Here is a 104,443-nt window from a genome sequence, read left to right on the forward strand (position 1 = left end):
GGCCAACCAACCCCTGCTCACCGCCTATCTCATGCGGGACGAGCTGAAACGGCTGTGGTTTTACCGTCGGCCGGGCTGGGCCAAGCAAGCATGGGAACACTGGCTCGAACAGGCCATGAGCAGCGGCATCGCCGCGCTGGCGCTGTTCGCGCAACGGCTCAAGGCCTATCTGCACGGCATCCTTTCCCGATGCCGGTACCCGCTCAACACCAGTGTCGTCGAAGGCATCAACAACACGATCAAGGTCATCAAGCGCCGGGCCTACGGCTACCGGGATCAGGACTATTTCTTCCTGAAGATCCGTGCCGCCTTCCCCGGCATTCCGCGATGAACCAAAAAAAAGCGGGCCCTTGGCCCGCTTTTTTCTACCCATGAAACGAGGCGATCAACCGTTGGCGGCTTCGTCTTCGGCCACGGCCTTGATGGACAGGCGGATGCGACCCTGCTTGTCCACTTCGAGCACCTTGACCTTCACGATGTCGCCTTCCTTGAGCTTGTCCGAGACCTTCTCCACGCGCTCGGAGGAGATCTGCGAGACGTGCACCAGGCCGTCCTTGCCCGGCATGATGGTCACGAACGCGCCGAAGTCCATCAGCTTGGCGACCTTGCCCTCGTAGATGCGGCCCGGCTCGACGTCGGAAACGATCTGTTCGATCCGCTTCTTGGCCTCGTCGGCCGCCAGGCGGTTGACCGAGGCGATGATGACGGTGCCGTCGTCGCTGATATCGATCGTGGTGCCGGTCTCTTCGGTGATCGAGCGGATGGTGGCGCCGCCCTTGCCGATGACCTCGCGGATCTTGTCCGGATGGATCTTGATGGTGAGCAGGCGCGGGGCGTACTCGCTCATCTCCGAGCGCGGCGTGCTGATCACCTTGGCCATCTCGCCCAGGATGTGCAGGCGGCCACGCTTGGCCTGCTCCAGCGCCACCTTCATGATCTCTTCGGTGATGCCGTCGATCTTGATGTCCATCTGCAGCGCGGAGATGCCGTCGGCGCTACCGGCAACCTTGAAGTCCATGTCGCCCAGGTGATCCTCGTCGCCCAGGATGTCGGACAGCACCACGAACTGCTCGCCTTCCTTGACCAGGCCCATGGCGATGCCGGCGACCGGCGCCTTCAGCGGCACGCCGGCGTCCATCATGGCCAGCGAGGAACCGCACACCGAGGCCATCGAGGACGAACCGTTCGACTCGGTGATCTCCGAGACCACGCGCAGCACGTACGGGAATTCCTCGATCGAGGGCTTGACCGCCTGCACGCCACGCTTGGCGAGGCGGCCGTGGCCGATCTCGCGACGCTTCGGCGCGCCGAAGCGCCCGGCCTCGCCCACCGAGAACGGCGGGAAGTTGTAGTGGAACAGGAACGGATCCTTCGACTCGCCTTCCGGCGCGTCGATGATCTGTGCGTCGCGGGTGGTGCCCAGCGTGGCCACGACCAGAGCCTGCGTCTCGCCGCGGGTGAACAGGGCCGACCCGTGGGTGCGCGGCAGCACGCCAACGCGGACGGTGATCGGGCGGATGTCGTCGAGCTGGCGGCCGTCGATGCGCACCTTGGTTTTGAGTACGCTGTCGCGCATGGTGCGGTACTCGAGCTCGCCGAATTCCTTGGCGAGTTCGGCGCTCGACCAGCCGTTGGCCTCGGCCTGGCCCTTGAGTGCCTCCAGCACGTCCGCCTTGATCGCGGCGATCGCGTCGCGGCGCTGCAGCTTGTCGCGCACCTGGAAGGCCTCTTCCAGCTTGTTGCCGACCTCGCCCTTGAGCGCGGCGACCAACGATTCGTTGCGCGCCGGCGGCTGCCAGCTCGAGGAAGGCTTGGCCGCCTCGGTGGCGAGCTCGGCGATGGCGTTGATCGCGGCCTGCATGTGCTTGTGGCCGAACATCACCGCACCGAGCATCACTTCCTCGGACAGCAGCTTGGCCTCGGATTCCACCATCAACACCGCACCAGCGGTACCAGCCACGACCAGGTCCAGGTCGGAGGTCTTCAGCTCGGTGTGGGTCGGGTTGAGCAGGTACTGGCCGTTGGCGTAGCCGACGCGGGCGGCGCCGATCGGGCCCTTGAACGGGATGCCGGCCAGGCTGAGCGCGGCAGAGGCGCCGAGCATGGCGGGAATGTCGCCATCGATTTCCGGGTTCAGCGAAACGACCTGTGCGATGACCTGCACTTCGTTCTTGTAGTCCTCGGGAAACAGCGGGCGGACCGGACGATCGATCAGGCGCGAGGTCAGCGTTTCCTTTTCGGTCGGGCGGCCTTCGCGCTTGAAGAAGCCGCCCGGAATGCGGCCGGCCGAGTAGAACTTCTCGACGTAGTCGACGGTGAGCGGGAAGAAATCCTGCCCCTCGCGCGGCTTGGCCGCCGCGACCGCGGTGACCAGCACCACGGTGCCGCCCATGCTGACCATGACCGCACCGGATGCCTGGCGGGCGATTTCGCCCGTCTCCAGTGTGACTTCGTGATTACCGTACTGGAATGACTTGGTTACTTTCGCCACGTTTGGTCTCCTCGTGGGTTAACGGCGGAGGCCGAGACGTTCGATCAGGCTCTGGTAACGAGCCAGGTCGCGGTCCTTGAGGTAAGCGAGCAGGCTCTTGCGGCGGTTGACCAGCTGCAGCAGGCCACGACGCGAGTGGTGGTCCTGCTTGTGTTCCTTGAAATGACCGGTGAGGTGCTCGATGCGAGCCGACAGCAGGGCCACTTGCACCTCCGGCGAGCCGGTGTCGTTCGGCACGCGGCCGTAGTCAGCAATGATCTTGCTGGTCTGTTCTGCGGTAAGGGACATGGGTATCTCTTCCTTCAAAATGCGGATGCGGAACTTGTGCAACCTCACCGCCGGGTGGGGTTGCACAAGCTCCGCTGGTTGGATGTAAAGCTCTGGAACAAGCTCGCTATTGTAGCGAGGGCGGGCGGTTGGCAACAAGAGCGCGGAATCCGGCCCGATCGGTGTTCTTTCCCGAGTTTGCCGGAAGTCCCGATGGGCCGCGACTCAAGAACCAGGCAGATTGAAGCCGCGGACGATGCGCACACGCCCGGCCGGGTCCGGTTCGACCAGCGCGAGCAGGCGGCCGCCAGGGCTGAAGGCAGCGCTACGGCCTTGCTCCAACGGGCCCGGCCAGGGGATCTGCCGGCCCTGGGTGACCGCAAGCGCCTGGGACTCGTCCAGCGGCAGTGCCGGCAGATCGGCCACGCCGGCGGACAGCGGCAGCAGCCACGCGTCCAGCGCGGCCTCGCCCTGCCCCGCCGCCTGCTCCAGCCCGGCAAGGGTGACCATGGCCGGTTCCCGGAAAGGCTCCACCCAAAGGCGACGCAGCGACGCCAGGTGGGCGCCGCAGCCCAGCCGCTCGCCCAGGTCGACCGCCAGGCTGCGGATGTAGGTGCCCGACCCGCACTCGACCAGCAGGCGCAGGCGGTCGCCCTCGTGCGCCAGCAGTTCGAGGCGGTGGACATCCACCTCGCGTGGCGGCACGTCGACCATCTCCCCGCGCCGGGCCTTTACGTAAAGCGGCTCGCCGTCCTGCTTGAGGGCCGAGTACACGGGCGGCACCTGCACGATACGGCCGCGCAACGAGGCAAGCGCCTGTTCGAGGGCGGCATCGTCCAGCGCCGGCACGGGCCGCTGCTCGACCACCTCGCCCTCCAGGTCCGCCGTGGTGGTGGTGGTGCCCAGCCGGCACTCCGCGAGATACGCCTTGCGCGAGCCCAGCAGCATGCCGGCGATCTTGGTCGCTTCGCCGAAGCACAGCGGCAGCAGGCCGGTGGCCAGCGGATCGAGCGCACCGGTGTGACCGCCCTTGGCCGCGCGCAGCAACCGGCGTGCGGCCTGCAGGGCCTGGTTGGAGCTCATGCCCAGCGGCTTGTCGAGCAGCAGGACGCCGTGCAGGTCGCGCAGGCCCTGGCGGATGCCCCGGAGGTTACGACTTGCCTTCGCCATCGGTAGTTGGCTGGATATCGCCAGAATCGCGCAGCAGGCGCTCGATGCGCTCGCTCTTGTCGACCGAATCGTCGTACTTGAAGCGCAGTTCCGGTACCCGTCGCAGGCGCATGCCGCGCGAGAGCGTGCGGCGGAACTCCACGCCCAGTTCGTTGAGCGCCTTGACCGCTTCCTTGGCGCGTTCCGGCTGCAACGCAGTCACCCAGACGGTAGCCCAGTCGAGGTCGCGAGTGACTTCCACGTCGGACACGCTCACCGAGGGCAGCGCGTGGTCGCGCACGGCCGCGTGCACCAGCAGGCCGAGTTCACGGCGGAGCTCGGCGCCTACGCGGTCGGTGCGTTTGAAGTCGCGGGAGGGCATGGATGCTCCAATCAGATTGCGTTGCCGCGCCAGCGGCGGCCTCGTTGTCACCTCTCCCCCTCGGGGGAGAGGATGGGTGAGGGGCGGGGCTCGCCTTAGACCAGAAACAGGCTGAGGCCAGTGCGGCCCCTCACCGCGGCCCTCTCCCCTGAGGGAGAGGGAGCAAAGCGCCGCATTACAGCGTGCGGGCAACCTCGATGCGCTCGAAGCACTCGATCTGGTCGCCCACCTTGACGTCGTTGTACTGCTTCACGGCGATACCGCATTCCATGCCGTTGCGTACCTCGTCGACCAGCTCCTTGAAGCGGCGCAGCGATTCCAGTTCACCCTGGAACACCACCGTGTTGTCGCGCAGCACGCGGATCGGCTTGTTCCGCTTGACCGTGCCCTCGGTGACCATGCAGCCGGCCACCGCGCCGAACTTGGAGCTGCGGAACACCTCGCGCACCTGCGCGATGCCGATGATCTCCTCGCGCACTTCCACGCCCAGCAGGCCGGATGCCGCCTGCTTCACCTGGTCGATGACGTCGTAGATGATCGAGAAGTAGCGCACGTCCAGGCCGGCGGTATCGATCACCTTGCGTGCCGAAGCATCGGCGCGCACGTTGAAGCCGATGATCAGGGCCTTCGACGCGGCCGCGAGCGTGGCATCGGACTCGGTGATACCGCCGACACCGGCTGCGATCACGTTGACCTTCACGTTCTCGTTGCCGATCTGGCTCAGCGAGTCGCGCAGTGCCTGCACCGAACCCTGCACGTCGGCCTTGACCAGGATGTTGAGCGTCTGCTGCTCGTTGCCCTGACCCATTTGCGCCATGATGTCCTCGAGGCGGTTGGCCTTGCTGACCATGCGCGTCTCGCGGCGCTTCTGCTGGCGCTCGGCGGCCACTTCGCGTGCCAGGCGCTCGTCAGCCACTACCACGAAGTCGTCGCCCGCTTCCGGCACGCCAGAGAGGCCCAGCACCTGCACCGGGATGGACGGACCGGCTTCCTGCACGGTCTTGCCGGTCTCGTCGACCAGCGCGCGCATGCGACCGTATTCGACGCCGCATACGACGAAATCGCCACGCTTGAGCGTGCCCTGTTGCACCAGCACGGTCGCCACCGGGCCCCGGCCCTTGTCCAGGCTCGACTCGATCACCACGCCGGAGGCGGCGCCGTCGAACACGGCGGTCAGCTCCATCACTTCGGCCTGCACCGAGATCGCATCGAGCAGGTCGTCGATGCCCATGCCGGTCTTGGCCGAGACGGGCACGAAAGGCGTATCGCCGCCCCACTCTTCCGGGATGACTTCCAGGTTGCCCAGGCCCTGCTTGACGTGATCCGGGTTGGCGTCGGACTTGTCCATCTTGTTGAGCGCCACGATCAGCGGCACCTTGGCGGCGCGTGCGTGCTGCACGGCCTCGGCCGTCTGCGGCATCACGCCGTCGTCGGCGGCGACCACCAGCACCACGATGTCGGTGGACTGCGCGCCGCGGGCGCGCATCGCGGTGAACGCGGCGTGGCCCGGGGTGTCGAGGAAGGTGATCACGCCCTTGGGCGTTTCCACGTGATACGCGCCGATGTGTTGCGTGATGCCGCCGGCCTCGCCCGCGGCCACCTTGGTGCGGCGGATGTAGTCCAGCAGCGAGGTCTTGCCGTGGTCGACGTGGCCCATGATGGTGACCACCGCCGGACGCGGCGACTTCTCGCCTTCCAGTTCGGCGCTCTGCGTGTGCGCGGCCAGCGCGGCCTCGGCATTGTTCTCGCTCGCCTCCACCGGCGTGTGGCCCAGTTCCTCGACCACCAGCGTCGCGGTGTCGCGATCGATGGTCTGGTTGATGGTGGCCATCACGCCCATCTTGAAGAGCGCCTTGACCACCTCCGAACCCTTGACCGCCATCTTCTGCGCCAGATCGGCGACCAGGTTGGCTTCGCCCACGACCACCTCGCGCACCACCGGCGCGGTGGGACGCGAGAAGCCATGCGCACCGGCGGCGGCACTGGTACCGCCGCGGCTGATGTCGCGGCCGCCCTTGCCGGGCTTGCCGCGCTTGCTGGAACGGCGTGCGCGGTCGGCCTCGGACAAGTGCAGCTCGCCACCAGCGAAACGCTTGCCACCGGGGCCCTCGTCGCGGTCGCGGCCGTAGCGCGCCTTGGCGCCACCGCGCGCATCGGCCGGGGCCGGGGCCGGTGCAGGCGCCGGAGCGGGAGCCGGCGCCGCGACGACGACCTTCTTCTCGCGCTTACGGGGCTCATGGATGCGCGGCACGATCATGCCAAACGCACTGTGGTCGGTGCTGGAGGACGGCACCGGCGCGGCGGCGGTCCTGGCTACGGGAGCCCCTGCCTCGGCAGCAGCTTCCTGGATGGGTGCCTCCGCCGCGGCCGGCGCCTCGGCCGCTTGCTCGATGACGGCCGGCTCGCTCTGGCGATGGGCTTCCTCGGCCTGGCGCTGTTCCTCCAGCGCGCGCTGCTGCGCTTCGTGCTGGCGGCGCTGCTCGGCCTCCAGACGCTCGCGCTCCTCGTGCTCGCGTTGCTGCTGCGACTCGGCCAGCTTGCGCACGGCCTCCTCGCGCTCCGGCTCGGCGCTCGCTTCCTCGGCGATGACGCTGCGCTTGACGTAGGTGCGCTTGGCGCGCACTTCCACGTTGACCGTCTTGGCGCTGCTGGCGGCACCGCGGCCGCCGGGCGTGGCGACCTTCAGTTCGCTGACCTTGCGGCGCTTGAGGGTGATCTGGCGCGGCGCGCTGTCCTCCACTTCGGGAGTCGCTTCGCCTTTGCCATGGGTGCGGCGCAGGAAGCCCAGCAGCTTCACCTTCTCGGTGCTGCTGATGACCTGCTCCGGATCGGAGAAATTCATGCCTGCCTCACCGAGCTGCCCCAGCAGCTTGGCGACCGGCATACCCAGCACCTGGGCAAGTTGTTTGATCGTTACATCCGACATCGTGTTCTTTCTCCGCCGTTCCCGCGCTTATCGTCCGTGCGGCCAGGCCTGCACGTCCACCTCCATCCATGGCGGAAGCCCGCAGGGCTTCCTCGGCGCGCCCTTCCGAAGGCGCTGCCGTCCGCGGTTAGCCGCCCTTCTCCAGTCGTTCGATCATCGGTGCGCGGGCCGCCATGATCAACGCAGCGGCACGCTCCTCGTCCATGCCTTCGATGTCGATCAGGTCGTCGACCGCAAGGTCGGCCAGATCGTCCACCGTACCGATTTCGCGTGCAGCCAGCGCATAGGCAGTGGCCTCGTCCATGCCCGGCAGGCCAAGCAGATCCTCGGACGGCTCGGCCATGCCCTCTTCCGCCGCCAGCGCCTCGGTGAGCAGCGCATCGCGGGCACGCGCGCGCAGCTCCTCGACGATGTCCTCGTCGAAGCCCTCGACCGCCAGCAGCTCGGCGCTGGGTACGTAGGCGATTTCCTCGACGCTGGAGAAGCCTTCCTGCACCAGGATGTTGGCGATCTCCTCGTCCACTTCCAGCTTGTCCATGAACAGCTGGCGCGCGGCCTGTTGCTCGGCCTCGCTCTTGGCGGTGACCTGGTCCTGGGTCATCACGTTGAGCTGCCAGCCGGTGAGCTTGCTGGCCAGACGCACGTTCTGGCCGCCGCGGCCGATGGCCTGGGACAGCTTGTCCTCGGCCACCGCAATGTCCATCGAGTGCTTTTCCTCGTCCATGATGATGGACTGCACCTCGGCCGGCGCCATTGCGTTGATGACGTACTGCGCCTGGTTCTCGTGCCACAGAATGATGTCCACGCGCTCGCCGTTGAGCTCGTTGGACACCGCCTGCACGCGCGAGCCGCGCATGCCGATGCAGGCGCCGATCGGATCGGTGCGCGTGTCGTGGGCGAGCACGGCGATCTTGGCGCGATCACCCGGGTCGCGGGCGCAGCCCTTGATCTCGACCAGGCCCTGGCCGACCTCGGGTACCTCGAGCTTGAACAGCTCGATCATGAATTCCGGCGCCGCGCGCGAGACGAACAACTGCGGGCCGCGCACTTCGGAGCGAACTTCGTAGAGGTAACCACGCACGCGGTCGCCGACGCGGGCCGATTCGCGCGGGATGGTCTTGTCGCGCGGAATGAAGGCCTCGGCGTTGGAGCCCAGGTCCAGGTACACGTTGCCGCGCTCGACACGCTTGACGATGCCGGTGATCAGTTCGCCGATGCGATCCTTGTAGGCGTCGACCACCTGCTGGCGCTCGGCCTCGCGCACGCGCTGCACGATCACCTGCTTGGCGGCCTGCGCGGCGATGCGGCCGAACTCGGCGTTCTCGATCTGCTGTTCGATGTAGTCGCCCACCTGCGCGTCATCGCGCTCGTCCACCGCGTCCATCAGGCGCAACTGGTGATAGGGCGATTCCATCTCACCATCGTCGGCGATCACTTCCCAACGGCGAAAAGTCTCGTAGTCGCCGCTCTGGCGGTCGATCGCCACGCGGATGTCCGGATCCTCTTCCGGATAGCGCTTCTTGGCAGCCGAGGCCAGCGCGGCTTCCATCGCCTCGAAGATCACTTCGCGCGGCACGCCCTTTTCATTGGCGACGGCATCGACGACCAGCAACAGTTCTTTGCTCATTGCAACCTCGGTATTTGTGCGTTCGTCCTGAACGCGAGAATCAAGAAGCGGCGGTCCGTGGCCGCAACCTTTGTTTTTGCGCGCATCCCTGGGCGCGAGGATCAAATAGCGGTCATCCATGGCCGCACTCTTCAATTTCTACTGGCCAGCTTTCTTTGGCGCTTTCTTGCCGCCTGGCTTGGGCTGCGGCACGTAGCCGAGCGCTGCCCAATCCGGCACCACGCGCGCGCTTTCCACCGCATCGTGGTCGAATTCGAAGGTCTTGCCTTCCGCCTCGAAGGCCAGTCGTTCGCCGTCCACCGCGATCAGCTTGCCGCGCAGGCGGCGACGCCCCTCGACCGGCGCCTTCAGCAGCACCTTCACTTCCTGCCCCACGACCCGGGCGAACTGCTCCGCGGTGAACAGCGGGCGGTCGATGCCTGGCGAGGAAACCTCCAGCACGTAATGGCCCGGGATCGGGTCTTCCACGTCCAGCAGCGCCGACAGCTCGCGGCTGGCAGCCTCGCAATCGTCCAGCGTGACCTCGCGCCCCTCGGCGTGGTCGAGCACGTCCAGATAAACGCGCAGGGTACTCTGCCCCTGCGATGGGGAAAACTCCACACCGATGCATTCCAGCCCCAGGTCGGCCAGGACGTCGGTGAAGCGTTGTGCGAGTGCCTGCGTATCCATAGTCGTCGTTTGCGTGGTTGCAGAAACAAAAAATGGGCACAACGGCCCATTCCCTTACCCCGACGATGTGCCGACTCGTCCAGGCTCTTCCCGGCGGTACGTCGGCCATTTCGGCGGCCGCCGCACCACGACGCATCCTTGCGCCCAACAAAAAAGCCTCACGAGGAGGCTTTCTTGTTCTAAGAAAGATCTGGTAGCGGGGGCAGGATTCGAACCTGCGACCTTCGGGTTATGAGCCCGACGAGCTGCCAGACTGCTCCACCCCGCATCAGAGTCCGCAAACTATAGCGGCATGGCCGATTTCTTGCAAGCTTTTCCGTATCGAATTTCTCGTCGGGCAGGCTTCAACCCGCCTCTCTTCGCATGATCCGCCGAAGCTCTCTACTCGAGCTTCAGCCCGCGAACGCCGCGCGGCACCAACCCAGCAGCGGGCCCCAGTACAGGCCCAACGCCAGCAGCACCAGCGCATTGAGCGACAGCATGGTGCGCAGGAAACCATCCGCTTGCGGCCGAATCTCAAGGCCTTCGGCCGGCTTGTCGAAATACATGACCTTGACCACGCGCAGGTAGTAGTACAGGCCGATGATGGCGAACACCGCGCCGACCAGCGCCAGCCACATCATCCCGGCATGGATCGCCGCCTGCAGCACCAGCAGCTTGGCGAAGAATCCGAACATCGGCGGCACGCCGGCCAGCGAGAACATCGCCAGCATCATCAGGAACGCCATCCATGGCGAACGCTGGTTGAGGCCCTTGAAATCGTCGATTTCCTCGCACTCGAAACCCGCACGCGCCAGCGCCAGGATCACGCCGAAGGCCGCGGTGCTCATCAGCGCATAGCTGATCGCATAGAACATTGCCGAGGCATAGCCCTCGGGACCGGCGTTGACCAGGCCCAGCAGCAGGTAGCCCATGTGCGAGATGGTCGAATAGGCGAGCAGGCGCTTGAGGTTGGTCTGCACGATGGCGACCAGGTTGCCGATCGCCAGCGACACGACCGCCAGCACCGCCAGCATCATCTGCCACTGATGCGCCATGCCACCCATGCCCGACTCGAGCAGGCGGTAGGCCATGCCGAAGGCCGCCAACTTCGACGTGGAGCCGACGAAAATCGTCACCGAGGTCGGCGCACCCTGGTAGACGTCGGGGATCCACATGTGGAATGGCGCCACGCCCAGCTTGAAGCTGATGCCCACGATCATGAAGATCAGACCGAACACCATCAGGTTGGACATGCCCGCCTGTGCCACCGCGCCATGCAGCTGCACCAGGGCCAGCGTGCCGGTAGCCCCGTAGACCATCGACATGCCGTACAACAGCATGCCCGAGGACAGCGCACCCAGCACGAAGTATTTGATCGCTGCCTCGGACGAGAGCTGCGAGTCGCGGTTCAGTGCGACCAGGCCGTACGAACACAGCGTCATGAGCTCCAGGCCAAGGTAGACCATCACAAGGTTGCCGGCCGAGACCAGCAGCATGGCGCCGATGGTGGCGAAGATCATCAGCGTGTAGAACTCGCCCTGGAACAGCTTGCGGTCCTGCATGTACGGACGCGAGAACACGAAGATCAACGCGGTGCACAGCAGGATGAACACCTTGAGGATCTCGGCCGTCGCGTCGCGCACGAACATGCCGCCGAAGGCGGTCACCGTCACCTGCGGCTGCCCGGCCACCACCAGGTAGATGCCCACCACCAGCACCAGGATCGAGACCCAGTGCAGGATATTGCGCTGCTCGGGCTTCATCCAGGCGTCCAGCAGCAACAGGAGGCACGCCGCCGCCACCAGGTAGAACTCCGGCAGCATGATCATGATGTCGTTGAGATTCGGCATTAGCGTGTGATCCCGCTTAGATCTTGTGAACGGCGAGCTGCTGCACCAGCTGCGACACCGAGGCGTCCATCAGGTGGATCAGCGGCTGCGGCCAGATGCCCAGCGCCAGCACCGCGAGGGCGAAGGCGGCCAGCACGAACGTCTCGCGTCCGTTGATTTCCTTCATCTCGCGCACGTGCGGATTGGTGATGTCCCCCCAAAGCACGCGCTTGACCATCCACAGCGTGTAGGCCGCGCCGATGATCAGGGTGAAGGCGGCGAACAGCGCGATCCACGGGTTGGCGGTGAAGCTCGCCAGCACCACCATGAACTCGCCGACGAAGCCGCTGGTGCCCGGCAGGCCCGAGTTGGCCATGGCGAACAGCACGTAGAAGAAGCCGAACCACGGCATCACGTTGATCACGCCGCCGTAGTCCTTGATCTGGCGCGTGTGCAGGCGGTCGTACATGACGCCGATGCACGAGAACATCGCGCCCGACACGAAACCGTGCGAGATCATCTGCACCATCGCACCCTGCATGCCCAGCTTGGCGGCGTCCAGGTTGTTGGCGTCGCGCACCAGCATGAAGGCGATGAAGATGCCCAGCGTCACGAAACCCATGTGAGCCACGGACGAGTACGCCACCAGCTTCTTCATGTCTTCCTGCACCAGCGCCACGTAGCCGATGTAGACCACCGCGATGAGGCTGAGCACGATGACCAGCCAGGCGAAGTGTTCGGAGGCGTCGGGAACGATTGGCAGGGAGAAGCGCAGGAAACCGTATCCGCCGATCTTCAGCATCACCGCCGCCAGCACCACCGAGCCGCCCGTCGGCGCCTCCACGTGGGCATCGGGCAGCCAGGTGTGCACCGGCACCATTGGTACCTTCACGGCGAACGCCGCGAGGAAGGCGAAGAACAGCCAGGACTGTTCCTTCATCGTCAGCGGCAGCATCGCCAGCGTGTGCAGGTCGAAAGTGCCGGCCTTCAGGTACAGGTAGATCAGCCCGATCAGCATGAAGATCGAACCGAGGAACGTGTAGATGAAGAACTTCAGCGTGGCGTAGACGCGGCGCGGACCACCCCAGATGCCGATCAGGATGAACATCGGGATCAGCATCGCCTCGAAGAACACGTAGAACAGCAGCGCGTCAGTGGCGCAGAACACGCCGATCATCAGGCCTTCGAGTACGAGCATGGCGGCCATGTACTGGTGCGGCTTGTTCTGGATCACCTCCCAGGCACCGACGATCACCAGGATGCCGACGAAGGTGGTGAGCAGGATCAGCGCCACCGAGATGCCGTCCACGGCCAGCCCGTAGTGCACGCCGAGAGAGGCGATCCAGACGTGGCTTTCCGTCAGCTGCATGGCGCCGTCGGCCGCGTTGTAGGCCGGCAGCAGGTATAGGCTGGCCAGGAAGGTCAGCACCGCCACCAGCAGCGAGATCCAGCGCGCCAGGCCCGGGCGGCCGGAGCCGGCCAGCAGCACGGGAATCGCACCGACGATGGGGAGCCAGATCAGCAGGCTGAGCAAATGATTGAACATGGAGCGTGCTTCCTTATTGCCCGATCTGCCCGGACCCGAAGACCCAGAACCCGCCCAGCAGCAGGATCAGGCCGAGAATCATCGCGAAGGCGTAGTGGTAGAGGTAGCCCGACTGCAGGCGGCGCACGCCGGCAGCGATGCGCTGCACCAGTCCGGCCGAACCGTTGACCAGCACGCCGTCGATCACCGCCGCGTCGCCGGCCTTCCAGAACAGCCGGCCCAGCTTCACACCGCCGCGGGCGAAGACCGCGAAGTAGACGTCGTCCACCCAGTACTTGCGGTCCAGGACGGTCCACAGCGGCTTGAGCGCGCTCTTGATCCTGCCAGCCATGGCCGGATTGAACAGGTAGATGTAGGTGGTGATCACGAAGGCGAGCGCCACCAGCGCGAACGGCCAGCTCAGCAAACCGTGCAGGCCCATTGCGGCGGCGCCGTGGAACTCGCGGCCGAGCTCGCCCAGCACGTTGTTGGCCTCCTCGACGTGGATGGCCTGTCCGAACCAGTTGCCAAACAGCATCGGACCGATCGTGAAGAAGCCCACCAGCAGCGAAGGGATCGCCAGCAGGATCAGCGGCAGCGTCACGACCCAGGGTGACTCGTGCGGCGCGTGTTCCAGCTCGCCGGGTTTGTGGCCATGGTGCGGATCATCCGTGTGCGCGTGGTGATCGTCACCATGGGCGTCGTGCGCGCCGTGGTCGTGCACTTCATGGTGGATGGCATGCGTGTCGTGCCCGTGCCCGTGGCCCACGACCACGAAACGCTCCTTGCCATGAAAGGTCAGGTACATCTGGCGGAAGGTGTACAGCGCGGTGACGAAGGCGCCGGCCAGCACGCAGACATAGGCATAGCCCGAGCCCCAGCGGTGCGATTCGCCGACCGCCTCGATGATCGCGTCCTTCGAGTAGAAGCCCGAGGTGAACGGGATCGCCACCAGCGCCAGCGAACCGATCCACATGGTGATCCAGGTGATCGGCATGTACTTGCGCAGGCCGCCCATGTAGCGCATGTCCTGCTCGTGGTGCATGGCGATGATCACGGAGCCGGCGCCCAGGAACAGCAGTGCCTTGAAGAAGGCATGGGTCATCAGGTGGAACACCGCGCCGGCATAGGCCGACACGCCCAGCGCCACCGTCATGTAACCCAGCTGCGAGAGGGTGGAATACGCGACTACGCGCTTGATGTCGTTCTGCACGATGCCGATCAGGCCGGTGAAAAGAGCGCCGGTGGCGCCGATGATCATCACGAAGCTGAGCGCGCCTTCGGAAAGCTCGAAGAACGGCGACATGCGGGCGACCATGAAGATGCCGGCGGTCACCATCGTCGCCGCGTGGATCAGCGCGGAAATCGGCGTCGGGCCTTCCATCGAGTCGGGCAGCCACACGTGCAGCGGCACCTGGGCGGACTTGCCCATCGCACCGATGAACAGCAGCACGCAGATCACCGTGGCCGCGTCCCAATGGGTATTCGCAGTCAGCGCCAGCGACTTGCCGATCAGGCTGGGTGCGCCGGCGAAGGCGGTGGCGTAGTCCAGCGTACCGAGGAAGTACAGCACCGCGGCGATGCCCAGCAGGAAACCGAAGTCGCCTACGCGGTTGACCAGGAACGCCTTGAGGTTGGCGAAGATTGCGGTCGGGCGCTTGTACCAGAAGCCGATCAGCAGGTAGGACACCAGGCCCACGCCTTCCCAGCCGAAGAACAGCTGCATGAAGTTGTTGCTCATCACGAGCATCAACATGGCGAAGGTGAACAGCGAGATGTAGCTGAAGAAGCGCTGGTAGCCCGGATCATCGGCCATGTAGCCGATGGTGTAGACGTGCACCAGCAGCGACACGAAGGTCACCACCACCATCATCATGGCGGTGAGGCGATCGACCATGAAGCCGACGCTCACGTGCAGGCGGCCGATCTCGAACCAGGTGTAGATGTCCTGGTTGTACGACGGCGCGCCACCGGCGGTGATCTGATAGAGCACGTAGAATGACAGCGCGCACGAGATCAGCAGGCCCAGGATGGTCACGCTGTGCGCACCGGCACGGCCGATCTGCTTGCCGAGGAAGCCCGCCAGCAGGCAGCCGGCCAGCGGCGCGAGCGCGATGATCAGGAGAATCGTCGTGGACAGTTGCATCGGCTCAGCCCTTCATCGAGTCGATTTCGGCGACGTTGACCGTGCTGCGGTTGCGGAACAGCAGCACCAGGATCGCCAGGCCGATCGCGGATTCGGCCGCCGCGACGGTGAGGATGAAGAACACGAACACCTGGCCGGACACGTCGCCCAGGAAGCGCGAGAACGCAACGAAGTTCATGTTCACCGCGAGCAGCATCAGCTCGATCGCCATCAACAGCACGATCACGTTCTTGCGGTTGATGAACAGGCCGGCCACGGCGATGCAGAACAGCACCGCGCCGAGCACGATGAAATGCGACAGGGTGATCATTGCAGCGGCTCCTCCGACGAGGTCGGCTCATCCGGGCGCGAAGGCGCCATCTTGACCACGCGGATACGGTCGCGCGGATTGACGCGCACCTGCTCGCTGGCCGACTCGTGCTTCTTGTCGCCGCGGTGGCGCAGGGTCAGCGCAACGGCCACCACGACACCCACGGTAAGGATCAGCGCGGCCACCTCGAACGGAAGCAGGTACTGCGAGTACAGCGCCTCGCCCAGCCACGCGGTGTTCGACAGGCCCGCCACGGTCGCCGGATTGGCGCCCATCACGTGCGCGTGCATCGCACGCACACCGATCAGCGCAAGCATTTCGGCCAGCATGACTAGCGCCACGATGATGCCCACCGGCAGGTAGCGGATGAAGCCTTCGCGCACCTGTTCCATCTTGATGTCCAGCATCATGACGACGAACAGGAAGAGCACCATCACCGCGCCCACGTACACCACGATCAGGGCGATGGCGAGGAACTCGGCTTCGGCCAGCAGCCAGATGCAGGCGGTACTGAAGAACGCCAGCACCAGCGAGAGTACCGCGTGCACCGAGTTCTTCAGGCTGATCACTGCCAGCGCGGCACCCACGGTAACGGCAGCGAAGCCGTAGAAGCAGATCAATTGGAGCAGATTGGTATCGATCATGTCGGTGGCCCTTTAGCGGTACGCCGCGTCCTGCGCGCGGGCCGCGGCGATTTCCGGCTCGAAGCGATCGCCGATGGCGAGCAGCTGCGCCTTGGTCACCACGTTCTGGCCACGCTGTTCGAAGTGGTACTCCATCACCGAAGTCTCGACGATCGAGTCGACCGGGCAGCTCTCTTCGCAGAAACCGCAGAAGATGCACTTGAAAAGGTCGATGTCGTAGCGCGTGGTGCGGCGCTGGCCGTCGCCCTCGCGCGGGGCCGAATCGATGGTGATCGCCAGCGCGGGGCACACCGCCTCGCACAGCTTGCAGGCGATGCAGCGCTCCTCGCCGTTCGGGTAGCGGCGCAGCGCGTGCAGGCCGCGGAAGCGGTTCGAGCGAGGGATGTGCTCCATCGGGAAGCGCACCGTGTACTTGGGCTTGAACATGTAGCCAAGGGTCAGGCCCATGCCCTTGAACAGCTCGATGAGCAGCAGGCTCTTGAAGTATTCGGTAATGCGGTTCATGGGTTTGCCTTATGCCCCCGTGCCGGCCAGAACCAGGCCGAAGTACTTCATGCAGCCGGCCACGAGAACCCACACGATCGTGATGGGAATGAACACCTTCCAGCCCAGCCGCATGATCTGGTCGTAGCGGTAGCGCGGGAACGTGGCGCGGAACCACAGGAACAGGAAGGACATCAGGAAGGCCTTGATCAGCAGCCAGATGATGCTGCCGGTCCAGATCCAGTTGACCCAGTTCGGGGCATCGGCGTGGATCCAGCCCTGGAGTGGGCTCAGCCAGCCACCCAGGAAGAAGATCGAGGCGAGGAAACTCACCAGGATCATGTTGGCGTACTCGGCCAGGAAGAAGATCGCGAAGGCCGAGCCGGAGTACTCCACGTGGAAGCCCGCGACGATCTCCGACTCGCCCTCGGCCACGTCGAACGGCGCACGGTTGGTCTCGGCCACGCCGGAGATGAAGTACACGATGAACACCGGCAGCAGCGGCAGCCAGAACCAGTCGAACAGGCCCTTGCCGCCCGCCTGGGCGTGCACGATGTCGGTAAGGTTCAGCGAGCCGGCCAGCACCAGCACGCAGACCAGCGACAGGCCCATGGCGAGCTCGTAGGAGATCACCTGCGCGGCCGAGCGCATGGCGCCGAGCAGCGCGTAGCGCGAGTTGGACGCCCAGCCGGCCAGAATGATGCCGTACACGCCCAGCGAGGTCATCGCCAGCAGGTACAGCAGGCCCGCATTGACGTTGGCCAGCACCATGCGGTCGTCGAACGGCACCACCGCCCAGGCGGCGAACGCCGGCACCAGCGCCAGCAGCGGTGCGAGGTAATACAGGAAGCGGTTGGCGCTGGAGGGAAGGATCACTTCCTTGATCAGCAGCTTGACCACGTCGGCGAAGGCCTGCAGCAGGCCCCAGGGGCCGACCTTGTTCGGCCCCATGCGCACGTGCATCCAGCCGATGACCTTGCGCTCCCAGTACACGAACATGGCCACCGCCAGGATCAGCGGCACCGCGATGCACAGGATGTAGACGACCGGCAGGACCAGCTCGTTGAGGAGTTGTTCGCCCATGGGTTAGGCCTTGCTCAGGGTGATGGCCGCGCCGTACGGAGGCAGCGTGGCGGTCAGGTCATGCGCGGCTTCGATCCAGACGGCGCCGTCGGGCACGGACGGGTCGATCGCCACCGCCAACAGCGTGTCGGCGACGCGCACCTGGGCACCGGCGGTGAGGCCCTGGTGCATGGCGTCGTTGGCGTTCATGCGCACGGCTGCCGGGCGGTTGATCGGGTGCGCGTTGAGCGCGGTGGCCCGTCGCAGCACCGCGTCGGTGCGATAGATCGGCCAGGTCGCCAGGCGCACGAGCGTACCGACGGCCGACGGCTGGCGCGGCGCCAGCGTGGTGCCGTGAGCGGGCTGCGGGCGCTCGGTGATGCCTTCGCGCAGGCCGGCCAGGTCGTCGAACTCGAAGCCGGCCAGTTGCAGGAGGCCGCCCAGCGCGCGCAGCACTTTCCAGCCCGCACGGGCCTCGCCAGGCGCCTTGGCGCCAGCGATGGCGCTTTGCGCCAGGCCGTCCACATTGACCAGCGTGCCGTCGGTTTCCGGTAGCAGCGCGATCGGCAGGATCACGTTGGCCACCTCTCGCAGCGCCGGGCTGGCGTAGGCGCTGAACGCCACCACCGCCTGCGCTGCACCTAGCGCCGCCAGCGCCTTCGCGCCATCGGCGAAATCGTGCGGCGGCTCCACGCCGTAGAGCACGTAGCCCTTGCGCGGCTGGGCCAACATCGCCTGCGCGTCGAGACCGCCGTTGCCCGGAAGTACGCCGCCCTGCCCCAGGCCCAGCGCGTTCGCGCCGACCGGCAGTTCGTTGTAGCCGGCGCCGGTGGCCTGCGCGATGAAGCGCGCCACGGCACGCAGCCACGAGGCCTGCGGATGCGTGGCGGCCGCCTCGCCCAGGATCACCACCGCCTTGCCGGCCTTCAGCACGGCGATCGCATCGCGGTCGCCCTCATCGTGCTGCGCGCCGTCGATGGCGTCCGCCAGCGCGGCCGGCGCGGAGGCGCCATCGGCCACCGCGGCCTTGGCCAGCGCCAGCAGCGCGTCCACCAGCGCAGCCGGCGATACGATGGCCTCGCCGGCCAGTGCGTAGTTGAAGCCGAAGCGCGCCGGGTTGATCGTGTATACCTTCGCGCCGCGCTTGACCGCCTGGTGCAGGCGATGGTTGAGCAGTGGCATCTCGTAGCGCAGGTCCGAGCCCACCAGCAGCGCGCCCTTGACCTGGCTGACCTCGGCAACGGGAACCTCGAAACGGGCCACGACCGGGCGGTCGGAAAGGTCCAACTGGCGCAGGCGATGGTCGACGTGCGCGCTGCCCAGCCCGCGGGCCAGTCGCACCAGCAGGTTGCCTTCCTCATTGGTGGCGGCAGGGGAGGCCAGGATGCCCAGTTCGCTCCCCGGCACGGACTTCAACGCCTCGGCAGCGACGGAGAGCGCCTCTTCCCAGCTGGCCTGCTGCCACTGCCCGTTGCGCTTGATTTCCGGCGCATGCAGGCGGTCGGCGGCGTACAGGCCCTGGTAGCTGAAGCGGTCGCGGTCGGACAGCCAGCATTCGTTGACCGATTCATTGTCGCGCGGCACCGTGCGCAGTACCTCGCCGCGGCGCGTGTGCAGCCACAGGTTGGAGCCCAGCGCATCGTGGTAGGCGATCGACGGACGCGCGATCAACTCCCAGGCGCGCGCCTTGAACTGGAACGGCTTGTTGGTCAGCGCGCCGACCGGGCAGACGTCGATGATGTTGCCGGATAGCTCCGTCTCGACCGTCTTGCCAATATAGGTGCCGATCTGCAGGTTCTCGCCACGGTTCATGCCGCCGAGCTCGTAGGTGCCGGCGATCTCGCTGGTGAAGCGCACGCAGCGCGTGCACTGGATGCAGCGGGTCATCTCGGTGGCGACCAGCGGGCCGATGTTCTCGTCGGCAATCGTGCGCTTGCGCTCGGTGTAGCGCGACACGCTGCGGCCGTAGCCCAGCGCCACGTCCTGCAGCTCGCACTCGCCACCCTGGTCGCAGATCGGGCAGTCCAGCGGGTGGTTGATCAGAAGGAACTCCATCACGTCCTTCTGGAACTTCAGCGCCTTGTCCGAGCGCGTCATCACCTTCATGCCGTCGGCCACCGGGGTGGCGCAGGCCGGTTGCGGCTTGGGCATCAGCTTGCCGCCCATCTCCACGTCGACCAGGCACATGCGGCAGTTGGCGGCGATCGGAAGCTTGCGGTGGTAGCAGAAACGCGGGATCGCCACGCCGATCGCATCGGCGGCTTCGATGATCATCGCGCCCTTGCGGATCTGCGTAGGCTTGCCGTCGACCTCGATATTGACCAGGTCCGGCGCGGTGGTGGTCGGCTGCGCGCTCATCAGGCGGCGACTCCAAGCTTGTCTTCAGTCATCGATCGACCATTGCGCACGAAGTATTCGAATTCGTCCCAGAAATGGTGCAGGAAGCCCTGCACCGGCCAGGCGGCCGCTTCGCCGAAGGCGCAGATGGTGTGGCCCTCGATCTGGCCCGCGACCGCCTTCAGGCGATGCAGGTCGTCCTCGGCTCCCTTCCCTTCCACGATGCGGCTGAGCACGCGGTACATCCAGCCGGTGCCTTCGCGGCAGGGCGTGCACTGGCCGCAGGATTCGGCCATGTAGAAGCGCGCGATGCGGTGGCAGGCGCGCACCATGCAGGTGGTGTCGTCCATCACGATGACGGCGCCCGAGCCCAGGCCCGACCCGGCCTTCATCAGGCTGTCGTAGTCCATCGTGCACTCGAGCATGGTCGCCGCCGGCAGTACCTTCATCGAGGAGCCGCCCGGGATCACCGCCTTGAGCTGGTTGCCGTTGCGCACGCCGCCGGCCATCGCCAGCAGGTCCTTGAACGGGGTGCCCAGACGGATCTCGAAGTTGCCCGGGTTGTTCACGTGGCCGGAAACCGAAAAGATCTTCGGACCGCCGTTGTTCGGCTTGCCGAGATTGAGGAACCAGTCGGCGCCGTTGCGCAGGATCGCCGGCACCGAGGCATAGGTCTCGGTGTTGTTGATCGTGGTCGGCTTGCCGTACAGGCCGAAGTTGGCCGGGAACGGCGGCTTGAAGCGCGGCTGCCCCTTCTTGCCCTCCAGCGATTCCATCAGCGCGGTCTCTTCGCCGCAGATGTAGGCGCCGGCGCCGAGCGCGGTATAGATGTCCACGTCGATGCCGCTGCCGCCGATGTTCTTGCCCAGCAGGCCGGCCGCGTAGGCTTCCTTAAGCGCGGCCTCGAAGTGCTCGTACGGCTCGTGGTGGAACTCGCCGCGCAGGTAGTTGTAGGCGACGGTCGAGCCGGTGCAGTAGCAGGCGATCGCCAGGCCTTCGATGACCGCGTGCGGGTTGTAGCGCAGAATGTCGCGGTCCTTGGCCGTGCCAGGCTCGGACTCGTCCGAGTTGCAGAGGATGTACTTCTGCATCGTGCCCTTGGGCATGAACGACCACTTCAGGCCCGTCGGGAAACCCGCGCCGCCGCGGCCGCGCAGGCTCGACTTCTTGACCTCGTCGATCAGGCCAGCCGGATCGGGCTTCTCGGCGAGGATCCTGCGCCACGCCTTGTAGCCGTCGACCTTTTCGTAGCTGTCCATCGACCACGGCGTGTCGAAGTGCAGCGTGGTGTAGACGACCTGGTGGTCTTGCGGTGCGGGTCCGACCGGACCGTTGCTGCTAGCCATGCCCTGTCTCACTCCAGACCGTCGAGAATTTCGTCGAGCTTCTCGGGCGTGAGCCGCTCGTGGTAATGACCGTTGACCGTCATCGCCGGCGCGTACACGCAGGCGGCGATGCACTCCTCTTCACGCTTGAGGTAGACGCGCCCGTCCGGGGTGCTCTCGCCGAGCTTCACACCCAGCTTCTTCTCGCAGTGGCGCACCAGGCCTTCGGCACCGTTGAGCCAGCACGAAATGTTGGTGCAGATAGCCACGTTGTTGCGGCCGACCGGCTTGGTCTCGAGCATCGAGTAGAAGCTCGCCACTTCGTAACCCCACACGGCGGGCAGATCGAGGTACTTGGTGACCGCCACGATCAGCTCGTCGTTGAGGAAGCCCCGGTTCTGCTCCTGCGCAGCGAACAGCGCCTGGATCAGCGCTGAGCGCTTGCGGTCGGCCGGGAACTTGGCGACCCATTCGTCGATGTGGTGGCGGGTGTGCTCGCTCAGCACGACGAGCGGATCGACGTGCTTGACCTGCTCGTAATTTCCGGTGGCCTTCATGGGAATCTCCGTGGTGCCGGCTTAGCGGTCGACTTCGCCGAACACGAGATCGTAGGTGCCGATCATCGCCACCACGTCGGCCAGCATGTGGCCCTTGACGGTGGCGTCCATCGACGAGAGGTGGGCGAAGCCCGGCGCGCGAAGGTGCACGCGAAAGGGCTTGTTGGCACCGTCGGAAACCAGGTAGCAGCCGAACTCGCCCTTGGGCGCCTCGACCGCGCAGTAGGTCTCGCCGGCGGGGACGCCGTAGCCCTCGGTGAACAGCTTGAAGTGGTGGATGAGCGCTTCCATGCTCTCCTTCATTTCGGCCCGCGAAGGCGGCGCCACCTTGAAGTTCGTCACCATCACCGGGCCAGGGTTGGCGCGCAGCCAGTCCACGCACTGCTTGATGATGCGGTTGGACTGGCGCATCTCTTCCACGCGCACCAGGTAGCGGTCGTAGCAGTCGCCGTTGACGCCAACCGGGATGTCGAAATCCATCTCGGCGTACTTGGCGTAGGGCTGCTTCTTGCGCAGGTCCCACTCCACGCCCGAGCCGCGGATCATCGCACCGGTCATGCCCCAGGCCTTGGCCATCTCCGGGCTGATCACGCCGATGCCGACGGTGCGCTGCTTCCAGATGCGGTTGTTGGTGAGCAGGTCTTCGTACTCGTCCACGCGGGACGGGAAGATCCTGGTGAAGTCCTCGATGAAGTCCAGCATCGAGCCTTCACGCGCCGAGTTGATGCGCTTCAAGTCCGCGCCCTTGTGCCAGGGCGATTCCTTGTACTGCGGCATGCGGTCCGGCAGGTCGCGGTAGACGCCGCCCGGGCGGTAATAGGTCGCGTGCATGCGCGCGCCCGAGACCGCCTCGTAGACGTCCATCAGTTCCTCGCGCTCGCGGAACGCGTACAGGAACACCGCCATCGCGCCCAGGTCGAGCGCATTGGAGCCGATCCACATCAGGTGGTTCAGGATGCGGGTGATCTCGTCGAACATCGTGCGGATGTACTGCGCGCGCTCCGGCGCCTCGATGCCCAGCAGGGTCTCGATCGCGCGCACGTAGGCGTGCTCGTTGCACATCATCGACACGTAGTCCAGGCGATCCATGTAACCGATCGACTGGTTGAACGGCTTGGACTCAGCCAGCTTCTCGGTGCCGCGGTGGAGCAGACCCACGTGCGGGTCGGCACGTACCACGGTCTCGCCGTCCATCTCCAGCACCAGGCGCAGCACGCCGTGCGCAGCCGGATGCTGCGGGCCGAAGTTCATCGTGTAATTGCGGATTTCCTGCATGACGTCGCGGCCCTTCAGTTCTGGCGCCAGTTGTCGGCGGCTTCGGCCTTGGCCTGGATGAGGTCGGCGTCGTCGCGGATCACGCGCGGCACCAGCACGCGCGGCTCGATGGTCACCGGCTGGTAGACCACGCGCTGCTGCTCGGGGTCGTAGCGCACCTCGACGTTGCCGATCAGCGGGAAGTCCTTGCGGAACGGATGGCCGACGAAACCATAGTCGGTGAGGATGCGGCGCAGGTCCGGATGCCCGTCGAACAAGATGCCGTACAGGTCGAACGCCTCGCGCTCGAACCAGTTGGCAACCGGCCAGATGCCGGTCAGCGAGGGCACCACCGGCAGCGCGTCGTCGTCGCAGAACACGCGCAGGCGCAGGCGCCGGTTGTGGGTCAGCGACAGCAGATGCACGACGGCCGCGAAACGGCGCGGCATGTCGGCATCGCGTGGGCGCTCGGCCCAGTTGAAACGGCCCATCGCCTGCCCTTCCACGCCGCGCGAGAAACCGGTCGCGGTGACCGTTTCGGTGGCCCACTCGTCCTGCCCGTAGCCGAGGTAGTCGACGCCGCAGACGTCGATCAGCTGCTCGAAGCGGAAATCCGGTTCGTCGCGCAACGCCGTTGCGACGCTCAGAAGATCGCCGGCGGAAAGCTCGGCCGTGGTTTCGCCGCCGCGACCGGCGGACAGCGACAGCGTGTCGCCGAACCGCGCCGCGAGACGGGCGGCCAGCGAATGGGTTGGCATATCGGTCATGGTGGGCAGCCCCTCAGCCGCGGGCGATGGTGCTGGTGCGACGGATCTTCTTCTGCAACTGCAGGATGCCGTGGATCAACGCCTCGGCCGTCGGCGGGCAGCCGGGCACGTAGATGTCGACCGGCACGATGCGATCGCAGCCGCGCACCACCGAATACGAGTAGTGGTAGTAGCCGCCGCCATTGGCGCAGCTGCCCATCGAGATCACCCACTTCGGGTCGGGCATCTGGTCGTACACGCGGCGCAGCGCCGGGGCCATCTTGTTGACCAGGGTACCGGCCACGATCATCACGTCGGACTGGCGCGGGCTCGGGCGGAAGATCACGCCGTAGCGGTCCAGGTCCAGGCGCGCCGCGCCGGCATGCATCATCTCGACTGCGCAGCAGGCCAGGCCGAAGGTCATCGGCCACATCGAGCCGGTGCGCGCCCAGTTCATCAGCGCGTCCACCGAGGTGGTGGCGAAACCGCGCTGCATGACCGGGTTGTCCTCGGCCGGACGCAGGATGTCATCGACCAGGTTCAACGGCTCCGGGTTGTGCATTACCCGGTCGATGGAAGACATCACTCCCATTCCAGTGCTCCCTTCTTCCACACGTAGGCGAAACCGACCACCAGCAGCAGCAGGAACAGCGCCATTTCGATCAGCGCCACGAGGCCGATGTGCTGGAACACCACCGCCCATGGGAACAGGAAGGCGATTTCCAGGTCGAAGATGATGAACAGGATCGCCAGCAGGTAGTAGCGGACGTCGAAGCGCATGCGGGCGTCTTCGAACGCCTCGAAGCCGCACTCGTAGGGAGCGAGCTTGATCGCCGCGGGACGACGCGGGCCGGCGAGCATGCCGATGATCAGCAGCACCACGCCCAGGCCGGCGGCAACGCCGATGAACAGCAGGATGGGCCAGTATTGAGCAAGCACGATGCAACGTACCTCCGCGCCATGAGCGCATCAGTGACCGCCATGGGTGGCGGTCCGGCTGGTTCGATTCGGCAGGCCGCGCACGGCAGGGGCTGTCCAGCCACGATCGCACGCGTGGGGTCGCGAGCGCCCGATTCCCACGAAATCCGTTCGTGTAACCGCGGCATTGTATCAGCGCGCGCGGGGACTACGCCAAGTATTGCGGACGCGACAGTTATTGGTTAGTGGCGACCGTTCCCGCAGGCCGCGGGCGAACGCCTGCGGCGGCACGGCCTTACATGGTATGGGTGGGACGCTCGGAAGAGAGCACGCCGGCGAGGATGTTCTCGATGCGCTGGCGTGCCACCTCGGCATCGCTCGATTCGTTGAAGTGCACCCCGATGCCGGCAGTGCGGTTGCCCTGCGCGCCGAGCGGACTGATCCAGGCCACCTTGCCCACCACCGAGAGGCGCTCGGTCTCATCCATCAGCGTGATCAGCAGTACCACCTCGTCGCCCAGCGCGTAGCGTTGCGCGGTCGGCGCGAACAGGCCACCGTGTTTCATGAACGGCATGTACGCGTTGTACAGCGTCGCCGCGTCCTTGATCTTCAGCGAGATGATGCCCTGGCGGGCGGCGGTGGGGGTCATGCATGCGCTCCGGAACTGCAGCCGGCAGCAGATCCGGCACGCGCATCGTAGCGAGCGGGATGGGCGGGCGCAAAGCGGCCCCGGGCCAGGCCACCTACAACTCGCACCACCCCCAGCGATCGAAGATCCACGGTGAAGACACGTCCATGTCCAGTCGCGCGAAGCACGGCGCCGTGGGCACCTCGGCCAGGCGCCAGCGCCCCTGCCCGTCCCGCTGCAGCGGCGCGTCGGTCCATGCCCAGTGGCGTACGCCGTCGGGACTGGCGATGGTCAGCCGCAACTGCGAGCGCCAGGCCATGGGATGCCAGGGCAGCGCACCGGCCTCGCGGTCGGCGGGCGGTCGGGCGACGCGGTCATAGCGCTCAGGGCGGTCGGTCAACCGGCGCATGCGTCCCGCGCTCAGCGCCATCTGGCTGTGGTGCGCCGTCAGCGCGGCGAGCTTGGCCGCATGGCGGTCGGCAGCGGCCGGCAGGGCGACGCCTGGCTGGGTTTCCTCGCGGCCATGCACCAGATAACCGAGCAGCAGCGGCGGCTCGGCGTCCCAGTCGGCGAGCGCCAGGCGTGTCAGCACGTGCGCACTGCCATGGTCCGGATGCCGGTCCGACAGCGCCGGCAGCGCAACCACGTTGGGACGGAAGTCGACCAGTTGCTCGACCAGGCGGGCGCGTGCCATCGAGGCATCCTCGCGCACCAGCGCCGTCAGCCCCATGTCCGGCCAGCCCATCGCGTGCAGGGCGTCGAACGGCACATCGAGCCGACGCAATGCATCGCCGACCTCGCCACGCCGTCGTCGTCCCCAGCGGGCGCGCTCGGCGTCGCCGATGCGCAACCGGCGTTCGATCCAGCGCTGGGGCCACGGGTTGTCGTCGCCGTCGGTGAGCAGCAGCACGTGCACCTGGCCACCGGCGGCTCGTACGAGCTGCAGCAGTTCGCCGGTGCCAATGGTTTCGTCGTCGGGGTGCGGCGCCACCACCAGCAGGCGGGTCCGCGCGTCGGGGCTGTACAGCTCCGGGCTCAACGGCATGTCGTGGCGCCTCCCGCGCCGGGGTATGGGGATCGTCGCGGATGCAGCCGCGGCGATCGTGGCGCGCAGCTTGCAGCAGCCCGCGTTCGCACAACGTGTAGCACCAAGGCCCGACCTGCCCGCATGGCTGTGGTCAGTGCCAGTCGGCGAGCAACTCTAGCAGCAGCAGGTCGCCGCGCAGCGGACCGCGCAGGGCATCGCGCGTGCGATTGGCTGCAGCGAACCAGTCGGCCAGTCTCTCGTCATCGAGCTGGCTGCCGAGCGGCGTGGCACCACCGGCCGCGCGCGCGCGCGCTTCGTCGACGCAAGCCTGCGCGGCGAACCACAGGCATTGCTCCGGCTCGCTGTCCAGCCAGCGGCGGGCCACCTCCATCGGCTCCGCACGGCCGGCGGCCAACGCAGCCAGGTCCTTGCGTACGGCCTGTCGCCGCGCCAGCGCGCCCTGCTCCGCCCACGCCCTGGCGAGCCCCGGATTGCCGCCCGCAGCCTCAAGCGCGGCGGCAGGATCGGCCACGTTATGCGCAACCAGCCAGGCCATGGCCTCCGGGTGCGAAGGCAGCTGGAATTCGATGCGCTGGCAGCGGCTGCGGATGGTCTGCGGAAGCCGCCAGGGCGCGTCGGCGACCAGCAGCAGCAAGGTCTGCGGCGAGGGCTCCTCCAGCGTCTTGAGCAGGGCGTTGGCAGCAGCCGCGTTCATTGCATCGGCCGGATCGATCACCACCACCTGCCAGCCGCCGAACTGGCTGGCCATCGCCAGCCGCGCAGACAGCTCGCGGATCTGGTCGACGACGATTTCCTTGCGTGGCACACCGTCCTTGCGCAGGCCGTAGCTGACGGTCATGAAGTCCGGATGCGTGCCGGCGTCCAGCAACAGGCAGGCACGACATCGGCCGCAGGCTTCGCCGCCACGTGGATGTCCGCAAAACAGGCCACGCACGAAACGCTGCAGGAAATCACGCTTGCCCAGGCCCGCCGGCCCGCACAACAGCAGCGCATGCGGCAACGCCCCGCGCGCCTGGCGTGATTGCAGCCGCTGCCAGTGCGCCTCATGCCAGGGTGGCGTGCTCATGCCGCATTCCCCGCGAACAGCGGCGCGAGTGCCGCGATGGCCGCAAGCAGCACGGCCTCGGGCGGTTGGCCGGCATCGATCAGGCGGAAGCGGGCCGGCTCCGCCACGGCGCGTGCACGATAGCTGGCGCGCACGCGCTCGAAGAAGGCATCGGCTTCGGTTTCGATCCGATCGGCTTCGCCGCGCCCGGCAGCGCGCGCGCGGCCGGTGGCCACCGGCAGGTCCAGCAGCAGGGTCAGGTCCGGCACCAGCCCGGCACAGGCCCATCGTTCGAGCTCGGCGATGCGCTCCAGCGGCTGGCCGCGGCCACCACCCTGGTAGGCGTAGCTGGCGTCGACGTAGCGGTCGCACAGCACCCACTGCCCGGCCGCCAATGCGGGCGCAATCATCTCGCGCACGAGCTGGGCACGCGAGGCGAACATCAGCAGCAGTTCGGTTTCGGCCGCCATGCCGCGCGCCTGCGGGTCGAGCACGATCGCGCGCACCGCCTCGCCTAACGGCGTGCCACCAGGCTCGCGGGTCTGCACCAGATCGATGCCCCGCGTCGCGATGTGCGCGCGCAGGCCAGCGAGCAGGGTGCTCTTGCCGGCACCCTCGCCGCCCTCGAGCGAGATGAAGCGTCCGCGTCGTGCCTCAGTCATGGCAACGCTTCAGCTGGTAGCAGGCGACGTTGCGGTTGTGCTCGGCCAGCGAACTGGCGAACACGTGGCTGCCATCGCCGCGCGCCACGAAGTACAGCGCCGTGCCCGGCTCCGGATGCAGGGCCGCATCGATCGCCGGTCGGCCGGGCAAGGCGATCGGGGTGGGCGGCAAGCCCGCATGGAGGTAGGTGTTGTAGGGCGTATCGGCGACCAGGTCGCTGCGGCGGATGTTGCCCGCGTAGGCTTCGCCCATGCCGTAGATCACCGCCGGATCGGTCTGCAGCAACATGTGGTTCTCGAGCCTGCGCACGAATACGCCGGCGATTTTCGGCCGCTCGTCGGCCCGGCCGGTTTCCTTTTCCACGATCGAGGCCAGGATCAGCGCGTCGTACGGCGAGTCCAGCGGCAGATCCTTGGCGCGCCCGGGCCACAGTTCGGCCAGCGTGCGCACCATGGCCGCGTGGGCACGCTTGAGGATGTCCAGGTCGCTGTCGCCCTTCACGTAGGCGTAAGTCTCCGGCAGGAAGCGGCCTTCGGGCATCTCGCCGGCCGCGCCGATGCGACGCATGATCTCGGCATCGTCCAGTCGAGCGCCCGCCTGGCGCAGTGTAGGCACCTTGGCAAGAGCACTTCGCAGCTGGCGGAAAGTCCAGCCGTCGACGATGGTGAAGTCCCGCTGCAGTACGCGGCCGGCCGCCATCGCATCGAGCAACTGGCCTGGCGTCATGCCCGGATCGAGCGCGTACTCGCCTGCGTGCAGCCGATCGGCCACCCGCATGCGTTCGGCCAGCACGCGCCAGTACAGCGACGGCGCATGGGTGAGCTCACGCGCACGCAGCTGCACCACGATGCCGCGCAGGTTGCTGCCGCGCTCCACGTCCAGCGTCTGCCGCTGTGGACCGACCGCGAGCGGCGTGCGGCTGAACCGCTCGAAGTCATACCAGCCCGCCACAAGGGCAGCCAGCACAGCCAGCAGCAGCACCCACATCAGGATGCGCCCGGTGGCCCTACCCTTTCTCTTCTTGCGCGCCATCGGCGACTCCTTCAGAAACCCAGCTCGCGCCAATGTGCCTGCAGCGCGCGCGTGACCGGACCGGTTGCAAAGGCGCCGCCGTCCAGCTCGCGAACCGGCAGGATGCCGCGCACGCTCGAGGATAGGAAGAGTTCTTCGGCCCGCTGGAGTTCCTCCAGCATGATCGGGCGCGCCTGCGCGTGTGGCCAGACTGCCAGGATTTCCGCCCGGGCCACGCCGGCGACGCCGCAGCGGTCGACCGTAGGGGTGGCGAGCACGCCGCCGAATACGGCAAACAGGTTGGCGGCAGTAGCCGAGACGACCAAGCCGTCGGCGTCGCATAACAGGCCTTCGCCGATCGCCGGGTCGTCCCACTCGGCGCGCGCCAGCACCTGCTCCAGCCGATTGAGGTGCTTGAGGCCGGCCAGCAGCGGCTGCACGCCCAGGCGCGTGGCGCACAGGCGCACGCGGATACCGGCCGTTTGCGCCGCCGCGTCGTGGGGCGGCGGGTCGAAGGCGGCGACGATGCGGGTGGGCTGTGGCTGCCCGGGGGGCTTGTACCCTCGCGCTCCCACACCCCGCGTAAGGGTGATGCGCACCACCGACCCGGCGAGCCCGTGTGACGCGGCACGCGCCTCGGCCAGGAGCATGACGGGATCCGGCATGGGCAGTCCCAAGCGGCGGCACCCCTCCTCCAGGCGCAGCACGTGGCGCGGCCACAGCGGCGCGTCGGCACCAAGGAACCGGATGGTCTCGAACAGGCCATCGCCGTAGCCGAGCCCGCGGTCCAGGGCGGAAACGCGGTCACCCGCCTGGCCGTCGACCAGCACGCGCGCGATCAACCGGACGCTCCCAGCGCGCGTAGAAGGCCGCGGGCCTTGGCACGGGTTTCGTCCAGTTCGCGTTCGGCGACCGAATCGGCCACGATGCCGGCGCCGGCGCGCAGCGTGACCTCCGGGCCGATCTGGGTGAGCGTGCGGATCAGGATGTTGAGGTCGAGCTCACCGCTCAGGTCGAGGTAGCCCAGCGCGCCGGTATAGGCGCCCCGCGGCGCGTCCTCGATCGCCGCGATGATCTCCATGCAGCGCACCTTGGGGCAGCCGGTGATGGTGCCGCCGGGGAAGGTCGCGGCGATCACCTGCCCGGGCGTCACGCCCTCGCGCAGGCGTCCGCGCACGTTGGAGACGATGTGGTGCACGTGCGCGTAGCTCTCCACCACCATCAGCTCGTCGACCACCACCGTGCCGGGCAGGCACACCCGACCGAGATCGTTGCGTTCCAGGTCGATCAGCATGACGTGCTCGGCACGTTCCTTCGGGTGCGCGGCGAGCTCGCGGATGCCCGCAGCATCGTCGTCGCCTGCCACGCGCGGGCGCGTGCCTGCGATTGGCCGCGTCTGCGCCACGCCATCGCGCACTTCGACCAGCCGCTCCGGCGAGGAGCTGATGATCGCCCAGCCGGGCCTTTGCAGCAGGCCCGCGAACGGCGCCGGGTTGGCCGCGCGCAACGCGCCGTACAACGTGGCGGGCGTGGGCGGATCTGCGTAATGCGCACGCCACGCACGCGAGAGATTGGCCTGGAAGATGTCACCCGCCTGCAGGTGCTGGTGGATGCGGGCGACGCCGTCGAGGAAGTGCGCAGGCGGGTCCTCCTCCAGTGCGACAGGGGCGGCCGGCGGAGGCAAGATGGACTGCGCGGCCAGGTCGGCTTCCATCAGGTCGAGCAAGCCGGCGTGCCCCTCTTCGGCTACCAGCCACGTGCGTTCAGCGGCATGGTCGACGATGACTGCCGCCGGACAGCGCAAGGCCAGCGCGACGGGCAATCCCTCATCGGGCCGCAGGCGCAGGCGCGGTTCGATTTCGGCCGCCAGTTCGTACGCCAGCAGCAGGACCCAGCCGCCGTGGAACGGCAACCCGTCGTCCTGGCGGGCGACGCGCTCGGCCTGCCAGGCCGCATCGAGCGCGTCGAGGAAACGGCCGCCATGCACGCGGCCCTGCCCATCGACCAGCCGCCCATCGGCCAGCAGCGCCACGCTCTCGCGGGGGAAGGCAAACAGGATGTCGTAGCGCGCCTGCGCGCTACCGCGCACCACGCTTTCGAGCAGGCACGGGTAACGCTCCACAAAAGCGGCGGCCGGAGCGAGCAGGTCGCGCCGGCCGTCGAGGACCCTCAGGTGGCTGCCCACGCTTCCGCTCAGTGGCGGCGGAAGACGAGCGTGCCGTTGGTTCCACCGAAGCCGAACGAATTGGAGATCGCGACGGTGAGGTCGGCCTTGCGTGCGGTGTGCGGCACGAAGTCCAGGTCGCAGCCTTCGCTCGGCTCATCCAGATTGATGGTCGGCGGCAGCACCTGGTCCCGTAGCGCCAGGATGGTGAAGATCGCCTCGACGCCGCCGGCGGCGCCCAGCAGGTGGCCGGTGGTCGACTTGGTCGAACTCATCGCCAGCTTGTAGGCGTGCTCGCCGAACACCTTCTTGGCCGCCATCACCTCGCCGAGGTCGCCCAACGGCGTGGAGGTGCCGTGCGCGTTGATGTACTGCACCTCGGTGGGCTTGACGCCGGCGTCGTCCAGCGCCGCCTGCATGCAGCGAGCGGCGCCTTCGCCGCCTTCGCTGGGCGCGGTGATGTGATAGGCATCGCCACTCATGCCGAAACCGACCAGCTCGGCGTAGACTTTCGCGCCGCGCGCCCTGGCGTGCTCGTACTCCTCCAGCATCAGCACGCCGGCGCCGTCGGACAGCACGAAGCCGTCGCGGTCCTTGTCCCACGGGCGGCTCGCCTTGGTCGGCTCGTCGTTGCGGGTGGACATGGCCTTGGCCGAGCAGAAGCCCGCCATCGCGGTGCCGGTGGTGGCGAACTCCGCGCCGCCGGCGAGCATCACGTCGGCATCGCCGTACTGGATCATGCGCATGGCCAGGCCGATGTTGTGCGTGGCCGTGGTGCAGGCAGTGACGCAGGCGATGTTCGGACCCTTCAGGCCGAACATGATCGACAGGTGGCCGGACACCATGTTGATGATGGAGCTGGGCACGAAGAACGGCGACACGCGGCGCGGGCCCTTCTCGTGCAACTCGATCGACGTGTCTTCGATGGTGTTCAGGCCGCCGATGCCCGCACCGACCGCCACGCCGATGCGCGGCGCGTTGGCCTCTGTCACTTCCAGCCCGGAATCGCGGAGCGCCTGGGTGCCGGCGGCGATGCCGTAATGGATGAACGGGTCCATCTTCTTGACGTCCTTCGGCGGCATCCACTGTGCCGGATCGAAGCCGCGAACCTGGCCGGCGATGCGCGTGGCGTAGGCGGTGGCGTCGAAATGGGTCACCTGGCCGATGCCACTGATGCCATTGAGAATGTTGTCCCACGCGGTGGCGATGTCGTTGCCGACCGGCGAGATGATGCCCATGCCGGTCACTACAACACGCCGTCTGCTCACGGGTCGTTCGCTCATGGATTTCAATCCTTACGTGTTCTCTCGGCACGCTGCCGCGCAACGGCCCGCGTCCTTCAACCATACGGTATCGGACGTTTCAAATCGCAGAAACGAAAACTGCGCCAAGGTGGCGCAGCTTTCGGTATCGCCACGTGAACGGAAGCCGCGCCGCGAGAGCGCAGGCACCGACCACGAAACCGATCAGTCCTTGGTGTGGGCCTTGATGTAGTCCACGGCCTGCTGAACGGTGGTGATCTTCTCGGCCTCTTCGTCCGGGATCTCGGTCTCGAACTCTTCCTCGAGGGCCATCACCAGTTCCACCGTGTCCAGCGAATCGGCGCCCAGGTCGTCCACGAACGAAGCGTTCGCCGTGACTTCATCTTCCTTCACGCCCAGCTGCTCGATGACGATCTTCTTGACGCGCTCTTCGATGGTGCTCATGTTGCCAAACCTCCCAAGGGGTGTGCTTTTTGTCGGGCCGGCACGGGTCCGGCAAAGGACGGCGAATTGTAGTGGCTAAGCGGCCAGGCCGCCATCGCTACGCCGGCAGTATGAAACGCTCGGGCTTTTGGCCCGGCGCGAAAGGTCAATTGTCGCCTAAAAACGTTTCGTTGGCGACAACCGCGCCATACGTCAGGGCATGTACATGCCGCCGTTGACGTGCAGCGTTTCGCCAGTGATGTACGCAGCGGCCGGCGAGGCAAGGAAGCCCACGGCCTTGGCGATGTCGCTCGCCTCGCCCAGGCGGCCCAGCGCAATCTGCCCGAGCAGCGCCTGCCTCGATTCCTCCGGCAGCGCGCGTGTCATGTCCGTATCGATGAAACCGGGCGCGACCACGTTCACCGTGATGCCGCGCGTACCGATCTCGCGCGCGAGCGATTTGGAGAACGCGATGATGCCCGCCTTGGCAGCAGCGTAATTGGCCTGCCCCGGATTGCCGGTCAGACCGATCACCGAGGCGATCGAGATGATGCGGCCCTTGCGTGCCTTCATCATGCCGCGCATCACCGCTTTGGAGGTACGGTAGACCGAGGTCAGGTTGGTGTCGATGATCGCCTGCCAGTCCTCCTCCTTCATGCGCATCAGCAATTGGTCGCGCGTGATGCCGGCGTTGTTGACCAGGATCGACACGGCGCCGAACTCCTTGCCGATCGCATCGACGAGCGCCTCGACCGCGGCGCCGTCAGTCACATTCAACACGCGGCCGTGGCCGCCGTTCGCAGCCAACCGCTCGCCGATGGCCTTCGCGCCGTTCTCGCTGGTGGCGGTACCGATCACCGTGGCGCCCATGGCCGCCAGCTCGTCGGCGATCGCGGCACCGATGCCGCGGCTGGCGCCGGTGACCAGCGCGATTTCTCCTTGCAGGATCTTGCTCATCGTCGTGCCCTTTTGCAGGAATCAAAGGACGGGCACGTAGCCCATCCGTCAGTGATGGTTCAAGCCAGCGCCGCTTCGAGTTCGCCCGGGGCGCCGATGGCGCGCGCATCCAGACCCTTGTCGATGCGCTTGATCAGACCCGCGAGCACCTTGCCCGGGCCACATTCGAGCACGCGGGTGGCACCGTTGGCGGCCAGCGCCTGCACGCACTCGGTCCAGCGCACCGGGAGGTAAAGCTGGCGCTGCAGTGCGCCGCGGATCTCCTCCACGCTGCCATAGCTGCGCGCCTCGGCGTTCTGCACCACGGGAATGGCCGGCAGCGACCACTCGATCGTGTCCATGCGCTCGCCAAGCCGATCGGCGGCCTCGCGCATCAGCGCGCAGTGCGAGGGCACCGACACGGCCAGCTTGACCGCCTTCTTCACACCAAGCTCGGCCAGCTTCGCCAGCGCGCGATCGACCGCTTCGGCGTTGCCGGCGATCACCAGCTGCCCTGGCGAGTTGTAGTTCGCCGGCGCGACCACCTGGCCCTGCGCGACCTCCTCGCACACCTGGGCGATCTGCGCGTCGTCGCCGCCCAGGATCGCCGCCATCGCACCCACGCCCGGCGGCACCGCCGCCTGCATCAGGCGGCCGCGCTCGGCCACCAGCGCGGCGGCATCGTGCAGGGACAGCGCGCCGGCGCAGACCAGCGCGCTGTACTCGCCCAGACTGTGGCCGGACAGCTGCGCGGGGCGTGCGCCACCAAGCCTGTTCCACACGCGCCAGACCGCCACGCTCGCCGCCAGCAGCGCCGGCTGGGTGTTCTCGGTGCGGTTGAGCTGATCCTCGGGGCCCTGCTGGCTCAGCTGCCACAAGTCGACGCCCGCACCCTGCGAGGCTTCCTCGAAGGTCGCCCGTACTTCCGCATGAGCGGCGGCCAGCTCGGCCAGCATGCCGACCGTTTGCGAGCCCTGGCCTGGAAAGACGAAGGCGAGCGAGGCAGAGGTGTCGGTCATCGGAGTCGGTCCGTCAAAGGCAAAGAGGCGATGATGCCAGCAGCCGCGCGCGTACGCAGCCGTATCGGTCGCCGGAAACGACGATGCCGCCCGGGGGCGGCATCGCGTGAGGGTGTGGCCGGCTCAGTAGCGCAGCAGCGCCGAGGCCCAGGTGAAGCCGCCGCCGAAGGCCTCCAGCAACAGGTTCTGCCCGCGCTGCACCTTGCCCGAGCGCACCGCGTAGTCCAGCGCCAGCGGCACCGAGCCAGAGGAAGTATTGGCGTGCTTGTCGACGGTCACGATGACCTGGTCCATCGACATGTTCAGCCGCTTGGCGGTGGCTTCGATGATGCGCAGATTGGCTTGGTGCGGGATCAGCCAGTCCAGTTGCGAAGCTTCCATGCCGGCGGCGTTGAGCGTCTGCTCGACCAGCGAGTCGAGCGTCTTGACCGCGACCTTGAATACCTCGCGGCCGGCCATCTTGATGCGCACGCCGTGGTTGGGTTCGTCGCGGAAACCGACGGAGACGCCGACCGGATTCCACAGCAGCTCCTTGTAACCACCGTCGGCATGCATGCAGGTGGCGTAGATGCCCGGCTCGTCGCTGGCCTCCAGCACCACCGCACCGGCGCCGTCGCCGAACAGCACGCAGGTCTCGCGCTCTTTCCAGTCGATCATGCGGGTCAGCGTCTCGGCGCCGATCACCAGCGCCTTCTTCGTCTGGCCGCTGCGGATGAACTTGTCCGCCACGCCCAGCGCGTAGACGAAACCCGAACAGGCGGCGTTGACGTCGAACGCGGCGCAGCCGTTGGCGCCCAGCCGGTTCTGCACCAGGCAGGCGGTGGACGGGAAGATCAAATCGGGCGTGGTGGTGCCCAGCACGATCAGGTCGAGCTCGGACGCCTTGACGCCGGCCGCGGCCAGCGCACGCTCGGCGGCGAGGAAGGCCAGGTCGCCGGTGGTCTCGCCCTCGGCGGCCACGTGACGTTGGCGGATGCCGGTGCGGCTGTGGATCCATTCGTCGCTGGTCTCGACGAATTTTTCCAGGTCGAAGTTGCTGAGCACGCGCTCGGGCAGCGCGCTGCCGGTGCCGGTGATGCGGGCGTAGGTCGAAGCCATGGACATTCCATCTGCATGCGGGGCGATGGCCTGGCCTCGGCTTTGTCGCCAGGCTCCCGTCCACGCCGAAACCGCAACGTTACGTTCGCGGGCGCCGAAACGCAAAGCGGCGCGTCGCCGCGCCGCCCTGTGGCGTCCGCTGGAAGCCGCTTACTCGGCGTCGACGGCTGCGGCGGTGTCGATCACCTTCTTGCCGCGGTAGTAGCCGTCCTTGGTGACGTGGTGGCGCAGGTGCACCTCGCCGCTGGTCGGGTCGGTCGCCAGCTGCACGGTCTTGAGCTTGTCGTGCGAACGACGCATGCCGCGGGTGGACGGGGTCTTGCGGCTCTTGGCAACGGCCATGGGTGTATCTCCGGCTTCAATCGGTTTTCTTGAGTTCGCGCAGAACCGCGAACGGGTTGTCGTTCGGCTCCGCCACGGATTCGTCCGGGCCGGGGCCAGTCACTTCGTCTGGCAGGCTGCTGTCCGGATTGACCGGCACCAGCGGCAACGCCAACAGCAATTCGTCCTCGATCACGTCGGCCGGGTTCAGCTTGCCGTCGTCCTCGACCAGCAGCGGTTCGCAACCGGGCGGCAGTGCCGCCTCCTCGCGCTCGCTGCGGATCAGGCCGAGCCGGCTGTCCACCGTCAGCGGCAACACGAACGGTTCCAGCGTACGCTGACAGGTCAGCGTCAGCGGCGCCTCGACGTGCACCTGGAGATAGGCCGCTCCGAACTCGTCGCGACCGAAATCCAGCGCGTACTGCGCCGCCCCTTCGTTGCCGGCCAGCATCCCGCACAGGCGGGACATGGCGGCCACGGGAAGCGTCCCGGCAAACGAACGCCGCGCCGAGACCATGCGCCAAGCGTCCACGGACTCTGGCAGTGTCACGGACATAATCGCGAAATCTTAGGTTGCGTAAGGGTCTGAAGTCAACCGCGTCCACGGACTTTGCCTGCCGCCGGGACTGCGGCAGACTGCCCTTCCGACCGTCACCGGCTTCGCTTGTGCCCGCTTCCCTCGCTTTCGGCCTTGCCGCGATGCTCCTGCTGCTGGTAGCGGCGGGCGCGTTCGTATTGCTGGGTCGGCGCCGCCGGCTGGACCGCCGCACGGACAGCATGCGCAGGCTGCTGGAGCTGGCCGACCAGCTGGAGGCGGACCTGAAGACCTGCCGCAACGGGTTGAAGCAGGCCCATGCGGTGATGTCGTTCAATCCTGACCAGCCGGCCGCCGGCGAGCAAGAGGCCAAGCAGGCGATCGACGCGGGGCTGCGCTCGCTGCTGCAACAGCGCCTGTGGATCCGCGACTGCGCTCCCGATGCCAGCCAGCAGGGCCTGGACGAGGCCGCCGCCGGCATGAGCCAGACCCGCGCACGGCTGCGTCCACTGGTGCGGGCGCTGGAGCGGGCGCACCACGAGCTGGACGATGCCATGCGCGAACACATCCGCCGCGAATCGGACGTATGACGCAACTGGTCCTGGGCTCCACTTCCCGCTATCGCGCGGAACTGCTGCGCCGGCTGGTGGCCGACTTCGAGCAGCGCGCCCCGGGTACCGATGAAACCCTGGCGCCCGGTGAGGCCCCGGCCGGCGGCGCCTTGCGGCTGGCGATCGCCAAGGCCGAGGGCGCGGCACGCGGGCTCGCCGGCGCGTGGGTGATCGGCTCCGACCAGATCGCCGAACTGGATGGGCGCGCGCTCGGCAAGCCCGGCAGCATCGAAGGCGCGCAGGCCCAGTTGGCCGCATGCGCCGGCCGTGAGGTCCGCTTCCACACCGGGCTGTGCCTGATCGATACCCGTGATGGGCAGCGACGCACGCACCTGGATACCACGGGCGTGCGGTTTAGGCCTCTTACGGAGGCCGAGATCGCCCGCTACGTGGTTCGCGAGATGCCGCTGGACTGCGCCGGCAGCTTCAAGTGCGAAGGCCTGGGCATCGCGCTGTTCGAGCGGATCGACAGCAGCGACCCGACCGCGCTGGTCGGCCTGCCGCTGATCGCGCTGGCCCGGCTGTTGCGCGAAGCGGGCCTGGCCATCCCCTGACGGCCGCACCACGAGAGAAGCCGGCTGCCGCGCGGCTGGTTGCAGGTCGGCCTTGCGGTCGCGCGGGGCCGCTCCTACCAAGCGTCGCCGGCTTGCAGCGCGTTGCGCCAGAACAGGCACCCGGTGGGGTCGGCCAGCCGCGTGGGCGGTGCAGTCGGCACCCGTCCGCGGTAATACGCAAAGCTCTTGCGCCCGCCGAACAGGACGCGCCTGGCCACCAGCTGTGGCGCCTCGATGCTGCCGCAGATCGCGCCCAGCCGATCCAGCTTGTCGCGCTCGCGCATGACCTCGCTCACCACCAGCAGCATCGGCTCGCCGGCATGGGCGGCACGCAGGCCGGCTTCGTCCAGGCGCCAGATGGCCAGCTGCGCTGCGCGGCCATGCTTGATGTTGAACGTGCTGTCCAGCGCATACACCGGGCCGCGGCCAGGAAGCTGGAACTCCAGCTCGGCGGCGAGCATGAAATTGTCGGCCACCAGTACCGCGTTCTTGCGTTCCAGCAACGTGCGTGCCTCTGCCGCGCTTTCGCGCCAACCTACGAAGTTGGTCGGGAAGGCCTTGCTTGACGACAGCACGTCGGCGCCCTGCGGGCTCGCCGCCAATGCGAGATACCCGAGCCCGAGCAACGTTCCGAGCAAACCCAGCACGCCTCCTGTCACGGTGGCCACGCGCCAGCCCCGACCCGCACCACGGCACAGCGCAGGCACCGCTGCCAGCAATGGCAGATAGCCGGGCAGCGGCCAGTGCGCGCGGAAGCGCAGGTCGTCGGCGAACAGCCCGAACAGAAAGTACGGTGCAAGGAAGCCGAGCGAGGTCCAGGCGACCAGGTCCCACGGCGCGCGTTCCGCACGACGGCGCCAACTGCACCATAGCGCCCACAGCAGCACCACATAGAGCACCGGCGTGCAGGCGACCGCCTGCTCCAGCGGTTGCACCAGCGCGTCGGCATGGAAGCGCCACGGATTGCGATCGACCAGCTGGAACGCGAGTCCGGCGCCATGCTGCCGCCAGTTCGACACGGCCAGCGGCAGCAGTCCCAGCGCTGCGATGCCCAATGCCAGCCAAAGTCCGCCGCGTCGCCACTGCGCACGACCGCGCGGGGTAGACACCAGCAACAGGAATCCGGCCAGCATCGCCATGGCCGCGCGATAGTGGGTCAGCCAGGCGACCGCCATCGCCACGCCCAGCAACAACCAGTCGCGCAGGCGGTCGTCGTCCATCGCGCGCAGCAGCGCATGGAGCGCCACCGCGATGGCGAGCGTCAGCGGCACGTCCGGCATGGCCATCACGCCGAAGGTGCTGGCCAGCGGTAGTGCCAGGCACAGCAGGCCCGCCTGCCAACCGACACATGCATCGAAGGCGCGCCGCCCGAACGCCACGACGACCCACGGCAACATGCTGCCCAGCAACAGGAACGGCCAGCGCATGCCGACCAGGCCGTGCCCGGCGACGTGCTCACCCAGCCAGATCAGCCACGCCGTCAGCGGCGGCAGGTCGCTGTACCCCCAGGCCGGATGCCGGCTTTCCAGCCAGTAGAACGCCTCGTCGCCGAACGGCGACATCGTCGCGGCAACCATGCACTTGAGAACCAGCAAGGCGGCAAACGCGATGAGGAATGCGCCTCGCCAGCGCGCGAGGCCGGCCGCTACACTCGACCGGCCCTCCCCGCGTTCCGCTCGTGCCGACTGCCAGGAACCCATGTCCGCCACCACTCCCCTGCCTGAAGAAACGCTCCATCCGCGCCTGGAAGCGGCGATGGCCCAGGTCAACCGGGTACTGCTCGGCAAGCCGCGCCAGGTGAAGCTGGCCTTTACGTGCCTGGTCGCCGGCGGCCACCTGCTGCTGGAGGACGTGCCCGGCGTGGGCAAGACCACGCTGGCGCACGCGCTGGCAGCAAGCTTCGCGCTGGAGTTCCAGCGCGTGCAGTTCACCAGCGACCTGCTGCCCTCGGACATTATCGGGGTCAGCGTGTTCGAGCGCGAGACAGGCCAGTTCCGCTTCCATCCCGGCCCGATCTTCACCGGACTGATGCTCGCCGACGAGATCAACCGCGCCACGCCGAAGACGCAGAGCGCATTGCTGGAAGCCATGGCCGAAGGCCAGGTCACCGTGGACGGCCAGACGCACACGCTGGCGCAGCCGTTCTTCGTCGTCGCCACGCAGAACCCGCTCGATCTGCACGGCACCTTTCCGCTGCCCGATTCGCAGCTGGACCGCTTCATGCTGCGCATCTCGCTGGACTATCCCGATGCCGCCGCCGAACGCGCCCTGCTGGCCGGCAGCGACCGGCGTGACCTGCTGGCCCAGCTCACGCCGCAACTGGATGCGCCCAGCCTCGCCGCGCTGCATCGCCAGGCACAGGGGATCACCGCCAGCAGCGCGCTGCTCGACTACCTGCAAGCCCTGCTTGCGGCCAGCCGCCGCCACGCGGACATCAAGGTCGGACTGTCGCCGCGGGCCGGCATTGCCCTGCTCGGGGCCGCGCGCGCATGGGCCCTGCTGAGCGGCCGCGGCCACGTGCTGCCGGAGGACATCCAGGCGCTTTTCGTACCGCTCGCCGCACACCGCCTGGTGCCTTCGCGCGGTGCCAGCGGCGATGCGCTGGCACGCGCGCTGCTGGCCGATACCGCGGTCGACTGACCGTGCGCGACGCGCTGCGCCGCCTGCAGCAGTTGGCCGAGCGCCGGCTGCCCGCACTGACCCGCTTCCGTCGCCCGGAGCCGATGCCGATCGAGCTGCATCGACGGCGTATCTACATCGTGCCGACCGGTTTCGGCATCGGCTTCTCCGTGCTGCTGCTGGTGATGCTGGTCGGTTCGCTGAACTATTCCAACAACGCCGCCCTGTTGCTCACCTGCATACTGGGCGCGGCGGGCGCGTCCAGCATGCTGATCGCCTTCCGCGCGCTGGACGGACTGGCCCTGGCCAGCGTGCGCGCAGGCCAGGCGATCGCCGGCGAGTCCCTGGCGCTGACGCTGGAGTTCGAGTCGGCCCGACCGCGCAGCGCGATCCGCGTCGACCTGGGAACTGCCTGCCAGGCCTTTGCCGTCGATGCCTCGGGCAAGGCCGACGTCACCCTGCCGCTCGCCACCACCACGCGTGGCTGGCAACCCCTGCCGCGCCTTCGCGTGTGGACGACCTGGCCGCTCGGGCTGTTCCGTGCGTGGAGCTGGATGCATCCGGCGCAATCGGTGCTGGTCTGGCCACGCCCCGAAGGCGGTGGCCCGCCGCCGCGCCTGCCGGCCGACGAGGGCCTGCGCCCGCGCCTGCACCGCGGCGAGGACCTGGCCGCCCTGCGTGACTACCGCAGCGGCGACCCACGCAAGCACATCGCCTGGAAAGCCAGCGCGCGGCTGGGTCAACTGCTCAGCAAGGACTTCGAGCAACCCGAATCGCGCCCCGAGTGGCGCCTGGACTGGCGCGAACTGGAAGGCATGGACAACGAGGCACGTATCGCCCGCCTCGCCCGCTGGCTGGGCGAGGCCCATGTCCAGGGCCGCCGTCACAGCCTGTGGCTGCCAGGCCAGCCGATCGAGGTCGGCAGCGGGCCGGGGCATTACGCACGCTGCATGAGCGCATTGGCGTCGTTGCCATGATCGCCATCCTGCAGCGCCATGCCGACGAGCCCAGGCTGGATACGCGCGCGTTCGACCTGCTCTGCCTGACCATGGCCTGCGTGCTCGGCGTACACGCATCGCACCTGCCCTGGTGGCTTGGCGTCGCGCTGGCGCTGGTACTCATGGTGCGCTGGTGGCAACGCCGCAGGCATGGCGCGCGCTCGCCACTGCTGCTCAAGCTGCCGCTGCTGGCCTTGTTGGGAACCGCCGTGGTCGTCACCTACGGCACCATCTTCGGCCAGGCACCGGGTTCCGCGCTGGCCGTCGGCCTGCTGGTGCTGAAGCTGCTGGAGAGCGAGACGTCGCGCGACGCGAAGGTCGGCGTCAGCTTCGCCTGCTTCGGCTTGATGGCGGCGCTGCTGTTCGACCAGGGGCTGCTCGCCACCTTGGTGGTGGCACTGGGCTTGCTGCCGGCCCTGGCCACCCTGCGTGCACTGGAGCCGGCACAGGCGCCGTCGAACCTGCCGCAGGCGCTGGTGCCCGGCCTGGCCCTGCTCGCTGCCGCGGTGCCGCTCGCCCTGCTCGCCTTCGCGCTGGTGCCGCGGCTGAGCTCGCCGCTGTGGGGCGCAGCCAACCGCAACGAAGCGCGCACCGGCCTGAGCGACAGCATGTCGCCCGGCAACTTCACCGAGCTGCTGACCGACGACCGGCCAGCCATGCGGGTGAGCTTCGATGGCGCGCCCCCGCCTCCCCGACAACGCTACTTCCGTGCGTACGTCATGGGGGCGTTCGATGGGTTCACCTGGCACTACGCGGAGGTCGCCAGCCCCGCCCCGGTGGCGGTCGAGGCCTCGCAGGCCATCCACTACCAGATCACTCTGGAACCCAGCCACCGGTACGTGCTGCTTTCGCTGGACGTGCCGCTCGACGTCCCGCCAGGCGCGCACATGCGACGCGATCGGGTGATCATGGCCGACAAGCCGGTGGACGAGCTGACCAGCTACTCGCTGAGCTCGGCCCTCCGCTACCGGTTGCAGCCAAGCCTGGACATGCGTCACCAGCGCTGGCTGCAGCTTCCATCCGGCTTCAACCCGCGCGCGTTGGCGCAAGGGCAGACCTGGCGCCAGCACTACCGCGACGACAGGGAGGCCATCGTCCGCGCGGCTTTGGCGCTCTTCCATGACGGCGGTTTCCGCTACACGCTCGCGCCCGCGCCGCTGGGACGCGACAGCGTGGATGACTTCCTGTTCGGCACCCGCGAGGGCTTCTGCGAGCACTACGCATCGGCCTTCACGGTACTGATGCGTGCGGCCGGGATCCCGGCACGCGTGGTCACCGGCTACCAGGGCGGCTTCTGGAATCGCATGGGCAACTACCTGCTGGTGCGCCAATCCGATGCACACGCCTGGAGCGAGGTGTGGCTCGACGGACTCGGCTGGGTCCGGGTCGACCCCACCGCCGCGGTCCGGCCCGAACGGGTGAGCCTGGGCGCCACCGCAGCAGCCGGCGACCAGCTCGACTGGATGCAAAGCGGTTGGCTGGAAGGGCTGCGAAACCGCTGGGACGTGGTCAACCACTGGTGGACCGAGGGCGTTATTGGATTCGATGCGCTGCGGCAGCGAGGCCTGCTTACGCCCTTCGGCATTAGCGACACCGGCACGGCGATGCTGGGCATGCTGCTGGCGCTCGGCACCGCGCTGTTCGTGGCCATCGGCGTGGGCTGGGCGTTGTGGCGGCGTGAACGGCCAGAACCGCTGCGCCAGGCGCTGCGCCGGCTGGAAGCCAAACTCGCGCGCGCCGGCATCACGCGGCGTCGCAGCGAGGGGCCGCAACATTACCTGCGCCGCGCTGCAAGGGCCCTGCCCTCCCAGCGCGGCGAACTGGAGCGACTGATGGACCGCTACCTCGAACTGCGCTATGCCCACGACGAGCCGGTGCCTGAACTGCTGCGTGAATTCCAGCGGGCGGTACGGGAATTTCGACCGCGCCGCGTGGTCAAATGAACGTCAACGCGGTCGCCCGGCGACCGCTGTCTTCCGGGAGAACCACCATGTCCTTTCCTTACCGTCCCCTGGCCCTGGCCACCGCGTTCGGCCTGCTGGCCGCCTGTGCAACGGTGCCCCAGCCGCTGCAGGGTACCTACTCCAACGTGAGCACGGCGGGCGCCCAGCAGGGTGGCGCCGGCGGCGCGAAGGTGCGCTGGGGCGGCGAAATCATCCAGACCGAGCCCGGTCCGCAACAGACCTGCTTCTACCTGCTGTCCCGTCCACTGGACAAGCAGGCGCGGCCCGAGTCGGGCACCAGCGGCGCCACCGAAGGCCGCTTCGTCGCCTGCCATGACGGCTTCTATGATCCGGAGGTCTTCACCCGCGGACGCGAGCTGACCGTCACAGGCACCCTGCACGGCACCGTGACCAAGAAAGTGGGCGAATACGACTACGCCTACCCGCGCGTGGAAGCGGACGTGGTCTACCTGTGGCCGAAGCGTCCAGTGACCGTGAGCTACCCGCCCGGCTACTACGACCCATTCTGGGGTCCGGGCTGGGGCCCGTACTGGGGCCCGTGGGGGGATCCGTTCTGGAACCGCCCGCGCGTGATCATCGTGCGGCCGGCGCCCGCACCAGCGCCGGGCCACAAGTAAGCCACCGAACGCAAAACGCCGGCCCCGCGCCGGCGTTTTTGCATTCGCCCCTCTTGACGCCTCCGGCGCTCGGACTTTCGGTGGCGTCAGCCCGGCGGCCAGGTGAACCGGCGTCCGGCCAGCAGGTGCACGTGCAGGTGGAAGACCGTCTGCCCGCCATGCTCGTTGCAATTGATCACGGTGCGGTAGCCCTGTTCGGCCAGTCCTTCCTGCTTGGCGTAGCCGGCAGCGGCGATCAGCAACTTCCCCAGCAGCTCGGCATCGTCCGGCTGCGCGTCGTTCAGCGTCGGCAGCGGCTTCTTCGGAACGAACAGGACATGCACCGGCGCCTGCGGGTTCAGATCCCGGAAACCGAGCACGTCGTCGTTCTCATAGACGATGTCGGCGGGAATTTCGCGCCGGATGATCTTGCCGAATATGGTGTCGCCCATGCCTGACTCCTGTAACGGGTTCACAGGCGCAGCAGCATACCCTGCGAACGCGGCGCGCTCGGTTGGAAGCCGAACTGGCCGTACAGCCCGCCGGCTTCGCCACCGGCAGCAGGGCAACGGCCACAGCCTAGGGCGCACGATGGCGCGCATCGTCCATCAGTGCAGCCACGATGGGGCGGCCGAGCCCTCGCCGCTGCCAGTCCGGCCGCACGGCGATGTCAACCACCTGCAGCAACGACGCGCCATCACCGACATGCGGCCCGGCTCGTCGCCGGCGCGCAGGCTGGCGGCGCACCAGCTGGCCGGCAGTCCGGCCGTTGCAGCCGCCTCGTCCATCGCACTGAGGCCGGCCGCACACCGCAGCGCGCAGTACTCCTCCGGCGCGGGTGCCGCATAGGCCCGCTGCGGCTCGACCGCGCTCATTCAAGCGCCTGGCGGCTACCGAAGGCGTGCGCGAGCGTGCCGCGGTCGACGTATTCGAGTTCGCCTCCCAGCGGCACGCCATGGGCCAGGCGTGTCGGCTTCACGCCACCGGCCCGGGCCAGCTGTGCGAGGTAGTGCGCGGTGGCCTCGCCCTCGACCGTCGGGTTGGTGGCGATGATCATTTCCTCGATCTCACCCTCGCCCAGCCGCGCACTCAACTGCGCCAGGCCCAGCTCCTCCGGACCCAGCCCGTCCAGCGGCGAGAGGCGCCCGAGCAGCACGAAGTACTGCCCGCGGTAGCCGGTGGCCTGCTCGATGGCGGCCAGGTCCGTCGGCGACTCGACCACGCACAGCACCTGGCGGTCCCGGCTGGCGTTGGCGCACAGCGCACACACCGGCTCCTCGCTGAAGTTGCGGCAGCGCGTGCAGTTGCCGATCCGCTCCATTGCCTCGCGCAGCACGCCGGCCAGCTTCAGGCCGCGCGTGCGTTCGCGCTCGAGCAGGTGGAAGGCCATCCGCTGCGCACTCTTGCCGCCCACGCCAGGCAGGCAGCGCAGTGCTTCGATGAGGTCGGCGAGGAGAGGCGAGCCGGGCATGGGCGGGACCTGAAAGCTGCCTTGGCGTCGTTCCCGCGAACGCGGGAACCCATGGTCGCTCCGGCAGCGAGGGGCAAATGGACTTCCGCTTCGGCGGAAGGGCGGCGTTCGACAGTCGGGTTACACCTTCTGCGGAACGTCAGAACGGCATCTTGAAGCCGGGCGGCAGATTCATGCCCGCGGTCACGCCACCAAGCTTGTTGCGGCTGGCTTCGGCCACCTTGTTGACCGCATCGTTGACGGCCGCGGCAACCAGATCCTCGGCCATCTCCGGGTCGTCCGCGAACAGCTTGCGGTCGATCTGCACGCGGCGCACCTCGTGCGCGCCGGTCATCAGCACGGTGACCAGGCCGCCACCGGCGCTGCCGGTGACCTCCATCCGCGCGATTTCCTCCTGCGCACGCTTCATGTCTTCCTGCATGCGCTGGGCCTGCTGCATCAGCTGACCGATCTGGCCTCTCATGGCATGTCTCCGTTCAACTTTCGATGGGTTTGATCGACTGCGGCACCACGCGGGCACCGAACTCGCGCTTGAGCGACTGCACCAGCGGGTCCTCCTCGATCGACTGCTCGGCCGCGCTCTGCGCACTCTCGCGGGCCGAGGCCGCGCGGGCGGCCGGCGTTTCGCTGGCGCCCTGGCTGTCGGCGACGAAGCGCAGCTTGACGCGTTCGCCCAGCGTGTCGCTGATGCGGTCGGCCATCTGGCCGACCATCGGCTCGACGGCCAGGTGCATGTGCGCCGGCTGCAACGCCAGCACCAGCGTGTTGCCGTCGCGCTCGCGCAGCGCGGCGTTCTGCGCCAGCTGGCCGAGCGGGCCGCGCAGGCCGGCCTGCTCGATCAGCGCGTCCCAGCGCGGCAGGCCACGGGCATCCTTGGCCACCGATGTAGCGGCGGTAGCGGCTGCGACGAGTGCGGGTGTCGGTTGTGCACGCGGCGCGGGCGGTGCATGCGCCTCTGCGGGCGCGCCGCGCGGGGCGGCTGCCGCCGGTCGGGATGCCACTGCGGGGCGGGGCGCGCGTTCGGCTGGCACGGGCTCGCCCGCTTCGCCGGGACGGAACGCCAGCATCCGCAGCAACGCCATCTCGAAGCCGGTGCGCGCGTCCGGCGCCAGTGCGAGGTCGCGGCGCCCGGTGGTGGCGATCTGGTAGTAGAGCTGCACGTCTTCCGGCTGCATGCGCCCGGCCAACGCAGCAAGGGTCTCTTCCCCTTCGCTGTCGCCTTCGCCGCGATAGCCGGGCACCAGCTGCATCAGCTGGATGCGGTGCAAAGTGGCAGCCAGGTCGTCGAGCACGTTGCCGAAGTCGGGCGAATACGAGGCGATGCGCTCGCACTCGGCCATCAGCCTCGCGCCGTCACCGTCGGCCAGCGCTTCGAGCACCCCCAGTACCTGTCCGCGCGCCACGCTGCCGAGCATGGCGCGCACGTCGTCGGCCTTGAGCGCGCCGCCGCCGTAGGCGATCGCCTGGTCCAGCAGCGACAGGCCGTCGCGCAGCGAGCCGTCGGCGCCGCGCGCCAGCTCGCCGATGGCGGTATCCTCGTAGGCGATCTGCTCGGCGTCGAGGATATGGCGCATCTGGCCGGATATCTGCTCGGGCAGCAGGCGCTTGAGGTTGAACTTCAGGCACCGTGAAAGCACGGTTACCGGCAGCTTCTGCGGGTCGGTGGTCGCCAGCAGGAACTTCACGTGCGGCGGCGGCTCCTCCAGCGTCTTCAGCAGCGCGTTGAAGGCCGGCTTGGAGAGCATGTGCACCTCGTCGACCAGGTACACCTTGAAGCGACCGCGGGCGGGTGCGTACTGCGCGTTCTCGATCACCTCGCGCACATCGTCCACACCCGTGTTGCTGGCCGCGTCGATTTCCAGGAGATCCACGAAGCGGCCCGCATCCACCGCGGTGCACACCGCGCACTCGCCGCACGGGTCGGCCGACTCGCCCCGCTCGCAGTTGAGCGACTTGGCGAAGATGCGCGCGATGGTGGTCTTGCCCACGCCGCGGGTACCGGTGAACAGGTAGGCGTGGTGCATGCGCCCGGTGTCCAGCGCATTGGTCAGCGCGCGCACCACATGTTCCTGCCCGACCAGCTCGACGAACTTGCGCGGGCGCCACTTGCGGGCGAGAACCTGATAGGACATGGGCTATACCTGAGGGCGAAACCCGATTGTGCCAAGTCGACGCCGGCAAGTCAGCCAAAGGCGTCGGAGCCCCGAAATGGCGGCGGCCCCGCCAGCCACACCCCGGCACCCGAATCATCCACTACCGTTGCTTCCTTCCGGACCTGGCGGGGTTTGCGGACTATCGTCGCGGGGGGACCGACGGGGCCACCATGGACATGGGCACTGAGCCCTAGATGAAACTGGCGGAGAGGGCGGGATTCGAACCCGCGATACGGGGATAAGCCGTATACACACTTTCCAGGCGTGCTCCTTCAACCACTCGGACACCTCTCCGCATCTTCCCTGCCGGCCCCGGGGGCCGGCAAAGAAGCGGAAGGATAGCGTCAGGCTTGAATGGAGACAAGCCAACTTGCGCGATCTCCGATCCTGGGACAACCAGCAGGAGGAGCCGTGCCGGCTAGCCGGCGTCCTGCCGCGGCGATGGCGGCGTCGGCAGTGGAATGGCCTCGCCAGCCCGCGCAATGGCGTAGCCGCGCGCGCGCAGCTGCTCGCCGTCGGCGGCGCTGCCGTAGTGGTACAGCACCAGCTGATGGCGCAGGCCCCCGTCGTACTCGCGCTCCAGGTCATCAACGCCGCTGTGCGAGGGATTTCCGACCAGCCCGCAGTCGTGCAGCACGCGTTCGCCGGCCGCGGCATACTGCGCCAGCATTTCCGGCACCGGTCGGGTATCGCCGGTAAAGACGAAGCTGCCATGCAGGGCCAGGCCGAACGAGGTGCCCGGCCGGTGGTGCCGCGTGGCGAACACGTCGAACCACCAGCCATCGAGCCAGAAGCCGCGGCTGCAGGGAACCAGCCGGAACGCCTCCCAGAAGTTCACGCCACCCTCGGCCAGCACGCCGGGGTAGTCGGCCACGCGCGTCTGCAGCCACGGCACCAGGGCGGCATGGGCAAACACGCGGACGCCGCCGCGCCGTGCCGGGTCGAACCACACTCGGGTGAACAACCGCTCCATGCCGCCGACGTGGTCCAGATGCGTGTGGGTGAGGTAGATCGCGCGCGGCAGTTCGCCGTAGAGGGCCTGGTAACGGTCCAACGTGTCCGGGCCGCAATCGATCAGCAGCATCGGCTTGCCAGCGCACTCGAGCACGGCGGCCGACGAGCCCAGTTCCACCGCGTGCGCGGCGCCGACACCGAGGAACCGCAGCGACCAGTTCATGCGCCCATCGTCCGTTCGTAGCCATAGACCAGCGGTCCCCAGATGGCCGCCTGGAAATCGGGGATCCGTTCGGGGGCGCCGAGCTTGACCAGCGAGCGGCGCAGCCGCGCCAGGTTCGCCAGCCGCCACGCCTCCGCGGGTTTGCGCAGCGCGCCGCGGTCGAAGTCGATCAGGTACAGCGCCTGCGGCGTGACCAGCACATTGTGCGCGTTGAGGTCGGCGTGCCAGATCCCCTCGCGATGGAAGCGTGCGACCAGCGCCCCGGTCTCGCGCGCCAGGTCCGCATCCAGCCGGTGGTCGGCCAGGCATTGCGCCAGCGTGCGCGCATCGTCGATCCGGCGGGTGATGAGGTCGGCGGTGTAGGACAGGCCGTGCCGGCGGTAGCGCGCCGCCAGCGGCGCCGGCGCCGGCAGTTCCAGTGAGGCGATGTGCGCCAGCAGGCGGAACTCGGCAAAGCTGCGCGTATGCGCAGCGCCGGTCCACAGGTAGCTGTCGCGGTTGAACCGCGCGATCAGGCCGCCGCGATGGTAATGGCGCAGCACGCAGGCGCCAGCCAGGGTGTCGATCACCGCCACGCCGCCACGCCCGCCGCCCTGCGTCTGCAAGGCACCGCGACCGCGCCAGTATCCCGGATCGAACCAGTCGGCGCCGACCGCAGGCGCCCGCGAGGCATCGAACAACACCGTACCGCCCGCTTCCTCGCGGATCTGCTCCTGCATCATCATGTGCGGTCGAAGGAGACGTTCATGCCGGTCGATTCTAGCCCAAGCCCCCTGCCTGCTCCCGCCTCGCTCTGCCTGCTGCGCACCTCGGCGATCGGCGACGTCACCCACGTGGTGCCGCTGGTGCGCACGCTGCAGCGGGCCTGGCCGCAGACGGCGCTGACCTGGGTGGTGGGCAAGCTCGAGCGCAAGCTGGTCGGCGATATCGAGGGGGTGGAATTCGTCACCTTCGACAAGGGCGCCGGCTGGGCGGGCATGCGCGCCGTGTGGAACGCACTGCGCGGGCACCGCTTCGACGCGCTGCTGCAGATGCAGGTGGCGCTGCGCTCCAACCTGCTGAGCCTGGGCGTCCGCGCGCACCGACGCGTCGGTTACGACCACGCGCGTTCGAAGGACCTGCACGGGCTGGTCATCAATGAGCGCATTCCCGCGCGCAGCGGCGAGCACGTGCTGGACGCGCTTGGCAGCTTCTGCGAACCGCTGGGCCTGAAGCAGACGCAGGTGCGCTGGGACATCCCCGTACCCGAGGAGGCGCATGCCTGGGCACAACAGCAGCTGCCAGGCGACACACCCACCCTGCTGGTCAGCCCGACCTCCAGCCATGCCCTGCGCAACTGGCAGCCGGAGCGCTACGCGGCGGCGATCGACCACGCGCTGTCGCGCGGCTGGCGCGTGGCGTTGGTCGGCGGTCCTTCTCCCGGCGAGCGGGCGATGGCCGACGCGGTGCTGGCTGCCGGCAAGCGCCGGCCGCTCGACCTCACGGGCAAGGACACGCTCAAGCGGATGCTCGCCATGTGCGCTCGCGCACAGCTGCTGCTGACGCCGGATTCCGGGCCGATGCACATGGCCAATGCGATGGGCACCAAGGTCCTGGGACTGCACGCGGCGAGCAATCCGAACCGTTCCGGGCCGTACTCGGACCGCAGCTGGTGCGTCGACAAGTACGACGAAGCCGCGCGGCGGTTTCTCGGCAAGCCGGCGAGCGAGCTGGCGTGGGGGACGAAGATCGAGCGGCCGGGCGTGATGGGCCTCATCGGCGTCGACGACGTGCTCGAACGGTTCGAGGCGTTTGCCTCGTCGCGTGGGCTTGGCTGATCTTGCCCCTGTCCCGCCGGTGAAGGCGGCCTTACGCTGCCGGCGACCGGTAATCCTGATAGGACTTTTCCTCGACCAGCTGCGAACCCAGCTTGAGGTTGATCTCGCGCTTGACCGCCGCGCGCTCGTCGTTGCGAAAATAGACCGAACGCGCCAGCTCGACGAACTCGTCATCGAAGGCCTGCGCCTTCTCCTTCAGCCGGATGCGGTCCTCGATCTCCCACAGCGCTTCGTTGACGGTGAGCAGGCGGGCGCGTTCATCGCCGATGTCGGTCTGGGACGCCGCGTCGTTCGCCCAGGTCGCGTTGAGCAAATCGAGCTCGTTGCGCACGTTGGCGAGCTTGGCCGGATCGGCGATCTGGCGCGCCTTGATCTCCAGAATGGTGATCTTGTCGATCAGCTCGCCGTAGGAAACGGGGACTTGGATGAGGCTCATGGAAACTCCGGCAAATCAGGGATAGTCGACGACCTCGGCGACCAGCCACGGATGCGAGGCGGCGGCGAAGGCGCGTTGTTGCTGCAGGGCGCAGGCGGCGCGGATGTCGCCATCCATCGCCCGGTCCCTGTGCATGAAGGCGATGCGCTCGCGCAGCAGGGCGTGGGCGGTCTCGACCGCGGTGCCGGGGTGAAAGTCCTCGCTGGCGGCCAACGCGGCCATCAGCTGCTGCACTTCCTGCTTGAACTGGGCATGGCTGGGATGATCCTCGCGCGGTGCGTTGCCGACCTTGGCCGCCAGTGCGCGCCAGTCCCCGCGTGCGGCGAGGCGGCGTGCGGCGTTGAGCATTTCGCGGCGGTAGTCGAGCGCCTGCGCGGCGGTGTAGAGCTCCAGCGCCAGCACGTGGCCCAGGTCCTCCATCATCTCCAGCACGTGGCGCGCCTCGTTGGCGCCCATCGAGACATGGTCCTCGGCATTGGCGCTGGTCGGGATCGAATAGACGCTGGCCGGATGCGCGCGCGTGGCGAGGTCGTTGACCAGCGCCGCGGCGGTATACTGCACGATCATGAAACCCGAGTCGGTGCCATCCTCGTTGCCGGTGAGGAAGGCCGGCAGGCCGTCGTTGGTGGCCGGGTCGACCAGCTTGTTGAGTCGGCGTTCGGAGATCGAGGCCAGCACCGGGATCGCCGCTTTGACGTAGCTCATTGCCAGCGCCAGCGGCATGCCGTGGAAGTGGCCGGCCGAGATCACCTGCTCCTCGATGAACTGCGCGCCCTCGGCGTCCGGGAAGATCAGCGGGTTGTCGGTTACCGAGTTGAGCTCGATGTCGATCACGCGGCAGGCCTGCGCCCATGCGTCGCGCACCGCACCGTGCACCTGCGGCATGCAGCGCAGGCAGTAGGCGTCCTGCGGCTGGTGCTTCTTGCCCCCCTTGAAAGGCAGGAAGCGGTCGTAGAACGCCTCGCGGCCGTGGCGCTGGTTGGCCGGCACCCAGTCCCAGCCGATGTCGAAAGACAGCGCCTGGTCTTCGGGCAACGCCCAGGCCTCGGCCGACCAGGGCTTGAAGCGAGGTACCAGGTGGTAGGGAATATCCATCAGCGTGGAACCGGCCAGCAGCTGGCGCACGTGCGTCGCCGCTTCGACCTGGCCCGGATGCGGGCGCAGCGCGTGCACTTCGGAACGCAACGCACCGCTACGGCCGGCGAAGGCATCCAGCGACATCGACGCGGCGAGGTCGGCCACGCCAAGCAGGTATTCCAGCTCGTCCAGCGCAAGCGCCGCCGTGGCCAGCATCTGCGCCGTCCCGTTGTTGAGTGCCAGGCCTTCCTTGAACGACAACCCGATCGGCTCCAGTCCCGCGCGCTCGAGTGCCTCGGCGCCGCTGACGCGCTCGCCTTCGAAGAACGCCTCGCCACCACCCAGCAGCACGATCGCCAGGTGCGAGAGCGGTGCCAGGTCGCCGCTGGCGCCGACCGAGCCCTTCTCCGGCACCACCGGCACCACGCCGCGGTTGAGCATCGCGGTGAGTGCTTCGAGGGTCGACACGCGGATGCCCGAGTGGCCGCGCATGAGCGTGTTGATGCGGATCACCAGCATCGCCCGCACCACCTCCGGCGCGAACGGTTTGCCCACGCAGACCGCGTGCGTGACGATCAGGTTGTGCTGCAGCTCCTCCATGAGGCTCGCGCCGCTTTTCCCGGGATAGCGCGGATCGCTCCCGCCGATCACCAGTTCGTCGCGCAGGCGGTGGCCGCCGAGCAGCTTGTCCGCGTTGCTGCCGAATCCGGTCGTCACGCCGTAGGTGGGCTCGCCGCAGCTGACCTTTTCCGCCAGGAAGTCGGCGGCGTGCCGCACGCGTTCGAGCTGCTTCACGTCCAGTTGCACGTGCGCGCCACCACGCGCCACGGCGACGAGCTTGGCACGGGTGAGGCTGTTGCCGTCGAGCACGATCGGGTTCTGCTTGTTCACGCTTGCCTCTTTGCTTGGTATGCGGCGCCTTTCGCGCCAGAGCGCGCCAGCGCGGATAGGTCCGGGATCAACCCATCACGGCCGCTTGTTCCAGTTCCACCCGCAGCGCCTTGGCCAGTTCGCCGCGCGCGACTTCGAACTGGTCGCCGCGCCGCAGGTCCTTGACCGTCACCACGCCCTTGGCCAGCTCGTCCTCGCCCACCACGACGGCGAAGCGGATGCCGGCGCGATCGGCGTATTTGAATTGCTTTGCCAGCTTGCCACTCTCCAGCACGACTTCGGTGGCGATGCCGGCGCTCCGCAGCTCGTTGGCGATCGCCAGGTAGGTCGGCAACTGCGCCGCGTCCATCTGCGTGACCAGCACGTCGACCGTGCTGCGTGCGTTGCCGAGCAGGCCGGCGTCGCGCAGCTGCCAGAACAGGCGTGTCAGGCCGATCGAGATGCCCACGCCGGGAAGCCTGGACCTGGTGTATTGGCTGGCCAGGTTCTCGTAGCGGCCGCCCGAGCAGATCGAGCCGATCTGCGGATGGTCGTTGAGCGTGGTCTCGTAGACCGTGCCGGTGTAGTAGTCCAGGCCGCGAGCGATCGACAGGTTCAACGCGAAGTGCGTTTCGGGCACGCCGAAGTCGCGGATCAGGCCGAGCACTTCCTTCAGTTCCGCCCTGCCCTGCTCCAGTGCTTCGGGACCGCTGCCCAGCGCATCGAGGCTGGCGAACGCGTCGTCGAGCGATCTGGAACGCACCTGCACGAAATCCAGGATCTTCGCCGCTACCTCCGCCGACAGGCCAAAGGCCTCGCCGGTGAGCGTGTCGCGCACGTAGTCGACGCCGCGCTTGTCCAGCTTGTCCACCTCGCGCAGCACCAGCATCTGCTGCTCGCTTTCGGCTATTCCCAGGCTCTCGAAGTAGCCGCGCATGAGCTTGCGGTTGTTGAGCTGGATGGTGAAGGCGCCGATGTCCAGCTCGCGGAAGGTGCTGTAGATCACCGCCGGCAACTCGGCGTCGTAGCGCGTGGTCAGGCTGTCCTTGCCGATCACGTCGATGTCGCACTGGTAGAACTCGCGGAAGCGCCCGCGCTGCGCACGCTCGCCGCGGTACACGCGCTGCATCTGGTAGCGCCGGAACGGAAAGGACAAGTCGTGCTCGTGCTCGGCGACGTAGCGTGCCAGCGGCACGGTGAGGTCGAAGCGCAGCGCCAGTTCGGGCGTGCCTTCCTTTGCCAGCGAACCGGTGGACTGCACGAAATACACCTGCCGCTCGGTCTCGCCGCCGCTCTTGGTCAAAAGCACGTCGGAGAACTCGATCACCGGCGTTTCCACCGGCAGGAAGCCGAAGCGCTCGAAGTTGCGGCGGATGATGTCGAGCATGCGCTGGAACGCGATCTGGTCCAGCGGCAGCAGCTCGAGCACGCCGGGCATGGTGCGGGCCGGGGTAAGCGCCATGGAATCCTCTGCTTGCGGGGTGACGGACGCGCGGCGAAGCCGCGCAACGGCAGCCGCTTAGGTTAGCAGATGGCCATGCGATGCCTGGCGCGCGCTGCGGGAAAAATTGGCGGGGGGATGTTGCCAAGCTATCGCCGGCTCACTAAGATACGCGGCTCCACGGGGTGTAGCTCAGCCTGGTAGAGCGCTACGTTCGGGACGTAGAAGTCGCATGTTCGAATCATGTCACCCCGACCAGGGTTCGTGGAAAGGCCACCGCTAGCGGTGGCCTTTTTCTTTGCGGGGTCCCTAAGTTCCCGTGCAAGACCCTGGCACACAGGCGGCCACTTGCCGGGTGCGCCCCTCGGTCAAAGGGACAACGCGACGAGCTGGTCCATTTCCTCGGTATCGAAGCCCGCGGCAAGCCGCGCCGGATGGTTGAACGGCCCGCGCACGTTGCCGCCCATGTAGTCGCGCAGCAACTGCACGAACGTCGCGCGCGGCTCCAGCCCGTCGCGCTCGCAGCACCAGCGGAACCAGCGCGTGCCTGCCGCCACGTGGGCGACTTCCTCGCTCAGGATCAGCTCCAGGATGCCGATGGTGCGTTCGTCGCCCACGCCGCGCAGGCGTTGGATCATCCCGGGAGTGACGTCCAGCCCGCGTGCCTCGAGCACGCGCGGCACCAGCGCCATGCGGGCGAGGTCGCTGTGGGCGGTCTTTTCGGCCATTTCCCACAGGCCGTTGTGCGCGTCGAAGTCGCCGTAGGCATGGCCGAGCTCGGCCAGGCGCGCAGCGAGCATGGCGAAGTGGCGAGCCTCGTCATCGGCGCAGCTGGCCCAGTCGCGGTAGTAGTCGGCGGGAAAGCCACGGAAGCGGTAGACCGCGTCCCAGGCCAGGTTGATCGCATTGAACTCGATATGCGCAATGGCATGGACCAGCGCGGCACGGCCCTCCGGAGTGCCCAGACCACGCTGTGGCACATGGCGCGCCTCGACCAGGCGTGGGCGTAGCGGCCGGCCAGGCGCTCCGATCGCCTCCGCCGGCGGGCCCGACGGGTCTGGGCGCAGCTCGCCCGCCTGTAGGGCGAGCCATGTCTCATGCGTCAGGCGGAGCTTTTCTTCCGGATCGCTGGCGCCGATGCAGCGCCGGGCAGCTTGGTGCAGATCGTTCATGCGGCAAGTTTACGTCGCGGCTTGCGTTGCCTGGCCCAGCGCCGCGGCTGCATAGTGACATCCCGCCGTTGCCTTGGAAAACCGGACATGCCCAACCTCCATGCGATCGAGATCAAGGCGTTCGTTCCGGCTCGGGACTACGAGGTATCGCGACGCTTCTACGCCGACATGGGTTTCCGGGAGCGATCGGAATTCGAGGGCGTGGCCTACTTCGCCCTGGACGAGTGCAGCTTCCTGTTGCAGCGCTTCTACGACCAGGCGCATGCCGACAACTTCATGATGCACCTGCTGGTGGACGATGCCGAAGCCTGGCACAGGCGCCTGGTCGAGCAGGACCTCGTCGGCCGCTATCGCGAGCACAACGTGCGCATGACCGCGCCGGCGGACCGGCCGTGGCGCATGCGCGACTTCCATCTGATCGATCCGTCGGGCGTGTTGTGGCACATCGGCCACAACATTGGTTGACAGACGTCACGCGCTGCGGCGCGCCGCCTTGGCGTCGTCGGAGCGCAGCATCTCGATCTGCTGCAGGTAGTCCTGGTCCAGCCCGGTGACGTATTCGCCGGAGAAGCACGAGGTGTCGAACTGCTTGAGCTCCTCGTTGCCGTCCTGCACCGCCCATACCAGGTCGTCCAGGTCCTGGTAGATCAGCCAATCGGCACCGAGCAGCTGCTCGACTTCCTTCTCGCTCTTGCCTGCGGCGACCAGCTCGCTGGCCGAGGGCATGTCGATGCCATACACGTTGGGGTAGCGCACCGGCGGTGCGGCGGAGGCGAAGTACACCTTCTTCGCCCCGGCGTCGCGGGCCATCTGGATGATCTGCTTCGAGGTGGTGCCGCGCACGATGGAGTCGTCGACCAGCAGCACCGTCTTGTTGCGGAATTCCAGGTCGATGGCGTTCAACTTGCGGCGCACCGATTTCACGCGGTCGCCCTGCCCCGGCATGATGAAGGTGCGGCCCACGTAGCGGTTCTTGACGAAGCCCTCGCGGAAGGGCACGCCCAGCACGTTGGCCAGCGAGCTGGCGGCGGTGCGTGCGGTATCGGGAATCGGGATGACCGCGTCGATGCCGTGGTCCGGGCACTCGCGCATGATCTTCTGCGCCAGCTTCTCGCCCATGCGCAGGCGCGCCTTGTAGACCGAGACGTCCTCGATCATCGAATCGGGGCGCGCCAGGTAAACGTATTCGAAGATGCATGGCGCGTGCACCGCGGCCTCGGCGCAGCGGCGCGCGTGCAACTTGCCGTCGACGGTGAGGTAGACCGCCTCGCCCGGCGCCACGTCGCGCACGCGCTTGAAACCGAGCACGTCGAAGGCGACCGATTCGGAAGCCACCGCGTACTCGCGCCCCTCCGGGGTCACCCGCTCGCCCAGCACCAGCGGACGGATGCCATGCGGATCACGGAAGGCCAGCAGGCCGTAGCCCTGGATCAGGGCCAGGCAGGCATAGCCGCCGCGGGCACGCGCGTGCACACCGGCGACCGCCTTGAAGATCTGGTCCGGCGTGAGCGCCATGCGGTCCTGGATCTGCAGCTCGTGCGCCAGCACATTGAGCAGCACTTCGGAATCCGAGTCGGTGTTGATGTGCCTGCGGTCGTCCTGGAACATCTCGCGGCGCAGCGCCTCGGTGTTGACCAGGTTGCCGTTGTGCGCGAAGGCGATGCCGTAGGGCGAGTTGACGTAGAACGGCTGCGCTTCGTCGGCATTGTCCGAGCCGGCCGTCGGATAACGGCAGTGGCCGATGCCGATGTGGCCGCGCAGGCGGCTCATCGCATTCTGGTTGAACACGTCGCGCACCAGGCCGTTGCCCTTGTGCAGGCGCAGGTGCGCGCCGTCGACGGTGACGATGCCGGCCGCGTCCTGGCCGCGGTGCTGCAGCACCGTAAGTCCGTCATAAAGCGCCGATGCCACTTCAGTGGTACCGACGATGCCGATGATTCCGCACATGTGGGATGCCTGCTCGAGGTAAGCGTATTCAGGTAACGGTGGCCGCCCGGACGGCCGAAAGCACAGATTGCGCCGGTGCGGGTGAACCGCCAGGAAGCACCGGCAAGGTGATCGGCGGCAGCTTGGGCAACTGCGCTGGCGGATGCAGGTAGCGGCGCACGCTCCCGGGCACCCGGTCGCCCAGCCAGCCGGCCGCGCCGGTGAATTGCGGCAGCAGCAGCGAGTGCTGCCAACCGGCCTCGCGGGTGAGCGCAGTGAAGCTGGCCAGGAACACCACCAGCGTCACCAGCAGCACCCCGCGGGCGAAACCGAACAGCATGCCCAGCAGCCGGTCCAGTCCGCCCAGTCCCGTGCTCCACAGCAAGCGCCGCGCAATGAAGCGCAACAGTGCGCCGACGATCAGCACGGCCACGAAACACAGCCCGTAGCCGACCAGGATGCGCGCTTGCGGCAATGAGATGATGTGTTCGAAGCGCGCCGCCACCAGCGGGCCGAACGTCCATGCCACCCAGAACGCCGCGATCCACGCGGCCAGTGAAAGCACTTCGGAGACGAGCCCGCGCCACAGGCCGACCAGGATGGACAGGGCCAGCACGCCAAGGATGGTGTAGTCGATCCAGTTCATCCCGCCCCCGTGAATCGTGCCTTACGGCACGCCCACCACGTTGCCGGCCAGGCCAAGCTTGGCCTTGATCTGGTCGCGTACGCGCTCGGCGTCGGCGCGCTGGACCTGCGGACCAGCGCGGACGCGCCACAGGGTCCGGCCGCCGCTCTTCACCGAATCGGTAAAACCATCGAAACCAGCTGCACGCAATTTGTCGCGCAGCGCATTGGCATCGGCCTGGCTGCCCATCGCCGCCACCTGCACCGCGTAGCCGCCGGCGCGCGATGGAGACGCGGCCGGCGCAGCCGCGACATCACCATGTTGGTCACTGGCGCGACTTTCAAGGTGCGCGGGCGCACCGGGAATGCTCTGGGTGATCCTCAGCCGTGCGGCCTCGGCGGCCGTGCGCGTGCCGAACGGTCCGGCAGTGACCAGGGTGAGCGTCTTGGCGCCCTGGCTGATCGGCTCGCCGGCGACCGGGTAGCCCAGCGCGCGCACCTTCTGCATCAGCCGCTGTGCGCCGGCGCTGGAGTAGGCGCTGAGGTTGAGCGTGTAGTCGCCACGCGCCGCGGTGCCGGCGGTATCGGCGCTACCGGCGGGCGCGCTGGTCGCCTGGGGTTGCTCGGCGGGCTTGTCCGCGGTCGGTGCAGGCTTGGCTGGCGTCGCCGGCTGCGGCGCCTGCGCTGGCGGCGCGGCGTTCGGATCCATCTCCACGTCGTGTGGGCGCCGCGAGGCGATGTCGACAGTCGCCAGGCGATCCGACGGCGCCGCGGCAGTCGACTGGCTGCGCGCGGGAATCACCGGTGCGGAGGTGCCACTACTGGCCGGCGCGTCCGGGTTGAGGCTCATCGTGCGCGTCTGCAGGTCGCGATCGGGCGCGGGCGGAATCGCCAGGCTTACCGCCTGGTCGCTGGTGGTGGTGGGCGGCGTGCTGGAGAAGAACATCGGCACGAACAGCACCGCCAACGCAATCAGGACGAAGGCACCCAGCAGGCGTGTTTTCAAGACTGAAGCTCCAAGGCGGCACGGCATGCAACAGCGGGATTATACCTGCCCGCGGCGCAGCCACGGTCCGCTCAGGCAGCCGGTTCAGCCAGCACCGCACTGGCGACGAAGAACGAGCCGAAGGCCAGGATGCATTCGCCCGGCCGCGCGTGTGCCCGCGCGGCGTCCAGCGCGGTCGGCACGTCGGCGTATGCGTCGAACACCGCTTGCGGCAGCGTCTGCCGCAAGACCCCGGAAAGCGCGGCGACCGGCATGCCGCGCGAGGAGGCCCGGTCGAGCCCGGCCAGGTGCCAGTGATCGATCCGCGCGCCGAGCGCAGCGATCACGCCAGCGACATCCTTGTCCGCCAGCGCGCCGTACACTGCGTGCACCCGTACGAAGCGGCGCAGGTCGAGCCACTCGGCCAGCGCCCGCGCGGCCTGCGGGTTGTGGCCGACGTCGACCACCCATGCCGGGTCGCCGCCCAGCGATTGCAGCCGCGCCGGTATCCGTACGGCCATCAGGCCGTCGGCCGCCGCCTGGCCGAGGGCGATTGGCGCCGCCAGTCGGCCGTCGACGTCGAGCGCGTGCAGCGCGGCGATCGCGGCGGCGGCATTGGCGTATTGCACCGGTGCGGCCAGCGCCGGATCGGGCAACTCGAAGGCCGTGCCGTCGCGATGCTGCCAGCGCCAACCCTGCGCGCGCCGTTCCGCCCGAAAGTCGTGCCCGGCGCGCTGCACACGCGCGCCGCCGGCCGCCAACGTATCGAGCAGTCCGGCGGGCGGATCCAGTTCGCCGATGATCGCAGGCCGGTCGCTGCGCGCGATGCCGGCTTTTTCGCGGCCGATGCTGTCGCGGTCGTTGCCGAGCCAGTCCATGTGGTCCATGTCGATGGTGGTGATCACCACGGCGTCGGCATCGACGATGTTCACCGCATCCAGCCGGCCGCCGAGGCCCACTTCCAGTACGGCTACGTCCAGGTCGGAGCGGGCGAAAAGATCGAGTGCGGCGAGCGTGCCATATTCGAAATAGGTCAACGCGATGGCGTCCGCGCCGCCGGTGCGCGCTGCCTCGATGCGCTCGAAGGACGCGACCAGTTGCTCGTCGCTGACGTCGCGGCCATGGATGCGCACGCGTTCGTTGTAATGCAGCAGGTGCGGGGAGGTGTAACAGCCGACGCGGCGTCCGGCCGCGTGCAACATGGCCTCCAGCAGTGCCACGGTGGAGCCCTTGCCGTTGGTGCCGCCGACCGTGATCACTCGTCGCCCCGGTGGTTGCGCGCCCATCCGGCGCCATACCTCGCGCACGCGTTCGAGGCCCAACTCGATGCTGCGCGGGTGAACACGTTCCTGGTAGGCCAGCCATTCGGCGAGCGTGCGGGGCATGAGAGGGTCTCTTGGGCGGGGCGGCGCGCAGCTTACGGCATCGAGGACGCGCGGCGCTTTGCTGCTTTTTGGGCTTTTGGTCTTTTTTTGCGTTCTTGCGTGGGCTCTCCGCGACTTCGCTCGCCTGCCGCGGGCTTCTCATCGCCTGTCGGCGTTCGGGTCACTTTTCCTTGCTGGCCCAAAGAAAAGTAACCAAAAAGAAATGGCCTGGTTCAGCCCGGTGGGGGACAAGAGCTAGGTGTCACTTCGCCTTGCCGGGCGGGTCCCTCGCTCTTAGATGAGCTGCAGCCGCTTTGCTACGGGCGCTCGGGGGCTGGAGCAAGGGAAGGTTGTTCGCCGTGCGGGTTCCGCTGGCTGCGTGAGTTGTCGCGGATGAATCGGCAGAGCGACAGGCAGCGAAGGCGAGTCCCGCCCCCTTACCCCAACCTTTTCCCCGGAGCAGAGGGGTGGCCAAGAGGCATGCGGCGCAACCGCAGCGCGTTGGATACCACCGACACCGACGACAGGCTCATCGCCAGCGCGGCGACCATCGGCGACAGCACCACGCCAAGCAACGGATAAAGCACCCCTGCCGCCAACGGCACCCCCACCGCGTTGTAGAGAAACGCAAAGAACAGGTTCTGGCGGATGTTCCGCACCGTCGCCTGGGACAACCCGCGCGCCCTCGCGATCGCCGAAAGCTCGCCCTTGACCAAGGTGACCTGTGCGCTCTCCATCGCCACGTCGGTGCCACTGCCCATGGCGATGCCGACATCCGCCGCCGCCAAGGCAGGCGCATCGTTGATGCCATCGCCCGCCATCGCCACACGGCGTCCCTCGCGCTTGAGCCGCTCGACCACCGCAGCCTTGTCCGCCGGCGAGACGTCCGCATGCACCTCTTCGATGCGCAACTGCCGCGCCACCGCCTGCGCCGTGGTGGCGTTGTCGCCCGTGAGCATGACGATGCGCAGGCCCTCGCGCCGCAGCGTATCGAGCGCGGCGGGCGTGCCCGGCTTGATGCGGTCGGCCACGGCGATCAGGCCGGCCAGCGTGCCGTCCACGGCCACGAACATCACGGTCGCCCCGTCACCGCGCAGGCGTTCGGCCTGCTGCGCTGCGGTGTCGCCCAGCGGCATGCCGAGCTCCTCGAGCAGGCGGGCGTTGCCCAGCGCCGCCTCGCTGCCGTCGACCTGCCCACGCACGCCGCGCCCCGCATACGAGCGGAAGCCGGTCGCCGGCAGAACCGCCACGCCCTCGTCCGACGCTCCGCTGACGATCGCGCGCGCCAGCGGATGCTCGCTCGCTTGCTCCAGCGCGGCCGCCAGGGCAAGCAACCGTTCGCGTGGCAGATCGCCCAGGGCCACCACCTCGCGCAGCGCGGGACGCCCCTCGGTGAGCGTGCCGGTCTTGTCCAGCACCAGCGTATCGACCCTGTGCAATGCCTCGATCGCGGCCGCGTCGCGGAACAGCACGCCGGCCTGCGCGCCACGGCCGCTGGCGACCATGATCGAGATCGGCGTGGCCAGTCCCAACGCACACGGGCAGGCAATGATCAGCACCGACACCGCGGCGATCAGCGCATGCGCCAGCCGCGGCTGCGGTCCGAGCATGGCCCAGGCGGCGAACGCCAGCACCGCCACCGCGACCACCGCCGGCACGAACCACGCGGCCACGCGGTCGGCTAGCCGCTGCAAGGGCGCACGACTGCGCTGGGCCTGCGCGACCAGTGCGACGATCTGCGCCAGCAGCGTTTCGCCGCCAACTTTTTCCGCGCGCAGCACCAGCGTGCCGTCCTGGTTGACCGTTCCGGCGGTGAGGCGGTCGCCGACCGTCTTGGCGACCGGCATCGGTTCGCCGGTGAGCATCGCTTCGTCGACATGGCTCTGGCCATCGGTAGCCACACCATCGACCGGCACCTTTTCGCCCGGACGCACGCGCAGCAGATCGCCCATGCGCACCGCCGCCAGTGGCACCTCGTGCTCTTGTCCGTGCTCGATGCGATGCGCGGTCTTCGGCGCCAGCCCGAGCAGTGCCTTGAGCGCCTCGCCCGTGCGACGGCGCGCGCGCAGTTCGAGCCAGTCGCCGAGCGTGACCAGCGTGACGATCACCGCCGCCGATTCGAAGTACACGCCCACGCGGCCGTGCGAGCGGAGGCTGGCCGGGAACAGACCTGGCGCGAGCAGCGCGACCACGCTGTAGAGCAAGGCCACGCCGGTGCCCAGCGCGATCAGCGTGTACATGTTCGGCGACCAGGGCGCGAGCGAACGCCAGCCGCGCCGGAAGAACGGCGCGCCACCCCAGAGCACCACCACGCTGGCCAGCAGCGCCTCGATCCAGCCGAGCGCGCCGGCCCAGCGCATCGGCCAGGGACGGCCCGTCAGGTGGGGCCCCATTGCCAGCACCAGTATGGGCAGGGTCAGCGCGACCAACCAGCCGAAGCGGCGCGCCAGGGCCCGCACCTCAGCGTCGCCGTCGGCGGCGGCGCTGGGCGCGAGCGGCTCCAGCGCCATGCCGCACTTGGGGCAATCGCCCGGCCCCACCTGGCGCACTTCCGGGTGCATGGGACAGGTGTAGATGGCTTCGGGGCTTGCCGCCGGCGCGTCACGTTCGCCCAGGAAATCCTCGGGCGCCACGACGAAGCGCTCGCGACAGCGGGCGCTGCAGAAGTACCAGGTGCGTCCCGCATGCTCCGCGCGATGGCGGGCTGCATGCGGATCGACATCCATGCCGCAGACCGGATCCCTGGCGGTGTGGGCGCCCACGCTGGCCAGAGGTGCGGCGTGGCCGTGACAGCAACTGCTGGGGCCCGGGGCCGATGGGGCTTCCAGGTAATCCCGCGGCGAGGCGAGGAACCGCTCGCGGCAGCGAGCACCGCAGAAATGGTAGGTCCGTTGCGCATGCTCGGCGTGGTATGGCGTACGGGCCGGGTCGACCGCCATGCCACAGACCGGATCCCGTTCGCCCGTCGCCGTGGACGCATGGCAGCCGCTCACGGGCGTCCCTCCCCGCTCAGCGCGCGCAGGATCGGACACTGCTCGGGCGCACCATGGCCGGGGCAGGCCTCGACCAGTTCGGCCAGCCCGGCACGGACGCGTTCCAGTTCGGCGATGCGCGCCTCGATATCGGCCAGTCGCCGCTGCGCGCGCTGCCTTACCGCCTTGACGCCACGCTGCCGGTCGGCAGAGAGCGCGAGCAGCTCGCGGATTTCTTCCAGTGTGAAACCGAGGTTCTTTGCGCGCCGGATAAAACGTAGCTGCGCCACCGTACCCTCGCCATAGCTCCGATAGCCGGAGGGACGTCTCGTCGGTTCGGGCAGCAGGCCTTCGCGCTCGTAGTAGCGGATCGTGTCGATGGCCACGCCGGCGCGCTTGGCGACGGCACCGATGGTGAGTGCGGCTTGGATGTTCATGGGGCAAGTCTAGACCCTTGATCCAGGTCCAGTGTCAAGCGCCCGCAAACAACTCTTTTCCGTCGCTACGACCGGGCGGCCAACCGTGTCTGCGGTTCAGCGCTTGAGGATGGTGTGCACCCATTGCACGTAGCGGTCGACGAAGCCTTGCAGGAACTTGCGCGTGCTCTCGACCGTGATCTCACCGTTGGGGTCCACCGGTCCGTCGTCCTTGAACTGCACGAATACCTCTGGCTGTCCCAGCAACGGGACGTCCAGATAAGCGAGCACGTTGCGCAGATGCTGTTGTGCCAGCGCACTGCCGGTCGCGCCGATGGATGCGCCGATGACCGCGCCGGGTTTGCCGGCAAAGGAGTTGGTGCCCCAGGGTCGCGAAGCGATGTCGATGGCGTTCTTCAGTACGCCGGGAACCGAACGGTTGTACTCGGGGGTCACGAACAGCAGTGCATCGGCAGCCTCGATCTGCTGTTTCAGCTGCTGGCATGAGGTCGGGTAGTTACCGTCGAAATCCTGGTCGTACAAGGGCAGGCCGCCGATCTCCACGTGCTCGAACGCAAGCTCGCCCGGGGCAAGTTTCTCGACCGCCCGGGCCAGGCGACGGTTGAAGGAATCCTTGCGCAGGCTGCCGACCAGCATGGCTACTTTGATGCTCATGGCGCGTCTCCGCCGGGCACGCCTGCACGGGCGGCACCGTTTCGTGAAGGGCGCGGCACCGACTGCTCGGATGGGTCCATAGCTACCCCACAGGGTCAGACACGGCCGCGATTCGGCGAGCATGCCGGCAACGCCGCCAAGGGGTCGTGAGCGTTCGCGCACGCGGCATTGCATTGGCACAGACCCTGCTTTACCAACCGCTGGCTCGTCAGCAAAAAAGCGAGCGAAGGACCGGACGGTTCGCGTAGGATCGTCTTGAGCTCAGGCGCACTGGCTGCAAGCAGCCGACGGCCTGTCAGGGGTTGAGCGCGGGCGCGCGGATGCGCAGCCTGTCGCGAAGCGGGGTCGAGGGGATGCGAGAGTTGTCCGCAGCAAACATCTGGAACCGTTGCAGGCTTCCGCTGGTCGGTGGCCTGCTCGGTTTCGTGTGGCTGTGGTTCGGCGTGGTGCATGCCTCCGTGCTGCTGGACGGCGGCTGGCGAGAAGTGCGCCCTGGCGACACACCCGCCGCAGTGCTCGAGCAGTTCCGCCAGGGTCAGTTGGCGGCGTTCGAGCCCTCCCTGCTGCACAGCTTCCCGCGCGAGGGCTCGGGCAGCTGGGTCGTGCTGCGCCCGCAGCCCCCCTGGGTGGACGAGGAGCGGGTGCTGACGATCTACCCGCCCGCGCTGGGCCGCATCACCATCTACAACGCGGACGGCCAGACCAGCACGCTGGCGCTGGACGAAGCCGGCGGACCGACGCTCGGCCACGGCCGGCTGGCGTATCGCTATCCGGCCAGCGTACCGGCCTCGTCGCTGGTGCTGCTGAAGCTGGAGCCGATGGAAGGACTGTCGCCGCCCCTGAGCTTCCACATGGAATCGCTGACCGCGTTCCTCGCGCACGACGCGCACTGGCTGACGCTGTTCAGCGCCTGCTTCGCGGTGATGCTGACGATGGCGCTGATGGCGCTGTGCTTTGCGTTGATGTTGCGCGACAACACTTTTTCCTGGTACGCCGGCTACGTTTTCTGTTACGCGCTGATCCAGAGCCTGCAGACCGGCTTCCTGTTCCACCCGCTGGAGTTCGGCTGGCTGGCGCCCTCGGCGAGCCTGCTCGAATCGGCGGCGATCGCGTTGTCGGTGGCGTTCGCCGCCTTGTTCATGGCCCGCTTCTGCGAACTGCAGCGCTTTGCGCCCCTGCTGCGCGCACCGGTGCTGGCGCTGGCCATCGGCATGCCGCTGCTGGTGCTGATGCGCAGCAGCTCGATCGGCCTGCTGGTGGACGTGGCGCAGGCGCTGGTCGATCCGTTGCTGATCCTGGGCGCGCTGCTGATGCTGCTCACCGCCACCGTGGCGGCTGCGCACGGCTCCCGCCACGCCTGGTTCTTCCTCGCCGGGTGGACCCCGTTGCTGGCGCTCACCGCCCTGTCGACCGCCCAACTCAGCGGTGCCCTGCCGGGCATGAGCTGGATCAGCGACGCCAGCGTAGTCGCCGGAGCCTTCGAGGCGATCGTGCTGTCGGTCGGCCTGGGCGACCGTGCGCTCACCATGCGCCGCGACCGCGATTTGGTGCGCGCGCTGGCCGACAACGATTCGCTCACCGGCGTGCTCAACCGCCGCGCCTGGAGCGAGGGCGCCGAAGCGGTGCTGGAGGAAAGCACCGGCCGGCCGGTGGCGTTGCTGTTCCTGGACCTGGACCGCTTCAAGCTGCTCAACGACCAGCAGGGCCATCGCGCCGGCGATCGTGCGTTGATCGAGGTGGCCGAGGCATTGCGCGCTGAATTGCGTCCGTCCGACCTGCTCGGCCGCTACGGCGGCGAGGAATTCATCGCCATGCTCGACGGCGTGGTACAGGAGCAGGCCATGCAGGTCGCCACGCGCCTGTGCCGGCGCGTGCATCGGCTGGAGATTCCGGTCAACCAGGAGTTCATGCTCAGCGTCAGTATCGGAGTGGCGATGCGCACCTTCAGCGACACCGTGGAGACGCTGATCGAGCGCGCCGACCAGGCGATGTACCAGGCCAAGGTGAACGGCCGCAATCAGGCACGCCTGTACGACGGACCGCGAGGCATCACCGATGATTCGTGGGAGCGCGTGAGCGAAGTCGAAGACGGAGCGGGATGATCCGCCCTCGCTTGCCGGGAGGGGGCCGTGCCACGGCCCCTCCCCGGCGAGGGCTCAACCCGCGAGCTTGCGCGCCGCCGCCACCACGTCCGCCTCGCCCGGCAGCACCAGGAAGGCCGCACCGGCCAGCGGCGTGAAGGTATCGGCGCCGACCACCCGCTCGAGCGGCGTGGAACCCAGACCCGCCTCGACGATGGCGGTGATCACGCCCTCGCCCACGCCGGCGCTCTTGCGGCCCTCGTCCAGCACCAGGATGCGCTTGGCGCTCTTCGCCTGCGCGGCGATGAAGGCGTCGTTGAGCGGTGCCAGCCAGCGCAGGTCGACCACACGCACCTTCCACTTGAGCTCGGCCTCGATGGTGCGTGCGGCGCGCAGCGCCATCGGCACGCCGTTGCCGAAGGTGAACACCACCAGGTCGTTGGCCTCGTCGTCGTAGACCCGACCCTCGCCCAGCGCCATCGCCTCGCCCGGTGCCGGGTAGGCGAACTGCCATTGGCCGTCGCCGGCTTCGTACAGATCCTTGGTCATGTACAGCGCGATCGGTTCCAGGAAGGCGCACACGCGCCCGTCTACCTTCGCCAGCGCGGCCAGCGTGCGCAACATGGTCGCCGCGTCGTCGCCGCGGCTGGGGCAGCCGACGATAAGGCCCGGGATGTCGCGCAACGCAGCGATCGAGTTGTCGTTGTGGAAATGGCCGCCGAAGCCGCGCTGGTAGCCCAGCGAGGCCACGCGCATGACAAGAGGATTGCGGTACTGGTCGTTGGAGAAGAACTGCAGGCTGGCCGCCTCGCCGCGAATCTGGTCGGCGGCGTTGTGGAAGTACGCCAGGTACTGGATCTCCGGGATCGGCAGCATGCCCATGTTGGCGTAGCCCTGGGCCAGGCCAAGGATCACCGTCTCGTCCAGCAGGGTGTTGAACACGCGGGTGTTCTTGAACACCTTGTGCAGGCCCTTGGTGACCGTATAGACGCCCCCCTTCTGCGCCACGTCCTCGCCGAACAGCAGCGACTCGGGGTACTTGGCCATGATGTCGTGCAGCGCCTGCCCGATCTGGATGGCCAGGTGGCGCGGCGGCTGGTTCTCCGGCAGCTTGTCCTCACTGCCGAAGGCCCTCAGGCGCGCGTCGGCGTAATCGGTGCGCGCGGCCTCGGCCTTCACCTTGTCGGGCGTGTACGGAGCCAGCGGCGCCATTACGTCTTCGAGGCGATCGAGCTTGGGCCGGCGATCGGCCTCTTCGGCAGCGTCGAAGCAGCGCTTGCGGGTCGCCTCGTACAGCGCCAGCAGATCGTCCTTCGAGTACAGGCCCGACTCCAGCGCGATTGCCGCCGAACGCAGCAGCGGGTCGGTCGCCTCCACGGCGCAAAGCTCTTCGATGCTGCGCCACTCGATCTCGAAGTCGGTGCCGGCATGGCCCATGACGCGGGTGGTCTTCAGGTGCAGGAAGGTCGGCCGGCGCGTGCTGCGGCAGTGTTCGACCGCGCGCTGCACCTGGGCGTAGCCCTCGGCCAGGTCCAGACCGTCAGCGAAGAAATAGTCGAGGTTGGAGCGCGCGCGGTAGTTGCTGGCGACCCAGTCGGTGGGCGTCTTCACCGAGATGCCGATGCCGTTGTCCTCGCAGACGAACAGCACCGGCGCGGGCAGCTTCTGGTAGGCGGTCCAGCCGGCGGCGTTGAAGGCGGTCTGCGCGGTCGCATGGTTGGAAGAGGCATCGCCGAACGAGCAGATGGCGATCGAATCCTCTGGCACCGGCAGCGTGTGGCCGATGCGCCGGGCGTGGTCGATGGCGACCGCTGTGCCCAGCGCCTTGGGCAGGTGCGAGGCAATGGTCGAAGTCTGCGGCAGCACCCACAGCGGCTTGCTGCCCCACACCTTGTGGCGGCCACCGGAGGCCGGGTCGTCCTTGCTCGCGGCGAAGGACAGTGCCGAATCCATGACCGGGTCCATGCCCGGCAGCTTGCGGAAGCGCTCGGCCATGAAGCCGCCGGAACGGTAGTGCAGGAACGCAGGATCGGTGTGCCGGGTCAGCCGCGCCACCATCGCGTTGCCCTCGTGGCCGGAGGAGCCGATCGTGTAGAACACCTTGTTCTGCACGCGCAGTACGCGCGCCATCAGGTCCAGGTGGCGGCTGATCAACTGCGACTCGAACAGCTCGCGGAAGCCGCGTGCATCCAGCGCACTGCCCGGCAGTACCGGCTGGTCGTCGCGCGGCGCCCTGTGGGCGTCGCCCTGCCAAAGCTTCACGAACTCGGTGAAGTTCTGGTCGACGATCTCGGCGCGGTTGAAGCCCTTGTGGCGGGCGGTGATCGGGAATGGCAGGGACATGGAGGTTCTTCGACGATGGGAATGCGATTGTAGGGTGGGCTTCGATGCCGCGCCCGGCGCGCAGGAATGGGCACGGCCTACCGAAGGCCTGCGGCGATCAGGCTTGCATGGGTGTGTGCCCTGGCTGAGCCCGAATGCGGGCCAGCCACGCCTCGATGTTCGGGTACGGCGAAAGGTCGAAACCGCCGTCGCCGGCGCAATGGGTATAGGCATACAGCGCGATGTCGGCAAGCCCATAGCGCTCGCCCACGAACCACTCGCGCTCCAGCAGGTGCTGCTCCATCACCGCCAACACGCCCTTGCCGCGCTCGATCAATGCCGGCACGTCGGCCTGGCGCGGGTGCTCCGGCGGCAACCAGCCACGGATGAAACGCGCGACCGCGATGCAGGGCTCGTGGCTGTATTGCTCGAAGAACAGCCACTGCAGCGTCTGTGCGCGAAGCCACGCGTCCCCGGGCTCTGCCCCGCTCGGCCAGAAGCGCGTGCCCTCGGCGAGGTAGCAGAGGATGGCATCGGACTCGGCCAGCCGGCGCCCGTCCTCCAGCTCCAGCAGCGGCACCTTGCCATTGGGGTTCTTGCCCAGGAACTCGGGCGTGCGCGTCGCACCGTGCGCGCTGTCGACATCGATCCAGCGGTAATCGCGACCGAGCTGGTCGAGCAGCAACTGCAGCTTGTAGCAATTGCCCGAGGCACGCATGCCGTAGATGGTGATCATGCTGGAGCGTCCCTGAGGTGGGTCAGCAACCCGGCGCGGAGCCGGTCCTTTGGTCGGCCGAAGCACTCGAGCAAGCGGAGCTGCTCGTCGAGCGTCGGGATGGGGACGGAAAGTCGGTCGATCTGCACCAACGTCGTGGCGCCGACGTGGACGCGCCGCCATCCCTCCGGCCTGGCGACCTCGAGGTCGCCCATGACTTCCACGGGAAGCGGGAAGTCGAAGCGCGCGAAGTGGGAGCGGAAGCGATCGGCGTCCTTGAGACCTGCGGTGTCGAGCAGACGTCCCTGCCAATGGCGGACGAGGGATCGGGCGTCGCGGGCGCTGGTCAGCACGTCCACATCGGCCACCTCCACGTCGGCGCCTGCCAGCCAGGCCGCGGCGCTGCCGATCACGGCCCACGGATCGCTGCAGCGACGCCGCAGCTCCGGTACGCAGGCCGCCAGCGTCTGCCCCAGCAATGGGGCCGTGCCGGTGGTCGGGAACAGGTTCATGCGACCGCCCGCCGCGCACGCCATTGGTTGCGCGTCTGGCTCCAGATCTCGGTGGGCGAATCCTCGTACGGTGCAGGCAGCTTGCCGGGGCCGCGGCAGGCGGAACCGAGCCGCCGCGCCAGCGCCTGCGATGGCTTGTTGTCCGGATGGATCGAGTGGATGACCTCGTCCCAGCCTAGGTGGTCGAATGCCCAGTCGATCGCGGCGGTGGCGCCTTCCAGTGCGTAGCCCTTGCCCCAGGCTGCGCGCGCCAGGCCCCAGCCGACCTCGGTGCCGGGCCAACCGTCGGGGAACCACGGGCCGAGCCGTCCGATCCATTGGCCGCTGGCCTTCTCGATCACGGCGAACATCGAGAAGCCCTGGATCATCCAGGCGCCGGCTGAGGCCAGGAAACCGCGCCATGCAAGCGCCCGCGGCTGCTGCCCGCCGATGAAGCGGGCGGCTTCGAGGTCGGCCATGTTCGCCGCATAGGCATCGAAGTCCTCGATGCGCGGCGGACGCAGGATCAGGCGGTCGGTTTCGATGCGGATGTCCGGAACGTGCAAGGCCTGGCTCCTGAAAGCCCCTCCCAGCGGGAGAGGGGTTGGAGGAAGGCTCAGAGCCCGTCGCAGGTTTTCACCTTGCGCTACGGCCGAACCCTCATTCGTCGCTGCGCGCCACCTTTTCCCGGAGGCGAAGGAACATCAGAACGCGTTGATGCCGGTCAGTTCGCGGCCGACCACCAACTGGTGCACCGTCTCGGTACCCTCGTAGGTGATCACCGATTCCAGGTTCAACGCATGGCGGATCGCCGAATGCTCGGTGGTGATGCCGGCGCCACCGAGGATGTCGCGGCACTCGCGGGCGATGTCGATGGCCATGCGGCAGTTGTTCCACTTGGCCAGCGAGACCTGGGTGGGCTGCATGGTGCCGGCGTCCTTCAACCGGCCCAGTTGCAGCGAGAGCAGCTGCGCGGTGGTGATGCGCCGGGCCATGTCGGCCATCTTGAGCTGGACCGCCTGGTTGGAGGCGAGCGGGCGGCCGAACAGGATGCGCTCGGCGGTGTAGTCGAGCACTTCCTTCAGGCAGGCTTGCGCCGCGCCGATCGGGCCCCAGGTGATGCCGTAGCGCGCCTGGGTCAGGCAGCCCAACGGTCCCTTCAGGCCCTTCACGTTGGGCAGGCGGTTGGCCTCGGGCACGCGCACGTTGTCGAAGAACAGCGCGGAGGTGACCGACGCACGCAGGCTCATCTTCTTGTGTACTTCCTGCGCGGTGAAGCCGGCGGTGTCGGTCGGCACGATGAAGCCCTGGATGCCGTCCTCGGTCTGTGCCCAGACGATCGCGATGTGGGCGAGGTTGCCGTTGGTGATCCACATCTTGGCGCCGTTGATGACCCAGTCGCCGCCGTCCTTCCTGGCGTTGGTCTTCATGTTGGCCGGATCGGAGCCGCCGTGCGGCTCGGTCAGGCCGAAGCAGCCGATGACCTCGCCCGCCGCCATCTTCGGCAGGTAGTGCGTCTTCTGTTCTTCGGTGCCGTAGGCGTAGATCGGGTACATGCACAGCGAGCTCTGCACCGAGGCGAAGCTGCGCAGGCCCGAGTCGCCGCGCTCCAGCTCCTGGCAGATCAGGCCGTAGCTCACGCCGTTCATACCGGCGCAGCCGTACTTTTCCGGGATCGTCGCGCCAAGCAGGCCCAGGTTGGCGATCTCGGGGATCAGTTCCTTCGGGAAGCGGCCCTGGTCGAAGCAGTCGCCGATGATCGGCAACACCTTCTCGTCGACGAAGCGGCCGACGGTGTCCTGCACCATGCGCTCCTCGTCGGTGAGCAGCGAACGGACGTCGTACAGGTCGAGCGGGTCGAGGCGGACGGCCATGCTTGGGTTCCGTTGGAGGGACAAGCCCGGCATTCTACCGCCCGCGGCGGCGGGAGGTCATGCCGGGCGCCCGCCCGCCTGACGCGCAGCCCCCAACCCTACCCGGACCACCCCATGTTCAAGGGCGTACTACTCGGCTTTGCCTGCTACGCGGCCTACGCGATCAGCGACGCCTTCGTCAAATCCCTGCGCGGCTCGCTGCCGGCGTTCGAAGCGGTGTTCTTCGGGGCGGTGCTGGGGCTGGTGGCCATTCCGTTCATTCGCAAGCCGGGTGACCGCTGGCACGAGGTGTTCGTCGCCAACCGGCCATCGCTGTGGTGGATCCGGGCAGTGACCGGCGCGATCACCAACGTGTCGGCGGTGGTGGCGTTCACGCATCTGCCGATGGCCGAGACCTTCGCGCTGATCTTCCTGATGCCGATCTTCGTGACCGTGCTGTCGGTGGTGTTCCTCAAGGAACACGTGGGCTGGCGCCGCTGGTCGGCGGTGTTCGCCGGATTCGTCGGTGTGCTGGTGGTGCTGCGGCCGGGCTTCCGCCATCTGGGCCTGGGCCACTTCGCGGCGATCACCTGCGGCATGGCCGGGGCGATTTCGGTAGTGGCGTTGCGCATGGCCGGTGCGCACGAGAAGCGCATCAGCCTGTACGGCGCCGGCGTGATCGGCCCGCTGGTGGCCGGCGGCTTGCTGATGCTGCCCTCCTTCACCTGGCCGACCCTGCACCAGGGCGAGCTGCTGGCCGGCTATGGCCTGCTCGCCGGGCTGGCCGGCGTACTTTTGATGCTGGCCACCCAGCTCGTTCCGGCCAACCGCGTGGCGCCGACCCAGTACAGCCAGATGCTGTGGGCGATCGGCTTCGGCTACTGGCTGTTTGGTGACACGCTGGACTGGCCGATGCTGGCCGGCATCGCACTGATCCTGGGCGCCGGCCTGTTCACCCTGGTACGCGAGGAACAGGTCACCGGCTGGTGGCGGCGTGCCCGGCTGGTGTGATCCGCGCCTTGCCATGGCGTCGCCCGGTTCGCACACTGCGTTGCCTTCGGCCGCCTCCCGCCCATGCCCATGACGATTCCCGCAGCGCTGACGCTCTCTCCCGTGGTCGCCGGCCTGTGGCGACTGGCCTCGTGGTCGCTGGACGTGCCCGCCCGCGTGCGCTGGATCGAGCAGGCACTGGAGCTGGGCATCACCAGCTTCGACCATGCGGACATCTATGGCGACTACCGCGCCGAGGCGCTGTTCGGCGAAGCGCTAGCAGCCGCCCCGGGCCTGCGTTCGCGGCTGCAGCTGGTGACCAAGTGCGGCATCCGCCTGCAATCGCCCGAGCGGCCGTACCGCCTCAATCACTACGACAGCTCGCCCGGGTACGTGCGCGCACAAGTGGAGCAATCGCTGCGCAACCTACGCGCCGAACAACTCGACCTGGTGCTGATCCACCGCCCGGATTACCTGATGGATGCCGCGGCGCTGGCCGATACCTTTCGCGTACTCACCCGCGAGGGCAAGGTGGCGCACTGGGGCGTTTCCAATTTCAACGCCAGCCAGTTCGCCTTGCTGCAGCAGCACCATCCGCTGCTCACCAACCAGTTGGAGCTGTCGCCCCTGGCGCTGGGCGCGCTCGACGACGGTACGCTCGACCAGGCGCAGCAGCTTGGATGGCGCCCGATGATCTGGTCGCCGCTCGGCGGTGGCAGGTTGTTCCACCCCGACGACCCGCAGGCGCTGCGCGTACGCGAAGCCATGCTGCCGATCGCCGCTCGCCTCGGCGTGAGCATCGCCACCCTGGCCTATGCGTGGATCCTGCGCCATCCCTCGCGGCCCTGGCCAATCACCGGGACGCGGCGGGTCGAAGGCCTGCGCGAAGCAGTCGCGGCGCTTGACGTGCGGTTGAGTGCCGAGGACTGGTACGCGATCTGGGTCGCGAGCAAGGGGCATTCGGTACCCTGATGCCCATCATCGCCGTGTCCCGCACGAGCAACTGCCAAGACCCGTCAGGATCTGACCGCCCCCCTCGCATGCGATGCACCCGGGTGACCCGTCCAGGCCGACGACGCTAGCCGCCTATCCAGCCAAGCGATTGGAGCAGCAGCATCACGCCGACCACCACCAGGCCGCCGTGGACGCAAACCATGAATACCGGTCCGCTGATGCGCCTGTTGACCATGCGCCCCAGGGGGATCGCAAGGAGCACCGCGGGAAGCGCGGCGAGATACTGGTGCGTCACGGCGGAGGTCCACAGTCCGGTCGTTCCGTAGCCCACCAGTACCAGTCCGCTCGCCGGCAGAAAGTAACCCTGCAAGGTTGCCCGGAAATGCACGGGCGGCCAGCCGCGCAGCGCGCCGTACATCACCAGGGGCGGTCCGTTCATGCCGTACGCTCCGCCGAGCACGCCCGCGCCGAGCCCGAACGTCCACGCATGCCGGTCGTCATGCAGTACCGCCGGTCCCCGGCGCATCAGGGAGAAGGCAGAGAATCCGGCCACGATTGCGCCGAGCGCCAGCTTGACCAGGTGGCTATCGAGCGCATGAAGAGCCCACAGGCCGATCGGCGTTCCGATCGCGGTAGCCAGGAACAGCCGTCCCGCGCTACGGAAGTGGATATGGCGCCAGTCCTGCGCGACGGCAATGGCCGCGACCGTGATCGAGACCAGCACGGCGATGGGCGCGGCCGTCTCTACCGGCATGACGAAGGCCAGCAGTGGCACGGCGACCAGTGCCTCGCCAAAGCCGAAGGCCGAACGAATGAACGTGGCGAGGAAGAGGATCGCCAGCACGGATGGCAGCACAAGATATCCCGATGCTCGTCGAGCATCCGATTGTAGCGGCGACGGACCGCGCGACCGGCCAGCGTTCCCTCAACGGTTGCTCACGCCGTGGGGCACATGACCCGTCGCGACGTGCTTGCGTGCCGATTCCACGTTGGCCGGCGAGTCGTCGAAGAAGATGTCGGCACCGAAGGCATCGAGAAACGGGCCTTTGTCCCGTCCGCCGAGGAACAGCGCCTCGTCGATGCGCACGCCCCAGCGGCGCAGGGTGAGAATCACGCGCTTGTGCGCGGGCGCGGAACGGGCGGTAACCAGCGCCGTGCGGATGGGTGAATCCTCTGCGGGGAAAGCGGTCTGCAGGCGGTGCAGTGCGGTAAGGAAGCCGCGGAACGGGCCCACCGAGAGCGGCTCGCCCGCCTGTTCGGTCTCGCGGCGGTGGAAGGCCTCCAGGCCCTCCTCGCGGGAGACGCGCTCGCCCTCGTCGCCGAAGATCACCGCGTCACCGTCGAAGGCGATGCGAAGTTGCTCGCTGGCCCGCGGCGGCGCGGTGCTGGGCAGGATGGTGGCCGCCGCCACGCCGGCGGCAAGCGCACGGCCGACGTCCTCGGCATTGGCGGACAGGAACAGATCGGCCTTGAACGGTGCGATGTAGTCCGACGTCGGCGCACCGCTGGTAAAGGCCGCGCGGCTGATTTCCAGGCCGTGGTGCTGGATGGCGTTGAAGATGCGCAGGCCCGTGTCGCCGGAATTGCGCGACAGCAGGATCACTTCCACCGGGGGCTTGTCGCCCGCCAGCCGATTGAGGCCCAGCAGCTTCTGCACCAGCGGGAAGGCCACACCCGGCTGCAGGATCTCGTTCTCGTGCTCGATCTGGAAGCGGCGGTAGGCGTCCAGCCCATCGCGCTCGAACAGCGTGTGGCTGTCGCCCAGGTCGAACAGCGCCCGCGAGGAGATGGCGACGACCAGGCGGTTGTCGTTGCTGGCACCGGGATCGTGGGCGTTGGTGGGGGCTGGGTCCATGGAAGGGAATCTAGCAAATGGGGCGAGGGACGAGGGTGGTGGTTCGAGGCTGGGATGCACCCATGAAAACCCGCCGCGGCGCCCTCGCCCTTCCCCTACTCTGCCGCGAACTGCTCATCGAGGATGCGCTGTTCCAGGTTGTGCTCCGGATCGAACAGCAGCTTCACCCCGCACTCCTGCGCCTGGCAGATCGTCACCTCGCGCACGTCGCGCACTTCGAGGAAGTCGGCGGTGGCGCTGACCGGCCGCTTGCCCGGCTCCAGAACGCGCAGGGTCACCAGCGTGCGGTGCGGCAGGATCGCGCCGCGCCAACGGCGCGGGCGGAACGGGCTGATCGGGGTAAGCGCCAGCACGTTCGCGTCCAGCGGCAGGATCGGTCCATGGGCGGAAAGGTTGTACGCGGTGGAGCCGGCCGGCGTGGCGACCATGATGCCGTCGCACACCAGCGCGGGCAGCTTGACCGTGTCGTTGAGCTTCACTTCCAGGTGCGCGGCCTGGTTGGTCTGGCGCAGCAGCGAGACCTCGTTGAACGCCAGCGCGAACTGCTCGTTGCCGGCGCCATCGGTGGTGCGCATCTGCAGCGGATACAGCACGGCGGCGTGCGCGCGCTCGATGCGCCCGGGCAGGTCGTCGAGCTGGTGCTTGTTCATCAGGAAGCCGACGCGGCCGAGCTTCATGCCGTAGACCGGCAGGTCCAGCGCGCGGTGGGCATGCAGGGTGCGCAGCATGAAGCCGTCGCCGCCCAGCGCCACGATCACCTCGGCCTCCAGCGGCGGCAGGTCGCCGTAGCGCTCGGCCAGCTTGCGGCGGGCCTGCTGGGCGACCGGGGTGTCGCTGGCGACGAAGGCGAAGCGCATGGGCATCCGGCGTGTCGAGGTGAGGCTCCGAGCTTAGCGCAGCCCATGACGATGTAGGAGCGCCCCTAAGTACGCGACCATCCGCCGCCGAACGCAGGTGCAATCGTGCGCAAGAGTGCGCTCCTGCAAGGTTGCCCGGGGGCGTTAAACCCCCGGGCTTCGTGCGTCACCCGACCGGCACCTGCGCCAGTTGCGCCAGGCGGCGGACGGCGACCGAGGCGATCGGATAGTCCGCGTTCTGGGTCAGGATCTCGGCGAGCATGCTGCGGGTGTAGTTGAGCGTGGGATCGTCGCGCTCCAGCCACGCCTGCACTGGCGAGAGGCCGTTGCTGCCACCGCCCAGGGACAGCACCTGCTGCGCCAGCGCGCGATGCTGGTGGTTGAGCTCGTCCAGCAGCGAGCCACGCGCCTGGGCATGCCAGTGGCCTTCCACCGGCAGTGCCTCGATCTGGCCGCGCAACCACTCCAGGTCGAGCACCTCGCCCAGTTCGTAGAACACGCTGGCGACGGTGGTGACCGGCTGGTCGCTCTGGCGTGCCACCTCGACCATGTCCAGCACCGCGCGCAATACCGGCATGCGGGCCAGCCGCACGGCCAGTTCGGCCGGGACGCCCAGGCCCTCCCACTTCTCGCAGCTGAGCTCGAAGTCGGCCTTGCCGGTTTCCGTCAGCACATGGGGCAGCGCCTTGCGCAACGCGCTGACGCCGGCCTGGTAGCGCTCGACATTGGCAGCGATGTCCAGGTTGCCACCGGGGCGATTGAGCAGCCAGCGGGTCATGTGGCGCAGCTGCGACCAGATCTGCATGATCGCGTCGATCTGGGTGTCCTCGGCCACCTTGCTGTCCAGCGCCTCGATCTCCGCCCACAGCTCGCGCGCGTCGAGGATCTCGCGCGCGGCGGTGTAAGCCTTGGCGATCGCCGCCGGACCCTGCCCGGTGTCCTCCTGCATGCGCAGCATGAAGGTAGCGCCCATGCGGTTGATCGTCGAGTTGGTCACCGCGGTGGCGATGATCTCGCGCTTCAGGCGGTGGCGCTGCATGTTGGCCGCGTACTTCTCGTGCAGCGGCTCAGGGAAGTAGCGCACCAGCTCCTTGGACAGATATGGATCTTCCGGCACGTCCGACTCGAGCAGTTGCTGGAACAGCTTGATCTTGTCGTAGGACAGCAGCACGGAAAGCTCCGGCCGGGTCATGCCCTGGTGGCGCGTCTTGCGCTCGGACAGCTCCGCATCGGAGGGCAGGTTCTCGACCTGGCGGTCGAGCAGGCCCTGCGCTTCCAGTTCGCGGATGAAGTGCGCCAACGAACCCAGCCGCTTGACCGACTGGTGCTCCATCAGGGTGATCGCCTGGTTCTGGCGGTAGTTGTCCCACAGCACCAGCTGCGCGACCTCGTCGGTCATCGCGGCCAGCTGCTTGTTGCGGCCTTCCTCGGTCAGCTCGCCGCGGCGCACGGCGTCGTTGAGCAGGATCTTGATGTTGACCTCGTGGTCGGAGGTGTCCACGCCGGCGGAGTTGTCGATGAAGTCGGTGTTCAGCAGCACGCCATGTTGCGCGGCCTCGATGCGGCCCTTCTGGGTGAAGCCCAGGTTGCCGCCCTCGCCCACCACCTTGCAGCGCAGGTCGGCGCCGTCGATGCGCAATGCGTTGTTCGCGCGGTCGCCGACGTCGGCGTTGGTCTCGTGCGAGGACTTCACGTACGTGCCGATGCCGCCGTTCCACAACAGGTCGACCGGGGCCTTCAGGATCGCGCTCATCAGCTCCGCGGGCGTCAGATGGGTGGCTTCACCCTTGATGCCCAGCGCCTCGCGCACCTGCGGCGAGACCGGAATCGATTTGAGGCTGCGGGCGTAGATGCCGCCACCCTCGGAGATAAGCGACTTGTCGTAGTCCTCCCAGCTCGAGCGTGGCAGCTTGAACATGCGCTGGCGCTCGGCGAAGGACCTGGCCGCATCCGGGTTCGGGTCGAGGAAGATGTGGCGGTGGTCGAACGCGGCCAGCAGGCGGATGTGCTCGGACAGCAGCATGCCGTTGCCGAACACGTCGCCGGACATGTCGCCGATACCGACGCAGGTGAAATCCTGCGTCTGCGAGTCGCGGCCCAGCGCACGGAAGTGGCGCTTGACCGATTCCCACGCACCCTTGGCGGTGATGCCCATGCCCTTGTGGTCGTAGCCGTTCGAGCCGCCGGAGGCAAACGCGTCGCCGAGCCAGAAGTTGTGCTCGATCGAGATCGCATTGGCGATGTCGGAGAACGTCGCCGTGCCCTTGTCCGCGGCAACGACCAGATACGGATCGTCCTGGTCATGGCGCACCACTTCGTGCGGCGGCACCACCTTGCCTTCGACCAGGTTGTCGGTGATGTCCAACAGGCCGTTGATGAACATCTTGTAGCAGGCGATGCCCTCAGCCAGCTGCGCGTCCCGGTCGCCGCCAGCCGGCGGGCGCTTGACGAAGAAGCCGCCCTTGGAACCGACCGGCACGATCACCGTGTTCTTGACCATCTGCGCCTTGACCAGGCCGAGCACCTCCGTGCGGAAGTCCTCGCGACGGTCCGACCAGCGCAGGCCGCCGCGCGCCACCGCGCCGAAACGCAGGTGGATGCCTTCCACGCGCGCCGCCGAGACGAAGATCTCGCGGTATGGCACCGGCTTGGGCAGCTCAGGCACCTTGTGAGAGTCGAACTTGTAGCTGATGTACGGACGGTAGGCGCCGTCCCATTGCTGGAAGAAGCTGGTGCGCAGGGTGGCGCGGATCACGCCCAGGAAGCTGCGCAGGATGCGATCGTCGTCCAGGCTGGCGACGTTCTCCAGCAGCGCCGCGACGGCGTCCTCGGTGACCGCGACCTGCTCGGCGCGCGGGCGCGAGAGCATCGCGACCAGGCCATCGACCAGGCCCGGCTGCGCGGACTGCACGTTGCCCGGGATCAGCACGCGCATTTCGGCGCTGAGCAATTCGCCGGCGGTCTTGAGCTTGTCCGCCGACAGGCTTTCACGATCGGGATCGAACTTGGCGTTGAACAGCTCCACCAGCAGGCCGGCGACCGCCGGGTAGCGGTTGAGCGCGTCCTCCATGTAGGCCTGCGAGAACGACACCCCGGTCTGCAGCAGGTATTTGCAGTAGCCGCGCAGCATGGCGACCTGGCGCCAGTTGAGCTTGGCACCGAGCACGAGGCGGTTGAAGCCATCGTTCTCCGCGTTGCCGCGCCAGATCTGCTCGAAGGCATCCTCGAACAGCTCGCCGACCTGTTCCACGGTAAAGGTGAGGTGGCCCACCGGCTGCACCTCGAAGTCCTGGATGAACAGCGGCGTGCCGCCCGTGCGCACGTCGTAGACGTGCTCGGTGAGCACGCGCAGGCCCAGGTTCTCCAGCTGAGGCAGCACTTCGGAAAGCGCGATGTCGCTGCCCGAACGGAACACCTTGAAGCGCAGCTCGTCCGGCCGTTGCGGCGGGTGGTAGAACGACATGCGCACGTCGTCGTCGCCTTCGAGCTGCGAGAGCTCTCGGACGTCCTCGGCCGCCACTTCCGGGCTCACCTCGTCGACGTAGCCGGCCGGCAGCGCCTTGACGTAGCGGTTGGCGAGTACCACGCCCTCGTGATCGCCGCGCGCGGCGACCAGCGCATCGCGCACGTCGTCGTGCCAGTTGCGCACGATCGCGGCCACCGATTGCTCCAGCGCGGCGCTGTCATAGCTGGCGCGGTCGCCGATCTTCGGACGCACCACCACGTGCAGGCGGGCCAGCGCGGTCTCGCCCATCAGCACGGCCGAATCCACGTACTCGCCGTGCAGCGCATCGCGCAGCAGGTTTTCGATGCGCTCGCGCACCGTGGTGTTGAAGCGCTCGCGGGGCACGTAGACCAGGCAGGTGTAGAAGCGGCCATAGCGGTCGCGGCGCACGAACAGGCGCGTGCGCGCACGCTGGCGCAGATCCAGGATGCCGCACGAGATGCCGAACAGCTCGTCCTCGCTGCTCTGGAACAGCTCGTCGCGCGGGAGCGTTTCCAGGATGTGCCGCAACGACTTGCCCGAGTACGAATCGCGCTTCAGGCCCGAACGGCACATCACCGCCTCGACCTTCTGGCGCACCAGCGGCACGTCCTGCGGACGGGCCATGTAGGCGTTGGAGGAGAACAGGCCCAGGAAGCGCTGCTCGGCGACCGGCTTGCCGTCGGCGTCGAAGCGCAGCACGCCGACGTAATCCATGTAGCCCGGGCGATGCACGTGCGAGCGGGCGTTCGTCTTGGTCAGGATGATTGCATCGGTGGAGCCCGACTGCGGCAGTTCGGAGGCGACCAGGCTGCGCAGCGAACGCGGCGCGACCGAGCGCTCGCTGCCGCGCAGGATGCCCAGGCCCGAGTCGTTGACGGCGCGCAACACTTCCTCGCCGTCGGCCTCGGTCACCTCGTATTCGCGGTAGCCCAGGAAGGTGAAGTTGTCGTCGGCCAGCCAGCGCAGGAAATCGGTGGCCTCGCCAACCGAGCGCTCGTCCATGCGCAACTTGCGCTGCGGCAGCTCGGCGGCGATCGCCAGGGCCTTGTCGCGCATGGCCGACCAGTCGTCCACTGCGGCGCGCACGTCTTCCAGCGCCGCTTCCACGCGCGCCTTCAGCACGGCCTGGGCGGCCTCGTCCGCGACGCGATCAACCTCGAAGTGCATCACCGATTCAGGCGCGCCGCCCTCGCCGAGGCGCTGCAGCTGGCCCTTGGCGTCGCGCGCGGCGTTGACGACGGGATGGATCACCGCGTGGATCTGCAGGTCGTCCGAGACCACCATACTGACGGTGTCGACCAGGAACGGCATGTCGTCGGTAACGACCTCGATGACGCTGCGTCCGGCATGGCCGCGCTCGGGGTTGAACACGCGCACCTTGGCGCGGCCCGGCTCGCGCTGCTGGATGAAATCGAGCAGCCCGGCGACGAGCGATGCCCATTCGGCCGGGGTGTGCAGGTCCACGTCGCTGTGCGCCATCCGCGCGAAGAAAGCACCGATAAAAAATTGCGCCTCATCAAGGCGCTGGGTCGGAAAGCCGCTGTTCTTCAGTTCCTCGAAAACAGCCGGGGGCACCGGGCTGTCGCTGGTCGCGCGAATGGCATTCATGGCATCTGCTTGTCAGTGGAAACGAAAGGTGCCCACGCTGGGGAGGCGTAAAGCCCGAAAAGGATACGCCTCGCGTCGGGGCGATTCCACCGACGAAGCCTGAAGCGGCGGGCGCTGGAGGGCGTTCCCGGGCCCGGGCGACACGGGCAGGCGCAGATCCTTGTCGATAACCGATACCGAGCTTCGTCGTTACCCGGGTATTGCCCGAATTAAAGATCCGTGGCGACCGCTTTGTTCACAACATTCCACAACGCGCAAGTCTTGGCTGGCACGGTTCGCAAAATGTAAACTCGACGGTATAGTTGCGCGCTTCCAGCCCGACGGTGCCCCGCCGCCGGCACGCCGAGTCACGACCATTGGCACTGGTCGGACACGGCAACCCTCGTATGCTCGCCGGCTTCCCCGCCCGGTCATCAAGAATCACGCCTCATAAGAATGGAGTTCCCATGAAGTCCACGACAACGCGCACCCTGGGCCTGTGCCTCGGCCTGCTCGCCCTGGCCGCCTGCGGCGGCAAGGGCCAGCCGCAGGGACAGCAGCAGATGCCGCCGCCGCAAGTGGGAGTGATCACGCTCAAGGCGCGGACCGTGCCGCTGACCAAGGACCTGGTCGGCCGCCTGTCCGCGTTTCGCAGCGCCGACGTGCGCGCCCGCGTACCCGGTGTGCTGCTCAAGCGCACCTACGAGGAAGGCACCGACGTCAAGAAGGGCCAGCTCCTGTTCCAGATCGACCCGGCCCCCCTGAAGGCTACGCTGGGCGCGTCCCAGGCGAGCCTGGCGCAGGCACAGGCCAGCTACACCAACGCCAAGGTCAACGCCAGCCGCGCCCGCGAGCTGGCGCCGAAGGGCTACGTCTCCAAGGCCGACCTGGACAACGCGCTGGCGGCCGAGCGCAGCGCCGCGGCGGCCGTGCAGCAGGCGCGCGCGTCGGTGCAGTCGGCGCAGATCAACCTCGGCTACGCCGACGTGCGCTCGCCGATCGACGGCCGCGCCGGCCAGCAGCAGGTGACCGAAGGCGCCCTGGTCGGCCAGGGCGAGGCGACCCTGCTCACCACCGTCGACCAGATCGACCCGCTGTACGTGAACTTCACCATGAGCGTGGCCGAGCTCGAACAGCTTCGCCAGGCGCAGGGCCAGGGCAACGTTTCGCTGGCCGGCAACGACAGCGCCCAGGTGCATGTCGCCTTGCCTGACGGCAGCGCGTACGGCCAGCCGGGCACCGTGGACTTCTCTTCCACCAACGTCGACCCTGCCACCGGTGCGGTGAAGCTGCGCGCGCGCCTGCCCAACCCCGAACACACCCTGCTGCCGGGCATGTACGTCACGCTCGAAGCCTCGCTGGGCCAGCGCCACAACGTGTTCGTGGTGCCGCAGGCGGCGGTACTGCGCGACACCGCCGGCGCCTACGTGTTCACCGTCGGCCCTGACAACAAGGTCGCCCGCAACGGCGTCACCACCAGCGCGATGCAGGGTGGCGACTGGGTGATCACCGACGGCCTGAAGGCCGGCGAGAAGGTGATCGTCTCGGGCGTGCAGAACGTCAAGGAAGGTGCTCCGGCCAATCCGTCCCCCTGGCAGCCTCCGGTGCCCGCGGGCAAGACGCCGGCTGCCGCCGCGAAGGCCCCTGCCGCCGCCGCGACCGCGCGCGGCAAGTAACGGAGCCGCGACATGCCGAGTTTCTTCATCGACCGCCCGATCTTCGCGTGGGTGGTGGCCATCCTGATCTCGCTGGGCGGGGTGCTGGCCATCCTTAACCTGGGCGTGGAGTCCTATCCCAACATCGCACCGCCCTCGGTGACGGTGAACGCCTCCTATCCCGGCGCCAGCGCCGAGACCACCGAGAAGGCAGTCACCCAGGTCATCGAGCAGCAGCTGACCGGCATCGATCACCTGCTGTACTTCTCCTCGTCTTCCAGCGCTAGCGGCCGCGCCAGCATCACGCTGACTTTCGAGAGCGGCACGGACCCGGACATCGCCCAGGTGCAGGTGCAGAACAAGGTTTCGCTGGCCACGCCGCGCCTGCCCTCCGAAGTGACCCAGCAGGGTGTGGTGGTGGCCAAGGCCAACTCAGGCTTCCTGATGGTGGTGGCACTCAAGTCCGACAACCCCAGCATCGACCGCGATCGCCTGAGCGACATCGTCGGCTCGCAGGTGCTCGACCAGATCGCCCGCGTGCCGGGCGTGGGCAGCACCAACCAGTTCGGCTCCGAGTACGCCATGCGCATCTGGCTCAACCCGGACAAGCTGCAGGGCTACAACCTCTCGGCCACGCAGGTGCTCGACGCGATCCGCGCGCAGAACGTGCAGTTTGCCGCCGGCTCGATCGGCGCCGACCCGGCCCTGCCCGGCCAGGGCTTCACTGCCACGGTGTCGACCGAGGGCCGCTTCACGAGCCCGGAGCAGTTCGCCGGCATCATCCTGCGCGCGAATCCCGATGGCACCACGGTCAAGCTTGGCGACGTGGCAAAGATCAGCTTCGGTCCGGGCAACTACGGTTTCGACACCACCGTCGACGGCAAGCCGATCGGTGCCTTCGCGATCCAGCTCCTGCCGGGCGCCAACGCACTGAACGTGGCCACCGCCGTGCGCAGCAAGATGGACGAGCTGGCGCCGAGCTTCCCCCCCGGCGTGAGCTGGTTCAGCCCGTACGACAGCACTGCGTTCGTGCGGATCTCCATCGACGAGGTGGTGCACACCCTGGTCGAGGCGATCGTCCTGGTGTTCCTGGTGATGCTGCTGTTCCTGCAGAACATCCGCGCCACCATCATCCCGACGCTGGTGATCCCGGTCGCTCTGCTGGGCACCTTCCTGGGCATGCTGGTGCTGGGCTTCACCATCAACCAGCTGACCCTGTTCGGCATGGTGCTGGCCATCGGCATCGTGGTCGATGACGCGATCGTGGTGATCGAGAACGTCGAACGCATCATGACCGAGGAGAACCTCCCGCCGAAGGAGGCAACGCGCAAGGCGATGGCGCAGATCACCGGAGCGGTGGTGGCGATCACCGTCGTGTTGACGGCGGTGTTCGTGCCTTCGGCGCTGCAGCCTGGCGCGTCGGGCATCATCTACAAGCAGTTCGCGCTGACCATCGCGGTGTCGATGGCGTTTTCGGCGTTCCTCGCGCTGTCGTTCACGCCGGCGTTGTGCGCCAGCTTCCTGCAGCCCGAGCACCACAAGAAGAAGAACGTCGTCTTCCGCAAGTTCAACCAGTTCTTCGAGTGGACCACCCGCACCTACACCGGCCACGTCGGCAGCGCCGTGCGGCACGCGCCGCGCTGGATGTTCGTGTTCGTGCTGGTCGCGGTGCTGGCCGGCTTCCTCTACACCCGTCTGCCCGGCAGCTTCCTGCCCGAAGAGGACCAGGGCTACGCGATGTCGGTGATCCAGCTGCCGCCGGGCGCCACCAAGCAGCGCACCGAAGAGGTGATGGGCCAGATGTTGAAGATCCTGAAGAAGGATCCGGCCGTGGACACCGTATTGCAGGTGGCCGGTTTCAGCTTCATCGGCTCGGGCGAGAACGCCGGCATGGCCTTCATCAAGCTCAAGGATTGGTCCGAGCGCGATGGCACTGCGGCGGACTTCATCCAGCGGGCGAACATGGCCCTGTTCCAGATCCATGACGCGCGCATCTTCGTGGTGAACATCCCCACCGTTCAGGGCCTGGGCCAGTTCGGCGGCTTCGACATGTACCTGCAGGACCGCGGTGGCGCCGGCCGTCAGGCGCTCACGCAGGCGCGCAACACGCTGCTGGGCAAGGCCAGCCAGGATCCGTTGCTGACCGGCGTGCGCCCGAACGCACTCGAGGACGCACCGCAGCTGCACCTGGACGTGGACCGCGTGCAGGCGCAGTCGATGGGCCTGTCGGTGGGTGACATCTACAACGCGGTCGGCCTGATGCTGGCGCCGGTGTACGTCAACGACTTCACCTACGGCGGCCGTGTCAAGCGCGTGATCATGCAGGCCGATGCGCCCTATCGCATGGGCCCGGACGCGCTGCAGCACTTCTTTACCCCCAGCAGCACGCAGACCACCGCCGCGGGTACGCCGGAGATGATCCCGCTGTCCAACGTGGTGCACGCGGATTGGCAGATGGGCTCGCCCTCGCTGACCCGCTACAACGGTTACGCAGCGGTCGAGATCGTCGGCTCGCCGGCACCGGGGCATGCCTCGGGCGAGGCCATGGCCGAGATGGAGAAGATCGTCACCAGCGACCTGCCGCAGGGCTACGGCTTCGACTGGACCGGCCAGTCCTATCAGGAGATCCTTTCCGGCAACGCCGCCACGCTGCTGATGGTGCTGTCGATCGTGATCGTGTTCCTGGCGCTGGCGGCGCTGTACGAGAGCTGGTCGATCCCGGTCTCGGTGCTGCTGGTGCTGCCGCTGGGCCTGCTCGGCGCGGTGGTGTTCACGCTGCTGCGTGGGCTGCCCAACGACATCTACTTCAAGATCGGCCTGATCACGGTGATCGGCCTGGCGGCGAAGAACGCGATCCTGATCGTGGAATTCGCGGTGGAGCAGCAGGCTCATGGCAAGACGCTGCGCGAAGGCGTGGTCGAGGCGTCCCGCCTGCGCCTGCGTCCGATCCTGATGACCTCGCTGGCGTTCATCCTGGGCGTGTTCCCGCTGTTCATCTCCTCAGGCGCCGGCGCCAACGCGCGCCACGCGATCGGCACCGGCGTCATCGGCGGCATGCTGTTCGCCACGTTCCTGGGCGTGCTGCTGATCCCGGTGTTCTACGTGGTAGTGCGTCGGTTGCTCGGCGACAAGCTCGATGGTGACGGTCCGGCGCAGTCGGGAATCGGCCATGGGCCGCATACGTTCGACTCGGACCCACGTCGCGGGCAGTAGCGCCATCCTGCTCCCTCTCCCCCGTTACTTATCCATGATGGGGGAGAGGCTGGGGTGAGGGATCGGGGGGCTGGCCCCGGACCCAAAGAAAAAGCCCGGGCACAGCCCGGGCTTTCGTTATCCGAAAATGTCTGCTGTACAGCGATGCTTCGAAGGGTTCGTCAGCAAGCTCTGGAAGCGTTCCCGCGAGCCCCGTCCCCCTCGCCCCGGAAGGGAGAAGGAGCGAGAAAGCTCAACGCAGGCCGGTCTCGTTGCGCGCGATCACGATGCGCTGGATCTCGCTGGTGCCTTCGTAGATCTCGGTGATCTTGGCGTCACGGAAGTAGCGCTCCAGCGGCATTTCCTTGGAGTAGCCCATGCCGCCGTGGATCTGCACCGCCTGATGGCTGATCCACATCGCCGCCTCGGACGCAGTCAGCTTGGCGATTGCCGCCTCGGTGCCGAAGCGCCCGCCGTTCTTCTCCGTCTCGCCCTTGGCCCAGGCCGCGCGCAAGGTCAGCAGCGTGGCCGCGTCCAACCTGCACTTCATGTCCGCGATCTTGGCCTGGGTCATCTGGAACGTGCCAATCGGCGCACCGAAGGCCTTGCGGTCCCTCGACCACTGCAGCGTGGCCTCGTAGGCGGCGCGCGCGATGCCCACTGCCTGCGAGGCGATGCCGATGCGGCCGGCGTCGAGCACGCCCATGGCGATGGCGAAACCCTTGCCTTCCTGCCCCAGCATGTTCTCCTTCGGGCAGACGTAGTCGTTGAACTCGATCTCGCAGGTCGCCGACGCGCGGATGCCGAGCTTCGGCTCTGTCTTGCCGGCGTGGAAGCCCGGCCGCTTGGTGTCGATGATGAATGCCGACACGCCCTTGGCGCCGATCCCGGGCGTGGTGATCGCGAACAGCACGATGTAGCGCGCGACAGGGCCGGAAGTGATCCAGCTCTTCTTGCCGTTGATCACCCAATCGCCGTCGGCGTTCTTCGTCGCACGCGTGTGCATGGCCGAGGCGTCGGAGCCCGACTGCGGCTCGGTCAGCGCGTAGGCGCCGATGGCTTCGCCCGAGGCGATGGCACGCACATAGGTCTGCTTCTGCTCCTCCGTGCCGTGCTTGAGGATGCCGTTGCAGAACAGTGAATTGTTGACCGACATGATGGTCGAGGTGGCGGCGTCCGCCGCAGCGATTTCGACCATCGCCAGCACGTAGGCGATCGGGTCCATGCCGGCACCGCCGTATTCGGTCGGAACCTCGATGCCCATCAGGCCGAGCTGCCCCATCTCCTGGATGTTCTGCAGCGGAAATTCGCCCTTGGCATCCAGCTCCGCGGCCACCGGCGCGATGCGCTTTTGCGCGAAATCGCGGGCGATCGACTGGATCGAGAGCTGGTCTTCGGTGAAACGGAAATCCATGGGCGGCTCCAAGACTTGGCGAAGCCCGCTAGTTTAGCCGAACGGCATGCGCCCCCGTAGGGCAAGCTCCAGCTCACCGCCCCCGAGGCCGCACCAGCACTGGCGGCTGAAGCCTCGGCGGATCTCGTGCACCCCCACCCTTGACGCCCGCGACCCTGCCGCCTAGCCTATCCATCTTCGCATCGCGATAAAGGGATGAAAATGGATCTGGCGACCGCCTCGGGCGTCCTGCGCCTGTTGGCCGATCCCACCCGCGTGCGCCTGCTGGCCCTGCTGGAGCGCGAGGAGCTGACCGTGGCCGAGCTGGCCCAGGTGCTGCACCTGGCTCAGCCGCGCGTGTCCACGCACCTGGCCAAGCTCAAGGAAGCCGAGCTGGTGCGCGACCGCCGCGCCGGCGTATCGGCCTACTACCGCGCCAACAACGAGGGCGACTCGCACCGGCATGCGCTGCTGCACTCGCTGCGCGAGAGCATCGACGACGCGTTGCTGCGCGAGGATGCCGCACGCCTGCCGGCGGTGCTGGCCAACCGTGCACGCGAGGAGGGCTGGGCCGATACCGTCGCCGGCGACATGGAACGCCACTACTCGCCGGGCCGCACCTGGGAAACCCTCGCCCGGTCGCTGCTGCAGCTGCTGGAAACCGGCGACGTGCTGGACATCGCCTCGGGGGACGGCATCACGGCCGAGCTGCTGGCGCCGCACGCGCGCTCGATCGTCTGCGTAGATTCCAGCGAGCGCGTGGTGGCCGCTGCCGCCCAGCGTCTGCGCGCGTTCGGCAACGTGGAGGTGCGCCAGGGCGACATGCACGCGCTGGACCTCGGCAAGCGCCGCTTCGACCTGGTGCTGATGCTGCATGCGCTGACCTACGCCGAGCGCCCCGCGCAGGCCGTGGCCGAAGCCGCACGCCTGCTGCGCAGCGGCGGCCGGCTGCTCGCCGTGACGCTGGGCAAGCATGCCCATCGCACCGCAGTCGAACCGTTCGACCACCGAAACCTGGGCTTTACCCGTGAAGACCTGTCCCGCTTCGCCACCGACGCCGGTCTCACCGTGTCCAGCTGCGTCCGCTTAAGCCGCGAACGCAAGGCGCCGCACTTCGAAGTGATCAGCCTGCTGGCGCGCAAACCGTAAGCCGAAAGATTCCGAGAGAAACGACATGAGCACCCTGCCCTGGCTCCATCCCGACCGCGTCACCCTCCTCGAGCAGGCGCTGCGCGAGCGCATCCTGATCCTCGATGGTGCCATGGGCACCATGCTGCAGGGACACGCGCTGGACGAGTCCGGCTTCCGCGGCGAGCGCTTCGCACACGGCCACGACGGCCATCATGAGCACGCCCATCCCGGCGGCTGCGACCTGAAGGGCAACAACGACCTGCTCTCGCTCACCCGTCCGGAGCTGATCCGCGGCGTGCACCAGGCCTACCTGGACGCCGGCGCCGACCTGGTCGAGACCAATACCTTCAACTCCACCCGCATCAGCCAGGCCGATTACCACCTCGAGCACCTCGCATACGAACTCAACCTGGAAGGCGCGCGACTGGCCCGCGCCGCGTGCGACGCGTATGGCGCCAAGACACCGGACAAACCGCGCTTCGCCATCGGCGTGCTGGGGCCGACCAGCCGCACCGCCTCGCTGTCGCCTGACGTCAACGACCCCGGCTTCCGCAACGTCACCTTCGAGGAACTGGCCGCCAACTACCGCGAATCGGCGGCAGGCCTGATCGACGGCGGTGCGGACGTCGTGATGGTCGAGACGATCTTCGACACGCTCAATGCCAAGGCTGCGCTGTTCGCCCTTTCCGAGCTGTTCCGCGAGCGCGGCGCGCGCGTGCCGGTGATGATTTCCGGCACCATCACCGACCGCTCCGGCCGCACGCTCTCGGGTCAGACTGCCGAGGCCTTCTATTACTCCGTCGCCCACGCCCGCCCGCTGGCCGTGGGCCTGAACTGCGCACTGGGCGCCGCCGACCTGCGCCCGCACGTGCAGACCCTGGCCGACATCGCCGACTGCTACGTCAGCACGCATCCGAACGCCGGCCTGCCCAACGCCTTCGCCGAATACGACGAGACGCCCGAGCAGATGGCCAGCGTGATTGCCGGTTTCGCCCGCGATGGGCTGTTGAACCTCGTCGGCGGTTGCTGCGGTACCACGCCGGCGCACATCGCGGCGATCGCCGAGGCTGTTCGCTACTGTGCACCCCGAAGACTGCCGGATACCTCGCGGGAAGCCGCGTGAGCACCTCCGATCCGCTCCCTCTCCCCTCGGGGGCTGGAGTGAGGGGCCACGCTGGCGATAGCCGAACATCAAGGCCGGCTCCTTTTGGCCTCCCCGCAAGCCTCGTCCCCTCACCTCAATCCTCTCCCCGCAGGGGAGAGGAAGCCAAAGCAGAAGCATGACCACCATCCGCCACACCCACCTCTCCGGCCTCGAACCCCTGGTCCTCACCCCTGACCTGCTCTTCGTCAACGTCGGCGAACGCACCAACGTCACCGGCTCGGCGCAGTTCAAGAAGCTGATCAAGGAAGACCGCTACGAGGAAGCCGTCGAAGTCGCCCGCCAGCAGGTCGCCAACGGCGCGCAGATCATCGACGTCAACATGGACGAGGGCCTGATCGATTCGGAGGCCGCGATGGTGCGCTTCCTCAACCTGATCGCCGCGGAGCCCGACATCGCGCGCGTGCCGGTGATGGTCGACTCCTCCAAGTGGAGCGTGATCGAGGCCGGCCTGCGCTGCCTGCAGGGCAAGGGCATCGTCAATTCGATCTCGATGAAGGAAGGCGAGGAAAGCTTCCTCGAACAGGCCCGCAAGGTGCGCCAGTACGGTGCCGCCGCGGTGGTGATGGCGTTCGACGAGGAAGGCCAGGCCGACACCTGCGCACGCAAGGTCGAGATCTGTTCGCGCGCCTACGCCCTGCTTACCGAAAGGCTGGACTTCCCGCCCGAAGACATCATTTTCGACCCCAACATCTTCGCCATCGCCACCGGCATCGAGGAGCACAACAACTACGCGGTCGACTTCATTGAAGCCACCCGCGAGCTGAAGCGACGCTTCCCGGCCTGCCACGTCTCCGGCGGCGTCTCCAATGTGTCGTTCTCCTTCCGCGGCAACAACGTCGTGCGCGAGGCGATCCACTCGGTGTTCCTCTACCACGCCATCAAGGCGGGCATGGACATGGGCATCGTCAATGCCGGGGCCCTGGCCATCTACGATGACCTGGACGCCGAGCTGCGCGAGCGGGTCGAGGACGTCGTGCTCAACCGTCGTCCGGATGCGACCGAGCGCTTGCTGGAAATTGCCGACCGCTACAAATCGAAGAAGGGCGAGGTGGTCGTGGAGAACCTCGCCTGGCGCGCCAGGCCCGTGCGCGAGCGCCTCGCCCACGCTTTGGTCCACGGCATCGATCAGTACGTGGTCGAGGACACGGAGGAAGCCCGCCAGCAGTGCACGCGCCCGCTGGATGTGATCGAAGGCCCGCTGATGGATGGCATGAACGTGGTCGGCGACCTGTTCGGCGCCGGCAAGATGTTCCTGCCGCAGGTGGTCAAGTCCGCCCGCGTGATGAAGAAGGCCGTGGCGCACCTCTTGCCCTACATCGAGGCGGAGAAGGCGCGCACCGGCGACACTGGCAAGAGCAACGGCAAGATCGTGATGGCCACGGTCAAGGGCGACGTGCACGACATCGGCAAGAACATCGTCGGCGTGGTGCTCCGCTGCAACAATTTCGACGTGGTCGACCTTGGCGTGATGGTGCCCGCGCAGAAGATCCTCGATACCGCCATAACCGAGCAGGCCGACATGATCGGCCTTTCCGGCCTGATCACGCCCTCACTGGAGGAAATGGGCCACGTCGCCCGCGAGATGCAGCGCCGGGGCTTCACCGTGCCGCTCCTGATCGGCGGCGCCACCACCTCGCGCGCACACACGGCACTGAAGATCGAGCCGCATTACAAGTCGCCCTGCGTCTGGGTGAAGGACGCCTCGCGTGCAGTCGGCGTGGCGCAGTCGCTGGTCAGCAAGGAACTCATCGACGGCTTCATGGCAAAGATCCGCGCCGAGTACGCCGAGGTACGCGAGCGCCACCGGCACCGCGGCCCGGGCAAACAACTGGTCCCGCTGGAGAAGGCCCGCGCGCAGCGCTTCGGCTGCGACTGGGCGAACTATGCGCCACCGCAGCCGGCCAGACCCGGCATCACCGTGTTCGACGACTACGGCCTGGCAGAGTTGCGCGAGTACATCGACTGGACACCGTTCTTCCAGGCCTGGGAGCTGGCTGGGCATTACCCGGCGATCCTTACCGACGAGGTGGTCGGTCCACAGGCGACCGAGCTGTTCGGCGACGCACAGAAGATGCTCGACCGGATTGTCGCCGAGAGGTGGCTCACTGCCCGCGCCGTGATCGGCTTCTGGCCTGCCGCCAGCGTGCTGGACGACATCGAAATCCAGGCGGACGGTGGCAAGGTGATGCTTCACCATCTGCGCCAACAAGCCGACAAGCCGGTCGAACGCCCCAACCTCTGCCTGTCCGACTTCGTCACGCCCAAGGAATACGGCAAGCCCGACTGGGTCGGCGGCTTCGCCGTCACCGCCGGCCTGGGGATCGAGCCTCACCTGGAGCGCTTCCGCGCCGACAATGACGACTACTCGGCCATCATCCTCAAGGCCCTGGCCGATCGCCTGGCAGAAGCCTTCGCCGAGCGCATGCACGAGCGCGTGCGCCGCGAGTTCTGGGGCTACGCCCCGCACGAGGCGCTGGACAACCAAGCACTGATCGCCGAGAAGTACCAGGGCGTCCGCCCCGCTCCCGGTTATCCCGCCTGCCCCGACCATACCGAGAAAACCACCCTGTTCCGCCTGCTCGATGTCACGGCCAACACCGGCATCGAGCTGACCGAAGGCTTCGCGATGTATCCGGCCGCCGCCGTCTCCGGATGGTACTTCTCCCATCCTGACAGCCAGTATTTCGTGGTCGGCCGCCTCACCCGCGCACAGGTCGAAGACTACGCCTTGCGCAAGGGCTGGACCCGCGAGCAGGCCGAACGCTGGCTCGCCTCCAACCTCGACTACGATCCTGACTGAGCCCGCGTCGCGCTCGTGCGTGGACGGGACGCCCGCGCGGGAGCGTGTGCAGTTCGCACTGGCTACCGTTGGGGCCAGCTAAGGATGCCTGCCTCTCGCGGGACCGGATCTCAGACCTCGTCGCCGGTGACGCTGTTCCTGCGATGGCGCAAGTGCACCACCAGGTTGTAGACCGACACGAAGACGGGGAAGAAGTTGGAAAGGATGCCGACCGAGTCGTTCTTGCCCACGGTAAAATAGGCCAGCAGCAACGCACTGCCACCCACCGACAACCACCAGAACGACAGCGGCATCACCACCCGCTTGTGCTTGCGCGTGTAGTACAGCTGCACGAACCAGCGACTGGTGAACATGAAGGTGCCGGCGAAGCCCACCAGCTTCCATGCCGTGAGGTGGAAGTGCTGCAAGGCATGGAGAATGGGAGCGAAGATATCCATGGGGCGTTGCCTGCGTGAAAGGCGGGCATTCTACCCAACGCCACCGCGCTCCGCCGCGCCCATTGACCGGCCGCGTGAGGATCCGTATAGTTGCGCGCTCTCGGCGGGCGATTAGCTCAGCGGTAGAGCACTGCCTTCACACGGCAGGTGTCGCAAGTTCGATCCTTGCATCGCCCACCACGCATAAAGAAAACCCGGCCTAGTGCCGGGTTTTTTCTTGCGCTTCAGGGGAACAGGCAGCTCGTCTTCTCTGTAAGCTTCTTGGAACTCGTGCTACCGGAACCGTTCACCGCCAACTCGGCACCCGGTACCTTGCCCGTACTGCTGCCACCGCCCGACTCACCCTTGGGCCGAAAGCAGGTCCAGAACGTATGGGTGCTACCGGTGGGCAGGAGCTGTCCCTGGGGGCCGAAGCTAACAATGTCCGCGCTGTCAGCCTGGAGGGAAACACCCTCGCGCGCCATCGTGTGGCGAAGAAGCAGGTTCGTGGCCGGCTTGCTTGCGTCATAAGCCGTGGCTGCCACCGAATGCCCCGCCGAATAGGTGTACACGAGCCAACCGGACTCGTAGGCCTGCGTGCTCGCGCACGTCGTGCCATCGGTACTCGGGCAGATCGAGACGATGCTGCCGCGCGTGCTTGCCTCGCTGCGGGCATAACTGAGATCGGCAAGCAGCGCGTTGCTTGCCGAGCTGACCTGATTTCGCCTGAGGAGATCGCGAAAGCTCGGCACCGCGATCACCACGAGTACCGATGCCACCGCCAGCGTCACCATGAGCTCGAGCAACGTGAAACCCCTTTCGCACCGATGCCTGTTCTTCATAGCGCTCACCAGCAGCTTCCGTTGGTCGTGGAACCGGTCTGCCCTTTTTCACCTGTATTGCTGATAGTCAGCGCCTCGCAATCGTCCTTTGCCTGTGGACCGCCGGCAACCGGAGTAGCAATGGCGGTGTACGTGCTGCTATCGGACGCTGGATCCAGGCTCAGTTCGTAGTAGCCCTTCTCGGACTGCTTGCCAGCCGCGCTGGTGTAGCCCAACTCGTCCAGCGAACCATAACGGTTGTTGATGGCGTAGTAGCGTTCCTGTGCGTCGGCGGTGCGCATCAGCAGGTTTTGGCCGTCTACCCGGCGCGCGCGGATGCCATAGCGCAAGTAGCTGGGAACAGCGAACGCCGCGATGATGGCAATGATCGCCACCACCACCATCAGTTCGATCAACGTAAAACCACGCTGCTTGCTCATGGAGGGTATTCCCGTCATTCGTTGTTGATCTGCCGCCATGAACGACGGCGCCAGACGGCATCGTTGATATCGAGAACGCTGCCGCCGGTGAGCTTCAGCCCGGGCACCAGTACAGTGCCGCCGCCGATCGTGGTGACCAGTGGTAACGAACCGGTCGTACGCGGGTTGTTGACGCGGCCACCCACGGTGGAGGTATCGCCAGCGCCGCTGCCGCCCCAGCCGGACACCAGCGGCCCGGTGAGACCGCCGCCAGAACCGCCGGTCGCGGCATCGATCACCATGAGAGCACCCTGGATACTGGCGCTGCACGGGTCGTTGGTGCCCGGAATGAGCGTCTGGATGACTGCGCGACCGGTGTCGAACAGCGCGCCAGGCGTGACCACCACGCGTTCGCCCTCGGACGAAGTGCTCGGGCCGAGGTTGAAGTACCAGCCACCCTTGTCGCTCGGCACCGCGTAGTTGGTAAGGCCGCGCGCCAAAGTTACGCCATCGGTGGCGGTCTTTTCGCTCAGCGTCTGCTGCACCAGGTCGTCTACCGTCCAGGGGCCGGTGTCGAGATTGTCGCGAATGCCGTAGACGGCCTGCGTCGGCGCGCTGTCGCTGGTGTTGTCGCTGGCCCCCAGATACTTGCCCGTGCCGAACACCACGATGAACCGGTTGGTCACCGGATCGGCGAACAGACGCGGCATCGAGGTGATCGGCTGGTCACCTGGGTTGGCAGGCTGGAACACGAGCCTCACGCTCCAGTCCGCCGGGCTGGACGAGCTGAGGTCGAACCGCCACAGGTTGCCGTCGAGGTCGCCGGCGAACGCCACGTCATCGACCTGGTCGTCGTTGTAATCGCCAAGCACGGGCGACGCCAGGCCATGGCTGGCGACCGCGCCACCGACGGTATCCGGGTCGGGAGTGGTGATTTCCTTGATCAGCTTGCCGGTCTGTGCGTCCAGGATGAACAACGAACTGTACTTGTGGGTGGCCGCCGCCGGGTACGAGCAGTTGGAGGCGGTAAAAGGCGCTTTGCTGCAATCCGGGAAATAACCGCCGGGAACCAGTACGACCCACCGTCCGTTCGGCAGGCGGCCGATGTTCGGCTGGCCATAGGTGTAACCCAGGTCGGACGGCTTGCCGCCCGGATTGCTGATGGTGTCATCGGTCCAGGCGCCCTGGTCGGGCTGGTCGGCGCTGAACTCCCACAAGACCTTGCCAGCGGCCATGGCGTCCGGATCGGTGACGTCCAGAGCGTAGACGCCGCGGCCGCCCAGCCGCAACGCGCCGACCAGCAGCGTGTGCCAGCCCTTCGACGTGGCGACGGGGGTGGTGGTGTCCTTGCTGAAGTACACGTCCCGGGTCGCCAACCCGCCATCCACCGTAGGCATGAATCGAAAGTCGCTCTTGTCGGTGAGCTCGCCGAGGTTCGCATAGACCGAGCGGGGCACGTAGGCGAACAGCTCCTGGCCCGCAGTTGCCGTCGGCTTGACGACCGGCGTGGGGCCACTGGTGTCCTCGTACTCGGAAGCGTCGAAGGCATGCAACATGCCGTCGTTTGCTCCCACGTAGACAGCGGGCTTGCGGTCGAGGTGATCCTTTACGAAGTATTCGTAACTGTGACAGGAGGACGGCGTCGTATCACCGCACGTCGCGCTATCGCCCTCGACTGCGTCCTGTTCGGGCGAATTTTCCGGCCAGGTGTTGCGATAGCCACTGGACGGGTAGGAAAGGTAGAGCGCCTGTGAGCCGACAATGGCACCCAGCAAATGGGCGCGCGGACGGAACGTGGACGACTCCTTGGTGCGATCGCCGCGCAGGTAGTCGATGCGCGTCTGGCCCGTGTCGTTCGTGCTGTCGACGCTCGCTGGCTGGCCGCTCAGCAACGCCTGCCCCGCCGCATCGAGGTCGGTGAAGGTCTTGAACTCCACGCCACCATCGAAACTGTGGTCGTCCGCTTCCTTGGAGGTGAAGATCGAGCGGTTAGCCGGCGGTGATTTTGTAGGATCGTCGAGAATCGCCCCCGCGTCCCAAAGCGCACCCGTCGTAAGCGTGCCATTCGAGTTGACGCCGACGGCCAGCAGCGTGCCGGACCAGTCCGAGGAGCTGTAGCCCGTACTGAACGCCAAGGCACCGGGCACGAGCACCGACGTATTCACCGCGCCAGTGAGTGCCGGCGCGCTGCGCGCACTGATGTTGGTCAGGATCGTACTCAGCTGGTCGACCAGGTTCTGCGGGTTGCCAGCACTGAAGAAGTTGCCGCGACCGGCGATGGCCGCATGCCAGGTATCGTCGATGTTGGCGGGGGCACCCGGATTCGGATCGCTCGGAGTGGGCCAGCCGATAGCACCGGTCGAGTTGGCCGTCCCCTTGCGCAACAAGCACGCGTCAGAGTTGCTGATCGAGCAATCGGTATCTTCTGAAATGTTCAGCTTGCCGCTGACGCCAAGGCCCACCATGTACTGCACCAGGTGCGGCCAGTTGGCCGGGTCGTTCTTGGGATTGAAGTAGACCTCATTGTTGACGTTCGCGTTGTTCACGCCCGATGCGGACTTGTCGCTTGTCAAAACGACGCCGGTCGTCTTGTCCGGAAGATAGGGTGGCACGAATTTGCCGTTGGCAGGATCGTAGAGGTCCGGACGCAGGTCGGTCGCCCAGAAGTTGAACGCGAGATCCGAAAGCGAGGCTTCGCTTCCACCACTTCCGTTATCGGAGTGCACGCCCTGGAAGATTGCGTTGTAGCTGGCGGCAGGGTCGAACGACGTTCCGTCAGGGAGCGTTACCTTGTTCTGCGGGGGCGTGGTCACGCTACTGGTCGATACGCTGTTCGAGTTGAACAGGCCATCGGTAACCAGCATGTGGAAGTTCTGCCTGCAATAAAGTTCGGCACCCGCGGCCTGGGTACCGTCCGCGGCTACCTTCCCGGCCTCCCAATAGGGATCCATCAACGTATGGAGGTCCGTAGAAGCATTGGCATCTGCACTGCCGCCACGCTGGAAGAACTTGCCGGCGCGATTGGTAGCGTTTACCGAAGGCGTACCACCGCTGGCGGGCGTCTGGAAGATCCAGTTGAAGAAGGCGCTGCGATAACAGCTCGGCGGCTTCGCTTTGTCGGTAGGTGTCTGGATGCTACTCGGATCTGCCGAAGCGGCCCCTCCGCAATCGGCCGTATCCAGTAGGGTGCTGATGATGGTGTTTGACGGAATCTGGTAGGTACCGTCATTTAGGTTTTGCCATGCGACGCGGATGGAACTGCCATAGCCACCATCGGCGGTTTGCCCGCCCAGGGCGCCAAAAACGCGTGACAGCGACGTACGCGTCATCAGGTTGCGGGCTCGATAGTAGGCATACCAGTTGGCGAAGTTCTGCCATTGGTTGACCGTCTTGCCGTTGGGCATGGTCTTGTCGGTGTTGGTGACCGCGACCGCTTCCCAATTGCTGGCTTTGTAGAGATTGCTCAATCCCGCCGAGTCGGGTTTGCCGTAGACATCGACCGTTATCTTGGGTGCGGACGACTTGTAGCGGTAGTAGTACGGACCGCCGTCCGGATAGGCCCGTCCGTCTGGTCCGGTCTGGCTCTTGTCCATGGGAGACGAGGAGCCGTAACCGCAGGTCCAGCGCTGGTCTGGGTAAGTTTTGTAGGCTGACCAGACGTAATAAGTGCCGTAGCTGCTGCTGTTGCTACCAGCGCTCTTGTGGGTGGTGCAACTGCCCTTGTTGGCCGGGCAGCCCCCCCCCCCGGTCTGAAGCGGCGACGTATCGTCGAGCGTGTAGTAGTACCAACGTTTGCTGTTTCCGCTACCGCTGCTGTTCGCGGAGTTCGACTTGCAGGTGCCGGAAATCGTACCGCTAGGGCAGGGGTTGTCCCCGGCAAACGCGCTGTACCAGGTTGGGGTGGTGTCCGTGTATGCGTTGATCCCGGTCAAATCGGTGGCGCGCGTGGTGTCGAAGATCAGGTCCGGGTTGTTATCGAGCCGCGCCGTGGTGGCAAGCGTCTTCTTGTTGTACGGGCGGTTTACGCCAATACCATCCTGTGGCACCAGTTTGAGCGTGGCGTCCGCATTGGGAAAAACGGTGCCATCCGCCCTGACCGGGGGCGTGTAGGTCACATTGGGGTTGTAGTAAACGCCATTCATCGCGTGCGAGAGGATGTCGTTGCTGTCGGTGCTCCGCGGGTCGATCACGCCAGCGCATCGCCAGGGACCGTTCCAGCTTCCATCATCGAAAGGACGGTTGTCGCCCATGTAATTGAACGCCATGGAACCCGAATCGTCGAACGTCACCATGATGTTCGGCGCGACCGCCTGCGTATCGTTTGGCGGCGTGGGGCTGAGCTCCACCGCCGCTGAAGCGACCGACGCCGTGGCCGCGGGAACGACGGCGAGAATGCCCGGCAACGCCGTCGGCGCGACCTGGGCATGCACGGTCGGCGTGAATGGCACCGACATGCCGCCCAACAGGGTCAAACCGGTTACCAGGACGATCAGCTTTTTTCGGGCGGACAGGACGCGTTGAGAAGGCATGGCGCAGGGGCTCCAGCTCAATTGCTCTTGGCGGCGAACGTGCTTTCAAGCACGCGCACGGTATTGGGGTCGCCGCCCGTGGCTCGGGCGGTGATGCGATAGACATGGCGGCTGGTACTGCCGACACCGCCGCCGCCCATGCCGGTGGCGCCGGACTCGTGCAATCCGCCGCTCACCCCGGGAGGCAGCTCCACGCCCATGTCTTCGATCACATAGACAGGGTTCTTGGCGAGCTTGGCGGTTCCCGACTGGGTCGTATAGTCAATAGTGCCCCCGGGGCCCTTGTAGGTCTGGGCTCCCGTATTGACCCACGTCGGGCTGGTGCGGAACAGCGTGACGATACCCGTGGGGCCATAGACGTTTGCGTTGGAAGGGTCATAGCGATAGCAGCTTCCGCTGAGCACACCCGATCCGCACAGCAATGGCGGTGCCGTCAACTTCGAAGTGCTGGTCCACAGCTTCCACTCGGCGCCACGCAACGCCGTTTCTGCTGCCATTTCCGCCATCCCTGCATTACGCAGGCCTCCCGCCATGCGCTGTTGCAGCAACGAGCGGCCCGACGCGCTGATCGCCAGAATGGTCAGCAGCACCAGAAAGACCAGCGCCACCATCATCACCACGCCTCGCTGGGCTCGTCGCCGGGAGGGGTTGCGACGTAAACGCGTCATGGCATTCACCTTCGGATCGATTCGGCTGGCATGTCAGGGATTGAAGTTGCGCACCGCGACCACCGCGCTGAATTCGCGCCGGATCATCTGGTCTACGAACCCCTGATCACTGGGAGTAATGTCGTGCAGTGACGGAGCAACAGGAGAATAGTTGCCGTCGATGCCATAGCTGTACGCAAGGTCCGGGGCGGTCAGGGTGTAAAGCGGATCCTGTCCGTCGAGCACGAGATTGACCTCGATGGTGGTGACCGCGCGCCACAGGCAACCTGCCGAAGTGATTGCGTTCGGCTCGCCCGGAGGGCAGCTGACGCCGGTCGCCTTGTCGACATCATTCGCGTTCAGATAACGCACCTTGCCGTCGGCGTCCTGCACGCCGTAGCGGAAATCAAGTCGCTCCACGCCGCGGACCAGCTCGTCTTCCGAGCCACCCGCACCGCCACCGTTTACGCGCCGCATCAACGCACCGGTATGATGGCCATCGCCGTTGTCAACCACCCGCACGTAGTAGGTCACCGTCAGATAATCGGTGTTGAAGTCGAACAACTTTGGCGCGGACAGCGGCTGCTGCGGCGCAGGCGTCGCCAGGTTGTTGGCCGTATCCGGCGTCAGGACGCCGCTGGCGTTGGTCACTGCGAAGATCTGCGCGTTCGAACAATCGGCCAGCATGGCCAGGTCACCCGAAGCGAACTCACTCACCGGAGGCTCGCTGGAACTTGCCGGCGCTAGGGTGATGCTCTGGATTTCGTTCGGGCTGGATGCGGCGACCGCTAGATGCGTTCCGGTCACACCGGCATCGACGATCGCCCAGCCGCGCGACGAATTCACATAGCGCAGGGTCAGGACGTCGGTGCCCACAACACGGTCACCCACGTCTGTACCCATGGCCGGAATTTCGCTCACGGTCGTGTTCGGATCGGCCGGACTGCATGAAGACTTGCCACAATCGTAACCGCGCATGGAAAGGTACGAGGGGAACGAATAAGGCTCGGTGGGCTCGGCCGGGTAAGTGTTGGTTCCGCTGGTAGTGCCGAAGCCAGTGGTGACGTCGGCCATCGCGGATGTCAGTGATTTGGCATAGACCTTCGGAGTGCGCAGGCCGTCCAGGTAGACCTGCGATGCCGCGGCCGCCTTGGCCACGCCGCCCGAGTTGGTGCAGTACTGCCCATTCGCCATGCGCAGGTCGTCCTTCACGCGCGTGACCGCGAATCGCCCTTCCTCCTGCAGGCGCGCCATCTGGTTCTGCACGCGGTTGCTTTTGGAGGTCGAGAGGAAGACGGTCACGATGCCGGCTGCCACGATTAGACCAAGCACCATGGCGACCATGAGCTCGATGAGAGTTACGCCGCCCTGTCGGCGCCGAGCCGCGCCGGCGACCATGAAAACCATCATGGCTGGAACTCCCAGTTGAACGTCTGTGTCTCGACCTCACGGTGGTCCGGGTCACCCGCCCCCTGCTCGTTCCAGGTAATGCTCATCCGGCAGTTGCCACCGTAAGGCGGCCGCATGCCGATCTGGCCCGGCGTGGGCGGAGGTGCCGAAGTGCCGGATGAGGGCGGTACCCACGCTGCCGGCGTGTAACCGGCGCTGGATGCATCGCAAGCGATCGTTGCCTTCACGCCAGGCAGGAACGTCGTGAGTTGCCGGCTCCAGTTGCGCTGGTCGGCCTGGGCCAGCATTTCCGGTGTGCAGCCGGCGCTGCAGTCGCTGTTGGTCGCAGTGCTTGCGCTTACCGGGTAGCTGCTCGAATCGTAATTTCCATTCCACACCCCGATAGGGTTGGCCCCCATGCGGTCGGCCATGTTCCCCGCAAGAAAGCTCGCCTGCGTCCGCAGATAGGCGGTGTGGTTGGAACGGGTCGCCATGATCAGAAGGCCGGCGACGCCGATCATGCCGACGCTGAAAATCAGCACGGCAATCATCACCTCGATCAGCGATACGCCGCGCTGGCTGCGCGGTGCGTAATGATTCATTCCAGCCCCCTTCCGGATCACGCCGACCTCAGCATAGGTGACCGTGCGCCGCCCGCCAGTGGGCGCCGGACGAATGGCAGGTTTTTCCCGACGAGCGGCATCCGGGTGCTGGCCGGATGTGGCTTGCGTCACACCACCTGGGCACGCGCGACCACTTCCACCCGGTTGCGACCGGCGTCCTTGGCACGGTACATCGCGGTGTCCGCGCGTCGCACCAGCTCGGGCAGGTCGTCGGCCTCATGCTCGGCCTCGGCGACGCCGACGCTGGCGGTGATCTGCAGGCCCGGGGCGAGGCTGCCCAGCGGCAACGATTCGACCTTGCGGCGCAGGCGCTCGGCGATCTGCATGGCCACGTCCATCGAAGTATCGGGCAGCACGACCAGGAACTCCTCGCCGCCCAGCCGCCCCAGCATGTCGAACCGGCGCAAGGCATGCTTGCAGGCCTGCGCGACGCGCACCAGCACCTGGTCGCCCACCGCATGGCCGAAGGCGTCGTTGACCGCCTTGAAGTGGTCCACGTCCAGCACCAGCACGCACAACGGCTCGCCATTGGCACCGGCGTGGCCCAGCGCGTTCCGTGCAAGCTGCTCGATGTGGCGGCGGTTGGCGATGCCGGTGAGCGGGTCGGTCATCGCCATCCGGTGCAGCTTGCGCGAACGCCGGAACTGGCGCAGCGCGAGCCATAGCAGCAGCACGATCAACACGCCGCCGAGCACCAGCGCCAGGCGCTGCCAATGGCGAACGCGCTCGAGCGATTCCAGCTGCTGCTCCTTCAATGCGCGATCGGCAGCGAGGCGCCGGTTCTCCTGGTCGCGCTGTGCGGTCTGGAACTGGTAGTTCATCAACGTGGCGTTGTCCGAGTGCGCCTTGCGATCGAGCGCCTCGCCCACCTTGACCAGCCGGCGCAGGTCCGCCACTTCCGGACCTAGCTGGCCGAGCGCCTGGTAGCTGCGCGCGCGTGCATCGAGCAGTTCGGCCAGGTAACGCAGGTTGCCGCTCTCCTGCAGGAGTTTCTCGGCCTGCCCGTACTCGCCGATGGCCACCGCGTACTGTCCCAGGCCCGCGTGCGCCTCGGCAGTCTGCAGCAGCACCATGTCGCGGTTGGAGCGGTCGCCCATGCGGGCGAACCCCGGCTGGGCCTTGGCCAGTTCGTCCAGCGCCTCGCGGTAGTGCCCCTGCAGGTTGTCGACCTGCGCCAGTCCCAGGTGGATGCTGGCCCCCCGCGAGCGGCTGTCGACCGCATGCGCAAGGGCCAGTGCCTTGCCCAACTGGCTTTCGGCAGCGGACTGGTTACCGGCTTCGCTTTCGAGGAAACCCAGCTCCATGTGTGCGGCAAGCTGCTGCGCACGGTCATGGCGTTGCTCGCCCAGGGCCAGCAACTTGTCCAGATAGTCGCGCGCCTGCGCCTGTTCGCCAAGCCGGCGGTAGGCCACGGCGATGTTGAAAAGGTTGTCCTCGCTCTCGATCGGCGCGCCGCTGGTCTCGTAGAACTTCTGTGCCTCCAGGAAATCCACCAGCGCCAGTGCGTGTTCGCCGAGCAGCGACTGCACGCTACCGCGCCAGGTCAGGCCGTCGGCCACCAGACGCTGGTTCTCGTGGCTGCGCGCGAGGTTGATGCCGGCGTTGTAGTCGACCAGCGCGTCGCGTGGCGTGGTCAGTGCCTCCTGGTTGGAGCCGCGGCAGAAATCGAAGTTGATCTCCGCATCCACGTAGCCGAGCCGCCGGGCATCGGCAATGCCCTTCTCGGCATAGGCAATGGCCTGCTCAGGCGAGGCATCCAGGCCCATGATGCAGTACATGTAGCGGTAGCGCAGTTCGCGCCGCGCGTCGCCGGGCGGCAGCAGGCTCTTCATGTGCGCCAGTGCCTCGAGCACGCCAGCCTGGGTGTCCGGCGCGATCTCGCCTCGCTCCAGCTTGCCGGCGTACTGGTCGAACGCCACCGCACGATCGGGTGACGAGGACGCGAAAACCCGCCCCAGGAAGAGCGAGAGCAGCAGCAAAAGGACGAAACGCAGCGCCAGCTTTCCTCGATGTGTCGATGTGGGCAAGGCAAGAAATCCGATGGGCGCCTCTCCCTGGCGAGCTCTGGCTGTGTACCTCCCCATATCGGCAAGAGGCGCGGAGACTGTAGCGGGCGGCGTCCCCTTCATCCATGAGCCACCTGCCGGCTCCGAAGCTTGCCACGCTGCACGTGCTTGCGTGCGCCACGGCCGATCCGTAGAATTTCCGCCTCTTTAGCCGGAATAGCTCAGTTGGTAGAGCGGCGCATTCGTAATGCGTAGGTCGTAGGTTCGAATCCTATTTCCGGCACCAGCACAGCAAGGAAAGACGCCGCTTCCGAGACCCTCTGGGGTAATCTTGGGGCGGCGTTTCTCTTTACCCCACCGTCCGC

At 67.3% G+C, this 104,443-nt stretch carries 89 protein-coding genes, 5 tRNA genes and 1 other RNA gene; 20 read left to right on the plus strand and 75 right to left on the minus strand.

The annotated features are described in order from the left end of the window. A partial coding sequence (locus tag BMZ38_RS09055; protein ID WP_139211670.1) for a transposase occupies positions 1-331 on the plus strand: 331 nt, incomplete at its 5' end. A gap of 54 nt (positions 332-385) precedes the next feature. Here BMZ38_RS09055 and pnp read toward each other — a convergent pair. From pnp to BMZ38_RS09235, 36 genes are all read right to left on the minus strand, one after another. Further along, positions 386-2,491: a polyribonucleotide nucleotidyltransferase gene (gene pnp / locus BMZ38_RS09060; RefSeq protein ID WP_091336583.1), complete on the minus strand. Its 2,106-nt coding sequence runs from the start codon at positions 2,489-2,491 to the stop codon at positions 386-388. Positions 2,492-2,509: 18 nt separating this feature from the next. Continuing rightward, positions 2,510-2,779 (minus strand): 30S ribosomal protein S15, encoded by a 270-nt coding sequence (gene rpsO / locus BMZ38_RS09065; RefSeq protein ID WP_091336585.1) that lies wholly within the window; start codon positions 2,777-2,779, stop codon positions 2,510-2,512. A 204-nt stretch (positions 2,780-2,983) separates the two neighbouring features. Next, positions 2,984-3,928 (minus strand): tRNA pseudouridine(55) synthase TruB, encoded by a 945-nt coding sequence (truB, locus tag BMZ38_RS09070; RefSeq protein WP_091336587.1) that lies wholly within the window; start codon positions 3,926-3,928, stop codon positions 2,984-2,986. Further along, entirely contained in the window at positions 3,909-4,289 is a 381-nt protein-coding gene (gene rbfA, locus BMZ38_RS09075) for a 30S ribosome-binding factor RbfA (protein WP_091336589.1), read from the minus strand. The genes truB and rbfA overlap by 20 nt, the downstream gene beginning before the upstream one ends. Positions 4,290-4,464: 175 nt before the next feature. Then, on the minus strand, positions 4,465-7,215 hold the full coding sequence (infB, locus tag BMZ38_RS09080; RefSeq protein ID WP_091336591.1) for a translation initiation factor IF-2: 2,751 nt from the start codon (positions 7,213-7,215) through the stop codon (positions 4,465-4,467). Positions 7,216-7,342: 127 nt separating this feature from the next. Then, positions 7,343-8,842, minus strand: a complete 1,500-nt coding sequence (gene nusA / locus BMZ38_RS09085) for a transcription termination factor NusA (protein WP_091336593.1) — start codon at positions 8,840-8,842, stop codon at positions 7,343-7,345. A 138-nt stretch (positions 8,843-8,980) separates the two neighbouring features. Further along, positions 8,981-9,511 (minus strand): ribosome maturation factor RimP, encoded by a 531-nt coding sequence (locus tag BMZ38_RS09090; RefSeq protein ID WP_091336595.1) that lies wholly within the window; start codon positions 9,509-9,511, stop codon positions 8,981-8,983. A gap of 191 nt (positions 9,512-9,702) precedes the next feature. After that, positions 9,703-9,779, minus strand: a tRNA-Met gene (locus BMZ38_RS09095). Positions 9,780-9,903: 124 nt separating this feature from the next. Next, entirely contained in the window at positions 9,904-11,343 is a 1,440-nt protein-coding gene (gene nuoN, locus BMZ38_RS09100) for an NADH-quinone oxidoreductase subunit NuoN (RefSeq protein ID WP_091336597.1), read from the minus strand. A gap of 16 nt (positions 11,344-11,359) precedes the next feature. Beyond that, entirely contained in the window at positions 11,360-12,868 is a 1,509-nt protein-coding gene (locus BMZ38_RS09105; protein WP_091336599.1) for an NADH-quinone oxidoreductase subunit M, read from the minus strand. 13 nt (positions 12,869-12,881) lie between these two features. Next, positions 12,882-14,993 carry an NADH-quinone oxidoreductase subunit L gene (gene nuoL / locus BMZ38_RS09110; RefSeq protein WP_091336601.1) on the minus strand — a complete coding sequence of 704 codons (2,112 nt, stop codon included), beginning with the start codon at positions 14,991-14,993 and terminating at the stop codon, positions 12,882-12,884. A gap of 4 nt (positions 14,994-14,997) precedes the next feature. Further along, on the minus strand, positions 14,998-15,303 hold the full coding sequence (nuoK, locus tag BMZ38_RS09115; protein ID WP_091336603.1) for an NADH-quinone oxidoreductase subunit NuoK: 306 nt from the start codon (positions 15,301-15,303) through the stop codon (positions 14,998-15,000). After that, the gene (locus BMZ38_RS09120) at positions 15,300-15,947 is read right to left on the minus strand and encodes an NADH-quinone oxidoreductase subunit J (RefSeq protein ID WP_091336604.1); all 648 of its coding nucleotides are present in this window, start codon (positions 15,945-15,947) and stop codon (positions 15,300-15,302) included. Before BMZ38_RS09120 ends, nuoK begins: the two co-directional genes overlap by 4 nt. 12 nt (positions 15,948-15,959) lie before the next feature. Beyond that, entirely contained in the window at positions 15,960-16,451 is a 492-nt protein-coding gene (gene nuoI, locus BMZ38_RS09125) for an NADH-quinone oxidoreductase subunit NuoI (RefSeq protein ID WP_091336606.1), read from the minus strand. A gap of 9 nt (positions 16,452-16,460) precedes the next feature. Further along, positions 16,461-17,513, minus strand: a complete 1,053-nt coding sequence (nuoH, locus tag BMZ38_RS09130) for an NADH-quinone oxidoreductase subunit NuoH (protein WP_091336608.1) — start codon at positions 17,511-17,513, stop codon at positions 16,461-16,463. 3 nt (positions 17,514-17,516) lie between these two features. Next, positions 17,517-19,850 (minus strand): NADH-quinone oxidoreductase subunit NuoG, encoded by a 2,334-nt coding sequence (gene nuoG, locus BMZ38_RS09135; RefSeq protein ID WP_091336610.1) that lies wholly within the window; start codon positions 19,848-19,850, stop codon positions 17,517-17,519. Beyond that, positions 19,850-21,175 carry an NADH-quinone oxidoreductase subunit NuoF gene (nuoF, locus tag BMZ38_RS09140; protein WP_091336612.1) on the minus strand — a complete coding sequence of 442 codons (1,326 nt, stop codon included), beginning with the start codon at positions 21,173-21,175 and terminating at the stop codon, positions 19,850-19,852. Before nuoF ends, nuoG begins: the two co-directional genes overlap by 1 nt. 8 nt (positions 21,176-21,183) lie before the next feature. Next, the gene (gene nuoE, locus BMZ38_RS09145; RefSeq protein WP_091336614.1) at positions 21,184-21,711 is read right to left on the minus strand and encodes an NADH-quinone oxidoreductase subunit NuoE; all 528 of its coding nucleotides are present in this window, start codon (positions 21,709-21,711) and stop codon (positions 21,184-21,186) included. A 21-nt stretch (positions 21,712-21,732) separates the two neighbouring features. Beyond that, a complete protein-coding gene (locus BMZ38_RS09150) occupies positions 21,733-22,986 on the minus strand; it encodes an NADH-quinone oxidoreductase subunit D (protein ID WP_091336616.1) in 1,254 nt (417 codons plus the stop codon). A gap of 14 nt (positions 22,987-23,000) precedes the next feature. Further along, positions 23,001-23,732: an NADH-quinone oxidoreductase subunit C gene (locus tag BMZ38_RS09155; protein ID WP_091336618.1), complete on the minus strand. Its 732-nt coding sequence runs from the start codon at positions 23,730-23,732 to the stop codon at positions 23,001-23,003. A 13-nt stretch (positions 23,733-23,745) separates the two neighbouring features. Next, positions 23,746-24,303, minus strand: a complete 558-nt coding sequence (locus BMZ38_RS09160) for a NuoB/complex I 20 kDa subunit family protein (protein WP_091336620.1) — start codon at positions 24,301-24,303, stop codon at positions 23,746-23,748. Then, complete coding sequence (locus BMZ38_RS09165; protein ID WP_091336622.1) at positions 24,294-24,650, minus strand: NADH-quinone oxidoreductase subunit A; 357 nt, start codon at positions 24,648-24,650, stop codon at positions 24,294-24,296. Before BMZ38_RS09165 ends, BMZ38_RS09160 begins: the two co-directional genes overlap by 10 nt. A 274-nt stretch (positions 24,651-24,924) precedes the next feature. Continuing rightward, positions 24,925-25,278: a PilZ domain-containing protein gene (locus BMZ38_RS09170; RefSeq protein WP_091336624.1), complete on the minus strand. Its 354-nt coding sequence runs from the start codon at positions 25,276-25,278 to the stop codon at positions 24,925-24,927. 94 nt (positions 25,279-25,372) lie between these two features. Further along, positions 25,373-26,302 (minus strand): PIG-L deacetylase family protein, encoded by a 930-nt coding sequence (locus BMZ38_RS09175; RefSeq protein ID WP_245747328.1) that lies wholly within the window; start codon positions 26,300-26,302, stop codon positions 25,373-25,375. A gap of 133 nt (positions 26,303-26,435) precedes the next feature. After that, positions 26,436-27,371 (minus strand): DNA polymerase III subunit delta', encoded by a 936-nt coding sequence (holB, locus tag BMZ38_RS09180; RefSeq protein ID WP_091336626.1) that lies wholly within the window; start codon positions 27,369-27,371, stop codon positions 26,436-26,438. Continuing rightward, positions 27,368-28,012 carry a dTMP kinase gene (tmk, locus tag BMZ38_RS09185; protein ID WP_091336627.1) on the minus strand — a complete coding sequence of 215 codons (645 nt, stop codon included), beginning with the start codon at positions 28,010-28,012 and terminating at the stop codon, positions 27,368-27,370. Before tmk ends, holB begins: the two co-directional genes overlap by 4 nt. Next, positions 28,005-29,045: an endolytic transglycosylase MltG gene (gene mltG / locus BMZ38_RS09190; RefSeq protein ID WP_091336629.1), complete on the minus strand. Its 1,041-nt coding sequence runs from the start codon at positions 29,043-29,045 to the stop codon at positions 28,005-28,007. Before mltG ends, tmk begins: the two co-directional genes overlap by 8 nt. A gap of 11 nt (positions 29,046-29,056) precedes the next feature. Continuing rightward, entirely contained in the window at positions 29,057-29,866 is an 810-nt protein-coding gene (gene pabC, locus BMZ38_RS09195; RefSeq protein WP_091336631.1) for an aminodeoxychorismate lyase, read from the minus strand. Further along, positions 29,863-31,209 carry an aminodeoxychorismate synthase component I gene (locus tag BMZ38_RS09200; RefSeq protein ID WP_091336633.1) on the minus strand — a complete coding sequence of 449 codons (1,347 nt, stop codon included), beginning with the start codon at positions 31,207-31,209 and terminating at the stop codon, positions 29,863-29,865. Before BMZ38_RS09200 ends, pabC begins: the two co-directional genes overlap by 4 nt. 8 nt (positions 31,210-31,217) lie before the next feature. Then, entirely contained in the window at positions 31,218-32,456 is a 1,239-nt protein-coding gene (gene fabF / locus BMZ38_RS09205; RefSeq protein ID WP_091337446.1) for a beta-ketoacyl-ACP synthase II, read from the minus strand. A gap of 198 nt (positions 32,457-32,654) precedes the next feature. After that, positions 32,655-32,894, minus strand: coding sequence for an acyl carrier protein (gene acpP, locus BMZ38_RS09210; RefSeq protein WP_091336635.1), 240 nt, complete (start codon positions 32,892-32,894; stop codon positions 32,655-32,657). Positions 32,895-33,086: 192 nt separating this feature from the next. Continuing rightward, positions 33,087-33,830: a 3-oxoacyl-ACP reductase FabG gene (gene fabG / locus BMZ38_RS09215; protein WP_091336637.1), complete on the minus strand. Its 744-nt coding sequence runs from the start codon at positions 33,828-33,830 to the stop codon at positions 33,087-33,089. A gap of 59 nt (positions 33,831-33,889) precedes the next feature. Further along, on the minus strand, positions 33,890-34,828 hold the full coding sequence (fabD, locus tag BMZ38_RS09220) for an ACP S-malonyltransferase (RefSeq protein WP_091336638.1): 939 nt from the start codon (positions 34,826-34,828) through the stop codon (positions 33,890-33,892). Between the two features lie 123 nt (positions 34,829-34,951). Beyond that, positions 34,952-35,926, minus strand: a complete 975-nt coding sequence (locus BMZ38_RS09225; RefSeq protein WP_091336640.1) for a beta-ketoacyl-ACP synthase III — start codon at positions 35,924-35,926, stop codon at positions 34,952-34,954. 150 nt (positions 35,927-36,076) lie between these two features. Next, on the minus strand, positions 36,077-36,268 hold the full coding sequence (rpmF, locus tag BMZ38_RS09230; protein WP_091336642.1) for a 50S ribosomal protein L32: 192 nt from the start codon (positions 36,266-36,268) through the stop codon (positions 36,077-36,079). Positions 36,269-36,284: 16 nt separating this feature from the next. Then, positions 36,285-36,803, minus strand: coding sequence for a YceD family protein (locus BMZ38_RS09235; protein WP_091336644.1), 519 nt, complete (start codon positions 36,801-36,803; stop codon positions 36,285-36,287). A 110-nt stretch (positions 36,804-36,913) separates the two neighbouring features. Here BMZ38_RS09235 and BMZ38_RS09240 point away from each other — a divergent pair, with 110 nt between their 5' ends. Both BMZ38_RS09240 and BMZ38_RS09245 read left to right on the plus strand, forming a co-directional pair. Beyond that, positions 36,914-37,372, plus strand: a complete 459-nt coding sequence (locus BMZ38_RS09240; RefSeq protein WP_342707664.1) for a hypothetical protein — start codon at positions 36,914-36,916, stop codon at positions 37,370-37,372. Further along, positions 37,369-37,947 (plus strand): Maf family protein, encoded by a 579-nt coding sequence (locus BMZ38_RS09245; RefSeq protein ID WP_091336647.1) that lies wholly within the window; start codon positions 37,369-37,371, stop codon positions 37,945-37,947. The genes BMZ38_RS09240 and BMZ38_RS09245 overlap by 4 nt, the downstream gene beginning before the upstream one ends. Before the next feature lie 74 nt (positions 37,948-38,021). Here the strand turns inward: BMZ38_RS09245 and BMZ38_RS09250 are convergent, their stop codons facing one another. Next, entirely contained in the window at positions 38,022-39,524 is a 1,503-nt protein-coding gene (locus tag BMZ38_RS09250; protein ID WP_245747329.1) for a glycosyltransferase family 39 protein, read from the minus strand. A gap of 121 nt (positions 39,525-39,645) precedes the next feature. Between BMZ38_RS09250 and BMZ38_RS09255 the strand changes: the two genes are divergently transcribed. From BMZ38_RS09255 to BMZ38_RS09270, 4 genes are read left to right on the plus strand one after another with little or no spacing between them, the layout of a single operon-like run. Continuing rightward, positions 39,646-40,587, plus strand: coding sequence for an AAA family ATPase (locus BMZ38_RS09255; RefSeq protein WP_091336650.1), 942 nt, complete (start codon positions 39,646-39,648; stop codon positions 40,585-40,587). Between the two features lie 2 nt (positions 40,588-40,589). Then, positions 40,590-41,543: a DUF58 domain-containing protein gene (locus BMZ38_RS09260; RefSeq protein WP_091336652.1), complete on the plus strand. Its 954-nt coding sequence runs from the start codon at positions 40,590-40,592 to the stop codon at positions 41,541-41,543. Then, a complete protein-coding gene (locus BMZ38_RS09265) occupies positions 41,540-43,507 on the plus strand; it encodes a transglutaminase TgpA family protein (protein ID WP_091336654.1) in 1,968 nt (655 codons plus the stop codon). Before BMZ38_RS09260 ends, BMZ38_RS09265 begins: the two co-directional genes overlap by 4 nt. 47 nt (positions 43,508-43,554) lie before the next feature. Then, on the plus strand, positions 43,555-44,145 hold the full coding sequence (locus BMZ38_RS09270; protein WP_091336656.1) for a Slp family lipoprotein: 591 nt from the start codon (positions 43,555-43,557) through the stop codon (positions 44,143-44,145). Between the two features lie 86 nt (positions 44,146-44,231). On the opposite strand, the gene BMZ38_RS09275 is transcribed toward BMZ38_RS09270, so the two are convergent. From BMZ38_RS09275 to BMZ38_RS09315, 9 genes are all read right to left on the minus strand, one after another. Further along, positions 44,232-44,576 carry a histidine triad nucleotide-binding protein gene (locus BMZ38_RS09275; protein ID WP_091336657.1) on the minus strand — a complete coding sequence of 115 codons (345 nt, stop codon included), beginning with the start codon at positions 44,574-44,576 and terminating at the stop codon, positions 44,232-44,234. 127 nt (positions 44,577-44,703) lie between these two features. Continuing rightward, a complete protein-coding gene (locus BMZ38_RS18130) occupies positions 44,704-45,081 on the minus strand; it encodes a GNAT family N-acetyltransferase (protein WP_342707665.1) in 378 nt (125 codons plus the stop codon). Further along, positions 44,996-45,595 carry a recombination mediator RecR gene (recR, locus tag BMZ38_RS09285; protein WP_091336658.1) on the minus strand — a complete coding sequence of 200 codons (600 nt, stop codon included), beginning with the start codon at positions 45,593-45,595 and terminating at the stop codon, positions 44,996-44,998. Before recR ends, BMZ38_RS18130 begins: the two co-directional genes overlap by 86 nt. Positions 45,596-45,734: 139 nt before the next feature. Next, positions 45,735-46,058: a YbaB/EbfC family nucleoid-associated protein gene (locus BMZ38_RS09290; RefSeq protein WP_091336660.1), complete on the minus strand. Its 324-nt coding sequence runs from the start codon at positions 46,056-46,058 to the stop codon at positions 45,735-45,737. Between the two features lie 13 nt (positions 46,059-46,071). Continuing rightward, the gene (dnaX, locus tag BMZ38_RS09295) at positions 46,072-47,727 is read right to left on the minus strand and encodes a DNA polymerase III subunit gamma/tau (RefSeq protein WP_091336662.1); all 1,656 of its coding nucleotides are present in this window, start codon (positions 47,725-47,727) and stop codon (positions 46,072-46,074) included. An 86-nt stretch (positions 47,728-47,813) separates the two neighbouring features. Then, positions 47,814-47,910: signal recognition particle sRNA small type (ffs, locus tag BMZ38_RS09300), an RNA gene on the minus strand. Positions 47,911-47,949: 39 nt separating this feature from the next. Then, a tRNA-Ser gene (locus BMZ38_RS09305) sits at positions 47,950-48,042 on the minus strand. A 124-nt stretch (positions 48,043-48,166) separates the two neighbouring features. Further along, a complete protein-coding gene (locus BMZ38_RS09310) occupies positions 48,167-48,925 on the minus strand; it encodes an MBL fold metallo-hydrolase (protein WP_091336664.1) in 759 nt (252 codons plus the stop codon). Continuing rightward, entirely contained in the window at positions 48,922-49,650 is a 729-nt protein-coding gene (locus tag BMZ38_RS09315) for a 3-deoxy-D-manno-octulosonic acid kinase (RefSeq protein ID WP_091336666.1), read from the minus strand. Before BMZ38_RS09315 ends, BMZ38_RS09310 begins: the two co-directional genes overlap by 4 nt. 21 nt (positions 49,651-49,671) lie before the next feature. Between BMZ38_RS09315 and BMZ38_RS09320 the strand changes: the two genes are divergently transcribed. Then, a complete protein-coding gene (locus BMZ38_RS09320) occupies positions 49,672-50,742 on the plus strand; it encodes a glycosyltransferase family 9 protein (RefSeq protein ID WP_425431896.1) in 1,071 nt (356 codons plus the stop codon). 31 nt (positions 50,743-50,773) lie between these two features. On the opposite strand, the gene BMZ38_RS09325 is transcribed toward BMZ38_RS09320, so the two are convergent. The 3 genes from BMZ38_RS09325 to hisS form a co-directional block, all read right to left on the minus strand. Continuing rightward, complete coding sequence (locus BMZ38_RS09325; RefSeq protein ID WP_091336668.1) at positions 50,774-51,178, minus strand: DUF6165 family protein; 405 nt, start codon at positions 51,176-51,178, stop codon at positions 50,774-50,776. Positions 51,179-51,193: 15 nt separating this feature from the next. Then, complete coding sequence (locus BMZ38_RS09330; protein WP_091336669.1) at positions 51,194-53,146, minus strand: HAL/PAL/TAL family ammonia-lyase; 1,953 nt, start codon at positions 53,144-53,146, stop codon at positions 51,194-51,196. 67 nt (positions 53,147-53,213) lie between these two features. Beyond that, entirely contained in the window at positions 53,214-54,587 is a 1,374-nt protein-coding gene (gene hisS / locus BMZ38_RS09335) for a histidine--tRNA ligase (protein WP_091336671.1), read from the minus strand. A gap of 160 nt (positions 54,588-54,747) precedes the next feature. On the opposite strand from hisS, the gene BMZ38_RS09340 reads away from it, so the two are divergent. Then, positions 54,748-54,824, plus strand: a tRNA-Pro gene (locus BMZ38_RS09340). 110 nt (positions 54,825-54,934) lie between these two features. Here BMZ38_RS09340 and BMZ38_RS09345 read toward each other — a convergent pair. Continuing rightward, positions 54,935-55,738 carry a ferritin-like domain-containing protein gene (locus BMZ38_RS09345; RefSeq protein WP_091336673.1) on the minus strand — a complete coding sequence of 268 codons (804 nt, stop codon included), beginning with the start codon at positions 55,736-55,738 and terminating at the stop codon, positions 54,935-54,937. An 87-nt stretch (positions 55,739-55,825) separates the two neighbouring features. Here BMZ38_RS09345 and BMZ38_RS09350 point away from each other — a divergent pair, with 87 nt between their 5' ends. Continuing rightward, positions 55,826-56,203 (plus strand): VOC family protein, encoded by a 378-nt coding sequence (locus BMZ38_RS09350; RefSeq protein ID WP_091336675.1) that lies wholly within the window; start codon positions 55,826-55,828, stop codon positions 56,201-56,203. Positions 56,204-56,209: 6 nt separating this feature from the next. On the opposite strand, the gene purF is transcribed toward BMZ38_RS09350, so the two are convergent. The 7 genes from purF to BMZ38_RS09385 all read right to left on the minus strand — a co-directional run bounded on the left by purF (position 56,210) and on the right by BMZ38_RS09385 (position 64,700). Further along, on the minus strand, positions 56,210-57,685 hold the full coding sequence (purF, locus tag BMZ38_RS09355; protein ID WP_091336677.1) for an amidophosphoribosyltransferase: 1,476 nt from the start codon (positions 57,683-57,685) through the stop codon (positions 56,210-56,212). Positions 57,686-57,713: 28 nt separating this feature from the next. Further along, positions 57,714-58,310: a CvpA family protein gene (locus BMZ38_RS09360; protein ID WP_091336679.1), complete on the minus strand. Its 597-nt coding sequence runs from the start codon at positions 58,308-58,310 to the stop codon at positions 57,714-57,716. Positions 58,311-58,331: 21 nt separating this feature from the next. Next, positions 58,332-59,294 carry an SPOR domain-containing protein gene (locus BMZ38_RS09365; protein WP_091336681.1) on the minus strand — a complete coding sequence of 321 codons (963 nt, stop codon included), beginning with the start codon at positions 59,292-59,294 and terminating at the stop codon, positions 58,332-58,334. Positions 59,295-59,365: 71 nt separating this feature from the next. Beyond that, positions 59,366-60,658, minus strand: a complete 1,293-nt coding sequence (folC, locus tag BMZ38_RS09370; protein WP_091336683.1) for a bifunctional tetrahydrofolate synthase/dihydrofolate synthase — start codon at positions 60,656-60,658, stop codon at positions 59,366-59,368. A gap of 416 nt (positions 60,659-61,074) precedes the next feature. Next, on the minus strand, positions 61,075-63,576 hold the full coding sequence (locus tag BMZ38_RS09375) for a heavy metal translocating P-type ATPase (protein ID WP_091336685.1): 2,502 nt from the start codon (positions 63,574-63,576) through the stop codon (positions 61,075-61,077). Positions 63,577-63,626: 50 nt separating this feature from the next. Continuing rightward, complete coding sequence (locus tag BMZ38_RS09380) at positions 63,627-64,046, minus strand: heavy metal-responsive transcriptional regulator (protein WP_091336687.1); 420 nt, start codon at positions 64,044-64,046, stop codon at positions 63,627-63,629. Between the two features lie 96 nt (positions 64,047-64,142). After that, positions 64,143-64,700, minus strand: coding sequence for an NADPH-dependent FMN reductase (locus BMZ38_RS09385; protein WP_091336688.1), 558 nt, complete (start codon positions 64,698-64,700; stop codon positions 64,143-64,145). Positions 64,701-65,053: 353 nt separating this feature from the next. Here BMZ38_RS09385 and BMZ38_RS09390 point away from each other — a divergent pair, with 353 nt between their 5' ends. Continuing rightward, complete coding sequence (locus BMZ38_RS09390; RefSeq protein WP_091336691.1) at positions 65,054-66,802, plus strand: GGDEF domain-containing protein; 1,749 nt, start codon at positions 65,054-65,056, stop codon at positions 66,800-66,802. 54 nt (positions 66,803-66,856) lie between these two features. Here BMZ38_RS09390 and BMZ38_RS09395 read toward each other — a convergent pair whose 3' ends face one another. From BMZ38_RS09395 to BMZ38_RS09415, 5 genes are all read right to left on the minus strand, one after another. Continuing rightward, positions 66,857-69,124, minus strand: a complete 2,268-nt coding sequence (locus tag BMZ38_RS09395; RefSeq protein WP_091336693.1) for a thiamine pyrophosphate-dependent enzyme — start codon at positions 69,122-69,124, stop codon at positions 66,857-66,859. A gap of 97 nt (positions 69,125-69,221) precedes the next feature. Then, on the minus strand, positions 69,222-69,839 hold the full coding sequence (locus tag BMZ38_RS09400; RefSeq protein ID WP_091336695.1) for a glutathione S-transferase family protein: 618 nt from the start codon (positions 69,837-69,839) through the stop codon (positions 69,222-69,224). Next, positions 69,836-70,330 (minus strand): nucleotidyltransferase family protein, encoded by a 495-nt coding sequence (locus BMZ38_RS09405; RefSeq protein WP_091337453.1) that lies wholly within the window; start codon positions 70,328-70,330, stop codon positions 69,836-69,838. Before BMZ38_RS09405 ends, BMZ38_RS09400 begins: the two co-directional genes overlap by 4 nt. Next, on the minus strand, positions 70,327-70,875 hold the full coding sequence (locus BMZ38_RS09410) for a GNAT family N-acetyltransferase (protein WP_091336698.1): 549 nt from the start codon (positions 70,873-70,875) through the stop codon (positions 70,327-70,329). The genes BMZ38_RS09405 and BMZ38_RS09410 overlap by 4 nt, the downstream gene beginning before the upstream one ends. A gap of 138 nt (positions 70,876-71,013) precedes the next feature. Further along, positions 71,014-72,183, minus strand: a complete 1,170-nt coding sequence (locus tag BMZ38_RS09415) for an acyl-CoA dehydrogenase family protein (RefSeq protein WP_091336700.1) — start codon at positions 72,181-72,183, stop codon at positions 71,014-71,016. A 114-nt stretch (positions 72,184-72,297) separates the two neighbouring features. Here BMZ38_RS09415 and BMZ38_RS09420 point away from each other — a divergent pair, with 114 nt between their 5' ends. Together BMZ38_RS09420 and BMZ38_RS09425 are read left to right on the plus strand one after the other, a co-directional pair. Continuing rightward, positions 72,298-73,173, plus strand: a complete 876-nt coding sequence (locus BMZ38_RS09420; RefSeq protein WP_091336702.1) for a DMT family transporter — start codon at positions 72,298-72,300, stop codon at positions 73,171-73,173. A 69-nt stretch (positions 73,174-73,242) separates the two neighbouring features. Beyond that, complete coding sequence (locus tag BMZ38_RS09425; protein WP_091337454.1) at positions 73,243-74,124, plus strand: aldo/keto reductase; 882 nt, start codon at positions 73,243-73,245, stop codon at positions 74,122-74,124. A gap of 106 nt (positions 74,125-74,230) precedes the next feature. Here BMZ38_RS09425 and BMZ38_RS09430 read toward each other — a convergent pair whose 3' ends face one another. The 4 genes from BMZ38_RS09430 to BMZ38_RS09445 form a co-directional block, all read right to left on the minus strand. Next, positions 74,231-74,950, minus strand: a complete 720-nt coding sequence (locus tag BMZ38_RS09430; protein ID WP_217638764.1) for a sulfite exporter TauE/SafE family protein — start codon at positions 74,948-74,950, stop codon at positions 74,231-74,233. An 81-nt stretch (positions 74,951-75,031) separates the two neighbouring features. After that, entirely contained in the window at positions 75,032-75,961 is a 930-nt protein-coding gene (locus BMZ38_RS09435; RefSeq protein ID WP_091336706.1) for a 5'-nucleotidase, read from the minus strand. A 95-nt stretch (positions 75,962-76,056) separates the two neighbouring features. Next, positions 76,057-76,818, minus strand: coding sequence for an NAD kinase (locus BMZ38_RS09440; protein ID WP_091336708.1), 762 nt, complete (start codon positions 76,816-76,818; stop codon positions 76,057-76,059). A 166-nt stretch (positions 76,819-76,984) separates the two neighbouring features. Next, positions 76,985-81,913, minus strand: a complete 4,929-nt coding sequence (locus tag BMZ38_RS09445; RefSeq protein WP_091336710.1) for an NAD-glutamate dehydrogenase — start codon at positions 81,911-81,913, stop codon at positions 76,985-76,987. 446 nt (positions 81,914-82,359) lie between these two features. On the opposite strand from BMZ38_RS09445, the gene BMZ38_RS09450 reads away from it, so the two are divergent. Continuing rightward, entirely contained in the window at positions 82,360-83,568 is a 1,209-nt protein-coding gene (locus tag BMZ38_RS09450) for an efflux RND transporter periplasmic adaptor subunit (protein WP_091336712.1), read from the plus strand. 12 nt (positions 83,569-83,580) lie between these two features. After that, complete coding sequence (locus tag BMZ38_RS09455) at positions 83,581-86,760, plus strand: multidrug efflux RND transporter permease subunit (RefSeq protein WP_091336715.1); 3,180 nt, start codon at positions 83,581-83,583, stop codon at positions 86,758-86,760. Positions 86,761-86,992: 232 nt separating this feature from the next. Here BMZ38_RS09455 and BMZ38_RS09460 read toward each other — a convergent pair whose 3' ends face one another. Next, positions 86,993-88,153: an acyl-CoA dehydrogenase family protein gene (locus BMZ38_RS09460; RefSeq protein ID WP_091336717.1), complete on the minus strand. Its 1,161-nt coding sequence runs from the start codon at positions 88,151-88,153 to the stop codon at positions 86,993-86,995. Between the two features lie 201 nt (positions 88,154-88,354). On the opposite strand from BMZ38_RS09460, the gene BMZ38_RS09465 reads away from it, so the two are divergent. The 3 genes from BMZ38_RS09465 to metH all read left to right on the plus strand — a co-directional run bounded on the left by BMZ38_RS09465 (position 88,355) and on the right by metH (position 93,228). Next, positions 88,355-89,281, plus strand: a complete 927-nt coding sequence (locus BMZ38_RS09465; RefSeq protein WP_091336718.1) for an ArsR/SmtB family transcription factor — start codon at positions 88,355-88,357, stop codon at positions 89,279-89,281. A 25-nt stretch (positions 89,282-89,306) separates the two neighbouring features. Next, positions 89,307-90,386: a homocysteine S-methyltransferase family protein gene (locus tag BMZ38_RS09470; RefSeq protein WP_091336720.1), complete on the plus strand. Its 1,080-nt coding sequence runs from the start codon at positions 89,307-89,309 to the stop codon at positions 90,384-90,386. 157 nt (positions 90,387-90,543) lie between these two features. Then, complete coding sequence (metH, locus tag BMZ38_RS09475; RefSeq protein WP_091336722.1) at positions 90,544-93,228, plus strand: methionine synthase; 2,685 nt, start codon at positions 90,544-90,546, stop codon at positions 93,226-93,228. 110 nt (positions 93,229-93,338) lie between these two features. Here the strand turns inward: metH and BMZ38_RS09480 are convergent, their stop codons facing one another. After that, positions 93,339-93,665: a lipid-A-disaccharide synthase N-terminal domain-containing protein gene (locus BMZ38_RS09480; RefSeq protein WP_091336724.1), complete on the minus strand. Its 327-nt coding sequence runs from the start codon at positions 93,663-93,665 to the stop codon at positions 93,339-93,341. A gap of 105 nt (positions 93,666-93,770) precedes the next feature. Between BMZ38_RS09480 and BMZ38_RS09485 the strand changes: the two genes are divergently transcribed. Then, positions 93,771-93,845, plus strand: a tRNA-Val gene (locus BMZ38_RS09485). Positions 93,846-93,889: 44 nt separating this feature from the next. Here the strand turns inward: BMZ38_RS09485 and BMZ38_RS09490 are convergent. The 7 genes from BMZ38_RS09490 to BMZ38_RS09520 form a co-directional block, all read right to left on the minus strand. Beyond that, positions 93,890-94,486 (minus strand): GspH/FimT family pseudopilin, encoded by a 597-nt coding sequence (locus BMZ38_RS09490; RefSeq protein WP_091462154.1) that lies wholly within the window; start codon positions 94,484-94,486, stop codon positions 93,890-93,892. A gap of 5 nt (positions 94,487-94,491) precedes the next feature. Beyond that, positions 94,492-94,905 carry a type IV pilin protein gene (locus BMZ38_RS09495; RefSeq protein WP_091336726.1) on the minus strand — a complete coding sequence of 138 codons (414 nt, stop codon included), beginning with the start codon at positions 94,903-94,905 and terminating at the stop codon, positions 94,492-94,494. A gap of 14 nt (positions 94,906-94,919) precedes the next feature. Next, positions 94,920-99,413 (minus strand): pilus assembly protein, encoded by a 4,494-nt coding sequence (locus BMZ38_RS09500; RefSeq protein WP_091336728.1) that lies wholly within the window; start codon positions 99,411-99,413, stop codon positions 94,920-94,922. A gap of 17 nt (positions 99,414-99,430) precedes the next feature. Then, positions 99,431-100,081 carry a pilus assembly PilX family protein gene (locus BMZ38_RS09505; protein ID WP_091336730.1) on the minus strand — a complete coding sequence of 217 codons (651 nt, stop codon included), beginning with the start codon at positions 100,079-100,081 and terminating at the stop codon, positions 99,431-99,433. Between the two features lie 33 nt (positions 100,082-100,114). After that, the gene (locus BMZ38_RS09510) at positions 100,115-101,470 is read right to left on the minus strand and encodes a PilW family protein (RefSeq protein WP_091336731.1); all 1,356 of its coding nucleotides are present in this window, start codon (positions 101,468-101,470) and stop codon (positions 100,115-100,117) included. Further along, positions 101,467-102,051, minus strand: coding sequence for a type IV pilus modification protein PilV (gene pilV, locus BMZ38_RS09515; protein WP_091336733.1), 585 nt, complete (start codon positions 102,049-102,051; stop codon positions 101,467-101,469). Before pilV ends, BMZ38_RS09510 begins: the two co-directional genes overlap by 4 nt. A gap of 128 nt (positions 102,052-102,179) precedes the next feature. Next, on the minus strand, positions 102,180-104,099 hold the full coding sequence (locus BMZ38_RS09520) for a tetratricopeptide repeat-containing diguanylate cyclase (protein WP_175483815.1): 1,920 nt from the start codon (positions 104,097-104,099) through the stop codon (positions 102,180-102,182). 189 nt (positions 104,100-104,288) lie between these two features. On the opposite strand from BMZ38_RS09520, the gene BMZ38_RS09525 reads away from it, so the two are divergent. After that, a tRNA-Thr gene (locus BMZ38_RS09525) sits at positions 104,289-104,364 on the plus strand. Positions 104,365-104,443: the final 79 nt, after the last annotated feature.

The organism is Frateuria terrea (assembly GCF_900115705.1).
GTDB classification, from domain to species: Bacteria; Pseudomonadota; Gammaproteobacteria; order Xanthomonadales; family Rhodanobacteraceae; genus Frateuria_A; species Frateuria_A terrea.

Bases quoted from the DNA above. Each gene is read 5' to 3' on its own strand.
- acpP (WP_091336635.1), bottom strand. From the start codon at position 32,894: ATGAGCACCATCGAAGAGCGCGTCAAGAAGATCGTCATCGAGCAGCTG.
- truB (WP_091336587.1), bottom strand. From the start codon at position 3,928: ATGGCGAAGGCAAGTCGTAACCTCCGGGGCATCCGCCAGGGCCTGCGC.
- nuoL (WP_091336601.1), bottom strand. From the start codon at position 14,993: ATGCAACTGTCCACGACGATTCTCCTGATCATCGCGCTCGCGCCGCTG.
- BMZ38_RS09235 (WP_091336644.1), bottom strand. From the start codon at position 36,803: ATGTCCGTGACACTGCCAGAGTCCGTGGACGCTTGGCGCATGGTCTCG.
- BMZ38_RS09250 (WP_245747329.1), bottom strand. From the start codon at position 39,524: ATGGTTGCCGCGACGATGTCGCCGTTCGGCGACGAGGCGTTCTACTGG.
- nuoI (WP_091336606.1), bottom strand. From the start codon at position 16,451: ATGAACCGCATTACCGAATACTTCAAGAGCCTGCTGCTCATCGAGCTG.
- BMZ38_RS09245 (WP_091336647.1), top strand. From the start codon at position 37,369: ATGACGCAACTGGTCCTGGGCTCCACTTCCCGCTATCGCGCGGAACTG.
- purF (WP_091336677.1), bottom strand. From the start codon at position 57,685: ATGTGCGGAATCATCGGCATCGTCGGTACCACTGAAGTGGCATCGGCG.
- BMZ38_RS09490 (WP_091462154.1), bottom strand. From the start codon at position 94,486: ATGAAGAACAGGCATCGGTGCGAAAGGGGTTTCACGTTGCTCGAGCTC.
- nuoH (WP_091336608.1), bottom strand. From the start codon at position 17,513: ATGGGCGAACAACTCCTCAACGAGCTGGTCCTGCCGGTCGTCTACATC.
- BMZ38_RS09400 (WP_091336695.1), bottom strand. From the start codon at position 69,839: ATGATCACCATCTACGGCATGCGTGCCTCGGGCAATTGCTACAAGCTG.
- BMZ38_RS09470 (WP_091336720.1), top strand. From the start codon at position 89,307: ATGAGCACCCTGCCCTGGCTCCATCCCGACCGCGTCACCCTCCTCGAG.
- BMZ38_RS09160 (WP_091336620.1), bottom strand. From the start codon at position 24,303: ATGGGAGTGATGTCTTCCATCGACCGGGTAATGCACAACCCGGAGCCG.
- BMZ38_RS09265 (WP_091336654.1), top strand. From the start codon at position 41,540: ATGATCGCCATCCTGCAGCGCCATGCCGACGAGCCCAGGCTGGATACG.
- BMZ38_RS09405 (WP_091337453.1), bottom strand. From the start codon at position 70,330: ATGAACCTGTTCCCGACCACCGGCACGGCCCCATTGCTGGGGCAGACG.
- metH (WP_091336722.1), top strand. From the start codon at position 90,544: ATGACCACCATCCGCCACACCCACCTCTCCGGCCTCGAACCCCTGGTC.
- recR (WP_091336658.1), bottom strand. From the start codon at position 45,595: ATGCCCGGCTCGCCTCTCCTCGCCGACCTCATCGAAGCACTGCGCTGC.
- BMZ38_RS09350 (WP_091336675.1), top strand. From the start codon at position 55,826: ATGCCCAACCTCCATGCGATCGAGATCAAGGCGTTCGTTCCGGCTCGG.
- rbfA (WP_091336589.1), bottom strand. From the start codon at position 4,289: ATGCCCTCCCGCGACTTCAAACGCACCGACCGCGTAGGCGCCGAGCTC.
- BMZ38_RS18130 (WP_342707665.1), bottom strand. From the start codon at position 45,081: ATGGCGTGCCGCTGGGAGGCGAACTCGAATACGTCGACCGCGGCACGC.
- BMZ38_RS09395 (WP_091336693.1), bottom strand. From the start codon at position 69,124: ATGTCCCTGCCATTCCCGATCACCGCCCGCCACAAGGGCTTCAACCGC.
- BMZ38_RS09320 (WP_425431896.1), top strand. From the start codon at position 49,672: ATGCCGGTCGATTCTAGCCCAAGCCCCCTGCCTGCTCCCGCCTCGCTC.
- BMZ38_RS09310 (WP_091336664.1), bottom strand. From the start codon at position 48,925: ATGAACTGGTCGCTGCGGTTCCTCGGTGTCGGCGCCGCGCACGCGGTG.
- BMZ38_RS09465 (WP_091336718.1), top strand. From the start codon at position 88,355: ATGGATCTGGCGACCGCCTCGGGCGTCCTGCGCCTGTTGGCCGATCCC.
- BMZ38_RS09105 (WP_091336599.1), bottom strand. From the start codon at position 12,868: ATGTTCAATCATTTGCTCAGCCTGCTGATCTGGCTCCCCATCGTCGGT.
- mltG (WP_091336629.1), bottom strand. From the start codon at position 29,045: ATGGCGCGCAAGAAGAGAAAGGGTAGGGCCACCGGGCGCATCCTGATG.
- hisS (WP_091336671.1), bottom strand. From the start codon at position 54,587: ATGGCGCTTACCCCGGCCCGCACCATGCCCGGCGTGCTCGAGCTGCTG.
- BMZ38_RS09460 (WP_091336717.1), bottom strand. From the start codon at position 88,153: ATGGATTTCCGTTTCACCGAAGACCAGCTCTCGATCCAGTCGATCGCC.
- infB (WP_091336591.1), bottom strand. From the start codon at position 7,215: ATGTCGGATGTAACGATCAAACAACTTGCCCAGGTGCTGGGTATGCCG.
- BMZ38_RS09500 (WP_091336728.1), bottom strand. From the start codon at position 99,413: ATGCCTTCTCAACGCGTCCTGTCCGCCCGAAAAAAGCTGATCGTCCTG.
- BMZ38_RS09495 (WP_091336726.1), bottom strand. From the start codon at position 94,905: ATGAGCAAGCAGCGTGGTTTTACGTTGATCGAACTGATGGTGGTGGTG.
- nuoF (WP_091336612.1), bottom strand. From the start codon at position 21,175: ATGGCTAGCAGCAACGGTCCGGTCGGACCCGCACCGCAAGACCACCAG.
- BMZ38_RS09375 (WP_091336685.1), bottom strand. From the start codon at position 63,576: ATGGCGGTCGACCCGGCCCGTACGCCATACCACGCCGAGCATGCGCAA.
- fabD (WP_091336638.1), bottom strand. From the start codon at position 34,828: ATGACCGACACCTCTGCCTCGCTCGCCTTCGTCTTTCCAGGCCAGGGC.
- BMZ38_RS09420 (WP_091336702.1), top strand. From the start codon at position 72,298: ATGTTCAAGGGCGTACTACTCGGCTTTGCCTGCTACGCGGCCTACGCG.
- BMZ38_RS09315 (WP_091336666.1), bottom strand. From the start codon at position 49,650: ATGATGATGCAGGAGCAGATCCGCGAGGAAGCGGGCGGTACGGTGTTG.
- BMZ38_RS09155 (WP_091336618.1), bottom strand. From the start codon at position 23,732: ATGACCGATATGCCAACCCATTCGCTGGCCGCCCGTCTCGCGGCGCGG.
- BMZ38_RS09170 (WP_091336624.1), bottom strand. From the start codon at position 25,278: ATGACCCCCACCGCCGCCCGCCAGGGCATCATCTCGCTGAAGATCAAG.
- nuoN (WP_091336597.1), bottom strand. From the start codon at position 11,343: ATGCCGAATCTCAACGACATCATGATCATGCTGCCGGAGTTCTACCTG.
- BMZ38_RS09385 (WP_091336688.1), bottom strand. From the start codon at position 64,700: ATGAGCATCAAAGTAGCCATGCTGGTCGGCAGCCTGCGCAAGGATTCC.
- BMZ38_RS09255 (WP_091336650.1), top strand. From the start codon at position 39,646: ATGTCCGCCACCACTCCCCTGCCTGAAGAAACGCTCCATCCGCGCCTG.
- BMZ38_RS09360 (WP_091336679.1), bottom strand. From the start codon at position 58,310: ATGAACTGGATCGACTACACCATCCTTGGCGTGCTGGCCCTGTCCATC.
- BMZ38_RS09270 (WP_091336656.1), top strand. From the start codon at position 43,555: ATGTCCTTTCCTTACCGTCCCCTGGCCCTGGCCACCGCGTTCGGCCTG.
- BMZ38_RS09120 (WP_091336604.1), bottom strand. From the start codon at position 15,947: ATGATCGATACCAATCTGCTCCAATTGATCTGCTTCTACGGCTTCGCT.
- BMZ38_RS09275 (WP_091336657.1), bottom strand. From the start codon at position 44,576: ATGGGCGACACCATATTCGGCAAGATCATCCGGCGCGAAATTCCCGCC.
- BMZ38_RS09505 (WP_091336730.1), bottom strand. From the start codon at position 100,081: ATGACGCGTTTACGTCGCAACCCCTCCCGGCGACGAGCCCAGCGAGGC.
- BMZ38_RS09435 (WP_091336706.1), bottom strand. From the start codon at position 75,961: ATGGACCCAGCCCCCACCAACGCCCACGATCCCGGTGCCAGCAACGAC.
- BMZ38_RS09425 (WP_091337454.1), top strand. From the start codon at position 73,243: ATGACGATTCCCGCAGCGCTGACGCTCTCTCCCGTGGTCGCCGGCCTG.
- BMZ38_RS09450 (WP_091336712.1), top strand. From the start codon at position 82,360: ATGAAGTCCACGACAACGCGCACCCTGGGCCTGTGCCTCGGCCTGCTC.
- BMZ38_RS09480 (WP_091336724.1), bottom strand. From the start codon at position 93,665: ATGGATATCTTCGCTCCCATTCTCCATGCCTTGCAGCACTTCCACCTC.
- BMZ38_RS09445 (WP_091336710.1), bottom strand. From the start codon at position 81,913: ATGAATGCCATTCGCGCGACCAGCGACAGCCCGGTGCCCCCGGCTGTT.
- BMZ38_RS09380 (WP_091336687.1), bottom strand. From the start codon at position 64,046: ATGAACATCCAAGCCGCACTCACCATCGGTGCCGTCGCCAAGCGCGCC.
- holB (WP_091336626.1), bottom strand. From the start codon at position 27,371: ATGAGCACGCCACCCTGGCATGAGGCGCACTGGCAGCGGCTGCAATCA.
- BMZ38_RS09325 (WP_091336668.1), bottom strand. From the start codon at position 51,178: ATGAGCCTCATCCAAGTCCCCGTTTCCTACGGCGAGCTGATCGACAAG.
- nuoK (WP_091336603.1), bottom strand. From the start codon at position 15,303: ATGATCACCCTGTCGCATTTCATCGTGCTCGGCGCGGTGCTGTTCTGC.
- BMZ38_RS09150 (WP_091336616.1), bottom strand. From the start codon at position 22,986: ATGCAGGAAATCCGCAATTACACGATGAACTTCGGCCCGCAGCATCCG.
- BMZ38_RS09510 (WP_091336731.1), bottom strand. From the start codon at position 101,470: ATGATGGTTTTCATGGTCGCCGGCGCGGCTCGGCGCCGACAGGGCGGC.
- tmk (WP_091336627.1), bottom strand. From the start codon at position 28,012: ATGACTGAGGCACGACGCGGACGCTTCATCTCGCTCGAGGGCGGCGAG.
- nusA (WP_091336593.1), bottom strand. From the start codon at position 8,842: ATGAGCAAAGAACTGTTGCTGGTCGTCGATGCCGTCGCCAATGAAAAG.
- BMZ38_RS09175 (WP_245747328.1), bottom strand. From the start codon at position 26,302: ATGCCGTTGAGCCCGGAGCTGTACAGCCCCGACGCGCGGACCCGCCTG.
- pilV (WP_091336733.1), bottom strand. From the start codon at position 102,051: ATGAATCATTACGCACCGCGCAGCCAGCGCGGCGTATCGCTGATCGAG.
- BMZ38_RS09225 (WP_091336640.1), bottom strand. From the start codon at position 35,926: ATGGCTTCGACCTACGCCCGCATCACCGGCACCGGCAGCGCGCTGCCC.
- rpmF (WP_091336642.1), bottom strand. From the start codon at position 36,268: ATGGCCGTTGCCAAGAGCCGCAAGACCCCGTCCACCCGCGGCATGCGT.
- BMZ38_RS09415 (WP_091336700.1), bottom strand. From the start codon at position 72,183: ATGGCCGTCCGCCTCGACCCGCTCGACCTGTACGACGTCCGTTCGCTG.
- BMZ38_RS09440 (WP_091336708.1), bottom strand. From the start codon at position 76,818: ATGCGCTTCGCCTTCGTCGCCAGCGACACCCCGGTCGCCCAGCAGGCC.
- nuoG (WP_091336610.1), bottom strand. From the start codon at position 19,850: ATGAGCGCGCAGCCGACCACCACCGCGCCGGACCTGGTCAATATCGAG.
- BMZ38_RS09090 (WP_091336595.1), bottom strand. From the start codon at position 9,511: ATGGATACGCAGGCACTCGCACAACGCTTCACCGACGTCCTGGCCGAC.
- BMZ38_RS09390 (WP_091336691.1), top strand. From the start codon at position 65,054: ATGCGAGAGTTGTCCGCAGCAAACATCTGGAACCGTTGCAGGCTTCCG.
- nuoE (WP_091336614.1), bottom strand. From the start codon at position 21,711: ATGAAGGCCACCGGAAATTACGAGCAGGTCAAGCACGTCGATCCGCTC.
- BMZ38_RS09345 (WP_091336673.1), bottom strand. From the start codon at position 55,738: ATGAACGATCTGCACCAAGCTGCCCGGCGCTGCATCGGCGCCAGCGAT.
- fabG (WP_091336637.1), bottom strand. From the start codon at position 33,830: ATGAGCAAGATCCTGCAAGGAGAAATCGCGCTGGTCACCGGCGCCAGC.
- folC (WP_091336683.1), bottom strand. From the start codon at position 60,658: ATGCCCCGCACGCTCGCCGAATGGCTGGCCTACCAGGAACGTGTTCAC.
- BMZ38_RS09455 (WP_091336715.1), top strand. From the start codon at position 83,581: ATGCCGAGTTTCTTCATCGACCGCCCGATCTTCGCGTGGGTGGTGGCC.
- BMZ38_RS09290 (WP_091336660.1), bottom strand. From the start codon at position 46,058: ATGAGAGGCCAGATCGGTCAGCTGATGCAGCAGGCCCAGCGCATGCAG.
- dnaX (WP_091336662.1), bottom strand. From the start codon at position 47,727: ATGTCCTATCAGGTTCTCGCCCGCAAGTGGCGCCCGCGCAAGTTCGTC.
- rpsO (WP_091336585.1), bottom strand. From the start codon at position 2,779: ATGTCCCTTACCGCAGAACAGACCAGCAAGATCATTGCTGACTACGGC.